Annotated in this window: 114 protein-coding genes (2 of these 114 only partly in view); 62 read left to right on the top strand and 52 right to left on the bottom strand. The window is 67.6% G+C overall.

The window, feature by feature from the left end:
• The 4 genes from BM009_RS04370 to BM009_RS04355 form a co-directional block, all read left to right on the top strand.
• Positions 1-1,396, top strand: partial view of a hypothetical protein gene (locus BM009_RS04370; RefSeq protein WP_139216530.1) — the 3' portion only. Its footprint begins 947 nt before the window's first position; 1,396 of the gene's 2,343 nt are visible here — the last part of the coding sequence; its start codon lies off the left edge, out of view; the stop codon is at positions 1,394-1,396.
• A gap of 54 nt (positions 1,397-1,450) precedes the next feature.
• Positions 1,451-2,983 carry an aminoacyl--tRNA ligase-related protein gene (locus BM009_RS04365; protein WP_093294103.1) on the top strand — a complete coding sequence of 511 codons (1,533 nt, stop codon included), beginning with the start codon at positions 1,451-1,453 and terminating at the stop codon, positions 2,981-2,983.
• A 278-nt stretch (positions 2,984-3,261) separates the two neighbouring features.
• Positions 3,262-4,536, top strand: coding sequence for a glycosyltransferase (locus BM009_RS04360; protein WP_093294101.1), 1,275 nt, complete (start codon positions 3,262-3,264; stop codon positions 4,534-4,536).
• Between the two features lie 261 nt (positions 4,537-4,797).
• Positions 4,798-5,580, top strand: coding sequence for an arginyltransferase (locus tag BM009_RS04355; protein WP_093294099.1), 783 nt, complete (start codon positions 4,798-4,800; stop codon positions 5,578-5,580).
• Positions 5,581-5,738: 158 nt separating this feature from the next.
• Here BM009_RS04355 and BM009_RS04350 read toward each other — a convergent pair whose 3' ends face one another.
• From BM009_RS04350 to BM009_RS04340, 3 genes are all read right to left on the bottom strand, one after another.
• Positions 5,739-6,548 carry a transglutaminase family protein gene (locus BM009_RS04350; protein WP_093294097.1) on the bottom strand — a complete coding sequence of 270 codons (810 nt, stop codon included), beginning with the start codon at positions 6,546-6,548 and terminating at the stop codon, positions 5,739-5,741.
• Complete coding sequence (locus BM009_RS04345) at positions 6,548-7,483, bottom strand: alpha-E domain-containing protein (RefSeq protein ID WP_175487909.1); 936 nt, start codon at positions 7,481-7,483, stop codon at positions 6,548-6,550. Before BM009_RS04345 ends, BM009_RS04350 begins: the two co-directional genes overlap by 1 nt.
• Before the next feature lie 217 nt (positions 7,484-7,700).
• Positions 7,701-9,137 carry a circularly permuted type 2 ATP-grasp protein gene (locus tag BM009_RS04340; protein WP_093294093.1) on the bottom strand — a complete coding sequence of 479 codons (1,437 nt, stop codon included), beginning with the start codon at positions 9,135-9,137 and terminating at the stop codon, positions 7,701-7,703.
• A gap of 128 nt (positions 9,138-9,265) precedes the next feature.
• On the opposite strand from BM009_RS04340, the gene BM009_RS04335 reads away from it, so the two are divergent.
• Positions 9,266-10,165, top strand: coding sequence for a right-handed parallel beta-helix repeat-containing protein (locus BM009_RS04335; protein ID WP_093294645.1), 900 nt, complete (start codon positions 9,266-9,268; stop codon positions 10,163-10,165).
• A gap of 173 nt (positions 10,166-10,338) precedes the next feature.
• Here the strand turns inward: BM009_RS04335 and BM009_RS04330 are convergent, their stop codons facing one another.
• Positions 10,339-11,976, bottom strand: coding sequence for an alkaline phosphatase family protein (locus BM009_RS04330; protein WP_093294092.1), 1,638 nt, complete (start codon positions 11,974-11,976; stop codon positions 10,339-10,341).
• Between the two features lie 80 nt (positions 11,977-12,056).
• Between BM009_RS04330 and BM009_RS04325 the strand changes: the two genes are divergently transcribed.
• Positions 12,057-14,078, top strand: coding sequence for a protein-disulfide reductase DsbD family protein (locus BM009_RS04325; protein WP_093294090.1), 2,022 nt, complete (start codon positions 12,057-12,059; stop codon positions 14,076-14,078).
• A 155-nt stretch (positions 14,079-14,233) separates the two neighbouring features.
• On the opposite strand, the gene mmsB is transcribed toward BM009_RS04325, so the two are convergent.
• From mmsB to BM009_RS04295, 6 genes are all read right to left on the bottom strand, one after another.
• Positions 14,234-15,109: a 3-hydroxyisobutyrate dehydrogenase gene (gene mmsB, locus BM009_RS04320; protein WP_093294089.1), complete on the bottom strand. Its 876-nt coding sequence runs from the start codon at positions 15,107-15,109 to the stop codon at positions 14,234-14,236.
• A 134-nt stretch (positions 15,110-15,243) separates the two neighbouring features.
• On the bottom strand, positions 15,244-16,020 hold the full coding sequence (locus tag BM009_RS04315) for an enoyl-CoA hydratase (RefSeq protein WP_093294087.1): 777 nt from the start codon (positions 16,018-16,020) through the stop codon (positions 15,244-15,246).
• Positions 16,021-16,032: 12 nt separating this feature from the next.
• Entirely contained in the window at positions 16,033-17,070 is a 1,038-nt protein-coding gene (locus BM009_RS04310; protein ID WP_175487908.1) for an enoyl-CoA hydratase/isomerase family protein, read from the bottom strand.
• Between the two features lie 288 nt (positions 17,071-17,358).
• Entirely contained in the window at positions 17,359-18,504 is a 1,146-nt protein-coding gene (locus BM009_RS04305; RefSeq protein ID WP_093294083.1) for an acyl-CoA dehydrogenase family protein, read from the bottom strand.
• Entirely contained in the window at positions 18,501-18,974 is a 474-nt protein-coding gene (locus BM009_RS04300; RefSeq protein WP_217644163.1) for a hypothetical protein, read from the bottom strand. The genes BM009_RS04305 and BM009_RS04300 overlap by 4 nt, the downstream gene beginning before the upstream one ends.
• A gap of 5 nt (positions 18,975-18,979) precedes the next feature.
• On the bottom strand, positions 18,980-20,476 hold the full coding sequence (locus tag BM009_RS04295) for a CoA-acylating methylmalonate-semialdehyde dehydrogenase (RefSeq protein ID WP_093294642.1): 1,497 nt from the start codon (positions 20,474-20,476) through the stop codon (positions 18,980-18,982).
• Positions 20,477-20,765: 289 nt separating this feature from the next.
• On the opposite strand from BM009_RS04295, the gene BM009_RS04290 reads away from it, so the two are divergent.
• The 6 genes from BM009_RS04290 to BM009_RS04265 all read left to right on the top strand — a co-directional run bounded on the left by BM009_RS04290 (position 20,766) and on the right by BM009_RS04265 (position 24,375).
• Positions 20,766-21,596: a TIGR00266 family protein gene (locus BM009_RS04290; RefSeq protein ID WP_093294082.1), complete on the top strand. Its 831-nt coding sequence runs from the start codon at positions 20,766-20,768 to the stop codon at positions 21,594-21,596.
• Position 21,597: 1 nt separating this feature from the next.
• Positions 21,598-22,137 (top strand): GNAT family N-acetyltransferase, encoded by a 540-nt coding sequence (locus tag BM009_RS04285; protein WP_093294080.1) that lies wholly within the window; start codon positions 21,598-21,600, stop codon positions 22,135-22,137.
• Positions 22,116-22,376 carry a hypothetical protein gene (locus BM009_RS04280; protein WP_093294079.1) on the top strand — a complete coding sequence of 87 codons (261 nt, stop codon included), beginning with the start codon at positions 22,116-22,118 and terminating at the stop codon, positions 22,374-22,376. The genes BM009_RS04285 and BM009_RS04280 overlap by 22 nt, the downstream gene beginning before the upstream one ends.
• A gap of 198 nt (positions 22,377-22,574) precedes the next feature.
• A complete protein-coding gene (locus BM009_RS04275; RefSeq protein ID WP_139216528.1) occupies positions 22,575-23,393 on the top strand; it encodes a VgrG-related protein in 819 nt (272 codons plus the stop codon).
• 19 nt (positions 23,394-23,412) lie between these two features.
• Positions 23,413-23,850, top strand: a complete 438-nt coding sequence (locus BM009_RS04270; protein ID WP_139216527.1) for a lysozyme inhibitor LprI family protein — start codon at positions 23,413-23,415, stop codon at positions 23,848-23,850.
• 99 nt (positions 23,851-23,949) lie between these two features.
• Positions 23,950-24,375: a lysozyme inhibitor LprI family protein gene (locus BM009_RS04265; protein ID WP_254772176.1), complete on the top strand. Its 426-nt coding sequence runs from the start codon at positions 23,950-23,952 to the stop codon at positions 24,373-24,375.
• Between the two features lie 11 nt (positions 24,376-24,386).
• On the opposite strand, the gene parE is transcribed toward BM009_RS04265, so the two are convergent.
• Both parE and BM009_RS04255 read right to left on the bottom strand, forming a co-directional pair.
• Positions 24,387-26,363, bottom strand: coding sequence for a DNA topoisomerase IV subunit B (parE, locus tag BM009_RS04260; RefSeq protein ID WP_093294072.1), 1,977 nt, complete (start codon positions 26,361-26,363; stop codon positions 24,387-24,389).
• A 302-nt stretch (positions 26,364-26,665) separates the two neighbouring features.
• Positions 26,666-27,400 (bottom strand): GcrA family cell cycle regulator, encoded by a 735-nt coding sequence (locus BM009_RS04255; protein WP_093294071.1) that lies wholly within the window; start codon positions 27,398-27,400, stop codon positions 26,666-26,668.
• A 52-nt stretch (positions 27,401-27,452) separates the two neighbouring features.
• On the opposite strand from BM009_RS04255, the gene BM009_RS04250 reads away from it, so the two are divergent.
• The 5 genes from BM009_RS04250 to argF all read left to right on the top strand — a co-directional run bounded on the left by BM009_RS04250 (position 27,453) and on the right by argF (position 33,596).
• A complete protein-coding gene (locus tag BM009_RS04250) occupies positions 27,453-28,292 on the top strand; it encodes an ABC transporter permease (RefSeq protein ID WP_093294069.1) in 840 nt (279 codons plus the stop codon).
• 62 nt (positions 28,293-28,354) lie between these two features.
• A complete protein-coding gene (locus BM009_RS04245) occupies positions 28,355-29,725 on the top strand; it encodes an HD-GYP domain-containing protein (RefSeq protein ID WP_093294067.1) in 1,371 nt (456 codons plus the stop codon).
• A 61-nt stretch (positions 29,726-29,786) separates the two neighbouring features.
• Complete coding sequence (locus tag BM009_RS04240) at positions 29,787-31,163, top strand: patatin-like phospholipase family protein (RefSeq protein ID WP_093294066.1); 1,377 nt, start codon at positions 29,787-29,789, stop codon at positions 31,161-31,163.
• A 119-nt stretch (positions 31,164-31,282) separates the two neighbouring features.
• A complete protein-coding gene (locus BM009_RS04235; RefSeq protein WP_093294064.1) occupies positions 31,283-32,479 on the top strand; it encodes an aspartate aminotransferase family protein in 1,197 nt (398 codons plus the stop codon).
• 202 nt (positions 32,480-32,681) lie between these two features.
• The gene (gene argF, locus BM009_RS04230; protein WP_093294063.1) at positions 32,682-33,596 is read left to right on the top strand and encodes an ornithine carbamoyltransferase; all 915 of its coding nucleotides are present in this window, start codon (positions 32,682-32,684) and stop codon (positions 33,594-33,596) included.
• A 41-nt stretch (positions 33,597-33,637) separates the two neighbouring features.
• On the opposite strand, the gene BM009_RS22500 is transcribed toward argF, so the two are convergent.
• Positions 33,638-34,429 (bottom strand): hypothetical protein, encoded by a 792-nt coding sequence (locus BM009_RS22500; RefSeq protein ID WP_175487886.1) that lies wholly within the window; start codon positions 34,427-34,429, stop codon positions 33,638-33,640.
• 331 nt (positions 34,430-34,760) lie between these two features.
• Between BM009_RS22500 and BM009_RS04220 the strand changes: the two genes are divergently transcribed.
• The 8 genes from BM009_RS04220 (at position 34,761) to queE (ending at position 38,929) form a co-directional block, all read left to right on the top strand.
• Positions 34,761-34,967, top strand: a complete 207-nt coding sequence (locus BM009_RS04220; protein WP_093294641.1) for a cold-shock protein — start codon at positions 34,761-34,763, stop codon at positions 34,965-34,967.
• 90 nt (positions 34,968-35,057) lie between these two features.
• Positions 35,058-35,276 carry a hypothetical protein gene (locus BM009_RS04215; protein ID WP_093294639.1) on the top strand — a complete coding sequence of 73 codons (219 nt, stop codon included), beginning with the start codon at positions 35,058-35,060 and terminating at the stop codon, positions 35,274-35,276.
• Between the two features lie 3 nt (positions 35,277-35,279).
• On the top strand, positions 35,280-35,633 hold the full coding sequence (locus tag BM009_RS04210; protein WP_093294061.1) for a DUF6481 family protein: 354 nt from the start codon (positions 35,280-35,282) through the stop codon (positions 35,631-35,633).
• 48 nt (positions 35,634-35,681) lie between these two features.
• Positions 35,682-35,810, top strand: coding sequence for a hypothetical protein (locus tag BM009_RS23080; RefSeq protein WP_302847348.1), 129 nt, complete (start codon positions 35,682-35,684; stop codon positions 35,808-35,810).
• A gap of 216 nt (positions 35,811-36,026) precedes the next feature.
• Positions 36,027-36,953, top strand: a complete 927-nt coding sequence (locus BM009_RS04205) for an Hsp33 family molecular chaperone HslO (RefSeq protein ID WP_093294060.1) — start codon at positions 36,027-36,029, stop codon at positions 36,951-36,953.
• 81 nt (positions 36,954-37,034) lie between these two features.
• Positions 37,035-37,460: a DUF3617 family protein gene (locus BM009_RS04200; RefSeq protein ID WP_254772139.1), complete on the top strand. Its 426-nt coding sequence runs from the start codon at positions 37,035-37,037 to the stop codon at positions 37,458-37,460.
• A gap of 147 nt (positions 37,461-37,607) precedes the next feature.
• A complete protein-coding gene (gene queC / locus BM009_RS04195) occupies positions 37,608-38,300 on the top strand; it encodes a 7-cyano-7-deazaguanine synthase QueC (RefSeq protein WP_093294057.1) in 693 nt (230 codons plus the stop codon).
• Positions 38,297-38,929, top strand: a complete 633-nt coding sequence (queE, locus tag BM009_RS04190; RefSeq protein ID WP_093294055.1) for a 7-carboxy-7-deazaguanine synthase — start codon at positions 38,297-38,299, stop codon at positions 38,927-38,929. The genes queC and queE overlap by 4 nt, the downstream gene beginning before the upstream one ends.
• A gap of 58 nt (positions 38,930-38,987) precedes the next feature.
• On the opposite strand, the gene BM009_RS04185 is transcribed toward queE, so the two are convergent.
• The 3 genes from BM009_RS04185 to lipB form a co-directional block, all read right to left on the bottom strand.
• Entirely contained in the window at positions 38,988-39,638 is a 651-nt protein-coding gene (locus BM009_RS04185) for a hypothetical protein (protein ID WP_254772138.1), read from the bottom strand.
• Positions 39,639-39,843: 205 nt separating this feature from the next.
• A complete protein-coding gene (locus BM009_RS04180) occupies positions 39,844-40,071 on the bottom strand; it encodes a hypothetical protein (protein ID WP_093294052.1) in 228 nt (75 codons plus the stop codon).
• 104 nt (positions 40,072-40,175) lie between these two features.
• On the bottom strand, positions 40,176-40,820 hold the full coding sequence (gene lipB, locus BM009_RS04175; protein ID WP_093294638.1) for a lipoyl(octanoyl) transferase LipB: 645 nt from the start codon (positions 40,818-40,820) through the stop codon (positions 40,176-40,178).
• 100 nt (positions 40,821-40,920) lie between these two features.
• Here lipB and BM009_RS04170 point away from each other — a divergent pair, with 100 nt between their 5' ends.
• Positions 40,921-41,745, top strand: coding sequence for a hypothetical protein (locus BM009_RS04170; protein WP_139216526.1), 825 nt, complete (start codon positions 40,921-40,923; stop codon positions 41,743-41,745).
• Positions 41,742-42,485 (top strand): hypothetical protein, encoded by a 744-nt coding sequence (locus tag BM009_RS04165; RefSeq protein ID WP_093294049.1) that lies wholly within the window; start codon positions 41,742-41,744, stop codon positions 42,483-42,485. The genes BM009_RS04170 and BM009_RS04165 overlap by 4 nt, the downstream gene beginning before the upstream one ends.
• Here BM009_RS04165 and BM009_RS04160 read toward each other — a convergent pair.
• Genes BM009_RS04160 through BM009_RS04150 form a run of 3 tightly spaced genes read right to left on the bottom strand, consistent with a single transcriptional unit; the run spans position 42,452 to position 44,334 of the window.
• The gene (locus BM009_RS04160; protein ID WP_093294047.1) at positions 42,452-43,048 is read right to left on the bottom strand and encodes a GNAT family N-acetyltransferase; all 597 of its coding nucleotides are present in this window, start codon (positions 43,046-43,048) and stop codon (positions 42,452-42,454) included. The two genes, BM009_RS04165 and BM009_RS04160, sit on opposite strands and share 34 nt — an antisense overlap.
• A 3-nt stretch (positions 43,049-43,051) precedes the next feature.
• Positions 43,052-43,894, bottom strand: a complete 843-nt coding sequence (gene hemF, locus BM009_RS04155; RefSeq protein WP_093294045.1) for an oxygen-dependent coproporphyrinogen oxidase — start codon at positions 43,892-43,894, stop codon at positions 43,052-43,054.
• Positions 43,891-44,334 (bottom strand): tRNA (cytidine(34)-2'-O)-methyltransferase, encoded by a 444-nt coding sequence (locus tag BM009_RS04150; protein ID WP_093294636.1) that lies wholly within the window; start codon positions 44,332-44,334, stop codon positions 43,891-43,893. Before BM009_RS04150 ends, hemF begins: the two co-directional genes overlap by 4 nt.
• A gap of 202 nt (positions 44,335-44,536) precedes the next feature.
• On the opposite strand from BM009_RS04150, the gene petA reads away from it, so the two are divergent.
• From petA to BM009_RS04120, 6 genes are all read left to right on the top strand, one after another.
• Positions 44,537-45,121: a ubiquinol-cytochrome c reductase iron-sulfur subunit gene (petA, locus tag BM009_RS04145; RefSeq protein ID WP_175487885.1), complete on the top strand. Its 585-nt coding sequence runs from the start codon at positions 44,537-44,539 to the stop codon at positions 45,119-45,121.
• Positions 45,122-45,133: 12 nt separating this feature from the next.
• Positions 45,134-46,423 carry a cytochrome b gene (locus tag BM009_RS04140; protein ID WP_093294044.1) on the top strand — a complete coding sequence of 430 codons (1,290 nt, stop codon included), beginning with the start codon at positions 45,134-45,136 and terminating at the stop codon, positions 46,421-46,423.
• 14 nt (positions 46,424-46,437) lie between these two features.
• A complete protein-coding gene (locus BM009_RS04135; RefSeq protein WP_093294042.1) occupies positions 46,438-47,274 on the top strand; it encodes a cytochrome c1 in 837 nt (278 codons plus the stop codon).
• A complete protein-coding gene (locus BM009_RS04130) occupies positions 47,274-47,816 on the top strand; it encodes an adenine phosphoribosyltransferase (RefSeq protein WP_093294040.1) in 543 nt (180 codons plus the stop codon). The genes BM009_RS04135 and BM009_RS04130 overlap by 1 nt, the downstream gene beginning before the upstream one ends.
• Positions 47,817-47,910: 94 nt before the next feature.
• Positions 47,911-48,246, top strand: coding sequence for a hypothetical protein (locus tag BM009_RS04125; RefSeq protein WP_093294038.1), 336 nt, complete (start codon positions 47,911-47,913; stop codon positions 48,244-48,246).
• Between the two features lie 264 nt (positions 48,247-48,510).
• Entirely contained in the window at positions 48,511-49,818 is a 1,308-nt protein-coding gene (locus BM009_RS04120; RefSeq protein ID WP_093294036.1) for a methyl-accepting chemotaxis protein, read from the top strand.
• 8 nt (positions 49,819-49,826) lie between these two features.
• Here BM009_RS04120 and BM009_RS04115 read toward each other — a convergent pair whose 3' ends face one another.
• The 3 genes from BM009_RS04115 to BM009_RS04105 form a co-directional block, all read right to left on the bottom strand.
• Entirely contained in the window at positions 49,827-50,882 is a 1,056-nt protein-coding gene (locus BM009_RS04115) for an FUSC family protein (RefSeq protein WP_254772137.1), read from the bottom strand.
• A 14-nt stretch (positions 50,883-50,896) separates the two neighbouring features.
• A complete protein-coding gene (locus tag BM009_RS04110) occupies positions 50,897-51,298 on the bottom strand; it encodes a DUF1801 domain-containing protein (RefSeq protein WP_093294034.1) in 402 nt (133 codons plus the stop codon).
• A gap of 104 nt (positions 51,299-51,402) precedes the next feature.
• Positions 51,403-51,768: a hypothetical protein gene (locus tag BM009_RS04105; RefSeq protein WP_093294032.1), complete on the bottom strand. Its 366-nt coding sequence runs from the start codon at positions 51,766-51,768 to the stop codon at positions 51,403-51,405.
• 247 nt (positions 51,769-52,015) lie between these two features.
• Here BM009_RS04105 and BM009_RS22110 point away from each other — a divergent pair, with 247 nt between their 5' ends.
• A complete protein-coding gene (locus tag BM009_RS22110; RefSeq protein ID WP_139216525.1) occupies positions 52,016-52,498 on the top strand; it encodes a hypothetical protein in 483 nt (160 codons plus the stop codon).
• Between the two features lie 88 nt (positions 52,499-52,586).
• On the opposite strand, the gene BM009_RS04100 is transcribed toward BM009_RS22110, so the two are convergent.
• The 4 genes from BM009_RS04100 to BM009_RS04085 form a co-directional block, all read right to left on the bottom strand.
• Positions 52,587-53,036, bottom strand: a complete 450-nt coding sequence (locus tag BM009_RS04100) for a MaoC family dehydratase (RefSeq protein ID WP_093294632.1) — start codon at positions 53,034-53,036, stop codon at positions 52,587-52,589.
• A 42-nt stretch (positions 53,037-53,078) separates the two neighbouring features.
• Entirely contained in the window at positions 53,079-54,347 is a 1,269-nt protein-coding gene (locus BM009_RS04095; protein ID WP_093294031.1) for an alkaline phosphatase family protein, read from the bottom strand.
• Between the two features lie 203 nt (positions 54,348-54,550).
• Positions 54,551-55,870, bottom strand: coding sequence for a hypothetical protein (locus BM009_RS04090; RefSeq protein ID WP_254772136.1), 1,320 nt, complete (start codon positions 55,868-55,870; stop codon positions 54,551-54,553).
• A gap of 3 nt (positions 55,871-55,873) precedes the next feature.
• A complete protein-coding gene (locus BM009_RS04085) occupies positions 55,874-56,632 on the bottom strand; it encodes a glutaredoxin family protein (RefSeq protein WP_175487884.1) in 759 nt (252 codons plus the stop codon).
• A 58-nt stretch (positions 56,633-56,690) separates the two neighbouring features.
• Between BM009_RS04085 and BM009_RS04080 the strand changes: the two genes are divergently transcribed.
• Complete coding sequence (locus tag BM009_RS04080) at positions 56,691-57,089, top strand: MerR family DNA-binding protein (protein ID WP_093294027.1); 399 nt, start codon at positions 56,691-56,693, stop codon at positions 57,087-57,089.
• Positions 57,090-57,249: 160 nt separating this feature from the next.
• Here the strand turns inward: BM009_RS04080 and BM009_RS04075 are convergent, their stop codons facing one another.
• Positions 57,250-59,016: a methyl-accepting chemotaxis protein gene (locus BM009_RS04075; protein ID WP_093294025.1), complete on the bottom strand. Its 1,767-nt coding sequence runs from the start codon at positions 59,014-59,016 to the stop codon at positions 57,250-57,252.
• 238 nt (positions 59,017-59,254) lie between these two features.
• Between BM009_RS04075 and BM009_RS04070 the strand changes: the two genes are divergently transcribed.
• A complete protein-coding gene (locus BM009_RS04070; RefSeq protein ID WP_093294024.1) occupies positions 59,255-60,691 on the top strand; it encodes a sensor histidine kinase in 1,437 nt (478 codons plus the stop codon).
• 9 nt (positions 60,692-60,700) lie between these two features.
• Positions 60,701-61,042: a response regulator gene (locus BM009_RS04065; protein ID WP_093294022.1), complete on the top strand. Its 342-nt coding sequence runs from the start codon at positions 60,701-60,703 to the stop codon at positions 61,040-61,042.
• Between the two features lie 125 nt (positions 61,043-61,167).
• Here the strand turns inward: BM009_RS04065 and ychF are convergent, their stop codons facing one another.
• Entirely contained in the window at positions 61,168-62,265 is a 1,098-nt protein-coding gene (gene ychF / locus BM009_RS04060; protein ID WP_093294020.1) for a redox-regulated ATPase YchF, read from the bottom strand.
• Between the two features lie 180 nt (positions 62,266-62,445).
• Between ychF and BM009_RS04055 the strand changes: the two genes are divergently transcribed.
• Positions 62,446-63,453, top strand: coding sequence for a transferrin-binding protein-like solute binding protein (locus BM009_RS04055; protein ID WP_093294019.1), 1,008 nt, complete (start codon positions 62,446-62,448; stop codon positions 63,451-63,453).
• A 52-nt stretch (positions 63,454-63,505) separates the two neighbouring features.
• Here the strand turns inward: BM009_RS04055 and BM009_RS04050 are convergent, their stop codons facing one another.
• The 3 genes from BM009_RS04050 to BM009_RS04040 form a co-directional block, all read right to left on the bottom strand.
• Positions 63,506-63,943, bottom strand: a complete 438-nt coding sequence (locus BM009_RS04050) for an NIPSNAP family protein (RefSeq protein ID WP_093294017.1) — start codon at positions 63,941-63,943, stop codon at positions 63,506-63,508.
• Between the two features lie 98 nt (positions 63,944-64,041).
• Positions 64,042-64,611, bottom strand: coding sequence for an aminoacyl-tRNA hydrolase (gene pth / locus BM009_RS04045; protein ID WP_093294015.1), 570 nt, complete (start codon positions 64,609-64,611; stop codon positions 64,042-64,044).
• 203 nt (positions 64,612-64,814) lie between these two features.
• Positions 64,815-65,417, bottom strand: coding sequence for a 50S ribosomal protein L25/general stress protein Ctc (locus tag BM009_RS04040; RefSeq protein ID WP_093294013.1), 603 nt, complete (start codon positions 65,415-65,417; stop codon positions 64,815-64,817).
• A 468-nt stretch (positions 65,418-65,885) separates the two neighbouring features.
• On the opposite strand from BM009_RS04040, the gene BM009_RS23075 reads away from it, so the two are divergent.
• The 6 genes from BM009_RS23075 to BM009_RS04010 all read left to right on the top strand — a co-directional run bounded on the left by BM009_RS23075 (position 65,886) and on the right by BM009_RS04010 (position 71,180).
• On the top strand, positions 65,886-66,386 hold the full coding sequence (locus BM009_RS23075; protein ID WP_093294011.1) for an acyltransferase: 501 nt from the start codon (positions 65,886-65,888) through the stop codon (positions 66,384-66,386).
• Positions 66,387-66,416: 30 nt separating this feature from the next.
• Positions 66,417-66,650 (top strand): acyl carrier protein, encoded by a 234-nt coding sequence (locus tag BM009_RS04030; protein ID WP_093294009.1) that lies wholly within the window; start codon positions 66,417-66,419, stop codon positions 66,648-66,650.
• On the top strand, positions 66,637-67,392 hold the full coding sequence (locus BM009_RS04025) for an SDR family NAD(P)-dependent oxidoreductase (RefSeq protein WP_093294007.1): 756 nt from the start codon (positions 66,637-66,639) through the stop codon (positions 67,390-67,392). The genes BM009_RS04030 and BM009_RS04025 overlap by 14 nt, the downstream gene beginning before the upstream one ends.
• Positions 67,393-67,396: 4 nt before the next feature.
• Positions 67,397-68,770 (top strand): AMP-binding protein, encoded by a 1,374-nt coding sequence (locus BM009_RS04020; protein WP_093294005.1) that lies wholly within the window; start codon positions 67,397-67,399, stop codon positions 68,768-68,770.
• Between the two features lie 83 nt (positions 68,771-68,853).
• Positions 68,854-69,927: a LuxE/PaaK family acyltransferase gene (locus tag BM009_RS04015; RefSeq protein ID WP_093294003.1), complete on the top strand. Its 1,074-nt coding sequence runs from the start codon at positions 68,854-68,856 to the stop codon at positions 69,925-69,927.
• A 32-nt stretch (positions 69,928-69,959) separates the two neighbouring features.
• Positions 69,960-71,180 carry an acyl-CoA reductase gene (locus BM009_RS04010; protein ID WP_093294001.1) on the top strand — a complete coding sequence of 407 codons (1,221 nt, stop codon included), beginning with the start codon at positions 69,960-69,962 and terminating at the stop codon, positions 71,178-71,180.
• 20 nt (positions 71,181-71,200) lie between these two features.
• Here the strand turns inward: BM009_RS04010 and BM009_RS04005 are convergent, their stop codons facing one another.
• Entirely contained in the window at positions 71,201-72,064 is an 864-nt protein-coding gene (locus BM009_RS04005; RefSeq protein WP_093294000.1) for a TraB/GumN family protein, read from the bottom strand.
• Positions 72,065-72,379: 315 nt separating this feature from the next.
• On the opposite strand from BM009_RS04005, the gene BM009_RS04000 reads away from it, so the two are divergent.
• From BM009_RS04000 to BM009_RS03985, 4 genes are all read left to right on the top strand, one after another.
• On the top strand, positions 72,380-73,246 hold the full coding sequence (locus BM009_RS04000) for a glycine--tRNA ligase subunit alpha (protein WP_093293998.1): 867 nt from the start codon (positions 72,380-72,382) through the stop codon (positions 73,244-73,246).
• A gap of 247 nt (positions 73,247-73,493) precedes the next feature.
• Entirely contained in the window at positions 73,494-75,698 is a 2,205-nt protein-coding gene (gene glyS, locus BM009_RS03995; RefSeq protein ID WP_093293997.1) for a glycine--tRNA ligase subunit beta, read from the top strand.
• A gap of 161 nt (positions 75,699-75,859) precedes the next feature.
• The gene (ppdK, locus tag BM009_RS03990) at positions 75,860-78,523 is read left to right on the top strand and encodes a pyruvate, phosphate dikinase (RefSeq protein WP_093293995.1); all 2,664 of its coding nucleotides are present in this window, start codon (positions 75,860-75,862) and stop codon (positions 78,521-78,523) included.
• Positions 78,523-79,005 (top strand): chorismate--pyruvate lyase family protein, encoded by a 483-nt coding sequence (locus tag BM009_RS03985; RefSeq protein WP_093293993.1) that lies wholly within the window; start codon positions 78,523-78,525, stop codon positions 79,003-79,005. The genes ppdK and BM009_RS03985 overlap by 1 nt, the downstream gene beginning before the upstream one ends.
• 11 nt (positions 79,006-79,016) lie before the next feature.
• Here the strand turns inward: BM009_RS03985 and BM009_RS03980 are convergent, their stop codons facing one another.
• The 10 genes from BM009_RS03980 to BM009_RS03935 all read right to left on the bottom strand — a co-directional run bounded on the left by BM009_RS03980 (position 79,017) and on the right by BM009_RS03935 (position 90,970).
• Positions 79,017-80,027 carry a nucleoside hydrolase gene (locus BM009_RS03980; RefSeq protein ID WP_093293991.1) on the bottom strand — a complete coding sequence of 337 codons (1,011 nt, stop codon included), beginning with the start codon at positions 80,025-80,027 and terminating at the stop codon, positions 79,017-79,019.
• A 184-nt stretch (positions 80,028-80,211) separates the two neighbouring features.
• Positions 80,212-82,851 carry a TonB-dependent receptor gene (locus BM009_RS03975; protein ID WP_254772135.1) on the bottom strand — a complete coding sequence of 880 codons (2,640 nt, stop codon included), beginning with the start codon at positions 82,849-82,851 and terminating at the stop codon, positions 80,212-80,214.
• Positions 82,852-83,304: 453 nt separating this feature from the next.
• The gene (locus tag BM009_RS03970) at positions 83,305-83,853 is read right to left on the bottom strand and encodes a hypothetical protein (protein WP_093293987.1); all 549 of its coding nucleotides are present in this window, start codon (positions 83,851-83,853) and stop codon (positions 83,305-83,307) included.
• A 58-nt stretch (positions 83,854-83,911) separates the two neighbouring features.
• Complete coding sequence (locus BM009_RS03965) at positions 83,912-84,904, bottom strand: type II secretion system F family protein (RefSeq protein ID WP_093293985.1); 993 nt, start codon at positions 84,902-84,904, stop codon at positions 83,912-83,914.
• Positions 84,905-84,909: 5 nt separating this feature from the next.
• Positions 84,910-85,890: a type II secretion system F family protein gene (locus BM009_RS03960; RefSeq protein WP_093293983.1), complete on the bottom strand. Its 981-nt coding sequence runs from the start codon at positions 85,888-85,890 to the stop codon at positions 84,910-84,912.
• Positions 85,891-85,896: 6 nt separating this feature from the next.
• Positions 85,897-87,171, bottom strand: a complete 1,275-nt coding sequence (locus tag BM009_RS03955; protein WP_093293981.1) for a CpaE/TadZ family protein — start codon at positions 87,169-87,171, stop codon at positions 85,897-85,899.
• Positions 87,168-87,797, bottom strand: coding sequence for a CpaD family pilus assembly lipoprotein (locus tag BM009_RS03950; RefSeq protein WP_368085919.1), 630 nt, complete (start codon positions 87,795-87,797; stop codon positions 87,168-87,170). Before BM009_RS03950 ends, BM009_RS03955 begins: the two co-directional genes overlap by 4 nt.
• A gap of 26 nt (positions 87,798-87,823) precedes the next feature.
• Positions 87,824-89,404, bottom strand: coding sequence for a type II and III secretion system protein family protein (locus BM009_RS03945; RefSeq protein WP_093293977.1), 1,581 nt, complete (start codon positions 89,402-89,404; stop codon positions 87,824-87,826).
• A 1-nt stretch (position 89,405) separates the two neighbouring features.
• The gene (gene cpaB, locus BM009_RS03940; RefSeq protein ID WP_093293975.1) at positions 89,406-90,437 is read right to left on the bottom strand and encodes a Flp pilus assembly protein CpaB; all 1,032 of its coding nucleotides are present in this window, start codon (positions 90,435-90,437) and stop codon (positions 89,406-89,408) included.
• Positions 90,438-90,493: 56 nt separating this feature from the next.
• Complete coding sequence (locus BM009_RS03935; protein WP_093293973.1) at positions 90,494-90,970, bottom strand: A24 family peptidase; 477 nt, start codon at positions 90,968-90,970, stop codon at positions 90,494-90,496.
• A 48-nt stretch (positions 90,971-91,018) separates the two neighbouring features.
• On the opposite strand from BM009_RS03935, the gene BM009_RS03930 reads away from it, so the two are divergent.
• From BM009_RS03930 to BM009_RS03895, 8 genes are all read left to right on the top strand, one after another.
• A complete protein-coding gene (locus BM009_RS03930) occupies positions 91,019-91,957 on the top strand; it encodes an alpha/beta fold hydrolase (protein WP_093293971.1) in 939 nt (312 codons plus the stop codon).
• Entirely contained in the window at positions 91,954-93,027 is a 1,074-nt protein-coding gene (locus BM009_RS03925; protein ID WP_093293969.1) for an NAD(P)/FAD-dependent oxidoreductase, read from the top strand. The genes BM009_RS03930 and BM009_RS03925 overlap by 4 nt, the downstream gene beginning before the upstream one ends.
• A 54-nt stretch (positions 93,028-93,081) precedes the next feature.
• Complete coding sequence (locus BM009_RS03920; RefSeq protein WP_093293968.1) at positions 93,082-93,852, top strand: FadR/GntR family transcriptional regulator; 771 nt, start codon at positions 93,082-93,084, stop codon at positions 93,850-93,852.
• 95 nt (positions 93,853-93,947) lie between these two features.
• A complete protein-coding gene (locus tag BM009_RS03915) occupies positions 93,948-94,358 on the top strand; it encodes an acyl-CoA thioesterase (protein WP_302847347.1) in 411 nt (136 codons plus the stop codon).
• Positions 94,359-94,389: 31 nt separating this feature from the next.
• Entirely contained in the window at positions 94,390-95,067 is a 678-nt protein-coding gene (locus BM009_RS03910; RefSeq protein WP_093293964.1) for a hypothetical protein, read from the top strand.
• A gap of 64 nt (positions 95,068-95,131) precedes the next feature.
• Positions 95,132-96,094 carry a bile acid:sodium symporter family protein gene (locus BM009_RS03905; protein WP_093293963.1) on the top strand — a complete coding sequence of 321 codons (963 nt, stop codon included), beginning with the start codon at positions 95,132-95,134 and terminating at the stop codon, positions 96,092-96,094.
• Positions 96,094-97,050, top strand: a complete 957-nt coding sequence (locus BM009_RS03900) for an NAD-dependent epimerase/dehydratase family protein (protein ID WP_093293961.1) — start codon at positions 96,094-96,096, stop codon at positions 97,048-97,050. Before BM009_RS03905 ends, BM009_RS03900 begins: the two co-directional genes overlap by 1 nt.
• Before the next feature lie 368 nt (positions 97,051-97,418).
• Entirely contained in the window at positions 97,419-100,379 is a 2,961-nt protein-coding gene (locus BM009_RS03895; protein ID WP_093293960.1) for a TonB-dependent receptor plug domain-containing protein, read from the top strand.
• 100 nt (positions 100,380-100,479) lie between these two features.
• Here BM009_RS03895 and grxD read toward each other — a convergent pair whose 3' ends face one another.
• From grxD to leuC, 9 genes are all read right to left on the bottom strand, one after another.
• Positions 100,480-100,812 (bottom strand): Grx4 family monothiol glutaredoxin, encoded by a 333-nt coding sequence (gene grxD / locus BM009_RS03890; protein ID WP_084582175.1) that lies wholly within the window; start codon positions 100,810-100,812, stop codon positions 100,480-100,482.
• Positions 100,813-100,815: 3 nt separating this feature from the next.
• On the bottom strand, positions 100,816-101,055 hold the full coding sequence (locus tag BM009_RS03885; protein WP_064313164.1) for a BolA family protein: 240 nt from the start codon (positions 101,053-101,055) through the stop codon (positions 100,816-100,818).
• A 1-nt stretch (position 101,056) separates the two neighbouring features.
• On the bottom strand, positions 101,057-101,380 hold the full coding sequence (locus tag BM009_RS03880; RefSeq protein ID WP_093294628.1) for a DUF1476 domain-containing protein: 324 nt from the start codon (positions 101,378-101,380) through the stop codon (positions 101,057-101,059).
• A 216-nt stretch (positions 101,381-101,596) separates the two neighbouring features.
• On the bottom strand, positions 101,597-101,749 hold the full coding sequence (locus BM009_RS22495) for a hypothetical protein (protein WP_175487883.1): 153 nt from the start codon (positions 101,747-101,749) through the stop codon (positions 101,597-101,599).
• Between the two features lie 40 nt (positions 101,750-101,789).
• A complete protein-coding gene (locus tag BM009_RS03875) occupies positions 101,790-102,074 on the bottom strand; it encodes a hypothetical protein (protein ID WP_139216524.1) in 285 nt (94 codons plus the stop codon).
• Positions 102,075-102,148: 74 nt separating this feature from the next.
• The gene (locus tag BM009_RS03870) at positions 102,149-103,150 is read right to left on the bottom strand and encodes an NADPH:quinone oxidoreductase family protein (protein ID WP_175487882.1); all 1,002 of its coding nucleotides are present in this window, start codon (positions 103,148-103,150) and stop codon (positions 102,149-102,151) included.
• Positions 103,113-103,742 (bottom strand): 3-isopropylmalate dehydratase small subunit, encoded by a 630-nt coding sequence (leuD, locus tag BM009_RS03865; RefSeq protein ID WP_093293958.1) that lies wholly within the window; start codon positions 103,740-103,742, stop codon positions 103,113-103,115. The genes BM009_RS03870 and leuD overlap by 38 nt, the downstream gene beginning before the upstream one ends.
• A gap of 98 nt (positions 103,743-103,840) precedes the next feature.
• A complete protein-coding gene (locus BM009_RS22490; RefSeq protein ID WP_175487881.1) occupies positions 103,841-103,981 on the bottom strand; it encodes a hypothetical protein in 141 nt (46 codons plus the stop codon).
• A 20-nt stretch (positions 103,982-104,001) separates the two neighbouring features.
• Complete coding sequence (leuC, locus tag BM009_RS03860; protein ID WP_093293956.1) at positions 104,002-105,444, bottom strand: 3-isopropylmalate dehydratase large subunit; 1,443 nt, start codon at positions 105,442-105,444, stop codon at positions 104,002-104,004.
• A 391-nt stretch (positions 105,445-105,835) separates the two neighbouring features.
• On the opposite strand from leuC, the gene BM009_RS03855 reads away from it, so the two are divergent.
• The 5 genes from BM009_RS03855 to nadA all read left to right on the top strand — a co-directional run bounded on the left by BM009_RS03855 (position 105,836) and on the right by nadA (position 110,762).
• A complete protein-coding gene (locus BM009_RS03855; RefSeq protein WP_093293954.1) occupies positions 105,836-106,204 on the top strand; it encodes a BlaI/MecI/CopY family transcriptional regulator in 369 nt (122 codons plus the stop codon).
• Positions 106,201-107,874, top strand: coding sequence for a M56 family metallopeptidase (locus BM009_RS03850; RefSeq protein ID WP_093293953.1), 1,674 nt, complete (start codon positions 106,201-106,203; stop codon positions 107,872-107,874). Before BM009_RS03855 ends, BM009_RS03850 begins: the two co-directional genes overlap by 4 nt.
• 121 nt (positions 107,875-107,995) lie before the next feature.
• Entirely contained in the window at positions 107,996-108,862 is an 867-nt protein-coding gene (locus tag BM009_RS03845; RefSeq protein ID WP_093293951.1) for an MBL fold metallo-hydrolase, read from the top strand.
• Between the two features lie 88 nt (positions 108,863-108,950).
• Positions 108,951-109,709, top strand: coding sequence for a hypothetical protein (locus tag BM009_RS03840; protein WP_254772133.1), 759 nt, complete (start codon positions 108,951-108,953; stop codon positions 109,707-109,709).
• Between the two features lie 51 nt (positions 109,710-109,760).
• On the top strand, positions 109,761-110,762 hold the full coding sequence (gene nadA, locus BM009_RS03835) for a quinolinate synthase NadA (RefSeq protein WP_093293948.1): 1,002 nt from the start codon (positions 109,761-109,763) through the stop codon (positions 110,760-110,762).
• 97 nt (positions 110,763-110,859) lie between these two features.
• Here the strand turns inward: nadA and BM009_RS03830 are convergent, their stop codons facing one another.
• Complete coding sequence (locus tag BM009_RS03830) at positions 110,860-111,249, bottom strand: helix-turn-helix domain-containing protein (RefSeq protein WP_175487880.1); 390 nt, start codon at positions 111,247-111,249, stop codon at positions 110,860-110,862.
• A 157-nt stretch (positions 111,250-111,406) separates the two neighbouring features.
• Here BM009_RS03830 and BM009_RS03825 point away from each other — a divergent pair, with 157 nt between their 5' ends.
• A protein-coding gene (locus tag BM009_RS03825) for a helix-turn-helix domain-containing protein (protein WP_254772132.1) crosses the window boundary here: on the top strand, positions 111,407-111,627 show its 5' portion. Its footprint extends 742 nt past the window's final position; only the first 221 of its 963 coding nucleotides appear in the window; the start codon lies at positions 111,407-111,409; its stop codon lies off the right edge, out of view.

The raw sequence follows: 111,627 nt of genomic DNA, 5'->3' as shown, positions 1-111,627 counted from the left end.
GGGGGTACCCGGTACCCAGGTGGGCTTCTTCGGATGCCAGCTGCTCGATCGCGAGCGCATGTACGGCGAACGGAACGCGGCGGGGCGCAGCATCGGCCTCAACCTCTTCAAGGGCGACCCGCGGCAGCGCGATATCCTGCCGCCGCTCCCCTATCTCGGCCACGGCTTCTATTTGATGGAGACGCTATTCGAAGGGGCTGCGCCCATGGCGCCCCGGCTGTACCGGAACGTCACCGCCAAGCTGACGACGGACAGTTTCCAAGGGGGGCCCGGCTATGACGATGTCGTCATCGACGGCTATGACGCGACGATCGGCGAGCCCGCGCCCATCCGGCTGCATCTGCCCCCGACGCTGACCGTGGAGTCCGTCGCCCGCGAGGGGCAGGGGCACACCGCCATCACGGTGCGCGATGCCGGCGGCCTGTCACCGATGAAGAAGATCTGGGACCTCCAGGTCCGCATCGTGACCGGCGCCGGTGCCGGGCCCAAGCCGTACCAGCTGTTCCTCGCCGATCCCGTGACCCGCAGGATCGTCGTCGAAGGCGACCTTGCCGGCACGCTGTCGCCCGGGGACGAGATCATGTGCTACGCGATCTTCCATGTCGACTTCATGCAGCAGGGCGGGGTGCAACGGCCCAACCAGCGCGGCATGCGCAACACCACGGTCTTCCGCTACCATGCCGAAGGGCCGACGGCGCAGCTGTTCCTGACCCAGGGTGGCGTGCGGCTGCTGCCCAATTCGGTGATCACCACCGACGGCACTGCCTTCCGGATCGCGAGCCCTTCGGGGCAGAACGAGATCCTGCCCGACGATATCCTCCAGCTGCAGGGGGGCGCGCAGCCCGGCGAGTATCGCTTCGTCAAGAGCTTCGACGCCGCCACCGGATCGGGCGTGCTGCTCGAGCCCTTCAGCCGAGACCAGACCAACGCGCCGGTGGAGCGCGCCAAGACGATGACCGATTTCGTCATGGCGCTGTCTACGCTTCGCAAGACCGGTCACGGCTCCGAGATGGGCCAATTCCAGCATGGCCACCGCAATTTCCTGCTCGCGCACAACACGTTCATCAGCGAGCCCAACTGCCTGACGTTCCGCAGCAAGTTGCCCGGACACGGCCATCGCAACCATGTCCAATTGTTCAACCTGTGCACCCGGATCGGCGCCGATCTGCCCGAGTTGCCGGGCTGGGGGCTGCGGATCGAGCATGCCCATCTGCTGCGCGGCAGCCCGCGCGGCAAATTCTGCCGCGTGCGGGAGGTGGCGCTGAGCTTCGGCGAAAGGCAGCGCTACCAGCCTTCCCGCGATATTGCGCGGATCGGGCGCAAGCCGCTGATCCCGTTCGACAGCTTCGGCAACCCGGTCGACGCCGATTCGCCGGTGGGGTCGCTCTCGGTATGAGACCCGGGCGCGCCGGCCCTTGCGTCGGCGCGCCCAGGCGCTAAGCGCTGGGGCATGATCAAGCACGCCCTTTCCGTGACGCGCGACGGCGATTTCGCGCAATGGTACCAGACCGTCATCAGCGAAGCCGACATGGCCGAGGATTCGGGCGTGCGCGGCTGCATGGTCATCCGGCCCTGGGGCTATGGCATCTGGGAGCGCATCCAGCGCCTGCTCGACGATCGCATCAAGGCGACGGGGCACGAGAACTGCTATTTCCCGCTGTTCATCCCGCTTTCCTATTTCGAGAAGGAAGCCGAGCATGTCGACGGCTTCGCCAAGGAAATGGCGGTCGTCACGCACCATCGCCTCGTCCAGAAGGACGGCCGGCTGGTGCCCGATCCCGAGGCGAAGCTCGAAGAGCCGCTGGTCGTCCGTCCCACCTCGGAGACGGTGATCGGCGCGGCGATGTCGCGCTGGGTGCAGAGCTGGCGCGACCTGCCGGTGCTGATCAACCAGTGGGCCAACGTCGTCCGCTGGGAAATGCGCACGCGCATGTTCCTGCGCACCGCCGAATTCCTGTGGCAGGAAGGGCATACCGCCCACGCCACGGTGGAAGAGGCGCAGGAAGAAACCCTCAAGATGCTCGAGGTGTATCGCAGCTTCGCCGAGGATTGCCTGGCGATGCCGGTGGTCGCGGGCGAGAAGCCGGAGAATGAGCGCTTCCCGGGCGCCGTCTCGACCTTCTCGATCGAGGCGATGATGCAGGACGGCAAGGCGCTGCAGGCCGGCACCTCGCATTTCCTGGGCACTACCTTCTCCTCGGCGCAGGACATCAAGTTCCAGAATTCGGAAGGCCAGTTCGAGCTGGCGCAGACGACCAGCTGGGGCGTCTCCACCCGCATGATCGGCGGGCTGATCATGGTGCATGGCGACGACGACGGCCTGCGCGTCCCGCCGATGGTGGCGCCTTGGCAGATCGTGATCGTGCCGATGCTGCGCGACCAGCCCGAGGACGCCGCGACCATCGACTATTGCAAGTCGCTCCAGACCGAGCTGGCCAAGCTCAGCGCGCTGGGCGAGCCGGTGCGTGCGCTGCTCGACCTCAAGGCGGTCAAGGCGCAGACCAAGCGCTGGGGCTGGGTGAAGAAGGGCGCGCCGATCGTGATCGAGGTCGGCGGGCGCGACGTCGCCGGCGGCAATGTCTCGGTGATCCAGCGCAACAAGCTCTACCGCGAGGACGGCAAGCTCGATTCGCAGATCATGCCGCGCGGTGATTTCGTCGCGGAAGCAGCGGCGATCCTCGAGAGCATCCAGCAGGGCCTGTATCTCGACGCGCGCGAGCGGCTGGACGGCAACATCCGCCGCGACGTGACCGACTTCGACGCGCTGGCGGCGATGTTCGCCGATGCGGAGAAGTTCCCCGGCTGGGCCGAAGTCAGCTGGGCCAAGCCGACCGGTGCCGAGCTGGACGCGGTGGTCGAGCGGCTCAAGGCGCTCAAGCTTACCTTCCGCAACGTGCCGGGCGACGCCGCTCCGGCCGAGGGCACTTGCCTGTTCACCGGCAAGCCGGCCGTCGAGCGGATCGTGGTCGCCCGGGCATACTGAGTTTTAGATCCTCCCGGGGACGGGGAGGGAACCGCGCTGGGCGCATGGGATATCCGCGTCGCAAGGTCCGTCGTCATTCCCGCGAAGGCGGGAATCCATTGCCCTCGGCGCTGGGGGAAAGAACCGCCGCACCAGCGCCAATGGATCCCCGCCTTCGCGGGGATGGCGAAAGGTCTCAGAGGAAAGCACGGTAGCCCTTCCCCGTGACGGGGAGGATCTTCATTGACGCTGCGCCTCCATCCAGTAATCACCCTGCTCCCCTAGGGGGGAACAAGCGCATGCGGGTGGTACTGGCGACGCTGGGCACGTTGGGCGACGTGCACCCGTTCATCGCACTGGCACTCGGCATGCAGGCGCGGGGCCACACGCCCGTGTTCGCAGGCGCCGAATCGGTGCGCGGCATCGCCGAGCGGCACGGCATCGAATTCCACCCCATCCGACCCGACGGGCCGCAGCTGCTCGCCGATACCGGCATGGACGAGGGTGAGATCGCGCGGGCGATCGCCACCGATTTCGATTTCATCATCAACCGGGTGCTCGTGCCCTATGCCGAGGTGACGCTGGCGGACCTGACGCCGGTGGTCGCGAACGCGGATCTGGTGCTCGCCAGCAGTTTCTCGATCCATGCGCGGATTGCGGCGCAGGCGGCGGGGGTGCCGCTCGCCTCGGCGCTGCTCCAGCCGATCACCCTGCTGTCGGCGGAGGATCCGCCGGTGCTGACGCGCGGCGAAACCGCGCTGGTGACGCTGCGCCGCTGGTTCGGCCCGGGCGCGGTGCGGCCGCTGCTGCGGCTGGCCGAGCGCCGCTATGCCAAGGGGCTCAAGCCGTTCGCCGTGATGCGCGAGGGTGCCGGTGCGCCGCCCTTTGCGGGGAACGAAGTACTGGCAGGTCCCCTGGCGGTGGACCGGGCGATCGGTCTTTGGTCGCCCGTCTTTTCGCCTGCGCCGCGCGATGTCCCGCCCAGTTTCGCGCAGACCGGCTTTGTTTTCTACGACGGCGGGTTCGCGGGGGAGGGGCTTTCCGCCGAGATCGAGGCGTTTCTGGCGGCGGGGCCGCCGCCGCTCGTCTTCACGCTGGGCAGCATGGCGGTCTATGCCGAGGACGGCTTCTATGCGGCGAGCGCCGAGGCGGCGCGGCGGCTGGGCATGCGGGCGGTGCTGCTGGTCGGCGAGGATCTGCTGGCGCAGCATCGGCACCTCGCCGGCGATACCGTGCTCGTGGCGGGTTATGCGCCGCATTCGCAGATCTTCCCGCGCGCCGCGGCGGTGATCGGCCATGGCGGCATCGGCACCACGGGCCAGGCGATCCGCGCGGGGGTGCCGCAACTCGTCTGCCCGATCTTCGGCGACCAGTTCGACAATGCCGCGCGGATCGAGCGCGCCGGGCTGGGCCTCTCGTTGCCGAAGCGCCGCTACACCCCCGCGCGTGCATCTGCCGTCCTTGCGCGGCTGCTGGCGAGTGCCACCATTGCCGCGCGGGCGCGCGCAGCGGGGGCGGCACTCGTCGCGGAAGACGGAGTCGGGGCGGCACTCGACGCGCTGGGACTCGGCTGAGTTCGGCCGCGACTCGATTCGCTCGTCAGGGGTGGCGCGGCCGGATCTTGCGCGCTCCCGGCGCTCGTCCGGTCCCGCTTCGCAGCGAACCATGGTTACCGCGGAACCGAATCGTCCCGTTCCGCGTCACTCGGGAAAGCCGATGGCGCGGGAATGGCCCTGATTGATGGTAAACGCGCTTTTCATCATCCAAAACCAACCCCATAACGGCATAAGAGGGGCCGGTCGGGACGGCCCGATGGAGCAGAGGACGGCTGAGCGGTGACCGCATTATCACGTTTCCCGCGTTTTTTCGTGACCAGCCCGTCGCCCTGCCCGTATCTGCCCGGGCGGCAGGAACGGAAGATCTTCACCGAACTTTCCGGCGACCATGCCGGCGAACTCAACGATGCGCTGAGCCGCATCGGCTTTCGCCGCAGCCAGTCGGTCGCCTATCGGCCGAGCTGCGCGGGCTGCACCGCCTGCGCCTCGGTGCGGGTGCTGACCGACGGGTTCGAGCCCAACGCCACCCAGCGGAAATTGCTCAAGCGCTACAGCGATCTCGAAGTCACCGCCTGCAAGCCCTGGGCGACCGGCGAGCAGTACGAGTTGCTCAAGCGCTATCTCGATTCGCGGCACCCCGGCGGCGGCATGGCGGCGATGGACGAGAGCGACTATGCCGACATGGTCGAGCAGTCGCCGGTCAGCTCCTATGTCGTCGAATATCGCGAGCCTTCGGTGGACGGCCAGCGGGGTCGGCTGGTGGGGGCGTGCATCACCGACCAGCAGGGCGACGGCCTGTCGATGATCTACAGCTTCTTCGTCACCGATGACGAGACGCGGTCTAGCATGGGCAATTTCATCATCATGGACCATATCCTGCGCGCCCGCGCGGCGGGGCTGCCCTATGTCTATCTCGGCTATTGGGTGAAGGGCAGCGCGCGCATGGCGTACAAGACGCGCTATCGCCCGATCGAGGTGCTGGGGCCGACCGGCTGGTCGCTGCTCGTCGACGAAGAAGCGGTGGGGGCGATGCCGAACGCGGTGGCAGCCGCGCTGGCTTGAGCGGACGTTCGTTCAACTAGATTGTCATCCCCGCGAAGGCGGGGATCCATTGGCGCTGAGTTTGCGGTTCTTTCCCTGACGTCCTGGCAAATGGGTTCCCGCCTTCGCGGGAATGACGGTCGTAGGCCTTTGCGAGAATGGCGGCAGTCGCTACTCGCCTACTCCTCGTTCCCCAGCCGATCGACATGCAGGTCCACCGCCAGCTGTTCCTCGCCATGCCCGATGCGATGCCCGGCCACCGCCGCGGCGCCTTCGGAATCGAGGCCGACCGCCACCCGCACATAGCCGTCGTTCGGCGACATGCCGGTTACCGGATCGAACGCCACCCAGCCCAGCCCCGGCACCCAGGCCTCGCACCAGGCATGCGGCGCGCACTGGGCGTCGCCGTCAAGATGATAGCCCGAGACATAGCGCGCCGGTGCCTCCAGCGTGCGCGCGGCGGAGACGAACATCTGCGCCACGTCGCGCGACGCCTCGGCCTTGCCGGCGAACGCCTCTGCGGCAGTGAGGCCGGTATCGGGCACATCGGGCACGCAGCGGAAACGGGCATGGAGCGCTTGGTTGAGCCGGTGCAGCCGCTCGATCGGGTCGGCGGTGCTCGCGCTCACATCGGCGGCGAACGCCGCCAACTGCGGGCTGGGCGCGGTGCGCGGGGTGGTGCGCAGGAACAGGGCGGGGGGCAGCGGCTCGGGCGTGCCGCGCAGTACCCCCGCATTGTCCTGAGTCAGCACTTCGCCCGTCACCGCAATCTCGATCGCCTCGATCGGACCCTCGGCGTAGAGCATCGTCACCGCGTTGCCATAGCCATCCACCGCGTCGCGCAGCCGCGCATCGCAATCGACGCCGACCATCCAGCTCACGACCGTCTGGTGCTGGGTGTCGCAGGGCGTCAGCCGCAGCATCTGGACGATCCGGGCCTGGGGCTGGGTGAAGCGATAGACCGAGCGGTGTTCGACGGCGATGCGCATCACAGGAACCGGAACTGGCGCGCGATCGCGCCGTCGAGCAGCGCGTTCTCGGCGATGAAGGCTTCCAGATATTCGTGCAGGCCGCCGACGATGATGTCGGGCGTGCGCGCCTTCTGGACGCGGGCGAGCCGGGCGCGGGCCATGCGGTCGGCCTCGCCCTGGAGGCCGGTGCGCTTGGCGAGCTGGCTGAGCAAGGTCACGCTTTCCTCCACACAGGCGGCGAGGCTGCGCGGCAGCTCGGCGCGGCTGACCAGCAAGTCGATCACATTGTCCGGCCGCAGCCCTTCCGAATAGAGCCAGCGATAGGCGGTCACGGCGGAGACGGTCTGGAGGATCGTCGTCCACTGGTCGCGATCCACCGCGCCGCCGACGCTTTCGCCAGCGGGCAGCAGCAGGTGGTATTTCACGTCGACCAGCCGCGCGGTGTTGTCCGCGCGCTCGATCGCGGCGCCGAGCTGGATCAGCAGCGTCGCCTCGTTGCGCATCATCCGGTGGATCGCGCCTTCGAAGCCGCGCGTCTCGCCCTTCACCTGCTCGACCAGACCGAGCGTCTCTGTCGCCCCGCCGGTCGAGGCGCGGTTGGCGAACAGCCACCAGGCGCGGTTGATCGCGGTCCAGGCTTCGCGGGTGAGGGCGGTGCGCACGGCGCGGGCGTTGTTGCGCGCCATTTCCAGGCAGCGGGTGATCGAGCCGGGATTGTCCGCTTCCAGCGTCAGGAAGCGCGCGACATGCGCCTGGGTGGCGGGATGGCCGGTCGCGGCGAAGATCTCGTCGGTATAGCTGACGGTGAGGGCGCTCTGCCACGCGGCTTCGCCTGCGGGGCGGGCGGAGAGCGCGTCGAGGCGGATCGTCGCTTCCACCAGTCGCGCGATGAAGTCGGCGCGCTCGACATAGCGGCCGAGCCAGTAGAGCGCGGCGGCGGTGCGGGAGAGCATCATCATGGGTGCTGCTCCTCCACTAGATCGGCTTTCAGGCTGGCGCCCGCCAAATATCCACCGTCATTCCCGCGAAGGCGGGAATCCATTCGCCTGTGCGTTTGGGGCAGGAACGGCGGCATCAGCGCCAATGGATCCCCGCCTTCGCGGGGATGACGATGGCGAGTTTGGTGCGTGTCCCCCTCCCCGTGCCGGGGAGGATCGAAGTGGAGCCCTCTCATGCCGCGTCCCCAAGCAGGACGAAGCTGTCCTTGGTGCCGCCGCCCTGGCTGGAATTGACCACCAGCGATCCTTCGCGCAGCGCCACGCGCGTGAGTCCGCCGGGGACCACGCGCACCTTGTCGCTGCCGGTCAGCACGAACGGGCGGAAGTCGACATGGCGCGGCGCGAGGCCCTTCTCGGTCAGCGTCGGCACCGTCGACAGCGCCAGCGTCGGCTGGGCGATATAGCGATGCGGCTCGGCGGTCAGCGCGGCGCGGAAGGTCTCGATCTGCTCTTTGGTCGCGGTCGGGCCGACCAGCATGCCGTAGCCGCCCGAGCCGTCGACCAGCTTCACCACCAGCTCGGGCAGATGCTCGAGCACATATTTCAGCGCCTGCGGCTCGCGGCAGCGCCAGGTCTCCACATTGGGCAGCTTGGCCTCGCCGCCCGAATAGAAGCGGACGATCTCGGGCATGTAGCTGTAGATCGCCTTGTCGTCGGCGATGCCGTTGCCCGGCGCATTGAGCAGCGCGACGTTGCCCGCGCGATAGGCGGCGATCAGCCCCGGCACGCCGAGCAGCGAGTCCGGGCGGAAGACCAGGGGATCGAGGAAATCGTCGTCGATGCGGCGATAGATCACGTCCACCCGCACCCGCCCGGCGATCGTCTCCATATAGACGACGTCGTCGTCCACCACGAGATCGGCGGCCTCGACCAGCTCGACGCCCATCGAATCGGCGAGGAAGCTGTGCTCGTAATAGGCGGAGTTGAAATGCCCTGGCGTCAGCACGACGCACACCGGCCGGGCGCGGCCGAGCGGCGCCACCGAGCGCATCGTCTCCAGCAGCATGTCTGGATAGCTGTCGACCGGCGCGACGCGGAAATCGCGGAACAGCTCGGGGCAGAGCCGGATCATCGCCTCGCGATTCTCCAGCATGTAGGAGACGCCGGAAGGCGTGCGGGCATTGTCCTCCAGCACGTAGAATTCGTCGGGCCCGGTGCGGACCAGATCGATCCCGCAGATATGCGCCCACACCCCGTGCGGCGGGCGGATGCCGGCGACTTCGGGGCGGAACTGCTCGTTGTGCAGGATCAACTCGGGGGGGATGATCCCTTCGTCGAGGATGCGCCGCGCGCCGTAGATGTCCTCCAGGAAGGCGTTGATCGCCTCGACCCGCTGGACCAGCCCGTCGCTCAGCTTCTGCCATTCGCGCTGCAGGAACATGCGCGGCACGATGTCGAAGGGGATGATCCGTTCGGCCGCGTCGCTGTCGCCATAGACGGCGAAGGTGATGCCCAGCTGCCGGAAGGCGGCCTCGGCGGATTGCTGGCGGCGTTGCAGCTCTTCGGGGGGCGTGTCCGCGATCCATTGCGACAGCGCGGTGAACGCCTCGCGCGGCGCCTCCGGACCGCCATGTCCCCAAATCTCGTCGAACGCCCCCAGTGATCCCATCGAAGCTCCCAAACGCCCGCGTGACCGATTGGCTGCATGCTGCAATGCTTCGTTGCGGCGCACAAGCGGGGAATGTGCACGTTTGCGCATCGGCGGATTTTTAAGCGTTGGCGTGGCAGGATGCGGGCATGTTGCTCTTCTTGCTCGCGCTCGCCGCCCCCGCGCCGTTCACCGTCGCCGAGACGGGGCAGGGCTATCCGACCCTTGCCGCTGCCGTGGCCTCGGTGCGCGACGGCACCGCGACGATCCTGATCGCGCCGGGCACCTATCAGCAATGCGTGGTGCAGGCGGCCGGGCGGATCACCTACAAGGCGATGCAGCCGGGCACCGCGATCTTCGAGCGCACGGTGTGCGAGGAGAAGGCAGCGTTCGTGCTGCGCGGGCGGGGATCGGCGGTGGACGGCGTGGTGTTCCGCAAGTTCCGCGTGCGCGACGGCAACGCCGCGGGCATCCGCATCGAGATGGGCGACCTGACCGTCACCCGCTCCACGTTTCTCGACAGCCAGGAGGGCATTCTCGGCGGGGGTCACCCGACGGTGCGCAGCATCACCATCGACCGCTCCAGCTTCGCCGGGCTCGGCCAGTGCGACGAATCGCCGAACTGTTCGCATTCGGTCTATCTGTCGGTCGATGGGCTGGTGACGATTACCCATAGCCGCTTCGAGCGCGGCACCGGCGGCCATTACGTCAAGCTGCGCGCGCGCCGGGTGGCGATCACCGGGAACAGCTTCGATGACAGCGCGGGACGCAAGACCAACTACATGATCGACCTGCCCGAAGGCGGCACGGGGACGATCGCGCAGAACATGTTCGTGCAGGGGCGCGACAAGGAGAATCGCTCGGGGCTGATCGTGGTCGCGGCCGAGGCGCGGACCTATCCGACCGACGGTCTGCGGGTTGAGGGCAATACCGCCGGCCTGGCGCCGGGGGCACCGGCGGACCCGGCGTTCGTGGCGGATCTATCGGGCGGGCGGATCACGGTGGCGAACAACCGGCTGACAGGGATGCGGGCGTTCGAGAAACGTTGACCTTGAATTCCTCCCCGGAACGGGGAGGGGGACCAAGCCGCCCTAGCGGCTTGGTGGAGGGGCCGCGCCGTAAGGCGCGGGTTGGTCGAGCTGGATACCGCCGCTTGCGCGGCGGCCCCTCCACCACCGCCTTCGGCGGCGGTCCCCCTCCCCGTGCCGGGGAGGATCTTGGCTCACTTGCAGCTGTCGCCCACCCCCGCATCGATATCCAGGCAGCGCCCGTCGATCTCCACCGGCACCGGCACCTTGATCAGCGCAGCCAGCGTCGGCGCGATGTCGACCGTTTCCACCGACAGCGGCTGTTCGAAACCGGTCATGCCCTTGCGCCAGAACAGGATCGGCACGCGGCGATCATAGTCCCAGAAGCTGCCATGCGTCGCGACATTGCCGATCGACGGATCGAGGATCGGCGTCACGCGCGGCTTGAGCGCCACGATCAGGTCGCCGGAACGCTCCGGATTGTACGAGGCGCGGGCGCGCTCCAACAGGCTCCAGGTCTCGGGCGGGGTGTGGACGATCGGCGTCGCTTCGATCTGGGCGCGGGTGAACACCGTCTGGACCTGCGGGTTCGCCGCATAGAGCTTCGCGGCCTCGGCCAGCACCGCCGCGCGCTTCGCCTGCGGGACCGACGGCGTGACATACACATCGCCACCCGGGCCGCCGACCAGCACCGTGCCGGTAAGGCCCAGCTTGCCTGCCAGTGCGCGGCTGATGTTGGTGGTGGTCACGTCGGCGGTGATCCGCTGCTCGGTCGGCGCGCCATGCTCGCGGTGGCGTTCGGGCAGGTCGTGGCCGCCATGGTCGGCGGTCAGCACCACCTGATAGTCGACGCCGGTGCGATCCAGCGCCTCGAACAGCCGGCCCAGCGTCTGGTCGAGCGAGAGCAGCTGCAGGCACATCTCGCTGCCCTCGGTGCCATAGGTGTGGCCGACATAGTCGGTGGCCGAGGCGCCGAGGATCAGCAGGTCGGTATGGCCCTGCTGGCCCAGCTTCATGTCCGTCGCGAGCTTGGCGCCGAGCGCCAGCACCGCGTCGTCGAACTCGGGCGAGATGCGGAAGGCCTTGGCGTCACCCGCAGCACGGGCGAAGCGGCCGTCGCCCACGGTCCGGCTCGCGCTCACCGGAATGGCGCGGCTGCGGGCCTTGCAGAAGCCCGGCAGGTCGAGCGCGGGCTGCGCCTCGGCGATGCGCGCGGTGGTCGCGGCGTTGATCTTCGTCACCGCGTCGGGCGCGGTGCGGCCGGCATAGGACACGAAGGCCTTGCCGTCCCACCACCAGAGCTCGTCGACCTTGTGGCCGCCCATCATCACCGCGGCGCGGTCCTTGCCGGCGACCGACACGACGCGCGACTGCGGATCGGCCTGCTTCATCCACTCGCCCAGCGTCGGCACCTTCAGATGCTTGTCGGAGACGGTGTAGTGGTTCGAATCCGAGCCCGGCACGCTCTCGTCCTCGGCGCAATAGACCGTCTTGTCGGCGCGCGGGGCGGCGAAGTCGGTCCAGTCGTTGGCGATGATGCCGGTGCGCGAGGGGTGGTCGCCGGTCAGGATCGTCGAGTGGCCGGGGCAGGTCTCGGTCGCGGCGTGGCTCTGATAGCCTGCCGGGAACACCGCGCCGGTCATCAGCCGCGCAAAGCCGCTGGTGAACTGGCTGCGATATTCGGAGAAGAGATCGGCCGAGAACTGGTCAACCGAGATCACCACCACCAGCTTGGGCGGCGTGGCCGGAGCAGCGGGCGCGGGCGCGCTCTGCTGGGCGAGGGCGGGGGTGGCGGCCAGCGCGAGGGCGGCGAGGGGGGCAAGCAATTTCATTCGGGGCCGGCTCCGGGCACGGGTGGACGTTGGTACACCCAGCTATTGTCGAACGCGGCGAACTGGGCAAGGACGGCGCCATGGCCCAGCTTCGTTTCGCTTTGATGTCGCTCCTGCTGCTTCTGCTCGGCGGCACGCCCGTGATGGCACAGGGGTTCGCCAAGGGCCCGCATGTCCGCAGCGAACTCGTGGCGGAGACGACGCAGCCGAAGTCCGGCAGCGACGTAACGCTGGCGCTGGTCTCCACGCCCGATCTGAAATGGCATGCCTATTGGCAGAACTCCGGCGATGCGGGGCTGTCCGCCGAGGCGCGTTGGACCCTGCCGGCGGGCGTGAAAGCGGAGGATTTCCGCTATCCGGTGCCGCAGCGACTGCTGATCGCGGGGCTGATGAACTATGTCTATGAAGGCACCTTCGTCCGGCTGACCACGCTGCACATTCCCGCCGACGCCAAGGGCGTGCTGCCGGTGAAGCTGAAGCTCGACTATCTCGTCTGCACCGATACGCTGTGCGTGCCCGAAAAGGCCGAGCTGGCGACGAGCCTCACCATCGGCGACGGCGCAATCGACCCGGCGACGCGGGCGAAGTTCGACGGCTGGCGGGCCAAGCTGCCCAAGCCGCTGAGCACCCCGGCGAGCTTCCAGGCCGAGGGCGGCACGCTGCGGATCGCGGTGCCTTATCCGGCGGGCGCGGCGGCCAAGGATGTGTATTTCTACCCGCTGACCGCCAACGCAGTCGACTATGCCGCGCCGCAGACGGTGGTGCGTGACGGCGACCGGCTGGTGCTCGAGACCAAGGCCCGCACCGCGCCCGCCGCGCTGGAGGGCGTGCTGGCGATCGACGGGCAGGGGCTCACCGTCACCGCCAAGCCCGGCACCGTCGCGGCGGTCGAGCCGGCGGCGACCACGTGGCTGGCGGCGATCGGGGCGTTCTTCGCCGCGGTGCTGGGCGGGCTGATCCTCAACGTGATGCCCTGCGTCTTCCCGATCCTCAGCCTCAAGGCGCTGAGCCTCGCCAAGGCCAACAACGACCAAGGCAGCCCGCGCGCCGAGGCGCTCGCCTACACCGCCGGCGTCGTGGCAGTGTGCCTCGCGCTGGGCGGGCTGCTGCTCGGGCTGCGCGCGGCGGGGGCGACGGTGGGCTGGGCGTTCCAGCTGCAGGACCCCCGCGTCATCCTGGTGCTGCTGCTGCTCGTCGCGGCGATCGCCTTCAACCTGGCCGGGTTGTTCGAGATCACCACGCCCGCCTTCGTCAACCGTGCGGCGAGCAAGGGCCATGGCGGCGCCTTCGCCACCGGCGCGCTGGCGGCGTTCATTGCCACGCCGTGCACCGGGCCGTTCATGGCCTCGGCACTGGGCGCCGCGCTGGTGCTGCCCTGGTTCGCGGGGCTGGCGATCTTCGGCGGGCTCGGGCTGGGCATTGCGCTGCCCTTCCTGCTGCTGGGGTTCGTGCCGGCCTTCCGGCGCAAGCTGCCCAAGCCCGGCGCCTGGATGGCGACGATGCGGCACATCCTCTCCATCCCGATGTTCCTCACCGCGCTGGCGCTCGCCTGGGTGCTGGGCAAGCAGGCCGGGGTGGACGGGATGACCATCGGGCTGGCAGCAATGCTGCTCGCCACGCTGGGCCTGTGGTGGGCGGGCGCCCGGCAGGCCAAGGGGCGCAGCCGTGCCTGGCTGCCGGCGGTGCCGCTGGTGCTGCTGGCGCTCGCCAGCGTCGCGCTGGTGCATCCGGCGGCAGCGGGCGGAGCGCCCGCCGCCATGGCCGGGGCCGAACCCTTCAGCGAAGCCCGCCTCGCCGAGCTGCGGGCGCAGGGGCGGCCGGTCTTCGCCTATTTCACCGCAGACTGGTGCCTGACCTGCAAGGTCAACGAGAAGGCGGTGATCGAAACCGCCGCGGTGGAGCAGGCGCTGGCCGACGGCAAGGTCGCGGTGCTGGTCGGCGACTGGACCAATGGCGACGCCACGCTCGGCCGGTTCATCGAGGCGCATAACCGCGCCGGCGTGCCGCTCTACCTCTGGTACAAGCCGGGGCAGGACGCCCCCGAGGTGCTGCCGCAGGTGCTGACCCAGGACCTGCTGGCGAGCCGCGCCAAGGGTGGGTGAGGTTTACCCTCACCACCCTACCACCGTCATCCCCGCGGAGGCGGGGATCCATTTGCCAGGACGGCTCAGCTCTTTCTGCGACGCACAGGCCAATGGATCCCCGCCTTCGCGGGGATGACGCGGTAGGTTGGAAAGCGGTGTAGCCACACAGCCCCTCACCGCAGCGTCTTGATGATCCCCGAAAAGTCCAGCCCGGCGCCTTCGCCCTCGACGAACGCCGCGTAGAGCTGCTCGGCGCGCTCGCCCATCGGCACTTGCGCGCCGACGCTCGCCGCCGCTTCCAGCGCCAGCTTAAGGTCCTTGAGCATCAGCGGCGCGGCGAAACCGCCCTGATAGTCGCGATCCGCCGGGGTTTCCGGGCCGACGCCGGGGACCGGGCAATAGTTCGTCATCGACCAGCTTTGCCCTGAGGAGACCGAGGCGATGTCGAAGAAGCGCTGCTGGTCCAGCCCCAATTTCTCCGCGAGCGCGAAGGCTTCGCAGGTGGCCACCATCGTCGCGCCGAGGATCATGTTGTTGCAGATCTTCGCCGCCTGGCCCGCACCGCTGGCACCGGCATGGATCACCGCCTTGCCCATGTCCTCGAGGAAGGGCTCGGCGCGCTCGAACGCCGCCACCGCGCCGCCGACCATGAAGGTGAGCGTGCCGGCATTGGCGGCGGCGATCCCGCCCGACACGGGCGCGTCGACCGCTAGCAGCCCGCGCTGGGTCGCCGCCTCGGCCACGCGGCGGGCGGTGGCGACGTCGATCGTCGAGCAGTCGATCAGGATCGCGCCGGCCTCGGCATGGTCGAGCAAGGTCTCGCTATAGAGCGCCTCCACATGCCGCCCGGCGGGCAGCATGGTGACGATCGCCTCGGCACCGGCAATCGCTTCGGCGGCATTGCCAGCGGGCAGGCAGCCGGCCTTCTTCGCGCGGTCCAGCGCTTCGGGCGACAGATCGAAGGCGCGGACGTCGTGGCCGGCCTTGGCGAGGTTCGCCGCCATCCCGCCGCCCATGTTGCCGAGGCCGATAATTGCTACGCGTGCCATTCAGGTACTCCCCTCCCGCTTGCGGGAGGGGCTGGGGGTGGGCGCTCCCTCTCCACAAGCGATGGTGTCGCGGATGCCGGGGGCCCACCCCCCCGGCCCCCTCCCGCATGCAGGAGGGGGAGTGGTTCAGTGCCTCAACGCCCGGACCAGTTCCCCGGTCGCTTCTCGACGAACGCCGTCATGCCTTCCTTTTGGTCCTCGGTGCCGAACAGCGCGTGGAACAGGCGGCGCTCGAACTGCACGCCCTGCGCCAGCGTCGTCTCGAACGCCACGTTTACCATTTCCTTGTTGGCCTTCACCGCCAGCGGCGGCATCGCGGCGATGGTGGCGGCGGTCTTGACCGCCTCTTCCACCAGCCCGGCGGCGGGCAGGATGCGGCTGACCAGCCCGGCGCGCTCGGCTTCGGCGGCGTCCATCATCCGGCCGGTGAGGCACATCTCCATCGCCTTGGCCTTGCCGACCGCGCGGGTCAGCCGCTGCGAGCCGCCCATGCCCGGCGAGACGCCGAGCTTGATCTCGGGCTGGCCGAACTTGGCGTTGTCTGCCGCGAGGATGAAGTCGCACATCATCGCCACTTCGCAGCCGCCGCCCAGCGCATAGCCCGACACCGCCGCGATGATCGGCTTGCGGTTGCGGGTGAAGGCGTCCCAGCCGGCGAAGAAGTCATGGCCGTACATGTCGGCAAAGCCCTGTGCCTGCATTTCCTTGATGTCGGCACCGGCCGCGAACGCCTTTTCGCTGCCGGTCAGCACCGCACAGCCCTGCGACGGATCGGCATCGAAGGCGCGCATCACCTCGAGCAGCTCGGTCAGCACCTGGCTGTTGAGCGCGTTGAGCGCCTTGGGCCGGTTGAGCGTGATCAGCGTCACCGCGCCGCGCTGTTCGACGAGGAGGGTTTCGTAGGAAGACATGGGGTTCTCCGTTCAGGGCTTCCAGGCCGCGTCGGCGGGCACGGGAGCGAAGATGGCATCGATCGCGGCGCTGTCCACCGCGGCCGGGGTGGAAGGAGACCAGCGCGGGCTGTTGTCCTTGTCGACGATCACCGCGCGCACGCCCTCGGCGAAATCGGGCAGGCGGCAGACGCGGGTTGCGACGGCATATTCCTGCGCCATCTCGGCGGCGAAGTCGGGCATGGTACGCCCTTCATGGACGATCCGCAGCGAGACCTTGCAGGCCTGGGGCGATTTGGTGCGCAGCGTCGCGAGCGTCGCCGCAGCCCATTCGCTGTCCTCTGCTTCCAGCGCGGCAAAGATGTCTTCGACCGTCTCGCCGGCGAACAGCCGATCGATATCGGCATAGTGCGCGAGGATCTTGGCGATCGGCGCCTCGATCGACAGGTCGTCGAGGATCGCCAGCGCCTTGTCCGGGGCGGTGGTGATCTGGGCCTTGGCGGAGTCGAGCGCCTCGGCGGGGAGGTAATGGGTGGCGAGCCCGAGCGCGAGGCATTCGGCGCCGTCGAGCCGGTGGCCGGTCAGCGCCAGATACTCGCCCATTCGCCCCGGCAGGCGCGACAGGTACCAGCCGCCGCCGACGTCCGGAAACAGGCCGATGCCGGTCTCGGGCATGGCGAATTTGGTGTTCTCGGTCGCCACCCGGAGCCGCGCCGGCTGCGAGATACCGACACCGCCGCCCATGACGATGCCGTCGGCAAAGGCGACGATCGGCTTGCGATAGGTGAACAGCCGGTGGTTGAGCCGGTATTCGATGCGGAAGAAGTCCGCCGCTTGGGCGCCGTCGCTGGCGCCGCTCTCGGCGATCATGCGAATGTCGCCGCCGGCGCAGAAGCCGCGGCCCTCGGCATGGTCGAGCAGCACGATGTGGACGGCGTCATCCTGCTCCCAGGCGTCGAGCGCGTCGAGCATCGCCTGGCACATCGCGGTGTTGAGCGCGTGGAGCGCCTTGGGGCGGTTGAGGCGGAGCCGCGCGACGGGGCCTTCGATGGCGGTGAGGATGTCCATCAGCAAGATCCTCCCCGGCACGGGGAGGCTTCCCGGTGCATCCAAAAACCACCGTCATTCCCGCGAAGGCGGGAATCCATTCGCCTGTGCGCTGGGGGAAGGAGCCGCGGGTTCAGCGCCAATGGATCCCCGCCTTCGCGGGGATGACCGTGGGAGTAGCTGGGAAGCACAGGACCATCCTCCCCCCGAACGTTCCGGGAAAGCGAAATCAACCCGGCTTCCTCCTCGACGGAAACGACGCACGCGTCAGAACGAAGCATAAACACACTGCTGTAGGAAAGCATTTTCGTGTCAGTCCTTCAGCAGATCGCGACCGACGATCATCCGCATCACCTGGTTGGTGCCCTCGAGGATCGAATGGACGCGCAGGTCGCGCCAGAAGCGTTCGATCGGATAGTCCATGAGGTACCCATAGCCGCCATGCAACTGCAGCGCACGGTCGACCACCGATGAGCCGGTGTCGGTCGCCAGCCGCTTGGCCATGGCGGCGAAGCGCGTCTTGTCGGGCGTGCCGGCGGTCACCTTGGCGGCGGCGAGGTAGAGCAGCGCACGCGCGGCCTCCAGTTCGGTCGCCATGTCGGCGAGGGTGAACTGGGTGTTCTGGAAGTCGGCGATCGCCTTGCCGAACTGCTTGCGCTCCTGCGTGTAGCGCACCGCCTCGTCGAGGCAGCGCTGCGCGCCGCCGAGGGAGCAGGCGCCGATGTTGAGCCGGCCGCCGTCGAGCCCCATCATCGCGATGCGGAAGCCTTCGCCCTCGGCGCCGATCAGGTTTTCGGCGGGCACGCGGACGCTGTCGAAATTCACTTGCGCGGTCGGCTGCGAATGCCAGCCCAGCTTGCGCTCCTGTGCGCCGAAGCTGACGCCGGGCATGTCCTTCTCGATCACCAGCGCGGAGATGCCCTTGGGGCCGTCCTCGCCGGTGCGGACCATGGTGACATAGAGGTCGTTCTCGCCGCCGCCCGAGATGAACTGCTTGGTGCCGGTGACGACATACTGGTCGCCGTCCCGCACCGCGCGGGTCTTGAGCGCGGCGGCGTCCGAGCCCGAGCCCGGTTCGGTGAGGCAGTAGCTGGCCAGCCGGTCCATGGTGACGAGGCTGGGGAGATACTTGTCCTTCACGGCCTGCGCGCCGAACCGGTCGATCATCCAGGCGGCCATGTTGTGGATCGAGATGAATGCGCTGGTCGACGGGCAGCCATAGGCCATCGCCTCGAAGATCAGCGCGGACTCGAGCCGGCCGAGGCCGATGCCGCCCGATTCCTCCGACACATAGATCGCCGCGAAGCCGAGCTCGGCGGCGGCCTTGATCGTCTCGCGGGGGAAGATGTGCTTCTCGTCCCACTCGGCCGCGTGCGGGGTGATCGCATCGGCGGTGAACTTCTGCGCCATCTCCTGGATCTGGCGCTGGTCGTCGGTGAGGTCGAACTGGTGGGTCATTCGAAATCCCAAGAGAAAATGGTTTTCAGGTCACAGCGGCCGGGGTCTTCGCCTTCCTGGAAGAGGAGGACCCGACCGATCGCCGCCAATTGTGCTGCCGAAAGTGGGTGCATGGATTTGAAATAGGCCGCACCTTGCCGGCCGTTCCAGATCGCTACCAGATAGGTATGGCCAACCTTCTTCTGTGCGAACCGGATCTGCCCGCCGGTGGTGCGGGCCTTGATCTTCCGCCCCCTAGGTTCGGCGGCCCAGCCTATCCCGTCGACCTCAAGCGTACCGAAGGCGCCCTCCCATCGGAAGGTACCTCCATGGATGCCGCCTTCGAGCGTGACGATACGTTCGCCAGCCTTGAGGTCGATGATTGGCGAATAGCCGCAGAACCTACCTGGTCCCTTCAGCTCGCCCGCAATCGCAGGTGCAGTGGCAATCGCCACCAAGCCGATCGCGAGCGGAAGAAGCGCAGGCCCCACGCCGGTCACCCCATGGTCGGGATGACGAAGGCATTGCTGCCGTCGGGGGCGCCGTCGGGCCAGCGCTGGGTGACGGTCTTGACCTTGGTCCAGAAGCGGACGCCTTCCATGCCGTGCTGGTTGATGTCCCCGAACGCCGAGCGCTTCCAGCCGCCGAAGCTGTGGTACGCCACCGGCACCGGGATCGGCACGTTGATGCCGACCATGCCGACATTGACCCGCGCGGCGAACTCGCGCGCGGCGTGGCCGTTGCGGGTGAAGATCGCGACGCCGTTGCCGTACTGGTGCTCGCTCGGCAGGCGCAGCGCGGTCTCGAAATCGGGGGCGCGGACGATCTGGAGGACCGGGCCGAAGATCTCCTCCTGGTAGCTCTTCATCGCCGGGGTCACGCGATCGAACAGCGACGGGCCGATGAAAAAGCCCTGCTCATGGCCCTGGAGCGAAAAGCCGCGGCCGTCGATCACCAGCTCGGCGCCTTCGTCGACGCCGGTCTGGATCCAGTTCTCGACGCGGGCCTTGTGCGCGGCGTTGACCACCGGGCCGTACTGCGCCTCGGCATCGGTGGAGACACCCACCCGCAATGCCTCGATCGCCGGGATCAGCTTTTCGCGCAGGGCATCGGCGGTCTTGTCGCCGACCGGCACCACCACGGGGAGGGCCATGCAGCGCTCGCCCGCCGAACCGAACGCCGCGCCGGAAAGGTCCGCCACGACCTGGTCGAGATCGGCATCGGGCATGACGATGCCGTGGTTCTTGGCGCCGCCCATCGCCTGGACGCGCTTCCCCGCCTCGACGCCGCGACGATAGACATAATGCGCGATGTCGGACGAACCGACGAAGCTCACTGCGCTGATCGCCGGATGATCGAGGATCGCGTCGACCATCTCCTTGTCGCCCTGCACCACCTGCAGGATTCCCTCGGGCGCACCCGCTTCCAGCATCAGCTCGGCGAGGCGGACCGGCACCGAAGGATCGCGCTCGGAAGGCTTGAGGATGAAGGCATTGCCGCAGGCGATCGCCACGCCGAACATCCACATCGGGATCATCGCCGGGAAGTTGAACGGGGTGATGCCCGCGCCGATGCCGAGCGGCATGCGCATCGAATAGACGTCGATGCCGGGACCGGCGCCCTGGGTGTACTCGCCCTTGAGCGCGTGGGGGATGCCGCAGGCGAACTCGATCACCTCGAGGCCGCGCTGGATGTCGCCCTTCGAATCCGCGATCACCTTGCCGTGCTCGGAGGAGAGCAGGTGGGCGAGCGCATCCATGTTCGCCTCGACCAGCTCCTTGAAGCGGAACATCACGCGGGCGCGGCGCTGCGGGTTGGTCGCGGCCCAGCCGGGCTGGGCGGCCATCGCGGCGGCGACCGCACGGTCCAGATCGGCGGCGGTGCCGAGCGGAACCTGCGCCTGCACGGCGCCGCTATTGGGGTCGAAAACGTCCGCCGTCCGGCCTGCGCCGCCACCGGCATGGCCGACGATCACATGATCGATAACACGCATCATACTCTCCTGCGGATCGGCTGGACGCCGACTCATCCGTTGTAATTAAGTTGCGCAATGACACAGCGCCTTCCCGATGTCACCCCGGGCGATGGGGCGGGGCAACGCACCCTCTCGCGTCATCCCCGCAAAGGCGGGCTCCATTGGTGGGAACGGCGCGGCGCCATCCCCGGCGGCCCGGCAAATGGATTCCCGCCTTCGGGAATGACGACGGTTGTGCGGGCGAGGCTTCCCCGACCAAAGGCCTTTGGTGTACTAGGCGCCTGCAACACGTGCAGGAGAGACAGCCATGCCGCCGATGAGCCCCTGGTCGCACACGCGCCGCGAAGGCTATGCCGACGACATCGATTTCGAGATCAAGGGCCAGGAGCTGCAGTTCGTCGAGATCGAGCTCGATCCTGGCGAGAGCGCCGTCGCCGAAGCAGGCGCGATGGTGTGGAAGGATGCCGCCATCACCATGCAGACCGTGTTCGGCGACGGCAGCAACGCCGGCGGCGGCTTCATGGACAAGCTGCTCGGCGCGGGCAAAAGGCTGGTCACCGGCGAGGGGCTGTTCACCACCGTCTTCACCCACCAGGGCAGCGGCAAGGCCCGCGTCTCCTTCGCCTCGCCCGTACCCGGCGCGATCGTGCCGCTGCGGCTGGCGGACATCGGCGGCACGCTGATCTGCCAGAAGGACGCATTCCTCGCCGCCGCCAAGGGCGTGCAGATGGGGATCGCCTTCCAGCGCCGGGTGATGACCGGGCTGTTCGGCGGCGAGGGCTTCATCATGCAGCGGCTGGACGGCGACGGCTGGGTGTTCGTCCAGATGGGCGGCGCGATCGTCGAGCGCGAGCTGGCGCCCGGCGAGGAACTCCATGTCGATACCGGCTGCCTCGCCGCGCTGACGCCCTCGGTCGACTTCGACCTCGTCTCGGTCGGGGGCGTGCGCAGCATGCTCTTCGGCGGCGAGGGCGTGTTCTTCGCCCGGCTGCGCGGGCCGGGCAAGGTGTGGATCCAGTCGCTGCCGTTCGCACGGCTGGCCGGCCGCATGCTCGCCGCGGCCAATGGCGGCGGGCACAATCGCGGCGAGGGTTCGGTGCTGGGCGGCCTGGGCGACTTCATCGGCGGCAATCGCTGAGATGGCAGACACGCCGGTGCTGACCACCCCGCGGCTGCGCCTGCGGCCGCGGACGGTGGACGATGCCGAGGCGCTGTTCCCCAGCCTCTCCGATCCCGCGCTGATGACCTGGTGGAGCCATGCGCCCCACGAGACCGTCGAGCAGACCCGCTCCAGCCTGTCGCGCGGGGACCCGGCCTGGCGCGTCTGGGCGATCACGCGCGCGGGCGACGACACCGCGATCGGCTATGTCGCGGTGGGCGAGAAGCGGCCCGCGGTCAGCGAGATCGGCTATCTGCTCGCCCGGCCGCATTGGGGGCAGGGGATCGCCGAGGAGGCGATCGGCGCGGTGCTCGACCAGCTCTTCCTCGCCGCGAACCATCGGCGGGTTTTTGCGGACACGGACCCGGACAATGTGTATTCGCGCCGGCTGCTCGAACGGCTGGGCTTCCGGCTCGAGGGGGTGCTGCGCGCCGAATGGGAGACCCATATCGGCGTGCGCGACACCACGCTCTACGGGCTGCTGAAGGAAGACTGGACATGCCGACCCCGCCCCGCCTGAACGACCCCGCCGAACGCGCCGCCTACAAGGCCGAGCTGCGTGCAGTGGCGCGGCCGCTGCGGATGGGCGCGGTGTGGCTGGCGGTACTCGGCGCGCTGCTCGCGGCGCTGCGGGCCAAGGTGTGGCCGATGCCGATCGCGGTGCCTGCGGCGGTGCTGGGCGTGGCGTTCTTCCTGATGGTGCTCGGCATCACCGTGCGGGTGAAATACCACCAGCGGCGGATGCGCGGGGAGCTATAGGGGGCGCATCCGAAGGTGCGGCGCGCGGGGGATCCGATTTGGATGCGTTTCTCCGCGCTGCGGTGAAATTGGCGCTGTCCTACACAGCATGTTTCCGTTTACGTTTTGTTCTCTATCGGAGGGCGGCGTATGCGAGGAGCGAGCAATCAGACGAGTGGGGACAGCGCCTTCGCGCGCTACCTGCGAAGTGGCCGGCATGTGCCGGATCTGCCGGACGACGGCGCGATCGAACTAAAGTTCAACCCGAACCACGATCCCGGCGACGGGCGATTCACCTCGGGGCCGGGGGACGGGCAAGCGGGGCCCCGCGCCCCCGAGTCGAGCGGCGGCAGGCGTACCCGGCGTGCAACGCGGTCGGATGATGGCGCCAGGCTCGGCATTCTTTCCGAGCGACACGAGACAAGCGGGCGCGGGCCCGGCACGGTCAGCACCGGAAGGGGCGATGCCGGCGGCGTATCCTATGGCAGCTACCAGCTCGCGACCAATACCGGAGACGCCGCGGCCTTCATGGCGAGCGATGCGGCGAAACCTTGGGCACGCGACTTCAAAGGCCTTGTGCCCGGTACGCCGGCGTTCACTAAGCGATGGAAGCCCGTCGCCCGGCGGGACGCGCAAGCATTTGGCGACGCCCAACATGCGTATGTCCAGGAGAGTCACTATGCGCCGGTAGTCCGGCGGGCCGGGCGGGCGACCAGCTATGATCTCGACGGGGCGAGCGATGCCGTTCGCAACGTTACTTGGTCGATCGCCGTGCAGCATGGTCAAGCGGCCAACATTCTCGCCGATGCGGTGCGCCAGACCGACCGGACGGTGGCAAGGTCCGATCCGCGATACGAGGAGGCATTGATCAACAATGCGTATGCGCGGCGGGGCGAGCATGTTCGGCACCTGTGGAAGCGTCAACTCGCCGCCGGAAAGCGTGACCAGGCCAGCCAATCTGCCGATATACTGAAAAATCGCTATCCGCAGGAACATGCCGATGCGCTAGACATGTTGCGGAAGGAACGTGGGCGATAAGGCGCGGGGGGCGTGCATCATGTTCGATGGGTTGATGCTGGCAGCAATGATCTTCGCAAACATGCCCGCCACGGGGCCGGATGCGAAACAGGTATTTCCGCCGAGCTATTTTGTCTGCATTCGCAGGGCAAAGGACCGCTTTCCGAAGAACGAGGTGCGGCGAGACGCGGCTGAAGAGAATTGCGCGGAAGATGCCTTCGAGCGCCGCGAACTAATCCTCAACGCAACCTATGAGTCGCTGCGCGACAGCCTGCCTCTGGAGCCAAGGACGCGTTTGATCACGCTCCAGCGGGCGTGGTCGAATGCGACCGAGGACAAATGCTGGGACCAAACCGCCGGCGACAGGGCGGAACCTTATTATGTGGTCCTATATGCCTGCAAGCTGATCGAGACTGATCAGCGCATTACCTGGCTGCGTGCGCAGACGCGTTCGGGGCGTTCCGGGCGACGGCCATAAGCGGCGCGGCGATCAGGCTGCTTGGAAGCAGTGGTGCGGCCCTGACCTTGCGCTTCAGATGGCGACGAAAGGTGGATTCCGATGCTTGCATTTGTGGCGATGCTGTGGGGGCTTGGGCCGATGTCCGTGCAATCGCCGGCATGGCTGGGCGAATTTTCGGCGTCGTTCCACGCCTGCATGCGCTCCGCGAAGCGATGGCAGCGAAGCCGGTCCGACGATGAGAACCTGTTCGAGATAGCGCGCATGGCCTGTGCGGAGGCGGAGTGGAAGCGGCGCGATCGGGTGCTGAACCAGCTGTACAAGCGCGTCCACGACCGCCTCCCCCCGGCGCAGCGCACGAGGCTGGCCGCGCTGGAGCGGCAGTGGGTCACCGAGCGCGAAATGCAGTGCAATGCCGAGACCGAGAAACATTCGTTCGAGAGCGAAGGCGTGACCTTCTATCTCTGCCGCGTGCATGCGACCAACCAGCGCATCCGCTGGCTGCGCGCGCCCGACGTCCGTGCGACGCGCAACGCAGCGCGCTGAGCGCCGCCCGCTCAGGCGTCGATCACCTCTTCATCCAGCCGCGCCGCATTCTCCTGGATGAACGCGAAGCGGTGCGCCGGGTTGTTGCCCATCAGCCGGTCGACCAGGTCCTTCACCCCTGCGCGCTCCTCATATTCCTGCGGCAGCGTCACGCGCAGCATGCCGCGCGTCTTGGAGTCCATGGTGGTTTCCTTGAGCTGGTTCGGGTTCATCTCGCCGAGACCCTTGAACCGGCTGACTTCCACCTTCTTGCCCTTGAACGCCGTCTTCTCGATCTCGATGCGGTGCGCATCGTCGCGGGCGTAGAGGCTCTTGGAGCCCACGGTCAGCCGGTAGAGCGGCGGCTGGGCGAGGTAGAGATGGCCCTTGCGTACCAGGTCCGGCATTTCCTGGAAGAAGAAGGTCATCAGCAGCGTCGCGATGTGCGCGCCGTCGACATCGGCGTCGGTCATGATGATGATGCGCTCGTAGCGCAGATGCGCCGCGTCGCAGTCCTTGCGGGTGCCGCAGCCCAGCGCCTGGATCAGGTCGGCGATTTCCTGGTTCGCCAGGATCTTGGCCGAGGTGGCACTGGCGACGTTGAGGATCTTGCCGCGGATCGGCAGGATCGCCTGGGTCTTGCGATCGCGCGCCTGCTTGGCCGAGCCGCCGGCCGAATCGCCCTCGACGATGAACAGCTCGGTGCCTTCGGGGCTGTCGGCGGAGCAGTCGGTCAGCTTGCCGGGCAGGCGAAGCTTGCGGCCCGTGGTGGCCGACTTGCGCTTGACCTCGCGCTCCTGCTTGCGGCGCAGGCGATCGTCCATCCGCTCGAGCACATAGCCGAGCAGCGCCTTGCCGCGCTCCATATTGTCGGTGAGGAAATGGTCGAAATGGTCGCGCACCGCCTTTTCGACGAGCGCGGTCGCCTCGGGGCTGGTGAGCCGGTCCTTGGTCTGGCTCTGGAACTGCGGCTCGCGGATGAACACCGAGAGCATCACCTCGGAGCCGGTGACGACGTCGTCCGGGCTAAGGTCCTTGGCCTTCTTGTTGCCGACCAGGTCGGCGAAGCTGCGGAGGCTGCGCACCAGCGCCTGGCGCAGGCCCTGTTCATGGGTGCCGCCGTCGGGCGTGGGAATGGTGTTGCAATACCAGCTGAAGCTGCCGTCGCTCCACAGCGGCCAGGCGACCGCCCATTCGACGCGGCCCTGCGACTCGGGGAACTCCTGGGTGCCCGCGAAGAAATCGGCAGTGGCGCATTCGCGGCTGCCGACCTGCTCCTTCAGGTGATCGGCGAGGCCGCCCGGGAACTGGAACACGGCTTCGGCCGGCGTGTCGTCGGTGATTAGCGAAGGATCGCACTTCCAGCGGATCTCGACGCCGGCGAACAGATAGGCCTTGGAGCGTGCGAGCTTGTACAGCCTAGCGGGCTTGAACAGCATCTCGCCGAAAATCTCGGGATCGGGGGTGAAGGCGACGCTGGTGCCGCGCCGATTGGGGGTGCCGCCCAGCTTCTCCAGCGGGCCGAGCGTCTGGCCCTGGCTGAAGCGCTGGCGGTAGAGCTGCTTGTCGCGCGCGACCTCGACCACCGTGTCGACCGACAGCGCGTTGACCACCGAGATGCCGACGCCGTGCAGGCCGCCCGAGGTGGCGTAGGCCTTGCCCGAGAATTTGCCGCCCGAGTGGAGCATCGAGAGAATCACCTCGAGCGCCGACTTGTCCGGGAAGCGCGGGTGGGGATCGACCGGCATGCCGCGGCCATTGTCGACGATGGTGATGCGGTTGGGCGCGGCGAGCGTCACCTCGATGCGGTTGGCATGGCCCGCGACCGCTTCGTCCATCGCATTGTCGAGGATTTCGGCGGCGAGATGGTGCAGCGCGCGCTCGTCGGTGCCGCCGATATACATGCCGGGCCGGCGCCGCACCGGCTCCAGGCCTTCGAGCACCTCGATCGACGAGGCGTCATAGGTGCCGGCGGGGACGGAGGGCGCAGCGAAGAGGTCTTCGGACATGCGGAACGTATAGGGGGTGCGGGGGTGCCCGCGCAAGGCGGGGGAGGGGGAGGGATTTGCCGGAGGCGCGTCGTTCAAGATCCTCCCCGGAAGGGAAGGGGGACCGCACATGCCCAAAAACCCCCGTCATCCCCGCGAAGGCGGGGATCCATTGGCGCTGAAGCCGAGGTTTCTGCCCCCAGCGCACAGGCGAATGGATTCCCGCCTTCGCGGGAATGACAGCGTATTTGGGCGGGTGCGGCCCAAAATTCCATCTGCGGTCCCCAGCACCCGATGCTCGTGCCGGGGAGGATCTTAGCAGGTCACCGCGGCCGCGGGGTGCCGCCGAAGGGCATGGTCGGCGCGGGGCGACGGTCGCGGCGGGGGAGCTGCGCCTGATAAGCGTGGCCGCAATGATCGACGCAGTACGGGAAACCCGGGTTCACCTTCTCGCCGCAGAAGTGGAAGTCCGGCTCGCCCGGATGGCCGAGCGGCCATTTGCAGATCTTGTCGTTCAGATCGAGCAGCGTCGTCTTGCCCGCGATCGCCTCGCTCGGCTTGGCGGGGACGAGGCGGCGCGGCGGGGCGGGGGTGCTCGGCGGGGCCTGCTCGCCCGGATTCTGGCGGATGAAGCCGCCCGGGCCGACCGACCGGAGAACCTGCTGCGGCGCGCGCGGTGCTGCGGGTTCGACAGCGTCGGAGTCGCTGTCGAAGTCGGCATCGTCGACGGGCGCGGGTGCCGCAGGCGCGGGGGGCGCCGGGCGCGGCGCCGGTGCGGCTGCCTGGGGCCGCGGCGCGGCGGGTGCCGGCGCGGGCTTGGGCGCGGGTGCCGGCTTGGGCTCGGCCGGGGCTGCCGCCGCAGGGGCAGCCGCCGCAGCGGCCGCCTTGGCTTCGTTGGACTTCACCGGCGACGGACGCGAGGGCAGGCCGAGGCGGTGGGCCTTGCCGATCACCGCGTTGCGCGACACGCCGCCCAGTTCCTCGGCGATCTGCGTCGCGGTCAGGCCGCTGTCCCACATCTTCTTCAGCGTTTCGATACGCTCGTCGGTCCAGCTCACTTCGGTTCCTTCGTCTTGCGGGCGGCGGCGTCAGCGGGTACGCGATCGCGTCATGAGCAGCCACCCCGAAATCGGTTCACAGCTTCCCGAGCCGGGCGTTCCGGTGATTCGCAACGTCAACTGGGGAGGCTTGCGCACCCTCTATATCAAGGAGGTGCGCCGTTTCTTCAAGGTGCAGCTCCAGACGGTGTGGGCGCCGGCCGTCACCACCCTCCTCTATCTGGTGATCTTCACGGTTGCGCTGGGCGGCGGCGGGCGGATGCTGGTGCTGGACGGTGTCCCGATTCACTATGCCGATTTCATCGCGCCCGGCTTGATCGTGATGGGCATGCTGCAGAACGCCTTCGCCAATGCCAGCTTCTCGCTGCTGGTCGGCAAGATCCAGGGCACCATCGTCGACTATCTGATGCCGCCGCTCTCGACAGGCGAGATGCTGGCGGCGCTGGCCGGCGGATCGGTGACGCGCGCCTTCTGCGTCGGTGGCGCTGTCTGGCTGGCGATGGCGCTGTGGGGTGTGCACGTCTTCCCGGCGCATCTCTGGGCGGTGCTGTGGTTCGGCTTCCTCGGCTCGCTGTTCCTCGCGCTGATGGGCGTGCTGACCTCCATCTGGGCGGAGAAGTTCGATCACGCCGCGGCGATCACCAACTTCGTCGTCGCGCCGCTGTCGCTGCTCTCGGGTACCTTCTACTCGGTCGAGAACCTGTCGCCGGTGTTCCGCGCGATCAGCCATGCCAACCCGTTCTTCTACATCATCTCGGGCTTCCGCTACGGCTTCCTCGGCGTCGCCGATTCGCCGATCCTGCTCGGCACGGGCGTGATCCTGGGGCTCGACGTGGTGCTGGGGCTGTTCTGCTACACGCTGCTGCGCCGCGGCTGGAAGATTAAGAGTTAACCGATACCCGGCCTTAAGCCGGGCCCTGCTATGGCGGCGTCTTCCGAGGAACGTCGCCTGCCATGCTTCACTTCGACTCCGCCCATTTCGATGCCCGGTCCGACGAGACGACGTCGCTGGCCGAGATCCTGGGTGCCTTCTCCTACGCGCTTGACCTGACCGAGGGGCAGCCTGCAGGCCATTCGCTGCGCGCCTGCTGGATCGCCAGCCGGATGGCGGCGGCGCTCCAGCTGCCGGCCGCGGACCGGCGGACGATCTATTATGCGACGCTGCTCAAGGACCTGGGCTGCAGCAGCAACGCCGCGCGGATCGCCGAACTCTATCTGGCGGACGATCGCCGGGTGAAGCAGGAGCACAAGCTGCTTGCCGTCGGACTCGGGCCGACGCTGCGCTATGTCTTCACCCGCACCGGCCAGGGCGAGCGGTTGGGTGCGCGGGCCAAGGCGATCCTGACCATCCTGCGCGACGGCAACGCCATCGTCACCGACCTGATCCAGACCCGCTGCACCCGCGGCGCCGACATCGCCCGCCAACTGCGCTTCCCCGAGCCGGTGGCGCAGGCGATCGCCTCGCTGGACGAGCATTGGGACGGCAGCGGCAAGCCGCTGGGCCTGCGCGGCGACGCAATCCCGCTGGCGGCGCAACTGGCGCTGCTCGCGCAGATCGCGGACGTGTTCCACGCCGCCGGCGGCCCCGAGGCAGCGATCGAGGAAGTGGCGGCGCGCGCGGGCAGCTGGTTCGATCCGGCGCTCGCGCGGTGCTTCGCCGTGCTGGTGACCCGCACGCCCGGCTTCTGGGCCGAACTGGCCCACCCCGCGCTCGAGGCCCGGGTCCGCGCCTTCGAGCCCGAGGAGCAGCGCGTTGCGGTCGACGAGGGTTATCTCGACGACATCGCCGCCGCCTTCGGCGCAGTGATCGATGCCAAGAGCCCCTATACCGGCGGCCATTCGGGCCGGGTGGGCGCGTACACCGAAGCGCTGGGGCAGGCGCTGGGCGTGGAGGGCGCCACCTTGCGCACGCTCAAGCGCAGCGCGATGCTCCACGATGTCGGCAAGCTGGCGGTGAGCAGCCGCGTGCTGGAGAAGCCGGGCAAGCTCGACGAGATCGAATGGGAGGAGATGCGCAGCCATGCCGCGCACACCACCGCGATCCTTTCGCGCATCGCGCCGCTGCGCGACATGGCGGCGGTGGCCGGCGCGCATCACGAGCGGCTGGACGGGCGCGGCTATCCGCTGGGGCTCGACGCGATGCTGATCGCGCGCGAGGCGCGGATCATCACCGTCTGCGACTTCTACGACGCGCTCACCGCCGATCGTCCCTATCGCGCCGCGCTGCCGGTGGAGCAGGCGCTGGGCATCATGGCGGGCGAAGTCGGCAAGGCGATCGACGGCGAGGTGTTCGCGGCCTTGCGCGATATCGTTACGAAGGAATAACTTCTATCCGATAGCGAAGAGGGAACGGCGCGCGGGGGCGGGCCGGGGGACGGGGGTCGCGATGAAATCTTGGGGGTTGGTGCTGCTGCTGGTCGCGGCAGGTTGGTCGCTGGCGGGGTGCAGCCAGCCGCGGCCGAAGCCGATTCTGGGCTGTGCCTATCAGCTGGTGCCACTCACCGTGCAGACGCCCGGCGGGCCCGCGCAGATGCGGCTCCAGGCGATGCCCGGTGCCGAGCGCTGGGGCGAGGTGCTGCGCGAGCGCCGGCGCCTGCGGTCGGGCGCGGCGCAGGCCAAGCGGGGCACGCCGCCCGCCGACCAGTTCCTCGCGCTGAGCGGCGGTGGCCAGCACGGGGCGTTCGGCGCGGGCTTCTTCTACGCCATGGGCGATCTGCCGAGCTGGGACATCGTCACCGGGGTCAGCACGGGATCGCTCCAGAGCACCCTGCTGTTCCTCGCCAACCAGCCGGTGCCCGAGGACCGCACCGATTACAGCTGGGTCGACGGGCCGTTGTCGGGCCAGGGCGGCGACGGGCGCTTCGTGGTGCGGCCGCACGTCTCCAATGTCGGCGACCTGGTGCTCGCCTATTCGATCGCGCGCGAGGCCGATCTGCTGCGGGTCCGCAAGGGCGGGGCGGCGCTGGGCGCGGTGTTCCGCGGCTCGGCGGCGCATTTCGGTCCGCTGCACGATCGGCTGACCAGGATCATGACGATCGGCACGCTGCGTGCGGTCGGCCGCGAATGGCGCGACCAGAACCGCCAGCTGTTCGTTGGCGTGAGCAACCTCGACGACGGCGAGGGCTATGCCATCGACATGACCGAGCTCGCCGCCCGCACGCTGGCGACCGATGTGCCTGCCGAATTGTCGCGGATCCAGGACTGCTATGTCGATGCCCTCCTCGCCTCCTCCTCGGTGGCGCCGGGGGTACCCCCGCGTACCCTGGAGACGCGCCGCGGCACGGAAATGTACATGGACGGCGGTGCGCGCTTCGGCGTGTTCCTGGAACCCATGCTGCGCGCCTTCACCGACGCAGGGGGCGGGCAGGCGCAGGTGACGCTGATGGTCAACACCACGATGGAGGCGCCGCGCTGGAGCGGGGGCGATGGCCCGCGCCAGCGCTGGTCCGCCGCCGATGCGGCGGCGCGGGCGGTGAAGCTGCTCGAGACACAGGTCTATCGCTTCTCCGCCGCGAGCGTGGAGACGGCCGCCGTGATGAACGGCGGGGTCGACATGGCCTATCTAGGCAATACCGGCATCGCCGGGGGCGAGGCGCCGCTCGATCATGCGTATAATGGGAAAAGCTGCGCCGAATGGCTGGCGCTCGACGCTGCCGCCAGGCCGCTGCAATTCTCGCCGCGCTACATGGCGTGCATCGCCGATTACGGCAGGTCGCGCGGGGCGACCGCGCAGTGGAACCGCCGCCTGGCGCCCCCGTACTAAAGGCAGGTTGACCTGTGGCCCCGCTGGGCCGTAAACAGCGCGACGGGCGGCCCGGATAGGTCGCCCTTTTGCGTTTCTGGAGTTTCCCCAACCTTTTTTCGTCAAGGAGTATCGTTCCCATGACCATCACCCCGCTCATGCCCGTCTACCCGCGGTGCGGTGTGCGGCCGGTGCGAGGCGAGGGCTGCTACCTGATCGGGGAACGAGGGGAACGCTATCTCGATTTCGCCGCCGGTATCGCCGTCAACGCGTTGGGCCATGGCCACCCGCATCTGGTGAAGGCGATCGCCGACCAGGCCGCCACGCTGATGCACGTATCGAACCTGTACGGCAGCCCCCAGGGCGAGGCGCTGGCCGAGCGTCTGCTCAAGCACAGCTTCGCCGACACGGTGTTCTTCACCAATTCGGGCGTCGAGGCGATCGAGTGCGCGATCAAGACCGCGCGCCGCTATCACTATGCGAACGGCAATCCGCAGCGGCACAAGCTGATCACCTTCAAGAACGCCTTCCACGGCCGTTCGCTGGGCGCGATTTCGGCGACCGACCAGGGCAAGATGCGCGACGGGTTCGAGCCGCTGCTGCCCGGCTTCGACTATGTGCCGTTCAACGATCTGGAGGGCGCGCTCGCCAAGATCGACGACGAGACCGCCGGCTTCCTGGTCGAGACGATCCAGGGCGAAGGCGGCATGACCGCGGGCAAGGTCGAATTCATCCAGGGCCTGCGCAAGGCCTGCGACGAGCACGGCCTGCTGCTGATCCTCGACGAGATCCAGTGCGGCTATGGCCGTACTGGCAAGATGTGGGCCTATGAGCATTACGGCATCACGCCCGACATCATGACCTCGGCCAAGGGGATCGGCGCGGGCTTCCCGCTCGGCGCCTGTCTCGCCACCGAGGAAGCGGCGAAGGGCATGGTCGCCGGCACCCACGGCTCCACCTATGGCGGCAACCCGCTGGCGATGGCGGCGGGCATGGCGGTGCTCGACGTGATGGAGGAGCCCGGCTTCCTCGAGCATGTCACCCGCATGGGCGAGCGCCTGCGCCAGGCGTTCGAGCAGCTGATCCCCAACCATGATCACCTGTTCGAGGAGATCCGCGGCAAGGGGCTGATGCTCGGCATCAAGATGAAGGACAGCGTGGTGAGCCGCGACTTCGTGGCGCATCTGCGCGACCATCACGGGCTGCTGACCGTGGCGGCGGGCGAGAACGTGTTCCGCGTGCTGCCCCCGCTGGTGATCGACGAAAGCCACATCGCCGAGGCGGTCGACAAGCTGAGCGCCGGTGCGCGCAGCTTCGCGGTGCCCGCCGCGGCCTGAGGTGCGTCCTGCCGATCCTCCCCCGGAGGGGGAGGGGGACCGCCCGCCGGGCGGTGGAGGGGTGTCCCCGCCGGTGACGGCGGACCGCCCCTCCAGCGGGGACACCCCTCCGTCAGGCCTGCGGCCTGCCACCTCCCCTTGCAGGGGAGGAATTGAAGACAGATTCCCTCGCACTGCCCTGCCGAATTGCGGAGCTACCAAGATGCGCCACTTTATCGATCTCACCGATGCCGGGCCCGACGCGATCGCGGCGATGCTCAACGACGCGCTCGCCCGAAAGGCCGCCCGCGCCGGCTGGCCCAAGGGCAAGCCCGACGCCGACGCCCCGCTCGCCGGCCACACGCTGGCGATGATCTTCGAGAAGAATTCCACCCGCACCCGCGTGTCGTTCGACATGGCGATCCGCCAGCTCGGCGGCACCAGCATCGTGATGGACGCGGGCTCGATGCAGCTCGGCCGCGGCGAAAGCATCGCCGATACCGCGCGCGTGCTTTCCGGCTATGTCGACGCGATCATGATCCGCACCGACGATCACCAGAAGGTGATCGACATGGCGAAATACGCCAGCGTGCCGGTGATCAACGGCCTCACCGACGCCTCGCATCCCTGCCAGATCATGGCCGACCTGCTGACCATTCTGGAAAGCGGCAAGGCGCTGCCGGGCCTCAAGGTCGCCTGGTTGGGCGACGGCAACAATGTGCTCGCCTCGATCATGGAAGCCGGCGGGCTGATGCAGTTCGACGTCGTCGCCGCTTGCCCCCAGGGCTATCAGCCGAGCGATGCCGAGGTGGCGAAGGGGAAGGGGCGCGCCCGCGTCGTCGGCACCGCGCGCGAGGCCGTGGAAGGCGCGGACATCATCGTCACCGATACCTGGATCTCGATGGGCCAGGCTCATGCCGAGACCAAGCTCAAGGCGATGATGCCCTTCCAGGTCGACGAGGCGCTGATGGCCGCCGCCAAGCCGGATGCGAAGTTCCTCCATTGCCTGCCCGCGCATCGCGGCGAGGAAGTCACCGACGCCGTGATCGACGGGCCGCAATCGCTGATCTGGCCCGAGGCGGAGAACCGTCTCCACGCGCAGAAGTCCGTGCTGCGCTGGTGCTTCGGGCAGCTCTGAGCGCTTGCGTGATCCTCCCCCTGGCGGGGGAGGATACTGGGTCAGATCCCCGCGAGCGCGCTCACCGCGGCGACATCGGCCATCGGCAGTGCCCCCACCGCTTGCTCCACCGACGCCAGCGCCTGCTCCGCCGACTGCTTGTCGCTGCCGTCGCGGGGATCCTCGTTGCGATGCTTGTGGTCCTTGCGGCGCAGCGCGGCCTTGAGCTCGCGGGCGAGGGCGCGAGCGTCGTTCTTGAACTCGTCATCGGCCTTGGCGCGCGCGGCGTCGGCGGCACGCTTGTCGTCGGCCGCTCTGGTCGCAGCGGGCGCGGCCGCCTCGGGCTTGGCCGCTTCGCCCTCGGTCGCGGCGTTTTCCTTCGCGGGAGACTCGGCGGCGGGCGTCGCTTCGCCCGCACCCGCGATCGCACTGTCCGTCCCGGCCTCGCCTGCCGGCGCAGCCCCGCCGGCCGAGGCATCCCCGCCCTCGGCCCCGCCGAGCTCGACCGTGCTCCCGCCCGCGCTGGTATAGCTCTTCACCGCGGCAGCGAGCTCGCGCGCGATCTGGGCGGCGGCCCTGGCGAGCTTCTTGGGATCGCCGGCATAGATCATTTTCAGCGCCTGGAGCCGCGCCTTCAGCTCCTTCACCTTCTGCGCCGCGCGCGCCTTCTGGTCGTCGCTGGTCCTGGACTTGACCGCCCCCAGCATGGCGACGGCCTGCTTGGCCTCCTCCAGCTTGCGCGCGGCCATCTCGTCCTTTTTGGAGGGCGACGCGCTGGCGGTGGTGCCGGTGCCGGTATCGCGCAGCGAGGTCGTTGAGGCCAGGGCGGAGAAGGAAATGGCGGGGATCTTCATCTTTGTTTCATAGAGGCCGATGCGCGCAAGGGTTGGCGCGTCCCGGCAAAACTACGTAAATTGTCAATATTGGTGCGCGCCAGGCACCGTCATTGCCGGCGCTGAAGCGTGGTTGCGACCGAATGGCCTAAGAATTGGCCGAGTGCCGCAACAAAAGCGATGCGCCCCCTAACAATCTTTGTACGGCACCCCATATAGATAGCGCTGACGTCGCATGCGACGGATATCGGGCCGCCTCGGCTCCTCCCTTTGTCCCTTTCTAGCCTCACCGAAGCCGGGATGCGCCGCTGTTGGCGCATGCCCGTCATGCCTGGGACAAAGGATGCCCAATATGATCACCGGAACCGTAAAATTCTTCAATAACGACAAGGGCTATGGCTTTATCGCGCCGGAAACCGGCGGCGGCGACGCCTTTGTCCACATCTCGGCCGTCGAGCGCGCCGGCATGCACACGCTCGATAAGGACCAGCGCGTTTCCTACGAGCTGGAGACCGATCGTCGCGGCAAGACCTCGGCCGTGAACCTTCAGTCCGCCTGAAGCCCGGCGGTTCGGGCGGGTACCGTGGTGCTCGCCCGAGCCCCTGAAGATCCGGCGGGGGACACCCTGCTTCCGGGAATGGAGGACTGCATGTCCAGAGCAATCAATGTGCGCGCCGCCAAGGAACACGTCGTCGCGACCTGCGCCAAGCGCAAGATCGCGATCAGCGCGATCGAGACGCTGCAGTCGGGCGGAACGCGCGTCGTGATGAACAGCGCGGCCGATACGGCGATCATCGCCAAGGCCTATGGCAGCAAGGTGATCGCCGGTGCGGTCACGCGCGTGCCGACGAGAATGGGGAGTCTGTAGAATATGGCGGCATATAGAGCCCCGAATTTCCAGGAACGCGCCACCGCGGCGTCTGAGGCCAAGCGCAAGGCGCTGGCCCAGCTGCGCGCAAGGCCCGCGGCGGATACGACTGCCCTGGCGGCTGCCAAGGAGCGGCGCCTGGCCGCCGAACGTGCGGACGCCGAGAAGCGCGCCGCGGCCGCGGCCGAGCGCGAGGAGCGCGCCGCTGCCGAGCGCGAAAGCAAGGCAGAGGCCGTCCGTGCGGCGGAGGCTGCGGCAGCGGCTGCAGCGGCCGTGCCGGTGTTGACCGAGGCCGACCGCAAGGCGGCGCGGGATGCCAGATATGCGGCGCGCAAGAACAACAAGCGCGCCCGCTGACCCGATCGCGACCGCGAGGTCGTGACGGCGCAAGGGACAGGAGCAGCTATGGCCAAGGGTCAGAAGAAGTCGAACAAGGAAGTTCGCAAGCCGAAGGCCGAGAAGCCTCCGAAGCAGAACGCCTCCAACCCGAGCGCCAAGGGCAAGCCGGTTGAGATGACTACCCTCAAGAGCTGAGGACGAAGGGGCGCGCGTCCGCGTGCCCCTTTCGCCGTGTCGCGACGGTTTGCGATGCGCGCGGCGCGCGGGATGGCGGCTCCGCCTCGCGGTGCCCCGCATTGTTTCCCGCCGCGAAACCCCTATTTACACCTCCGAACCCAGACAATGCGTTCGTCGGAACGCGCGGAGTCACCCAGACTTCTCGCGGCCCGCCCGAATGCCGGAGACTATGTCGTGACCAATCCCGCTCCCGCCGCCGATCTCGATCGCGTGACCGGCTTTGCCATCCCCGACCGCCATGTCCGCGGCCGCGTCGCCCGGCTGGGCCCGGTGCTGAACGAGATCCTCTCGGCCCATGCCTATCCCGCGCCGATCGAGAAGCTGCTGGCCGAGGCGCTGACCCTCACCGCGCTGCTCGGCAGCACGCTCAAGGATGCCGAGGGGCAGATGACGCTGCAGGCGCAGACCCAGCGCGGCATCGTCAGCCTGATGGTGTGCGACTACAAGAATGGCGAGCTGCGCGGCTATGTGCAGTTCGATGCCACGCGGCTGAGCCGGCTCGGCAAGAACCCGTCGCTCAGCGCGCTGTTCAACGGCGGCTATCTGGCGGTGACCTTCGACCAGGCGCTCACCAAGGAACGCTATCAGGGCATCGTGCCGCTGGAAGGCGCCTCGATCGCCGAGGCGGCGCAGAGCTATTTCCTTCAGTCGGAACAGATCCCGACGCTGGTGCGGCTGGGCGTCAACAAGGACAAGGCGACCGGCAAGATCGTCGCCGGCGGCCTGTTCCTCCAGCATCTGCCCGAGGGCGAGGTGGGGCGCGAGCGGCTGCACGTGCGGCTCGACCATCCCGAATGGCAGCATGTCGAGGCGCTGGGCGGCACGATGGGTGCCGACGAGCTGGCCAATGCGGCGATCCCGCTGGAAGGGCTGGTGTGGCGGCTGTTCAACGAGGAGAGCGAGGTGCGCATGCTCGCCGGGCATGATCTGTCGCGCGGCTGCCGCTGCGGGGCGGATTATATCCAGCAGGTGCTCGCCAAGTTCCCCGAGGAAGAGCGCGCCGCGATGGCCGACGAGGGCGGCGTGATCAAGGTCGATTGCGCCTTCTGCTCCAAGCAGTTCCCGGTGGCGCTCGCCGATTTCGTTCCGCCGTCGTTGTAAAGCCGTAATCCTCCTATGATATGTGAATCGGCGGGCGGTGCCGTGGAAGCGGTGCCGTCCCCCGAATGGGAGTTGAAGCGGGTGAACAAACGGGTGGTGTGGATGGCGGCGGCCGGGCTGGCGCTGGTGACGGCGAGCGCGTCGGCGCAGCAGCGGCCGGGAGGCGCGGCCTCAGCGGTGCGGAGCGTGGACGTGCCGGCGATCAACCTCATCCAGAAGGGCAAATGGGCGGTCCGCGACAGCGAGGGCGGCGAGCGCATGATGTGCGTGCGCGATCCCTACCAGATTCTCCGCCCCGAGAAGGTCACCACGCCCTGCCAGAATGTGGTGATGGAAAGCGCCGCCAGCCGCGCGACCGTCCGCAGCACCTGCGCCGGCCACGGCACGATGCTCACCCGCATCACCACCGATACGCCGCGCCAGGTGACCGTGGAGATGCAGGGCGTGATCGACGGCCAGCCTTTCTCCGAGACCTACGACGCCAAGCGCATCGGGGACTGTTCCTGAGCTGCTTGGTTACCATTCGTTAACCGGTCGGGGGTAGAAGGATGAGGTCCCCAGGGAGGTGTCTCTCCCTGGTTTGGTTTTCCCATTTCTATCCTTTCCGGCCGTCCCTTCGGGGGCGGCCATTTTTTTGCCGGCGAAAGCGCCTACATGCCGCCGATGACTCAAAGCATTGCCATCGCCCTGGTCTCGGGCGGACTCGATTCCATGGTCTCCGCCGCGCGTGCCCGCGAGGACGGCCACCGCCTGCTCGCCCTGTCGATCGACTATAACCAGCGCCACAAGGTCGAGCTGGAAGCCGCCGCGAAGATCGCCGCGATGCTCGGCGCCGAGCGCCACGTCGTGCTGCCGCTGGACCTGCGCGCCTTTGGCGGCTCCGCGCTCACTGCCGATATCGACGTGCCCAAGACCGGCGTCGGCAGCGACATTCCGATCACCTATGTGCCGGCGCGCAACACGATCTTCCTCAGCCTCGCGCTCGGCTGGGCAGAGGCGGCGGGGGCGCGCGACCTGTATATCGGCGTCAACGCGCTCGATTATTCGGGCTATCCCGATTGCCGACCCGAATTCATCGCCGGCTTCGAGAAGCTGGCCGAACTCGCCACCAAGGCGGGCGTGGAGGGCGAGCCTTTCCGCATCCAGGCGCCGCTCCAGAACATGAGCAAGGCCGATATCGTCCGCGAGGCGGCGCGGCTCGGGCTCGACGCGGGGCTCAGCTGGTCCTGCTACGACCCCACCCCCGAGGGTCTGCATTGCGGGCTGTGCGACAGCTGCCGGCTGCGCTCGCGCGGGTTCGAGGAAGCCGGGCTGCCCGATCCGACCCGCTACGCCACCCACCCATGAGCTACGCCGTCAAGGAGATGTTCCTCACCCTGCAGGGGGAGGGCGTCAATGCCGGGGCGCGGGCGGTGTTCGTCCGCTTCGCCGGCTGCAACCTCTGGTCGGGGCGGGAGGAAGACCGGGCGACGGCGGTGTGCCGCTTCTGCGACACCGATTTCGTCGGGATCGACGGCTTGGGCGGCGGCCGGTTCGCGGATGCCGCGGCGCTGGTTGACGCAGTGGAGGGCCATTGGGGCCCCGGCGCGGACAAGCGCTTCGTGGTGCTGACCGGCGGGGAGCCGATGCTCCAGATCGACGATGCGCTGGTGGAGGCGCTGCATGCCCGCGGCTTCCGCATCGCGATCGAGAGCAACGGCACGCTGCCGGTGCATCCGGGCATCGACTGGGTGTGCATCAGCCCCAAGGCGGGCAGCGAGGTGGTGCAGCGGCGCGGCGACGAGCTCAAGCTGGTCTGGCCGCAGCCGGGTACGAATCTGGAGGCGATCGAAGGGTGGGATTTCGCCCATTTCCTGATCCAGCCGATGGACAGCGCCGAGGCCGAGGCCAATACCCGCGCGGCGATCGCCGTGGCGATGGAGCGGCCGCGCTGGCGGCTGACGCTGCAGACCCACAAGATGCTGGGCCTGCGCTGAGCAAAAAAGAAGGGGTGGCGCATCGGCCACCCCCCTTTCGATTCAGATCAAGCTTGATTCAGCTCAACGCGCCGCACTTGCGGGCCTGATACTCGCCGTTCCGCCAGCATTTGTCGTTGCCGAACTGCGGCAGCGGACGCAGGACCGGCCAGACGAATGTCACGCGGCGGGTGCGGAAATGCTGCTCGCCCCAAGCCTTGAGGCTCTCGCGCAGCTCGCGCATCCGGCGCACCGCCACGTCGCCCAGTTCCCCGCGCGGCGCGTACACCGCATCCTGGCCGATTGAGGCGGCCGTCTGGCAGAAAGACAGCTGGCCAGAGACAGTGGAAAAGCTGGAATAGACGCGGGTCGAGAACACGTCGAGCGCGTTCTGCGCGGCCTTCTTGGTCTTCGCCGTTTTTAAGAAATATTTCTCGAGCGTATCATATGCTTTATTGAACTCGTCATCATGGTCTTTGCGGACTGCGACATAGTTGTCATCCGCAAGCAATGTCGGCTCGAACTTGCACTGCAGTGCAGCAACGTTGAGCGCGGCGCGCAGGCTCCAGACCAAAGCGGCGCGCAGCTCCGCCGGCGAGGCGCCGGGCATCGCCTGGGCGATCATGCCGGGCTCGTTGCCGGTGACCGGCGGACCCGACAGATCCACCGACTTGAAGAAGAATTGCGCCGAAGCAGGCGCCGAAACGCACATTGCCGCGAGGGCAGCCATGCCCAAAGTGATACGCCGACCGAGCATCCCATCCTCTTGATACCGCTATGAGAGATGTTCGTTAGGGCGTTTCGATTCGTCGCCCAAGCCCCTTTTTTCCAAACACGACGATCCGTGGGGGACGGGAGGGGGCCGGTCCCGAAACGAGAAGGGCCGCCCGGTCGCCCGGACGGCCCTTTCGTAGAAACACGCCGAAGCGCGATGATTACATCGCGTTCGAAGCGTTCATCGTGCCGTTGTCAACCATCGCGCCGTTGTCGACCGGAGCGGCGACGTCAACGTTGGTGACCGAAGCGTCGGTGGTGTTTTCCGGCGCAACGACTTCGGTGGTGTTGTTGACGTTGGTTTCGGTGTTGCTGGTGCACGCCGAAGCCAGGAGGGCCGCACCGGCGATCATCGAACCAGCAACGATCTTCGAAAGGACTGCACGCATGTAATAGCTCCCTAGATAATGGATTTGGACGACGCTTGTACGCCGTTAATACCCAAACCGTGCTGGACATTAGACGGTTCGGGGGACACCCTCAAGACTCGAATTTATCCCGCGCGATCCAGAGCGTCCAAAAATGGCAAAAATGTGGCCTGCAGCGCCTGATCGAAGCGTTCCGTCGCAATCGGTTTTCCCAGCTTCGCGGCGCTGGTGACGGGGAATTCGGCGATTCCGCAGGGCACGATGCCGGTGAAATGGGTCAGGTCCGGATCCAGATTGATCGCGAATCCGTGCAACGTCACCCATTGGCGGATTCGCACGCCGATCGCGCCGATCTTGGCCTCGACGCCCTGATCGAGCGTCCAGATGCCGATCCGCCCGGGCGCGCGGAACGCCTCGATGCCGCAATCGCCGAGCGCCGCGATCACCCAGCCTTCGATCGCATGGACATAGTTGCGCACGTCGCGCTGCCGCTCGCGCAGGTCGAGCACGACATAGCCGATCCGCTGGCCGGGCCCGTGATAGGTATAGCGCCCGCCGCGCCCGGTACGATGGACGGGGAAGCGCGGATCGAGCATTTCGGCGGGATCGGCGCTGGTGCCGGCGGTGTAGACGGGCGGATGCTCGAGCAGCCAGACCAGTTCCTGCGCGGTGTGCGCGGTGACGGCGGCGGCGCGCGCCTCCATCGCGGCATGGGCTTCGGCATAGTCGATCGGCCGGGGCTCGACCCGCCATTCGATGGTTTCGTGCATGATCGCCGCCGCTTGCGCCCTTCCGCGGCCCAAGGCAAGCATTGGCAAGGCGGTGCCCCCCGGCTAACACCCCGGGTCCCTCACGCAAGGACTTCGCCGCATGGCAAAAATGGGTATCGTCTGGGAACGGACCACGGCGTTCGTCGGCGAGCATCTCGGTGCGCTGGTGCCGGTCGCGCTGCTCGCCTTCGTGGTGCCGAGCGTGCTCAACAGCTGCGTCTCGGCCGCGGCGGTGACCGCGAGCCCGGGCGTGCGCCTGGCGGTGGGAGTAGTGGTCGTGCTGCTGTCGATCGTCTCCTTCTGGGGCTCTCTGAGCGTGATCGCACTGGCGACCGGCGCGAGCGGACTGGCGGGTGCGGGACAATTGGCGGCGCGGCGGCTGCCGGCGGCGCTTCTGGTCGCGATCGGGATCGGGGTCGCCGCGGCGCTGGCGATGCTGCCCGTGCCGCTGATCCTCGCCACGCGCGGCTATGACGTGCTGGCGATCGCCGCCGGGCAGGGCGCGACCATGACGATCGATCCGCAGACCTCGAGCATGGTCGCGCTGTGGGTGCTGGTGCTGATCCTCGCCTTCTTCTTCCTCTTCACACGCCTGCTGCTCGTCAGCACGGTGGTGCTGCGCGAGGGGCTGCTGTTCGGCGCGATCCGGCGTTCCTGGGCACTCACCCGCGGCCATGGCTGGCGGATCCTCGGCCTGTTGCTGCTGTTCACGCTGATCGGCGGGGTCGCGCAGCTCGCCGCGAAGCTGGTGTTCGGCAGCGTGTTCGCGCTGCTCTTCGGCAACGCGCCGGGCCTGACCACGGCGATGCTGCTCACCACGATCGTCACCGCGAGCGTGCAGGCGGTGGTGATGCTGCTGCTCGCCGCGTTCCAGGGCAAGCTCTACGTCGCGTTGACGGCGACCGATTCGGTTTGGCCCGCATGATGCTGCGCCTGGCCGGCCTGTTCGCCGATGCAAAGACCCTTTGGCAGCGCGAGCGTGCGCTGGTGCTGCCGGTTTCCGGCCTGTTCTTCCTGCTGCCCAGCCTCGGCATGCTGCTGCTGATGGTGCAGGGCGCACCCGATCTCGAATCGCTTTCCGATCAGGCGGTGCTGCTCGCCTTCTACCAGAAGTTCGTCGAGGCGAACGTGGTGCCGATCGCGCTTGCCTATCTGGCGGTCGACTATGGCATCCTCGCGCTGTTCAGCCTGTATCTGCGCGGCCAGGGCCAGACGCTGGGACAGGTGATGAAGGCCGCACTGCGACGGCTGTTCCCGTTCCTGGTGCTGGAGGTGGCCGTGAGCATCGGCTTCCAGCTCGGCTTCTCGCTGTTCATCGCGCCGGGCCTGTTCGTGTTCGCGCGGACCTGGCTGGCCGCGCCGGCCTATGCCGCCCGCCCCGAGGTCGGGCTGATCGAGGCGTTCAAGCAGGGCTGGGTGCGCAGCAGCGGGGTCACCGGGCTGCTCTTCCTGCTGGTCGCGGCGATGGTGTTTTCCGGCGGCATCGGCGCGATGGCGGTGGCGAGCATTTTCACCGGCCTGATCGCGACCGCGGCGGGCGGGGGCGCGGTGCCCGAGTTCCTAGGCTACCTACTGCTGTCGGTGATCGGTGCGGGCGTGTGGACCGCACTCGTCATCCTGCGGGTCGCCGCCTATCGTGCGACGGAGCCGAGCAGGGGAATGTGAGGCGCCGCCTCGGGCGGTAGCACGCCGAGCAGGCGCGGATCGGGGAAGGTCTCGATCGTGCGCTTGTAGGGCACGAAGCCGTGGCGGCGGTAGAAGCCGAGCGCGGCGGGGTGGTCGAGCGTGCAGGTGTGCACCCACACCCGCTCCACCTCCTTGCGCCAGGCAAAGGCGAGCGCCTGCGCCATCAGCCAGTCGCCATGGCCCTTGCCGGTGATCTCCGGCACCAGCCCGACATAGGAGAGCTCGCAGGTCGCTTCGCCGCGGAAATCGAGTTCGAGCATGCCGACCTCGACGCCTGCCCGGTCCACCACCGCATAGACGGCGACCTGCGGATCGTCGAGAATCGCCCGCAGTCGCGCCTCGTCCATCACCAGCCGCGAGAACCATAGCCACGGCCCACCCACCCGGCGGAACAGCGCGCGGTATTTCTCGCTCTCGGGCGCGGGCCAGTGGACCAGCCGGAACGGGGAGGGCTGGAGCGGCCGGGGGCGGGGCCGCTCCCGCATTTCCAGCGCGGTGACGATGGTGGCGAGATGGTCGTCGGCGACGGGCAGCAGGCCCATGGCTCAGCTCCAGGCGGCCATCGGCGGCAGGCTCATCAGGATCGCGTCGACATTGCCGCCGGTCTTGAGGCCGAACAGCGTGCCGCGATCGTAGATCAGGTTGAACTCGGCATAGCGACCGCGCCATTCGAGCTGGCGCTGGCGATCGGCCTCGTCGAACGGCTGGTGCATCCGGCGGCGGACCAGCTTCGGGTAGATGTCCAAGAAGGCGCGGCCGACATCCTGGGTGAGGGCAAAATCCGCCTCCCAGTCGTTTTCGAGGTGGTCGTAGAAGATGCCGCCCACGCCGCGATGCACCTGGCGGTGGGGTATGTAGAAATAGTCGTCCGCCCAGGCCTTGAACCGCGGATAATAAGACCGATCATGCGCGTCGCAGGCGGCCTGCAGCCTAGCATGGAAGTCGGCGGTATCCTCCTCATAGGGCAGCGGCGGGTTGAGATCGGCGCCGCCGCCGAACCAGCGCTTGGTGGTCGTCAGGAAGCGCGTGTTCATGTGGACCGCGGGGACATGCGGATTGGCCATGTGCGCGACCAGGCTGATGCCCGTGGCGAAGAAGCTGGGATCCTCGCCCGCGCCGTGGATCGTCTTGGCGAACTCGCCCTCGAACGCGCCCCCGACGGTGGAGACGTTGACGCCCACCTTCTCGAACACGCGGCCCTTCATCACCCCACGCACGCCGCCGCCGCCGGGGGCGCCGCCCGCATCGACGCGGTCCCAGGAGAGATAGTCGAATGACGCGTCCGATCCGGCCTCGCGCTCGATCGCCTCGAATTCGGCGCAGATCGAATCGCGCAGGCCCTCGAACCAGGTGCGGGCGCGCTGCTGCTGGTCGTCGAGCGTGATCATTGCGGGAATCCTTCGGTCTGGCGGAGCGCCTCGGCCAGCCCGATGCCCGTTGCGACCGCGAGGTTCAAGGAGCGCAGCTCCGGACGCAGCGGTATTCGCACTGCAGCATCGGCCCGATCGTGCACCATGTCCGGCACGCCGCTGCTCTCCGCCCCGAACAGCAGCGTGTCGCCGGCTTCGAACCGCGCCTCGGGCAGGCGGATGCCGCCGCGGGTGGTGAACAGCACCAGTCGGGCGCGCAGGCGCGCCTCGAACGCGGCCCAGTCGGCATGCCGCACCGTTTCCGGTTCATAGTCCATCGCGGCGCGCTTGCGGGCGCGATCGCCCCAGGGAAAACCCATAGGTTCGATCAGGTCGACCGCCACCCCCATGCACGCTGCCAGCCGCAAGATGGTGCCGACATTCCCTGCAATTTCAGGCTGGAACAATGCGACGCGAATTGTGGAGGGCGAAGTCATTTTGCAGTGCAACATTAAGGCCTTGGAGACGAGAAGATGAAAAACCCTGTTGGCAAAGCTGCATTGCGCCGTCTATCAAACTTGTAACGCCACCGGAAATCCGGCCGGCACTGAGCTTCGTTTCGTCCGCGTTCCTCTCCGCGGTTTTGGCGCGGAAGAGTTCCCGAAGTGCAAGGGCTAGAGCATGGCAACGTTTGAAGAAGGCGTTACTCCCGATCAGACTGTAGGCCCTGGCGGCGAAATTCTCGAGAATCCCCGTCGTCGCGATTATCTCCTGTACGCCGCCCCGGCCGTTGCGGCCGTCGGCGCGGGCGTTGTGGTGCTGCCGCTCGTCAACTCGATGAACCCCTCGGCCGACGTGCTGGCGCAGTCGACCACCGAGGTGAATCTCGCGGCGATCGAGCCGGGGCAGGCGATCAAGGCCAGCTTTCGCAAGCAGCCGCTGTTCGTGCGCAATCTCACGCCGCAGGAAATCGCACAGGCCGATGCGGTGCCGGTCTCCAGCCTGCGCGATCCGCAGACGCTCGACCAGCGCACCAAGGAAGGCCACAAGAATTGGCTGATCACGCTGGGCGTGTGCACCCATCTCGGCTGCGTGCCGCTGGGCGCGGGCGAAGGCGAGAGCCGCGGCCCGTTCGGCGGCTATTTCTGCCCGTGCCACGGCTCGGCCTATGATACTGCCGGCCGGATCCGTCAGGGTCCGGCGCCGAAGAACCTCGAAGTACCAAAATATAATTTCACGTCCGACACCGTCGTCGTGGTCGGGTGAGGAGAGACCTGGATGAGCTTTCCCTGGGCGCGCCATTACGAGCCGAAGAACCCGGTGATGAAATGGGTGGACGATCGGCTGCCGCTGCCGCGGTTCGTCTATAACGCGATCGGCGCCGGCTATCCGGTGCCGCGCAACCTCAATTACTTCTGGAACTTCGGCATCCTTGCGGGGCTGTCGCTGGTGATCCAGATCGTCACCGGCATCGTGCTGGCGATGCACTTCCACAGTGCTGCCACCGGGGCCTTCGAATCGGTCAACGGCACGATCATGCGGGATGTGAACGCGGGCTGGTTCCTGCGCTTCGCCCACGCCAACGGCGCCAGCATGTTCTTCATCGTGGTGTACATCCACATCTTCCGCGGCCTCCACTACGGATCGTACAAGGCGCCGCGCGAGATGGTGTGGCTGCTCGGCGTCGTCATCTTCCTGCTGATGATGGCCACCGCCTTCATGGGCTATGTGCTCCCCTGGGGGCAGATGAGCTTCTGGGGCGCGCAGGTGATCACCGGCTTCTTCTCGGCGATTCCCGTGGTCGGCGACTGGATCCGCATCTGGCTGCTCGGCGGCTATGCGCCGGACGATGCCGCGCTCAACCGGTTCTTCTCGCTCCATTATCTGCTGCCCTTCGTGATCGCGGGCGTGATCATCCTGCACATCTGGGCGCTGCACATCCCGGGTTCGAATAACCCGACCGGCGTGGAGGTGAAGGGCGAGCAGGATACCATCCCGTTCCACCCCTATTACACCGCCAAGGATGGGTTCGGGGTAGGCGTGTTCCTGATCCTGTTCTCGATCCTGATCTTCTTCTACCCGGACTATCTGGGCCACCCGGACAACTACATCCCGGCCAACCCGCTCTCGACGCCCGCGCACATCGTGCCCGAATGGTATTTCTGGCCCTTCTACGCGATCCTGCGCGCCTTCACCGCGGACTTCATCCTGCCGGCGAAACTGTGGGGCGTGCTGGCGATGTTCGGCTCGATCCTGCTGCTGTTCTTCCTGCCCTGGCTCGATCGCTCGCCGGTGCGCTCGGCCAATTACCGGCCGATGTACCGCGTCGCTTTCTGGGTGCTGGTCGCCGACGTGCTGATCCTCGGCTGGTGCGGCGGTTCGCCTGCGGAGCCGGTCTATGTGATCACGAGCCAGATCGCCGCGGCCTATTATTTCGCGCACTTCCTGATCATCGTGCCGATCATTTCGCGGATCGAGACGCCGCGCCCGCTGCCCAACTCGATCACCGAAGCGGTGCTCGGGAATGAAGGCGGATCGCGCATCACCGCCACCGCGGCGACGGCATAAGGGGGCCGGGAAACATGACGTCGATCTTCTTCCGCTCGATCAAGTTCCTGATCGGTGCCGGCTTCGTCTTCGTGCTGCTGCTCGCCCTGCTGGGCAGCATCACCGGCCTGATCAAGGAGCCGCCGAAGCAGACCGCCGAGCAGGCGCTGCACAAGCATCCCAAGGATCTGGACATCGCCTCGAACGGGCCGCTCGGCAAGTTCGACACCGCCCAGCTCCAGCGCGGCTTCAAGGTATACAAGGAAGTCTGCGCCGCGTGCCACTCGCTGCACATGATCGCCTTCCGCAATCTCAAGGATCTGGGGTACAGCGACGCCCAGGTGAAGAAGATCGCCAAGGAATGGGCGAACAAGCAGCCGGTGTTCGACGAGAAGGCCGGCACCTGGGGCGAGCGGGACAACATCCCGTCGGACCATATCCCCAAGGTCTATTATGCCGGCACCGGCAACCCGCCGGACCTCAGCCTGATCACCAAGGCGCGGCATGACGGCGCGGCCTATGTCCACTCGCTGCTGACCGGCTATGGCGAGAAGCCCGATCCCGCGCTGGCGGCCAAGTTCCCCGAGGCGATGAAGACGCCCGAGGGCATGCACTTCAACCCCTATTTCGCCAACCTCAACATCGCGATGCCGCCGCCGCTGACCAGCGAAGGCCAGGTCCAGTTCGACGACGGCACCCGCGCCACGGTCGACCAGATGGCGAAGGACGTCTCCGCCTTCCTCGTCTGGACCGCCGAGCCGACGCTGCAGACGCGCCACCAGGCGGGTGTGGCGGTCGTGATCTTCTTGCTGTTTGCCACCGGGCTCGCCTATGGCGCGTACCTCACGGTTTGGCGCGGCATGAAGCATTGATGGACACCCAGCAGAACGAAGACATCCGCAGTCGCATTCGCACGATCCCCGACTTTCCGAAGCCGGGGATCCTGTTTCGCGACATCACCACATTGCTGCTCGATCCCGAGGGGCTGCGGCTGACCATCGAGAAGATGGCGGCGCAGGTGGACGGCAAGATCGACCTCGTCGCCGGCGTCGAGGCGCGCGGCTTCGTGTTCGGCGCCGCACTGGCGGTGCGGCTGGGCACCGGCGTGCTGCTGATCCGCAAGGACGGCAAGCTGCCCGGCGCGACGATCGCCGAGGACTATGCCCTCGAATATGGCACCGACCGGATCGCCATCCATGCCGATGCGCTGGTGCCCGGCGCCCGCGTACTGCTGGTCGACGACCTGATCGCCACCGGCGGCACGGCGCGTGCGGCGGTGCGGCTGCTGCGCAAGGCCGGCGCGGAGGTCGTCCAGGCCTCGTTCGTCGTCGACTTGCCCGATCTCGGCGGCGCCGATGCGCTGCGCAGCGACGGGATCACCGTGTCGTCGCTGGTCGCGTTCGAAGGGCACTGAGGGAACTCCTGGCCGGCCCTGCGCGCTTCTCCGGCCGAGGGGCGCGGCCAAGGGCATCGCCCCGCTGCGCGCCTCCGGTACAGGAGCGTGATCAATGCATATCGGTGTGAAGGCAATCCTCGGCGCGGCACTGCTCGGCGGGGCCGCGGCGCTGGGCGGCTGCATGGACGACGGCTATGGCTATGGCGGCTCGCGCGTCGCGGTCGGCTATGGCGCAGGCTATGGCAGCCCGTACTGGGGCTGGTACGATGACTATTATTATCCCGGCACCGGCGCCTATGTGTACGACCGCTATCGGCATCGCCACGCCTGGAACGACGGCCAGCGCGCCTATTGGGAGCAGCGCCGCGGGTCTTGGCGCGGCGAACAGCGCTGGCGCAACAATTGGCGCGATTTCCGCGGGCGGCCGGGCGGAGGGCGGCGGCGCTGAGCGCCGCCTCTCCCGGTACCGGGACGGGACGCCTTTTGAAGGCATCATGCTTTCATCAGCAAAACCAATATTTATTGGCTATGTCTTGACCGTTGCTGACTGCGGCCGGGCGTCACGGCAAGGTGCCGAGCAATCACAAATCATGTCGACCCTGCAACGGCACGCGGTACCTGCCTAAGTAACTTCCCTTTACCTGGAATCCGCAACAAAAACATTTTCCGCGTCTATGATGTCTTTGACGAAGATCAAGGACGGGGCTGGGGTATGGAGTGGTTCAAGGCGAATGCGCCGATTCGACTGAAGCTGTTGATTGCATTCGGTCTGTTCGTCGGTTTCATGGTCGCGGTTACCGCCGTGGATGCAGTGTTGCCCTGGGCGCTTTCGCTCGAGATCGACGCAGGGCTTACCCTGCTTGCCCTGGTCTGCGCCTGGTGGCTGCGGGAGGCGATCGCGGTGCCCTATGTGACCACCGTGGTCCGCATGGAGGCGCTGGCAGCGGGAGACCTGAAGAGCCCCATTCGCTATACGGAGTTCACCGATTGCGTCGGCCGGCTCACCCGGGCGATGGCCAGCTTCAAGCAGGCGGCCGAGGAGCAGATCGAGCTCAACGCCGTTGCGCATGAACACGCCGCCGTCGTGCGCGGCATGGGCGTCTATTTCCAGCGGCTGGCGGACGGCGATCTCAGCGCCAAGATCAGCGAGCAATATCCCGAGGAGTTCAGCGGCCTCAAGGACGGCTATAACGGCGCCATCGACCGGCTGCGCGACCTGATCGATGCGCTGATGGACAGCACCCAGTCGATCGAGACCGGCAGCCGCGAGATCACCCAGGCCTCGGGCAATCTCGCCCGCCGCACCGAGCAGGCCTCGGCCGAACTGAGCAACACCGCGGTTGCGGTGAAGCAGATCACCGGCAGCGTGCGCGAAACCGCGGTGGCGGCCGACCAGTCGCTCGCCGCCAGTCACTCGGCGCGTTCGGCGGTGATCGAAGGCCGCAACCGCACCACCGCCGCCACCGTGGCGATGGACGCGGTGACCGAAAGCTCGGCGGCGATCGACGGCGTGATCGAGGGCCTTGAGAAGATCGCCTTCCAGACCCGGGTTCTCGCGATGAACGCCGCCGTCGAGGCAGGCCGCGCGGGCGAGGCGGGGCGCGGCTTCGCGGTGGTCGCCGATCTGGTGAGCGCGCTGGCGCTGCGGGCGGAGACCGAATCGGCGAGCGCCAAGGAACAGCTCACCCGCGCCCGCGACGAGATCGGCACTGCCGTTGCCGCGGTGGGCCTGATCGACGAGGCATTCCAGACGATCGAGACTTCGACCGAGGACAGCGCCCGCCGTGCCGACGAAATAGCGCGCGCCAGCCGTGAGCAGGCCGATGCCACCAAGGCGGTGTCGAGCGCGCTGAGCTCGATCGAATCGGGTATCCAGCAGAATGCGGCGATGGTCGAGGAAACCTCTGCGGCGACCACCCACCTGCTCCGCGAAGTCGAAGTGCTGAGCGGCCAGACCGGCGCCTTCAAGCTCGAGCGCGGCGCGGCCAAGCGGGGCGCGGCGATGCTGCAGGCGGCCTGAGGCTGCGCTCAGCGGCCTGCGCTGGGCAACGCAGGCGGCGTGAGGACGCGGAGACGATCGAACGCAAGGTTGAGCGCGACCACGATCGCCCCGCCGATTAGCGTCGCTACCAGGCGGTCGACCAGCAGTCCGGGCGCCACCGGCTGCCCGATGTCGATCACCAGCAGGATCAGCGGTGCCGAGAGGGTCGCGTAGAGCAGAGAGCTGCGCGCCCGCGCCACCGGCACCAGCATGGCCAATACCGCCGCGACGATTCCCAGGGCGATCGGGCCGTGGGCGACCGTGAACAACAGCCAGGCAAGCGCGACGCCGCCGATCGTGACGAGTAGCCGCTGGACCGTCGTTACCGGCAGATGTGCGATGGCGTGCTCGGTCAGCAGCGCGACGGTCAGCACGATCCAGGCAAAATGATGCGCCGGAAAGGCGTGGCGCAGCAGGCTGGCGATGCCCAGGCCGATCGCCAGCCGCAGCGGGAATTGCCAGCCGGCAAGGCTGCGCAACTGCTTCCGCAGATACGCGCGTCTCTGAGCAGGGCTAGGCTGGCGGCGGGCGTCCGCGGATGCCGATTCTGTCGAGCCTCGCAGATCGAGCAGCAGGCGCAGCAGGATGTTCCACAAGGCGCCCAGTCCGAAGACCAGCGCGCCGCCTGCGCCGTGCCCCGCACTGCCTTCGATCAGCGTCATTCCCAGTACGCAATAGATGTTGAAGCGGATGGCAGCCCCTGCAAGCGGCCGGCTATAGTTCACCGACAGCGCCGCGATGGCGACGGTCAGGATCATCGCAGGGTCGGGCGCGGGTAGCCGGGCAAGCAGCGTCGCGGTTGCCACGGCGGCGAGCGCCGGCAGTGCCGTGGCGAGAAGCCGTGTCGTCCGGCCGCCGCCCGTGCTGCTCGCCTCGGCGGGCCCTCCGGCGAGCAACACCGCGCCGAGCCCGATCAGGAAGCCGGCATGCGGTTGCCCGAGCAGCAGCCCGAAGGCCACCGGCACCGCCATGCCGAGCGCGCCGATCGCCATCGCACTTGGGCGCACCGGATCGGTGCGGTCGACGGCGAGAAGTGCCTGCAAGGGGCCCGGCAGGCTCAGGCGCACAGGCCGCGATTCTGGTCCGCTGCGGCACGGATCAGCGCGCGGAACGCCGTCTCGTCGAGCACGGCGTCCTGCCGCAGATCGATGGCGCGGCGGGTGCCGGCGTCGAGGCTGGCGTTGAACAACCCGGCCGGATCCGGCAGCGCTGCGCCGCGTGCGAAGGTGAGCTTCACCTTGTCCTTGTAGAGCTCGCCGGTGCACAGGATGCCGCCATGCGACCAGACGGGCACGCCGCTCGGGTTGCCTGGCTTGCGCCATTTCACCTCCTCGACGACGTCGGGCACAGCCTCGTGGATCAGCCGACGGACGCGCGCCAGCAGCGCGCCGCGCCAATCGGCGAGCGCGGCGATCTTGGCATCGATTTCGGCGGTCGCGGATGGCGCGGCAACGGACATGATCCTTCTCCCGGACGGGGTACCTGGCGAGCCGCCCGGCACCGCGTGGCGCCGAGCATAGCTGCGAAAAGATCCCACGTCTGCGGACGGACTCGACGTATGCCTCAGCGGGCGCGGGTGGCGTTCCAGTTGAACAGGAAGGCGCGGTGCTCGGCCCAGGTCTGGCCTTCCACCCCGTCGCCGCGTAGGCAGGCGGCGGTGTGATAGGGGCCCTTGCCGTCCGACGTGCGGAAGCTCACGCAGGTGCGGCCCCGCGCGGTCTTCCAGCGGCCGCCTTCGATCGTGCTGTCGTAGAAGCTGCCGCTGACCGAACCGTCGGGCGCGAGCTGCAGCACCATGGTCTTGAGATAGGGTTCGCTCGGCTTGGCCGAGAGGTCGACAATCCAGCTGCCCGCAAGCGAGGCTTCGGTCTGGGCGGCGGCGGGGGCACTCAGGCAGGTGGCGGCACACAGCAACAGGATGCGGCGCATGGCGACTCTCCTCGCGAGGATTGGGGGAGCGTAGCTGCTGGCGCGGCGATGGCTAGGGGGATCTGGCGGACGGCGCGGAATGCGGTCGACCATCGCGAGGCTTCCTCCCCCGCATAGCGCCCGCTGCCTCGGAGGGCGCGACGGATACCGGACCCGGACGCCCGTGAAGCGGCGCGTCCGCTCACGCCTAGTTGCGGACATTCGAGGTCTGACGCATGCTCTTCAGCGGCCGGGGGGAGAGTGGTGAATGGGACACGATATCAGAGCCGTGATCGGGTTTCCCGAAGCAGTGCAGGCCATTGTGCGTGGAGCGGGATGTCCCAACGCGACGGCCTTGCCGCAAGGGTTTGCAATCGCTCCGCTGGGTCACGATCAGATAGATGCACTCACCAAACTTGAGCCGGGACGGCACGTAGACGGCTTTGTTCATCTATCTGACGGACTGAAGAATGGCATATTATCCCTCATCGGTGATGCGAGCCTCGCTTACATCGAGACCAACTATTTCGGAGGTACGGGTTCACAAGGTGCCGCACTTTTAAGAGACGGTCAGACCGTCTACGAACGGTCGACACCTGTTGATTGCGCGCCGGTAAGCGCAAGCAGCCCGATCAACAGCGTCCTACGAGATCTCGGTGTGCAAACCAGCGACGGTGATGAGTTCGACGCCTTGGGTTTGTTTAATTTTCGAAGCCTTGAGGCGCTCGGCTTAATCGAGGACGAGGACTAGCAGGTGAGCGGGCAATGTCCGCTTCCCTCCACGATCCGCCGTTCACTCGCACCCAGAGCCGCCGTCTGACGGCGACATGGTCCCGCAATCACCCCGCCGTGCGGCGCGCGATCAGGGCGTTGGCGATGAAGGTGAGGACCGGCTCGTCCTGCTGGTTGTAGGTCGTCAGGCGGCTGCGGACGATGCCCATGTCGGGGCGGCTCTGCGAGGCGCGGGCCTCCAGCACTTCGGTCTCGCAGCGGAGCACGTCGCCGGGATAGACCGGCTTCAGCCAGCGGAGTTCGTCGATACCCGCTGCGCCCAGGCTGGCGATCGGGTCTTCCGCATAATGCGCGACCAGCATCGCCATCGTCATCGCGTTGGTGTGCCAGCCGCTCGCCGCCAGCCGACCGAAATGGGTCTTCGCCGCCGCCTCGTCGGAGAGGTGGAAGGGCTGGGGATCATATTTGCGGGCGAACTCCAGCACTTCCTCGCGGGTGACGTCGTAGCGGCCGAAGCTGGCGCGGTCGCCTGGCTGGATGTCGTCGAAGAAGCGCATGGCGACCAGTTTCATTGAGAAACCCGTTGCTGGCAAGCGGATTCAGCGGGGCTGGAGGAAGGCGCGGAAGGGCGTGTCGTCTCCGTCGAGCCCGGCCTTGGGCGGCAGCGCGAGCAGGTCGCGGAGCAGCGGCGCGACGTCGACATTGTCGAAGGCCGGGACCGTGCCGTGGCGGAAGGCGGGGCCGGCGGCGACAAACAGCGCGGCCATGTCCGCCGAGCGATTGTCATATCCGTGCTCGCCGCGCGTGAAGGGCGCATCGGGAAGCTTCTCGACGATCATCCAGCGCGGCTCGGCGAGGCAGAACAGCGCGGCGATGCGCGGGTTGTTGCCGTAGCGGAAGCGGGCGGGGATCTCGGCCTTGCGCCAGCATTCCATGTGCGGATGGGGTCGGAGCAGTGCCTGCTCGACCAGCGCTTCCTTGCCGGGCAGCGGGTTGAGCGCCGCGAAGGGGCCGGCTTCGATCAGGTGGTAGCTGTCCTTGGGCAGGCCGAGGGGAATGACGCGGGTGTCGCTGGTCTCCGACATGCCGTGATCGGAGACGACGACGAGGTTGGCGGGCTGGTGGAGCGCGGCGAGACCCTCGACCAGCGCGCGGATCTGCGCGTCGACTGCGGCGGCGGCCCGGGTGACCTCGGGCGAATCCGGCCCATGTTCGTGGCCGACCACGTCGACCCGGTCGAAATAGAGCGTGACGAAGCGCGGGCGGTTGGCGGCCGGACGGCGCAGCCAATCGAGCACGGTGTCGACACGCTGGGTGTCGTTCACCGCCTGGTTGTACTGGAGCCAGTCGCGCGGGCGGGTGCCGCCGGCATAGTCGCCGTGGTCGGGCTTGGTGATCGTGCTGCCCCAGGCCACGTTGGCGCCCGGCCAGAACACCGTGCCGGTGCGGATGCCGGCCTTCTCCGCCTCGACCCAGATCGGCGCGGCGGCGTTCCACCAATAAGGGGCATCGCTGGCGGTGGTGAAGGTCTCGTTCGGGTGGGCGGGGTCCTCCATCCGGTTGCCGACGATGCCGTGATGGTCGGGCACCAGCCCGGTGACCAATGTCCAATGGTTGGGGAAAGTCTTGCTCGGGAAGCTCGGGCGCATCGGGCCGGTGATGCCCTGCGCGGCGAGGCGGACGAGGTTGGGAGTGACGCCGCGCTGGAGATAATCGGCGCGGAAGGCGTCGATCGAGATCAGGATCGTGACGGGCGGGCGCGCTTCGACCGCTGCAGGGGGCGGGGGCGGGGCCTGGACCGGCGGGGTGGCACAGGCCTGGAGGACCCCGATGAGGGCAGCCGCGGCGATTCTGGTGGTCCAGCGCATGGGGTGCGCCATGCGCCGGATTTGTTGCGGGGGGAAGACCGGGCGTTTCCCCCTCCACCACCGCCTTCGGCGGCGGTCCCCCTCCCCCCGCTGCGCGGGAGAGGAAACGCTCTCTGCCGCCGTCGCACTAGCGTCTCCTCCACCGCGAAGCGGGGGAGGGGGACCGCGCCGCGCCAGCGGCGTGGTGGAGGGGGCCTCCGCGCTTACCGCCCCAGCGCGAACCGCGCGAACAGCGTGTAGCTCACCGGCGCCTTGCCGTATGCCGCGTTGAGCACCGACGGCTTGGCATAGGCCGCCACCGACCCGCCCAGTGCCAGCTCGGTCTGGTGCGCGAGCGGGATGCGATAGGCATAGCCCCCCTCGAACCGCGTCACCCGGAATTTGCGGTCGTGCAGCGGATCGTCATGGTCCGGGAAGAGCTCGTCATTGGCGACATTCTCCACCCGCCCGAACAGGCTGTGGCGGCCGGCCAGATCCCAGTTCGCCTCGGCGGTGAAGGCGCTGAGCACCGGCCCGGGCAGGCGGTGCTTGGCAGCATAGGCGACCATCGCCGACACCTTGCCGCTGCTATAGTGGAGGCTGGCGGTGGTGCGCTGCTCGTCCTCGCCCTGATGGGTGACTTCGGGGCTCTTGAGATGCCCGGTCGAGACCTGCGCCAGCCAGTTGTCGGTCGGCGACCAGCTGGCGCGGACGCTCCAGCTGTCGAGCTTGATCGGATCCACGTCCCAGCGATGCTCGTCGGGCTCGCGGCCGTTGAACCACGAGCCTTCGAGCTGCAGGCGGCCCGCCTGCACGCCGCCGGTGACGACGCCATAGGTGATGTGGCTGCTGTCGAACCAATGGTGCGCGATCGGCGACAGCGCGAAATAGCGCGCCGAGCGGCGGTGCATGAAGGCGCTGGGCCCGAGCGCCGGCTCGGCGACGGGGCCGCCATAGACGAAGAGCTTGGTATCCGGCGCGACCTGGGCGTCGACGCGCGCCGAGAGCTCCATGAAAAGGTCGTGCGGGTGCTGGCGGTCGACCAGCGGCTGGCCGTTCGCGGTCTCGCCGCTGGCAAAGAGATTGGGATAGCCGCGCTGGCCCATGGCGGGCTCCAGGCTGCCCATCGCGCGGAGCTGGAGACTGGTAGCCCCCCAGTCCCGGCTGGCGCTGAGCATCGCCATCGATTCGACGAAGGCCTTGTCGGTGCCGCGCGGCCCGCCCTGATCGGTATAGACGCCCCAGAGATAGCCATGCGCCATCACCATCCAGTCGCCATGGCTGAGCATCACGCCGCGCATCGGCCCGTCGGCCTGGGGCAGCAGCGCGGTGCCCGAGCCGCCGGCGGCATGGTCGGATCCCCCCATGCGCATGGACGACATCGGCTGATCCATGTCCATGCCGGGCATCGTGTGGCCCATTGCGGCATGGTCCTGCGGCGCGGGTTCGGCGGGCATGGATCCCATGTCGTGCATGCTGTGATCCTCCTGCGCGAGCGCAGGAAGCGGGGCGAGCAGGGCGACGGCGGAGAACAGGGTACGCAAGGGTCAGACTCCCAGCACAGCACGCGCGAGCATCCACAGGCCCATCGCGATCATCATCAGGTTTTCGGTGAGCGACACGAAGCCGAGCGGCACATTGCTGTCGCCGCCGACACAGGCGCATTTGAGGTCGCGGCGATCGACATAGACCGCCTTGAACACGGAGACGGCGCCGATCCCGCCAATGCACAGGGCGAGCGGCGCGGAGAACCAGGTCAGCACGTTCGCGGCCATCAGCAGCCCGGCCGCGGCCTCGGCGAACGGGTAGAGCGTGGCGTAGGGCACCCAGCGGCGGGCGAGCAGGTCGTAGCCGAGGAACATCGTCGCGAAGCCGGAGACGTCGCGCAGCTTGAGCATGGCGAGCAGGCACATCGCAAAGCTGACAAACCATTCGCCCGCGCGCATCGTGAACGGCGTCGCATAGGCGGCCTGGCTGGCGGCGAGCGCCATCAGCGCGGCGATGGCGAACAGCGCGATCACCGGCATATAGGTCTTCGCCTTGGGGTCGCGGACCTTCAGGCCGAGGAAGCGGCGCAGGTCGTCATGCCCGCCGATCCGCCGCTCGCCGATGAACACCTGCGGCGTCGTGGTCACGCCGTGGCGGACCTTGAACGCGTCGGTCTCCTCGCGGGTGGTGAGGTGGCGATCGTCGACGGTGTAGCCGCGGCGTTTGAGCAGGTGGAGGGCGCGCAGGCCCCAGGGGCAGACATGCGTGCCCATCACCATGCGGTAGAGAATTGCGTGTTTTTCCAAGGCGGATGACATGGGGTTTCCTTCACTCCGCGCGCCCTATAGGGTCCGTACCATGGTACGGAGTCAAGCGATGTCGCAGCTTACGATCGGAAAACTTGCCGATGCCGGCGGGGTGGGCGTGGAAACGGTGCGCTATTATCAGCGTCGCGGGCTGCTGCCGACGCCGGTGCGGGGCGGCGGGCCCGATGCGGGCGTGCGCCGCTATGGCGAGGAGGAAGTGCAGCGGCTGCGCTTCATCCGCTCGGCGCAGGCGGCAGGGTTCACGCTGGAGGAGATCGGCGAACTGCTCGAGCTCGACGCGACCGACGATCGGGCGCGGGCACGCGAACTGGCGCGGGCGCGGATCGCGGCGCTCGACGTGAAGATCGCCGAGCTGGTGCAGGCGCGCGAGGGGCTCGCCCGGCTGGCGCGCGAATGCGGGTCTGGCAAAGCGGGGCCGTGCCCGATCCTGACGGCTTTCGAGGGGTAGGGGGGACGGAAGATCCTCCCCCGGAGGGGGAGGGGGACCGCCGCCAAAGGCGGTGGTGGAGGGGTGTCCCCGCTGGTGACTGCGGATGCTTGACCAGCGGGGACACCCCTCCGTCAGGCCTACGGCCTGCCACCTCCCCTTGCAGGGAAGGATCTTAACGTCAGTACGCCATCTCGAACGCCGGCTCGGCGACGGCATGGCCGTACCGGACCACCTCCTCGTCCACCCGGAACGCCTCGGCATTGCCGAGCAGCGTCGCCGCCTCGCGATCGAGCGAGCGGGCGGCGGCGGAGGTTTCCTCCACCATCGCGGCGTTCTGCTGGGTCGCGGTTTCCATTTCCACCACCGACCTGGTGATGTCGGAGATCGCACTGGCCTGCGAGCGATTGTCCTCGCGCAGCGCCTGGAGCAGTTCCTGGACGCTGTCGAAATTCTCGACGATCTCGCCCAGCGCCGTGTCCACCGCGCGGACTTCGCTGGCAGCGGTGGCGACGTCGATCTGCGTCTCGTTGATCAGTTCGCGGCCGCGCTTGGCCTCTTCCTCGGCGCGCAGCGCGAGCGCGGAGACGAGATCGGCGACCACCGCGAAACCGCGGCCCGCCTCACCCGCTCGACCGGCTTCCACCGCGGCGTTCATCGCCAGCACGCGGGTCTGGAACGCGATCTTGTCGAGGCCTTCGACCACGGTGTCGATCGCATTGGCGCGTTCGGACACGCTGTTCATCGCGGTCGCGGCGTTCTGCGCGGTGGTGCGGCCCGAATGCACCATCGCGCCCGCCTGTTCGGCGCGCTCCATCGTCGTCTCGGCCGACTGGCTGCTGCTCTTCAGCCGGTTCTCGATCAGCTGGATCGCGGCGCTGGTTTCCTGCAGCGTATTCGCCGTCATCTCGGTGCGGCGGGCGAGATCCTCCGAGGCGGTGGCGATCTCGCTGGAGCCGGTGCCGATGTTGCGCGCGCTGTGGATCGCGGTGCGCAGCATCGCCGAGAGCGCGCCGGCGGCGCGGTTGAAGCTCACGCGGACGGGCTCGTAGACGCCGGGGAAGGGACTGTTGATGCGGTGGCGCAGATCGCCCTTCTCCAGCGCGGCGAGCGCGGCGCCGAGCATCTCGCCCACATTTTCCTGCTCGGCGAGGTGGGCGGCGTCCATCTCGGCGCGGCTGCGCGCGGCGGCGTGGAAGCGGGCGACGGCCTGCGCGATGTCGCCGAGCTCGTCGGTGCGGTCGCGATAGGGGATGGCGGTGTCCTGCCCGCGCGACAGCGTGGTGGTCGCTTGGGCTACCTGCGCCAGCGGCTGCGCGACGCGGCGGGTGAGCCACCAGGCGAACCAGCCGATCGTGCCGAACAGCGCCAGCGCGAGCAAGGTCAGCACGCCGATCGAGACGCCGAGCGACTGGGACGAGCGATCGCCGAACGCCGCCTGTTCCTTGGCGGTGGCGCTGACCAGCGCGTCGATCGCCTTGCGGTGCGCGTCATAGGCCTCGGTCAGCAGGACGTAGCGGGCGCGGGCGGTGACCAGATCCTTCGCGGCGATCGCATCGAGGAAGGCGCCCTGCGCCTCCTGCCAGAAGCGCATCGCCGGGGTGTGCGTGTCGGCAAGGATCGCGCGCTTGAGGTGCTCGGGCAGGGCGGACTGTTCCCACACCGCGTGGCGTTCGTCATAGGCCTTGCGCAACTCGGCGAGGCGGGCGCGAGTGGCGTCGACGCGCTCGGGGTGATCGAGCAGCAGCGTCGCTTCGAGATAGGGCTCGATGATATATTCGGGCGGGGGCAGGATATCGGCGTTGAGATCGGCGATCTCCATCGATGCGCGATGCATCGGTCCGCCCATGCGAATGGCGTGGATCCGCCACGCCGAGACGGCGAAGGCGATGGCCAGAAGCAAGATCAGCGCAATCGCGCCGCTGCGAACCCGCGCGGTAATCGTCATGAAATCCCCCCGAGTGACTTTTGCCCCCGTACCGGACCCATTGTAGAAACATTTCTAGCGCGTTGCCGGGCAGAGCGCAGATTTGTTGTGCACGCGCCGGGTGCCTCGATCCGCAGCACGGAAGCACGGTCGAAAATTCACATAGGTTATCGTCGCGCACCGCCGAATCAACGATTGCGGAGGAGAAACATTGTGCCAGCCGCGGGGGCAGGCGTGATGCGCTGCGTGGAGGAGTGTAATGGGCGAAGCAGGCTACCCGATCGGTGGGGGGCAGCTCGGGCAGCTAATCCGGGATTTCGACTGGGCGGGCACCTCGATCGGGCCGCTGGCGCAGTGGCCGCAGAGCCTGAAGTCGGTCACCCAGATGCTGCTGCTCTCGCCGGTGCCGATCGTGCTGCTGTGGGGCAAGGACGGCGTGATGATCTACAACGACGCCTATTCCGAATTCGCCGGCAGCCGGCATCCCGCGCTGCTGGGGTCGAAGGTGCGCGAGGGTTGGTCCGAGATCGCCGACTTCAACGACAATGTCATGCGCGTGGGCCTGAGCGGGCAGACGCTCGCCTATCGTGACCAGGAGCTGGCGCTGCAGCGGCGCGGCAAGCTCGAGCCGGTGTGGATGGACCTCGATTACTCGCCGGTGCTCGATGAATCGGGCCGGCCGGCCGGGGTGATCGCGATCGTCGTCGAGACCACGCAGAAGGTGCTTGCCCAGCGTCAATTGCGCGAGAGCGAGCGGCGGCTGCGTGCGTTCGTCGAGGCGACCTCGGATGCGATCTATCGGATGAACCCCGACTGGTCGGAACTGCTGCACCTCGATGGCGGCACGTTCCTCGCGCATGCGAACCAGACGCTGCCCCAGTGGATGGACACCTATGTTCCCGCGGAAGATCGCGACCGCGTGCAGGACGCGATCGTCGAAGCGGTGGCGACCCGGCAGCCGCTCGAACTCGAACATCGCGTGCGCCAGGCCGATGGCAGCATCGGCTGGGTAGCGTCGCGCGCGGTGCCGCTCACCGACGAGGCGGGGGAGCTGGTGGAGTGGTTCGGCGCGGCGTCCGACATTACCGAGCAGCGGCGCACCAACGAGCATCTGCGGCTGGTGATCAACGAACTCAACCACCGGGTGAAGAACACGCTGGCGATGGTCCAGGCGATCGCGATGCGCACCTTCCGCGCCGCGCCGGACCTGGCGGTGGCACAGGAGCAGTTCGCCGCCCGGCTGGTGGCGCTGGCCCAGGCCAACGACCTGCTCACCGGCGAGCGCTGGGCGGGGGCGTCGCTGCGCGAGGCGATCGACCAGGCGGTGCGCCCGCACCAGCATGATCCGGCGCGCTGCACGCTGCAGGGGGCGGACGTGCGCATCTCGCCCAAGACCGCGCTGGCGCTGGCGCTGGCGATGCACGAGCTCTCCACCAACGCGGTGAAATACGGCGCCTGGTCCAATGATACGGGTCGGGTGGCGATCGCTTGGTCGGTCGCGAACGGTCAGCTTCGCCTGGAATGGCGTGAGCGCGGCGGGCCGGCGGTGGCCGCCCCGGCACGCCGCGGTTTCGGATCCAGGCTGATCGAACGTGGCCTGGCGGGGGAACTTGGCGGCACGGTTACGCTTTACTTCGAGCCCGAGGGGCTGCGCTGCACCGTCGAGGCGCCGCTCGCCGCCGTAACCGTGGAGTAGGATAAGGCCGTGCGTGTCCTGATCGTCGAAGATGAAATGACGATCGCCTTCCTGATCGAGGACATGCTGACCGATCTCGGCCACGAGGTGGTGGAGATCGCGATGCGGCTCCCCGAGGCATTGGAGGCGGCGCGGCGGGTGGAGGCCGATCTGGCGATTCTCGACGTGAATCTCGACGGCCACCGATCCTTCCCGGTAGCGGACATCCTCGCCGAGCGGGCGATCCCCTATGCCTTCGCCACCGGCTATGGCGCGTTGGGGCTGGAGGGCGCCTATCGCGAGCGGCCGGTGCTGGCCAAGCCGTTCCTGCGCGAGCATCTCGCCGCGCTGATCGCGAAGGCGTGCGGGTAGGAACACTAGGTTATCCCTCCTCCTCGGAGGAGGGGTTGGGTGGAGGGATTCCAGAACGTCGGCTGGTCTCTGCGAGACACAGCCCCACCCCAACCCCTCCCCTGAAGGGGAGGGGCTAAGCATTCTCAGCTATGCAGGAAGTGCATCACGTCGCCGTCCTGCACGATATACGCCTTGCCTTCCGCGCGCAGCTTGCCGGCCTCGCGGGCCTTGGCTTCGCCGCCCAGTGCGACGAAATCGTCATAGGCGATCGTCTCGGCGCGGATGAAGCCCTTTTCGAAATCGCTGTGGATCTCGCCCGCCGCGTTGGGCGCGGTGGCGCCGCGATGGACGGTCCAGGCGCGCGCTTCCTTGGGGCCGACGGTGAAGAAGGTCAGCAGGTCGAGCAGCGTGTAGCCGGCGCGGATCACGCGGGCGAGGCCGGTTTCCTCCAGCCCGAGCTCGCCGAGGAACTCGCCGCGCTCGTCCATCGGCATGGTCGCGATCTCGGCCTCGATCGCCGCGGAGACGACGACTGCCTGCGCACCCTCGGCGGCCGCCTTGGCGAAGACCTTGGCCGAGAGGTCGTTGCCGTTCGCCGCGTCTTCCTCGTTGACGTTGCACACATAGAGCACCGGCTTGGCGGTGAGCAGCTGGGCGAGGCGCAGGTAGCGGGCCTCGTCCTCGTCCTTGGGTTGGGTGAGGCGGGCGGGCTTGCCGTCGCGCAGCAGGTCGAGCGCCTGGCCGAGCACGCTCGCGGCGGCCTTTGCTTCCTTGTCGCCCTGCGCGGCCTTCTTGGCGAGGTTGGGCACGCGCTTCTCGAGGCTTTCGAGGTCGGAGAGCATCAGCTCGGTCTCGACCGTCTCGGCATCGGCGATCGGATCGACCTTGTTGTCGACATGCTGGATGTCGTCATTCTCGAAGCAGCGCAGGACGTGGACGACCGCGTCCACCTCGCGGATGTTGCCGAGGAACTGGTTGCCCAGGCCTTCGCCCTTGCTGGCGCCGCGCACCAGGCCGGCGATGTCGACGAAGCCGAGCTGCGTCTCGATGATCTTCTGCGAGCCGGCGATCTCCGCCAGCTTGTTCAGCCGCGGATCGGGCACCGCGACGTTGCCGACGTTCGGCTCGATCGTGCAGAACGGATAATTGGCTGCCTGCGCCGCGGCCGTCTCGGTCAGTGCATTGAAAAGCGTGGACTTGCCGACATTGGGCAGGCCGACGATGCCGCAACGGAAACCCATGGTAGTTCGATCCTGTCGTGAAGGGGCCGGCGGGCGCGCCGGCGATATGGCGGGCTCGATACGCGCAGGCGGCGGGTTTTTCCAGTGTAACGCGCGCGGCCTTGACGCAGGGGCGTTCATCTGGGGTACAGGGGGCCAAGTCATTCCCTGTCGTGCGCCAGGTTCTCGAGGAGTTTTCGTATGATTCGCCGTTATGTCATTCTGGGCAGCGCCGCGGCTGCGGCCGCGCTGGCAAGCTGCAGCGGCGGCGGGAATTCCTCGTCGACGCCGACGCCCACGCCCACCAGCTCGGCCACGCCGACGCCGACGCCGACTGCAACCTACACCGCTTTCCCGCTGACCGCGGCCGCCGAGTTCAGCACGCTCAACGCGACCACCAACTATACCGGTGATCCCGCCGCGGGTGCCGTGACGCTGGGCGTGACCGCGACCGAGACCTTCACCAGCCGCGTCAAGCTGGCCGCGACCACCGACCTCACCAACGGCACCTTCGTGATGGACGAGGCGACCGAGGAATCGCGCTTCGTCGGCACCAACGTCACCACCACGGCGGCGCCGACGGTGACCGAGTTCGTCTATCGCAGCGTCAGCACCGCCACCGGCGCGGCGGCGGGCAATTTCAGCCAGCTCGAAGTGCTCAACAACATCGGCGCGGCGACCGTCGTGACCAGCGATAGCCTGCTCAAGCAACTCACCGTGCTGAGCTACGCCAATTGGTGGCGCGGCGATTCGACCACCGGCCAGAAGCGCCTGACCTATTCGATCTGGGGCTATCCGACGCTGAGCTACGACATGCTCACCACCGGCACGGCGAGCTACAATGCGCGCATCGTCGGCCGCGCGGTCAGCGTCGCCAACAACGCGACCACGATCGTCCGCGTCGGCGGCACCGCGACGGTGTCGGTCAACTTCGCCACCGGCCTCGTCACCACGACGATGAACCTGACGACGCTGCCGAGCGGCGGCGCCGAAACCGCCTATGTGACCCTCAACGCGCAGGGCGCGATCCCGATCGGGCAGAACCAGTTCAGCGGCAGCCTCGTCAGCGGCAGCGCGGCGAGCGGCACGATCGCCGGTGCCTTCTACGGCTCGAAGGGCGTGAACCTCGGCATCGTCTTCGGCGCCTCGGGCACGATCAACGGTGCGGACACCCGCATCGTCGGCGAAGTGGTCGGCGTAAAGCAGTAAGCGCTTCCGCCAAGCGGAACGGGAGGGGCTCGGGAAACCGGGCCCCTTTCTTTTACCTGCTGCCGGAGGGCGCGAGCGGCGGCGAGTAATCGGTCATGGTCATGAAGATGCTCTCGACCTTGGTGACGATCTTGCCGTTCGCCTCCGATTCGGCGACCACTTTCTGCCATTCGGGATCGGCGCCGAACGCCTTCCAGTCCGCCTCTCGCGCTTCGCGGCTGGGGTAGGAGAGGATGTAGACCACGCGACCGTCGGGCGCGTCGGCGCGGGGCAGCTCGTTCCAATAGGCGACATTGTGCATGCCGTGCTTGGCGAACAGCTTGAGCGTGTGGTTGCGGAAGCGGGCGTTGAGCGCCTCGGCCTTGCCCGGCGCAGGGTAATAGATGCGCAGCTCATAGACCGGCTGTTGCGCCTGGGGAGCGGCAGTCTGTGCCGCGGCGGGCGCGGCGAGCGAGAGGAGGGCGAGCAGGGCAGGCAGAACCAGGCGCATCGGGCATCCCTTCATCGAGTTCGACGGCGAGGATGCCACGGTTGCTGCCGGTATCAAGCGCTAACATGTTGGATGGATGGAGAAACCCGGGGCGGTGCTCAGTCCTGCATCCGGCGCGCCACCTCGTTCATGAACCGCACATCGTCGCCCGCCGCCAGCCACGGTGCCTCGGCGGCGATCGCGCCGAGCATGTCGGACAACGCCTCGATTTCGGCCTTGGCATAGTTGCCAAGGACATAGCCGGTCACCCGGTCCTTGTGGCCGGGATGGCCGATGCCGAGCCGCACCCGGCGGAAGTCGGGCCCAAGATGCGCGTCGGTCGAGCGCAGGCCGTTATGCCCGGCGGTGCCGCCGCCGCGCTTCACCTTCACCTTCATCGGCAAGAGGTCGAGTTCGTCGTGGAAGACGGTGACGTCCTCGGGCGCGAGCTTGTAGAAGTCCATCGCCGACCGCACCGCGCGGCCGCTCTCGTTCATGAAGGTGCCGGGCTTGAGCAGAACGATCTTCTCGCTGCCGATGCGGCCTTCCTGGGTCCAGCCCTGGAACTGCTTCTTCGGCGCGGAAAAGCCGTGCACCTCGGCCAGCGCGTCCATCGCCATGAACCCGACATTGTGGCGGTGCATCGCATATTGCGGCCCCGGATTGCCGAGACCCACCCACAGCTGCATCACCATTCTCCCTATGCCGGTTTGCGGTCGCCCTCACCCTTCCGCGGCTTCGCCGCTCCCTCCCTCTCCCAATGGGAGAGGGAAGGGGCCCGCCGCCGGAGGCGGTGGGAAGGGTGAGGGTGATCCGCGGCTCCCGAAAAACAAAATCGCCCCCGCACCTAGGGTGCGGAGGCGATCTTTTGAACCCGTGAAGGGAAGGCCGATCAGCCCTCGGCCGACTCGGCTTCCGCTTCGCCGTCCGCCGACTTCAGCGCCGACGGTGCGACGACGGTGGCGATGGTGAAGTCGCGATCGGTGATCGCGGAGGTCGCGCCCTTGGGCAGGGTCACGGCTGAGATGTGCAGCGAATCGCCGATTTCGAGGCCCTTGACCGAGATCTCGATCTGGTCGGGGATCTCTGCCGCGTCGACCACCAGCTGCAGCTCGTGGCGGACGATGTTGAGCACGCCGCCGCGCTTCAGGCCGGGGGCCAGCTCTTCGTCGACGAACACGATCGGCACTTCGACGGTGACGGTCGCGTGCTCGGAGATGCGCAGGAAGTCGACATGCAGCGGACGATCGGTCACGACGTCGAAGGCGACGTCCTTGGCCAGCGTGCGCTCGCCGTTGACCATGATCACCGAGTTGAAGAAGTGGCCGGTGTTCAGCAGCTTCTGCAGCTCACGCTCGTTGACGTGGATGCTGGCAGGATCCTGCTTGTTGCCATAGATGACGGCGGGGACGCGGCCTTCACGACGCAGCGCCCGGGAGGCTCCCTTGCCAGCCCGGTCGCGCGTTTCGGCCGACAGCGTAAGCGTGTCGCTCATGTGTCGATTTCCAATGCGCTAAAATGTTTCAACGTGCATGCAGCGGCAGGCCTCCAGGGATGACCCTGCCACGGCAAGCGCGCGCCTATAGGCGAAGCCGGCCGAAATCGCAAGACGCGCGCTTCGCATGCCACTCCCATGGTGCGACGCAACATTTTTTTGGGAGCCGAACCGGGTTTCGAGTGTTATATAACGCCGCTGGCCGGTGCTCCGGCCGCGCAACCTAAGTCGACGACGAACGGTCACATTCCGCGGGTAGATGGTGCAATTAGATAATAATTGCTGAACATGGACGCTTGCGGCAGTGGAAGATCGCTGACTAAAAGGGCATTGAGGCGCGGTCTCCTGTGCTCCTTGTGCATGTGCGTTGTGGCGGAGGGGGCGGCTCGAACGGTTTTGTAGTGATCTGAGCCAGTCGATCGGCGGAAGCGAATATCGACAGGTTGAAATTGCGCTCGGGGGATTAAGATGGCGAAATTCGGGGCTGCGGCTCTCATCCGGCGGAAGCTCAGGCGCTATGCGGTTGAGATCTACCGACTGTATCTCAACAAGTTCTGGGGCATGCACATCGCCGAGGGCTGCGCGATCTCGCTGTCGTCGAAGCTGGACAAGGCGCATCCGGACGGCGTCTGGATCGGCAAGGACACCGCGGTCAGCTTCGGTGCGGCGATCCTGACGCATGACTATGTCCGCCGTATGCACCTGAAGACGATTATCGGCGAACGCTGCCAGATCGGCGCGCATTCGATCATCTTCCCGGGCGTGAAGATCGGCGACGGCTGCATTGTCGCCGCCGGCAGCGTGGTGATGCGCGACATTCCCGACGGCTGCCTCGCCGGCGGCAACCCCGCGCGGGTGATGGAAAAGGGCCTCGTCACCGGGCAGTGGGGCCTCATCCTCTCGCGCGCGAGCGCCGATGCGGCACCGGCCGCTCCGGCTGCGGCGTCCACGCCCGCCGACGCGGCATAAGTTCTTTCTTTCCCCATCAAGGATCTACACATGGCCGAAGACCTGCACGAAATCGTCGCGCGCGCACTGATGCTCGATCGCTCCGCGATCACCGACGACCTGAAGTACAACTCGATCCCCGAGTGGGATTCGGTGGCGCACATGGCGCTGATCGCTGAGCTGGAAGCCGCGTACGACGTGATGCTGGACACCGACGACATCGTCGCGATGTCGAGCGTCGGCACGATCCGCGAAATCCTCAAGAAATATGATGTCGAGGCCTGACCTGCTCGCCGGCCGCGTCGCCCTGGTCACCGGGGCGTCGCGCGGCATCGGCGCGGCGATCGCCAAGGGGCTGGTCGAGGCCGGCGCTACCGTCTGGCTCGCGGCGCGGACCGAAGGGTCGCTGGATGCGACCCTTGCTACCCTAAACGCGCTCGGCGCGGGGGAAGCGCGCGCGCTCTACTTCGACGTCGCCGATCCGGCGGCGATCAAGCAGGCCTTCGGGACCATCCAGAAGGCCGATCGCCGCCTCGACGTGCTGGTCAACAATGCCGGCATCCTCAAGGCGTCGATGATCGAGATGGCCTCGGTCGAGATGATGGACGAGACCTATCAGGTGAACCTGCGCTCGGTGCTGGTTGCCTCGCAATATGCGGCACGGCTGATGGCACGCAACGGCGGCGGCTCGATCATCAACCTCACCTCGATCATGGGCGCGCAGGGCTTTGCCGGCCAGGCGGTCTATGCCGCCAGCAAGGCAGGCGTGATCGGCGTGACCAGGAGCCTCGCCAAGGAATTCGCCGCCCGCCAGATCCGCGTCAACGCCATCGCGCCGGGCGCGATCGACACGGCGCTGATCGAAGGGCTGTCGGAGGAGAAGCGGCAGGAGACCGTGGCGTCGATCGGCATGGGCCGTCTCGGCACTCCCGAGGACGTGGCGGGCCTCAGCCTGTTCCTCGCCAGCGACTCCGCCCGCTACATCACCGGGCAGGTGATCGGCGTCGATGGCGGGATGATGGTCTAAGCGGATGTTCGATCGGGTCTTCCAGGAATTTGCCGGCAATCCCTGCGTCGCCGACGGCGAGCGGGTGCTCAGCTATGCCGAGACGCTGGCACTCGGCCAGCGGTTGATCTCGGGCCTGCCCGAGGCGCGGTCGCTGGTCGTGCTCCGGTGCAGCGTTTCGGCGGAATCGATCGCCGCCTATGTGGCGCTGCTGCACGCAGGCCATGTGCCGCTGCTCCTGGAGGCCGATCTCTCGGAGCTGCTGTCCGAGCAGCTCTACGCCGCCTATCAACCCAGCGCGATCGTCGATCCGGTCGCCGGCAGCGTGCGCGTGACCGATGCGCCCGCGGCCGAGCTCCACCCCGATCTGGCGCTGTTGCTCACCACCTCGGGCAGCACCGGCTCGCCCAAGCTGGTGCGCCAGCGCCTTGCCGGCATCACCGCCAATGCCGAGAGCATCGCCCAGTATCTGGCGCTGACCGCCGACGAGCGGCCGCTGCTCCACCTGCCGATGAGCTATTCCTACGGCCTGTCGGTGATCCACTCGCACCTCGCGGTGGGGGCGTGCATCTGCGTCACCCGCAAGACGGTGATGGAGCCTGGTTATTGGGACGATCTGCGACAGCACGAAGCCACCTCGATCGCCGGGGTGCCGTTCCACTATACGACGCTCCGCCGCTTCGGCGAGGAGAAGCTGAGCCTGCCGAGCCTGAAGACGCTCACCCAGGCGGGCGGGCGGCTCGATCCGCGCGTGGTTTCCTTCTTCGGCGACTGGGCGGCACGGACCGATCGCAAGTTCTTCGTGATGTACGGCCAGACCGAGGCCGGCCCGCGCGTCGCCTATCTGCCGCCCGAACATGCCGCCGCCCATCCGGACGCGATCGGCGTCGCCATTCCCGGCGTGACGATCGAACTGGTCAAGGAGGACGGCGCCTCGGCCGCACCCGGCGAGACCGGCGAGATGCGGATCCACAGCCCCGCGGTGATGATGGGCTATGCGCTGGAGCGCGCCGATCTCGCCAAGGGTGACGAGCTGGGTGGTGTGCTCGCCACCGGCGACCTGGCGCAGCTGGGTGAGGACGGACTCCTCCGGATCGTCGGGCGCAGCTCGCGCATCCTCAAGGTGTTCGGCCTGCGCGTGAACCTCGACGAGGTCGAGCGCCGCATCGCCACGCCCGAGGCCGAAGTGTTCTGCTTCGGCGCGGACGACAAGCTGCAGGTGCTGATCCATGGCAGCCTCGACCCGGTCGAGGTGCGCAAGGCCATCGTCGATGCTTTCTCGCTGCCGCCGCGCGGCATCGAGGTGCGCAACGGCGGCCCGGTCGAGCGCACCGCCTCCGGCAAGGTGACGGCCGCCGCGCTGCAGGCGGCATGGGAGCAGGCCTCCAAGCCTGCGTGACTTGAACAGCCCTGGCCGACGCCAGATATCGGTGCGATGCCGGGCCCGATAGCGTTGTCGGTGCGGAAAAAGGAGTTGAAGCGATGATTGAGTCCTTTTTCGAGGTTCCCGTCTATGACCTCCCCAAGGCGGAGAAGCATGCGCTGCTCCAGGCCGAGCTGCGCGAGCTGACGGCGTTTCACGGTGCGGAATGCGAAGGCTATCGTTCGATTCTCGACGCCTATGGCCCGGGCGACCTGCCGGGCGGGGCCGACGCGCCGCTGATCCCGGTCAGCATGTTCAAGCTGCACGACCTCTCCTCGGTGCCGCAGGACCAGGTGTTCAAGACGATGACCTCGTCGGGCACCACCGGCCAGCGCCCCTCGCGCATCTTTCTCGATGCCGACACCGCCCGGCTGCAGACCCGCGCGCTGACCAAGATCATGACCTCGTTCATCGGTCCGAAGCGGCTGCCGATGCTGATCATCGATCACCCCAGCGTGGTGAAGGATCGCCGCACCTTCAGCGCGCGCGGCGCCGGCATCCTGGGCATGATGACCTTCGGCCGCCAGCACGTCTTCGCGCTCAAGGACGAGACGATGGAGCTGGACTGGGAGGCGCTGGAGACGTTCGCCGCCGCCAATGCCGGCCAGCCGATCTTCGCGTTCGGCTTCACCTTCATGGTGTGGCGCTATTTCATCCAGCAGCTCGAGCAATCGGGTCGCAAGCTGCCCTTCGACAACGCGATCCTGATCCATTCGGGCGGCTGGAAGAAGCTGGAGGCCGAGAAGGTCTCCAACGAGCATTTCAAGCAGCGTGCCAGCGATCTGGCCGGCTTCGGCCGCGTCCATAATTTCTACGGCATGGTCGAGCAGACCGGCTCGATCTTCGTCGAGTGCGAGGCGGGGCATCTCCATGCGCCGGTGTTCGCCGACGTGGTGATCCGCCGCCCGGTCGACTGGAGCGAGTGCGACATCGGCGAAACCGGCGTGATCCAGGTCGTCTCGGTGCTGCCGCGCAGCTATCCCGGCCATTCGCTGCTGACCGAGGACCAGGGCACGCTGCTCGGCGAGGACGATTGCGCCTGCGGCCGCAAGGGTAAGTATTTCGCGGTCCATGGCCGCCTGCCCAAGGCCGAAGTGCGCGGCTGCAGCGACACCTTCGCCAGCAACCAGTGACCCGATCGATCCATGCGAGTGAGTGCCAAGCTATGAACAGTCTCGACAAGGTGCGGTTCGTCGTCCCCGAGGGCGCGAACATCGACGCTTTGCTGGCCCAGCGCCCGCTCGCGCCCTTCGATCCGGCGGTGATCGAGTTCATCGAACGGCTGGGCAAGGCGCTGATGGCGAGCCCCCAGGCCCGCCGCCATCCGGAGCTGGTCGCGCTCGGCTTCTGGGCGCGCGGCGCCAACATCAAGCGGATGAAGGACCGGTTCGACGCGCAGTACCCTGACGCGCTGCGGCTGGCGCGCGGGCTGGCGTTCCACATCGCTCCGTCGAACGTCGACACGATCTTCGTCTATTCGCTGCTGCTGTCGATGCTCGCCGGCAATGTGAACCTGGTGCGCATGTCCTCGCGCGCGGCGCAGCAGTCGGACCTGCTCAACGACATCCTCAAGCAGGTGGTGGAGGCGTCGAGCGAGCGCCTGCGCGGAATCATCGGCATCGTTCGCTACGAGCATGACCAGTCGATCACCGACGCCTTTTCGTACCGCTGCGACGTCCGCGTCGTCTGGGGCGGTGACGGCACGGTGGAGCTGATCCGCAAGAGCCCGCTGTCGCCCGGCGGCACCGAACTCACCTTCCCGAACAAATATTCGCTCGCCGTGGTCGACGCCAAGGCCTGGCTGGGCAGCAACGACAAGACCGCGCCGGCCCGGGACTTCGTCAACGATTCGCTGTGGTTCGGCCAGATGGCCTGTTCGTCGCCCCGCGCGCTGGTGTGGCGCGGCACGCCGGCGGAGATCGCGGAGGCCAGCACCGATTTCTGGCACCATGTCGAAACCGCCGCGCGCGAGGCGAATCTGGGCTGGGAAGATGCCGGCGCGGTCGCCAAGCTGCTCGCTGAGCAGGACAATGCGGTGAGCGTCCATGCCAGCGTGGTGCCGCTGGAGACCAACTTCATCAGCGTCGTCCGCTGCCCGATGTCGCTGCTCGGCGAGCCCAACGGCACCGGCGGCGGCTTCTTCCGCGAATTCCATGTCGCGGCGCTGGAGGAACTTGGCGCCAGCGCGCGGCGCAACTGGCAGACGGTCGCCAGCTTCGGCGTGCCGAAGAGCGACTGGCAGGCCTTCCTGCTGAACGCCCAGCCGCGGGGGATCGACCGGATCGTGCCGTTCGGCCACGCGCTGAACTTCAACGCCATTTGGGACGGGATCGATTTCCTGACCTCGCTCACCCGCATTGTGGTGATCGACGCGCCGCAGGGCTGAGCGGCAGGGCGGGCGGCGTCCTACTGGAGCCGCTCGACCTTCAGCCCGGCCTTGGCGAGCATCGCCAGCACGCTGTCGCTGCCGGCGAGATGGCCAGCGCCTACGGCGACAAACACGGTGCCGGGGCGCTGCATGCGGCCGCGGATCCATGCCGCCCAGCGCTGGTTGCGCCGGAGCAGCAGCGTGTCGCGCAGCTCGGGATTAGCGGCGAGATCGGCATTCAGCATCCGGGCGAGCGCATCGGCATCGCCCTTGCTCCAGGCAGCGACGGCGGCGTCGATATTCGCGCCGGTCTCGGGCAGGCCGTCCAGCGTGTCGCCGAGCAGGCGGGTCTGCGCCGCGGCGGAGAGATGGTCGAAATAGCCGAACTGTTCCTCGGCGGTCTCCAGCTCCGTTACCTGCTTGCCCGCCTTGCTCGCCGCCGCCTGCAGCACCTGCTCGACGCCGCTCGCATCGTCATAGCCGAGCTTCTGGAGCGGCAGCAGCGACAAGGTCAGCGCGGCCAGCCACGGCTCGTCGCGATCGAGCGATTGCGGAGAGAGACCCGCTTGCCGGAGCGCGCCTTCGAGCTTGGCATGCTCGGGCGCGGGCAGGGCGGCGACGGTGGGATCGCCGGGGGTGCGGCCGAGCTTGTCGAGCAGCGCCTGCGTCTCGGCTTCGGGCGGCATCACCAGTTCGAGGACCAGCGTGTCGGAGCGCTCGAATGCGGTGCGCACCGGGCCGTCGAACCAGCGCAGGTCGGGGCGGAGCAGGTGGACGGTGCCGAACAGATAGACGGTCGTGTCGCCGTCGCGCACCGCCCACAGCGCAGGCTTGGCCTCGCGCGGCGCGGCGCCGCAGCTGCCGAGGAGGAACAGGGCGGCGAGGAGGAGTGCGCGGAACATGGCGGCCTTGTGGGGGAGTAGGCCGATCAGTTCAACAATCCGACGTTCGGGTCTGCGCTAGCGTCTCACACTCCATCGTCATTCCCGCGAAGGCGGGAATCCATTTGCCAGGACGCTGGGGGCAAGAACCGCCGCTTCAGCGCCAATGGATCCCCGCCTTCGCGGGGATGACGGCGTATGGGTCGAGAGCGACGCTTTTGTCTGCTGCGCGGGGTTCGCCATGGCCCCCGGTTGACCCCCTCCGCGCCCTGCGCCAAAGCGCTCCCCAAACCTCACAGGGTGACCAACTTGTCCGAACCTCTCAGCTTCCAGCGCATGATCCTGACGCTCCACGACTATTGGAGCACGCGCGGCTGCCTGATCCTGCAGCCCTATGACATGCGGATGGGCGCCGGCACCTTCCACCCCGCCACCACGCTGCGCGCGCTGGGGCCGGAGTCGTGGAACGCCGCCTTCGTCCAGCCCTGCCGCCGCCCGACCGACGGCCGCTATGGCGAGAACCCCAACCGGCTGCAGCATTATTACCAGTATCAGGTGATCCTGAAGCCGAGCCCGCCCGACCTGCAGGAGCTGTATCTGGGCTCGCTGGCCGCGATCGGCATCGATTTCACCAAGCACGACATCCGCTTCGTCGAGGACGATTGGGAATCGCCGACGCTCGGCGCCTGGGGCCTGGGCTGGGAAGTGTGGTGCGACGGGATGGAAGTCACCCAGTTCACCTATTTCCAGCAGATGGGCGGGTTCGACTGCAAGCCGGTGGCGGGCGAGCTGACCTACGGGCTCGAACGCCTCGCCATGTACATCCAGAACAAGGACAGCGTGTACGATCTCGCCTTCAACGATGCGGGCGTGACGTACGGCGACGTGTTCCTGGAGAATGAGCGCGAGATGTCGAAGTGGAACTTCGAGATCGCCGATACCGATGCGCTGTTCGACCTGTTCCGCAAGGCCGCGGCCGAGTGCGAGCGCTCGCTGGAGGCCAAGCTGCCGATCCCGGCCTATGAGCAGGCGATCGAGGCGAGCCACATCTTCAACCTGCTGAACGCGCGCGGCGTGATCTCGGTGGCGGAGCGCCAGGCCTATATCGGCCGGGTGCGCGATCTGGCGAAGGGCGCCTGTTCGGCGTGGATCGAGAAGAAGAGCCCCGAATGGGAAGCCGCCTATCCGGGATGGTCGGCGTGATGCTTCTTTCGTTCACGCGAAGGCGCGAAGGCGCGAAGAAGTTTTGGGTTCACGCGGAGGCGCGGAGACGCGGAGTCAGCACCCGCCGCGCCAGCGGCCCTCTCTCGATCGCGCCCGCCACGTCTCGCTCGATGATTCGGGCGGCTGACGCCGCCGCGCGGACCGCACCCTCCGCGCCTCCGCGCCTCCGCGTGAACCAACCTTCTTCCTTCCTTCGCGCCCTCGCGCCTTTGCGTGAAAAGAAATCATGACCGACTTCCTCCTCGAACTCCGTTCCGAAGAAATCCCGGCGCGCATGCAGGAAAAGGCGCGGGAGGATCTCGCCCGCCTGTTCGCAGCCGAGTTGGACAAGGCCGGCCTCAAGGCCGCCGAGACGATCAGCTATGCGACACCGCGCCGGCTGGCGCTGATCCTCAAGGGCCTGCCCGAGCAGACCGCCGCCGTCTCCGAAGAGACCAAGGGCCCGCGCGTCGGCGCGCCGCCCCAGGCGTTGGAAGGCTTTCTCCGCAAGACCGGCCTGACCGCCGACCAGCTGGTCGAGCGCGACGGGGTGCTGTTCGCGGTGGTCGACAAGCCCGGCCGCGCGACCGCCGAGGTGCTGGCCGCCGCGATCCCCGCGGTGATCCGGGCGTTCCCCTGGCCCAAGTCGATGCGCTGGGGCGCGCCGTCGCTCTCGACCGAGAGCCCGCGCTGGGTACGCCCGCTGCAGGGCATCGTCGCGCTGTTCGGCAGCGAATTGGTGCCGTGCGAGGTCGCCGGCGTGACCAGCGGCGCGGCGACGGTGGGGCATCGCTTCCACCATCCGGGCACGATCACGATCGGTTCAGCCGACGACTATGTCGAGAAGCTGCGTGCCTGCCACGTCATCGTCGACGGTGCCGAGCGCCGCAACATCATCGCGCTGGGCGCGAAGATGGCGGCGCAGAAGGCCGGGCTCAGCCTGATCGAGGACGAGGGCCTGTTGTTCGAGAATGCCGGGCTGACCGAATGGCCGATGCCGCTGCTCGGCCGCTTCGACGAGGCCTTCCTGGCAGTGCCGCCCGAGGTGATCCAGCTCACCGCGCGGGTGAACCAGAAATATTTCGTGTGCCGCGATGGCGCGGGCAAGCTGGCCAACGCCTTCGTCTGCGTGGCGAATATCGACGCGGCCGATGGCGGCGAGAAGATCGTCGCGGGCAACCAGAAGGTGCTGGCCGCGCGGCTGAGCGATGCGCGGTTCTTCTACGAGACGGACCTCAAGGTGCCGCTCGCCGAGCAGGCGGGCAAGCTCGAGAAGATCGTCTTCCACGAGAAGCTGGGCACGGTGGCCGACAAGGTCGAGCGCGTCGCGAAGCTCGCGCGCTGGCTCGTCGAGAGCGGGGTAATAAAGCCCCTCCCCTTCAGGGGAGGGGTTGGGGTGGGGGACTCCGCCTCGACCGAAGGACTCGCTCCCAGCTCAGGCCCCACCCCCAACCCCTCCCCTGAGGGGGAGGGGCTTGCGCTCGCCACCCTCGCCGAACGCGCCGCGCGTCTCGCCAAGGCGGATCTCGTCACCGGCATGGTCGGCGAGTTCCCCGAACTGCAGGGCCTGATGGGCGGCTATTACGCCGCCGCGCAAGGGGAAGACCCGGCGGTAGCCGCGGCGATCCGCGATCACTACAAGCCGGTCGGGCAGGGCGACGACGTCCCCACCGATCCGGTGACGGTGGCGGTGGCGCTGGCGGACAAGCTGGACAGCATCACCCAGTTCTTCGGCGTCGACCTGAAGCCGAGCGGCTCGAAGGATCCGTTCGCGCTGCGGCGTTCAGCGCTGGGCGTGCTCGCCATCCTGCTCGACAATGGCCTTCGCTTCCCGCTGCTCCGTTCGGTCAGCCAGGACGTGCTCGACTTCTTCGCCGACCGTCTCAAGGTCCAGCAGCGCGAGGCCGGTGTCCGCCACGATCTGATCGACGCGGTGTTCGCGCTCGGCGGGGAGGACGATCTCGTCCGGCTGCTCGCGCGGGTGAAGGCGCTGCAGGCGTTCGTCGGCACCGAGGACGGCGCCAACCTGCTCGCCGGCTACAAGCGCGCGGCGAACATCCTCAAGAAGGAAGGCGTTGGCACTGCCAGTGCTCCTGCGGACGCAGGAGCCCAGGGTAGCGAAGGGCAGAGCAACCCTGGGCCCCTGCTTTCGCAGGGGAACGAAGCCGCGCAGCACCCATCCGGCTTCGCCTATGATCCAGAACCCGCCGAGGCCGCGCTCGCCGCCGCGCTCGACGCGGCCGAGCCCAAGGCAACCGCCGCGATCGAAGCCGAGCAGTTCGAGGGCGCGATGGCCGCGCTCGCCATCCTGCGCGCGCCGATCGACGCGTTCTTCGATCAGGTGACGGTCAACGACGCCGATCCCGCCAAGCGCGCTGCGCGGCTCGGCCTGCTCGCGCGGATGCGTGATGCAGTGCACAAGGTAGCGGACTTCGCCAAGATCGAAGGTTGAGGGGCTTAATTGTACGATTAATATCCCGTAAATTGGCCTGAAACTGCCACGGTCCCGAAATAATCGGATACCGACAACGTAGTCAGCGGTTCCGCCTTCTTCGCAGCTGCGGTAGCGCCCTTGTGTCGAGCAAGGGCGCTTTCGATCGGAAGGGGATCAGAATGACGCAATATGTGTACCGCTTCGGCGGTGGTGTTTCGGACGGTGGTGCGGGCGACAAGAATCTCCTCGGCGGCAAGGGCGCGAACCTCGCCGAGATGGCCTCGATCGGGCTGCCGGTGCCGCCGGGCTTCACCATCTCCACGGCGATGTGCACGCGTTATTATGAGGAAGGCGAGACCTTCCCGGAGAGCGTGAAGGCCGAAGTCGCGAACGGCATCGCGCATATCGCCGCGATCACCGGCAAGCAGTTCGGCGACGCGGCCGATCCGCTGCTCGTCTCGGTCCGCTCGGGCGCGCGCGTCTCGATGCCGGGGATGATGGACACCGTTCTCAACCTCGGCCTCAACGATCAGACCGTGCAGGGGCTGGCTGCCACCAGCGGCGACGATCGCTTCGCCTGGGACAGCTATCGCCGCTTCATCCAGATGTATGCGGACGTGGTGCTGGGCCTCGACCATGGCCGGTTCGAGGACGCGCTGGAGATCGCCAAGGAAGATCGCGGCTTCACGCTCGACACCGAGCTGTCGGCCACCGACCTCCAGGCGCTGGTCGCCGAGTACAAGTCCATCGTCGAGGAGCTGTGGAACAAGCCGTTCCCGCAGGACGTGCACGACCAGCTCTGGGGTGCGATCGGCGCGGTGTTCGGCTCGTGGCAGTCGGAGCGCGCCAAGGTCTATCGCCGCCTCAACGACATTCCCGCAGACTGGGGCACGGCGGTGAACGTGCAGGCGATGGTGTTCGGCAACATGGGCGACACCTCGGCGACGGGCGTGGCGTTCACGCGCGACCCTTCCACCGGCGAGCGCGCTTATTATGGCGAGTTCCTGATCAACGCGCAGGGCGAGGACGTGGTCGCCGGCATCCGCACGCCGCAATATCTCACCAAGCGTGCCCGCGAGGTGGCAGGCGCCAAGCCCGCCTCGATGGAAGAGGCGATGCCCGAGGTTTACGGCGAGCTGGCGGCGGTGTTCGACCGGCTCGAAACCCATTATCGTGACATGCAGGACATCGAGTTCACCGTCGAACGCGCCAAATTGTGGATGCTGCAGACCCGCAGCGGCAAGCGCACCGCGAAGGCGGCGCTCAAGATCGCGGTCGACATGGCGAACGAGGGGCTGATCACCCGCGAGGAGGCGATCCTGCGCGTCGATCCGCAGGCGCTCGACCAGCTGCTCCACCCGACGCTCGACCCCAAGGCGCCGCGCGACGTGCTGACCAAGGGCCTGCCGGCCAGCCCTGGTGCGGCCTCGGGCCTCGCGGTGTTCGACAGCGACACGGCCGAGAAGCGCGCCAATGCCGGCGATTCGGTGATCCTGATCCGCGTCGAGACCAGCCCCGAGGACATCCACGGCATGCACGCGGCGCGCGGCATCCTCACCGCACGCGGCGGCATGACCAGCCATGCGGCGGTGGTGGCGCGCGGCATGGGCCGTCCTTGCGTCTCGGGTGCGGGCAGCCTGTCGATCAACGCGCGCGAGAAGGTGATGCGCGTCGGCTCCCGCGAGATCCGCGAGGGCGACATGGTCACGATCGACGGCGCCACCGGCGAGGTGATGGCCGGCCAGGTGCCGACCGTGCAGCCCGAGCTGTCGGGCGACTTCGGCACGCTGATGACCTGGGCCGACGAGGTCCGTCGCCTCAAGGTGCGCGCCAATGCCGAGACGCCGCTCGACTGCCGCACCGCCCGCGAGTTCGGCGCCGAGGGCGTCGGGCTGTGCCGCACCGAGCACATGTTCTTCGACTCGGCCCGGATCACCGCCGTGCGCCAGATGATCCTCGCCGAGAACGAGGCCGGCCGTCGCGCCGCGCTCGAGAAGCTGCTGCCCGAACAGCGCAGCGACTTCCTCGAGATCTTCGAGGTGATGGCGGGCCTGCCGGTGACGATCCGCCTGCTCGATCCGCCGCTCCACGAATTCCTGCCACATGAAGAAGCGGAGTTCGCCGAAGTCGCGACCGCAGCGGGCGTCGACGTGGACACGCTCAAGCGCCGCGCCGCCGAGCTGCACGAGTTCAACCCGATGCTCGGCCATCGCGGTTGCCGTCTCGGCGTGACCTATCCCGAGATCTACGAGATCCAGGCGCGTGCGATCTTCGAGGCGGCGATCGCCGTGGCCGAGAAGTCGGGTGCGGCGCCGGTGCCCGAAGTGATGATCCCGCTGGTCGGGACGCGGCGCGAGCTGGAGCTGATGAAGGCGGTGGTCGACAAGGCGGCGCAGGCGGTGTTTGCCGAGAAGGGCCGCACGATCGACTATCTGGTCGGCACGATGATCGAGCTGCCGCGCGCGGCGCTGATGGCGGGCGAGATCGCCGAGGTGGGCGCGTTCTTCTCCTTCGGCACCAACGACCTGACCCAGACCACGCTGGGCGTGAGCCGCGACGATGCCTCGCGCTTCCTCACCACCTATGTGGAGAAGGGCATCTACGCCAAGGATCCGTTCGTCAGCCTCGACGTGGAGGGCGTTGGCCAGCTGATCGCTCTTGCCGCCGAGCGCGGCCGCGCGACCCGGCCGGACATCAAGCTCGGCATCTGCGGCGAACATGGCGGCGACCCCGCCTCGATCGCCTTCTGCGAGAAGACGGGGCTCGATTATGTCTCGGCTTCGCCCTATCGCGTGCCGATCGCGCGGCTCGCGGCAGCGCAGGCGGCAATTCGAGGAAAGTGATGCTGGTAGTGGCGGTAGCGGTAGCGACGGACGATGCGGCGGCCCTCAGCCGTGACCTTCTCGCCAGCCCTACCGCCACCGCCGTGCTGGAGCGCCGCTGTGGCGGTCCGATCCGCGCCGAGGTGAACCGGGCGGCGCATAAGGATCCCACGCCGGAGCAGCGGACGCGGCTGGGCGTGGGGCCGGACGAGCGGGTGGTCTATCGCAGCGTGGTGCTCAGCTGCGCAGGCGTGGCCTATTCGGTCGCCGAGAACTGGTATGTGCCGTCGCGCCTGACGCCCGAAATGAATGCCGCGCTGGAGCAGGGCGATACGCCCTTCGGCGCGCTGATCCGGCCGCTCCATCCCCATCGCAAGCCGCTGGAGCAGGTGACGGCCGGCATTGCGCCCTATGTGCTCCGTCACCGCGCGCTGGTGCTGGACGGCGAGGGGCGGGCGCTGGCCGAAGTCGTCGAGAACTATACCGCCGCGGTGCTGCGCTAGGCGGGTCCCTGTCAGGGAAGGCTGGCCGTCCGGAACTTGGCGAACATGTCCGCGAAGGTGAGGCGGGTGTCGATGCTGGTGTACACCCGCATCGGGCGCGTGCCTGTGACCAGCTCATAGCCTGCCTGCGCGTTGATGCGGGGCGTGGGACGAACGACGTAGCGGCTGGACGAAGCGTCGGGATCGAAGAAGGACTGGAGCGAGGTCAGCGTCACCAGCGGACTGTCCCCCAGGATATAGGTCTCGGCGCCCTTGCCGGCGGTTTCCACGGCGCGGCGCAGCTGCGCGCGCAGATAGCGGCCCAGCGCGCCCGCCTGCGCCAGGCCGGCCTCCAGCTCGGCAAAGCTGACCAGCATGGTGCGGTAGGTGTCGCGGGGCACCTGCCAGATCTCCACCGACGAATCGTTGAACACCGTGCGGGCGGCGGCGAGGTCGATCGTGGTGTTGTACTCGCTGTCCTTGCGAGGCGGCAGGCTGGGGTTCAGCGATTCATATTCCGCGCCGCCGATCCAGACGAGCTTGAGCCTGCTCGCGATCCGCGGCTCGAGCTGCAGCGCTTCGGCGATCTCGGTCAGCCCGGCGCCGGCGACATAATAGAGGGGCAGGGCGGTATCGTCGCGCAGCGCTTCGGCCACGATGCGGCGAACGGCCGGAGTCGCCTCGGGCCGCGCGCCGGCCGCGGGTGCGGCGTTGCGCCCGGCGATGACGTCGGGCCGCCGGGGCAGCCGCATGGTCGCCATCAGCGCCTGGACGGCGCGGACGGCGTTGTCGGCCTGGGTGGCGGACCTGTCGAGAAAGTCGCCGACATGGATGTGCGATCCGATGACGAGCGACACCTCGGTCGCGGGGGAGGCGAGGTGGTGCGCCAGCTGGAACAGGCCGTCCGGATCGCCCGAGAAATCATTGTCGATGATCACGCGGCATTTCGGCGCGACCGGCAGGAACTGCGCCCGCGCCGCCCCGGGCAGGCAGGCGAGGATGCCGCCAACCGGCAGCGCGCGGAGCAAGTGGCGTCGTAGCATGCGTATCCCGAACTTTGGCACCCGGGCGCCGACCAACGGGGCGCGGGGCTTTCCGGAGCGTACCATGCGCTGCCCGGCTCGCCGGGTCCAGCGCCGGACCGCGCTACGGGCATGCCGGCAAAGAGAAACGCCCCCCTTCCTTGCGGAAGAGGGGCGCTCCCGGGGATAGCCCGGTGTTTGTCGATCAGAACTTGGTCGTGGCCGACAGGTAGAAGGTGCGACCGGTGCGGCTGGCCATCTGGAAGGTGTCCGCGGTGGTCTGATAGGCGTCTTCGTGGGTGTTGTTCAGGTTGATGATGCCGCCGGTGAAGCTCAGCCACTTGTTCGGCGTGAAGCCCATCGCGAGGTCCATCTGGGTGCGGGCGCGCACCGTGTGGATCTCACCGCCGTTGACGAAGAAGCTGCTGGCGGCGTCCTGCTTGTACGAGCTGCGGTGGTTGACCGAGAAGCGCACGCTGAACATCTCGTTTTCCCAATAAGGCGTGATGTTGGCGGTGAACTTCGACAGGTCGCGCAGGTTGAAGCCGGTGCCCAGCGCGCTGGCGTTGGTGTCCACCAGCGTGACGTTGCCGGTGGCGCCGAAGCCCTTGACCGGCAGGATGCCGTCGAAATTCTCGGAGGCCGAGAATTCCACGCCCTTGATGTGGATGGTGCGGCTGTCGTTCAGCACGCGGCTGAAGCTGTAGTCGCTCTTCAGGTCCGCCGACTGGCAGTCGGTGGTCACGCCGTTCAGCGCCACGCCGTTATAGGAGCTGGGGCAGTAGAACTGGGTGAAGGTACCGTTCTTCACCGCCTTGTAGAAGCCGGCGACGCTGATCGAGTTGCCGCGGCCATGGTAGAATTCCAGGCTGAGGTCGAGCTGGTTCGCGGTCAGCGGCTTGAGGCGCGATTCACCCGCCGAGACGCTGGTGAAGGCACGCTTCTGCTGCGAGATGCCGGTGCTGATCGTGTCCGCCATCTGCGTCTGGCTGTTGAGCAGCGGGCGCACCAGCACCTTGGCCGCGGCGAAGCGGGCGACCAGCTTCGGCGTCAGGTCCAAGGCGAAGCTCGCGCTCGGCAGGACGTTGCCGTAATCCTGGACGATGTGCTGCTGGCCGAGCAGCGCGGCGTCGCTGCCGGTGCCGTCGGTCAGGCTGGCGGTGACGTTCTGGTGGGTGTGCTCATAGCGCACGCCCAGGTTGCCGCGCAGCGCGAGGCCGCCGACCGTCGTGTCGACATTGGCCATGGCATAGACCGCGGGCACGTAGCGGTCGACGCGGTAGGTGCTGGGCCAGTCGGGCACGTCGGGCACGGTGATGCCCTTCGAGGCGAGCAGGCTCTGCCAGACATCGGCGTTGGTCGACAGGAACGCGTGCGGGATCGACATCGCGCCGTCGAGGAAGTTGGTGACGAGCTGGCCGGTGGTGCCGAGATTCGGGATGTAGTTGAACTCGGGGTACTTCACCGGATCGCTGACGTCGCCGTCGCGGTCGTGGCGATAGGCGTCGGTGGCGAAGCTCTCATGGTGGAACTTGGCGCCGAGCACCAGCGACTGGAGGCCGTGCCAGCCGAGATCCTTGGTGAGGTCGACCTGGGCGGCCTTGTCCTTGGCGGTCTGGATGTGCGTGGCGCCGTCGACGAACGCGAACCAGGTGCGGTTGGCGTTGTTCCAAACCGAGCCGTCGGTGAGGCTCTGCGTCGTCCACTTGATATTGCTCGGGTTCGAGATGTCGAGCGTGCCGCCCTGGGCGAACTTCACTTCGTCGATCGACGCCCATTCGTACAGCGCCGCGTCTCCCTTGGTATAGTGGGCGACGGCGTGGACCTTCCAGGTGTCGCCCGGCTGCCAGTTGATCGTGCCGGTATAGGCCTGGGTCTTCAGGTTGCGCAGCTCGGGCTGGGTGTTGTTGTCGACGTTGAAATTGCTGATCGTGATGTTGTTGGCGATGCCGTTCGCCTTGCTGTTCACCGTGACCGCGCTCGAATCCCAGCGGCCGAACACATATTGGCGCGTGGTGTAGCGGGTATGGTCGCGCGAATATTCGCCCTGGAGCAGCGCCTCGAAATTGTCGCTTGGCTTCCACTGGATCGCGCCGCTGGCCATCAGCTGCTCGGTATCGCGATCGATGCGGCGGTAGCGCAGGTTCCCCGGCACGCGCGCATCGGGATCGATCACCCCGGCATTGTACCAGTTCTTGATGAAGACATAGTCGCCGCGATCCTTCAGCTTCTGGTAGCTGACGTTCGCCATTACCCCCAGCGTGCCGCCGGCGAAGCTGTCGATATAGGCGCCGCTGACCTTGGGCGTGATTTCCTTGCCGCGATATTCCGAGTTGTAGCCCTTCACGCCGACGATGAAGCGCGGCCCCTTATAGGCAAGTGGCTTGACCGTATCGATGTTGACGGTGCCCGAAAGGCCGCCGGTGTCCATGTCCGCGGTGGGCGACTTGACCACCTGGATCGCGCTGGCGAGATCGGTCTGGATGATGTCGTAGCGAAAGCCGTCCTTGAAGTCGGCGCTGGCGAAGGTCTGGCCGTTGATCGTGGTGCGGGCATATTGCGCGCCGAGGCCGCGGATGCTGATCGTCGACCCACGGCCGTTGATGTTCGACATCTGCACGCCGGCGATGCGCTGGATCGCCTCGGTGATGTTCTGCGCCGGGAACTTGCCGATATCCTCCGCCGAGATGCCGTCGGTGATGCGGATGTCCTTGCGCTTCGCGTCGAGCGCGGAGGCAAGGCTGGAGCGGAAGCCGGTGACGACGATGTCGCCGCCGGTATCATCCTGACCCTGTGCGGCGGGCGCGGCATCGGTCTGGGCGAAGGCGGGGTCGCCTAGAGCCAAGGCTGCGATGCAACCTGCGGAAAGCAATACCAACTTGGTACCGGTAACGGCGCGACGCGCCTTTGTCGTCGAAGGACTCAACATCAAACCACCCCTCATCAAAAATGGCGAACCCTGCTGCGGTGCTCTGTTTTTCTATCCCGAGCTTGCTGCCCGTGGTCCGACAAATGTCCTAGAGGCCTGACCAGTTGTCAAGCCAGTCGAGGACAGCGGCATGACCTATTTGAGACGTTATGGTGAAAGGTAGGGGATCGGTTATGGGCTGGTGGCGAATCCGTACGCCCCGCCCGTGACGTACTTAGTGCGAGGAGTGTGTGGTAACGTTTGGAAATGCGCACGAATATGGCGGCGCCGGCAGCCGTCGGGCGCAGCGGAGGCGGTCGATCGAGCGCGCATAAAAAAACGCCCGGGCGTTGCGCCCGAGCGACAGTCAACCTCTATTGTAAGACAAGTTTAGGCGTGGTGGCCAAACCTGCGGGCATGTTCGTCGGTCTCGCCTGCGCGCAGCAGGGCGGCCTGTTCGCGCCAGCGTTCATCGACGATCGTGCCCTGCGGCAGCCCGAGTCGCTCCTCCAGCGGCAGTTCGTCGCCGCGGGGCAATTCCTCGATGTCGCGGAAATGCTGGATGCCGAGCTGGTTGAGCTGGCGCTCGCGATGCTCGTCGATGCCGCGGATGCGGGCTAGTACGTCGGTGCCGCCGTAGAACCAGCTGCGGACGGCCGAATCGCGCTTGGCCGGCGCCGGGTCGGCCACGGGCGTGGCGGGGCGGCGATCGGCGATGGAGCGCTCCAGCCTGGAATTGGCTGCCTCCAGATCGCGGATGCGGGTATTGGCGGTGGCGAGTTCATCGCGCAGCGCCTGATGCGCATCGCGTTCCGCCTCATAGCGTTCGCGCCAGCGACGCCCGCTGTTGCTGCTCGCCATGCCCAGCAGCCAGCCGGCGACCAGGGCGAGCGCGAGCCCGATGAACTGCAAGGGGGTGGTATAGGGCAGGTCGTTCATAGGTTGGCTCCCGACAACCCGCCAACAACCTGCCACCTCCCGTTAGGTTCCGTAAACGTCAGTGCATCAACGAATCGTTGATCGAGCAGGCCGCGGGCCCGAGGATCACGATGAACAGCACGGGGAGAATAAAAAGGATCAGTGGAACCGTCATGATCGCAGGAAGACGTGCGGCCTTTTCTTCCGCGCGCATCATTCTCTCGTTGCGGAATTCTGCAGAAAGAACCCGCAATGCCGAGGCGAGTGGGGTGCCGTACTTCTCGGTCTGGATCATGGTCGTGACGACACCACGAATTGCATCCAAATTGATGCGCATCGCCATGTTCTCGAACGCGGCGCGGCGGTCGGTGAGGAAGCCCAGTTCGATCGCGGTCAGCGAGAATTCTTCGCCCAGCTCGGGATAGGCGCGGCCCAGTTCCTTCGCGACGCGGCCGAAGGCGGCGTCGACGGTCAGGCCCGCCTCGGCGCAGATCACCAGCAGGTCCAGCGCGTCGGGCAGGCCCTTGCGGATCGCGTCGGTGCGCTTCTGGATGCGGTTCTTGAGGTAGAGATCGGGCGCCTTGTAGCTGAGCACGAAGCTGCCGGCGACCAGGCCATAGGCCTTGAGCGGGCTCCAGTCGGCGAACATGTCGGTGCCGTAGACGAAATAGAGCATCGGGCCGCCGAACAGGATCGGCAGCACCAGCCGGCCGAGGATCACGCCCACCGCCCATTCCCGCCTGCGGATGCCGGCCTGGAGCAGCTTGACCTGGGCGACCTTGACCTGCTCGTCCTGCAGCACCTTGAGCGAGCTCAGGAAGCTGCGGATGCGGTCGGTCGTGTCGCTGCGCTGGACCAGCTTGGCGCGGCGCTTGGAAGGGGTGGCGACGATGCCGGCCTTCAGCTGCTCGCGGCGTTCGTTGAGCATCTTTACTCGGCGCGCCATCGGGTTGCGCACGGTGGTGGCCGCATAGATGGCGACGAGAACCGCAAAGGCGGCGACCGCCGACAGGATAGTCGCGACCCAGAGGACGTCGATGCCGAGCAGAGTCGGGCCTTGGCTGGGTTCCATCGCCGTCAGATCTCGAAATTGACCATCTTGGCCATGATGAAGGTGCCGATCGCCATCCAGATCAGCCCACCGCCGCCGGTGACGATCAGCCGCTGATCGGTGAAGAAGTGCATCATATATTCGTTGTTGATCGACCAGATCAGCCCGAAGACGATGAAGGGCAGCGCGCCGACGATGATCGCCGATGCCTTGGCTTCCGACGACATCGCCTTGATCTTGAGCTTCATCTGCGAGCGCTTGCGCAGCACGTCGGAGAGGTTGCCCAGCGTCTCGGCCAGGTTGCCGCCGGTCTCGCGCTGGATCTGGATGGTGATGGTGAAGAACTGGAACTCGGGGGTGCCGAGCCGGTCGGCGGTTTCCTGGAGGGCGGCGTCGAGCGTGCGGCCGATCTTCATCTTGTCGCTGACCGCACGGAATTCCTCGCCCACCGGCCCCGGCATCTCGAAGCCGACCACGCCGATCGTCTCGGTGATCGGCAGGCCCGAGCGCAAGCCGCGCACCAGCAGGTCGATCGCATCGGGGAAGGTGGCGGTGAACTTGGCCACGCGACGCTTGATCAGGAAGCCGATAACGAAATGCGGCAGTCCCAGCCCGACGAATAGCCCGAACACGATCGAGAGCAGCAGCGGCGCCCCCTTGAGGAACAGCAGCAGCGCTACCGCCAGCGCCAGCCCCAGTGTGGCGAGGCCGTACTGGCCGAGAGTCCAGCTCTTGCCGGTCATCGCCAGGCGCTTCTCCAGCTGTTCCTGGTTGGGCAGTAGCCGGGCGAAGGTGAGATCGAAGCTGCTGGCTTGGCTGGTCGAGATGCGGCGAAGCTGCGCCTCCATCGCATTGGCGCCGGTGGCGCTCACCATGTGCCGGTCGCGCAGCGAGGTCAGCCGCCGCGCGCTCGCCCGCTGCGCCGAGGGGCCGGACAGCGCCAGCACCAGCAGCACCAGCACCGCGGCGGCACCCAGGCCCAGCATCAGGAGCGGCAGCAGCGGCATGCGCGGTTACTTCTTCTTGCTCGCCATCAGCGCCTTGAGGTCGCCGAGCTTGCTGAGGAGCGAGCCGCCTTTGGCCGCCTCCTTGCGCTCGCCCTCGGCGCCGGCATCGGTGACGTCGAGGATACGGCCGGCGAGCTCGCCCAAGGCTGCGAGCCCGCGATTGGTGCGGCCCACTTCGGCCATCGGCTTGCCGAGCTTGGCGGCCTGGGCGGCGAGCTTGGGCTCGAACGGCACGACGAAATCGATCGGGCGCTCGATCGAGCCCTCGAACTCCTTGCGACTGATCTCGAGCAGCGCCGGCTGCGGCATCTTGTTGGCGAGGATGAAGATCTGGGTCTGCGGTGCGTTCGACTTGAACCAGCTCAGGATGCGGATCGTGTCGCGCGCGGCGGCCAGGGTGAGCTCGGTCACCAGCACCGCCACCTGCATGTCGGCGATCAGATGCGGGTGCTGCACCAGCATCTGGCGCGGCAGATCGGTGATCGTGCATTCGAACGCGCCGCGAATCTCCTCCTGCAACTGGTAGAAGGCGGCGCCGTCGCCGGTCATCGGCGCGTTGATCGGCGCCTCGGCCGAGAGCACCGCGAGCCGTTCGGAGGCGCGCACCATCGCGCGTTCGATGAACAGACCGTCGATGCGGCTGGGGTTCTCGATCGCGTCGGTCAGGCCGCGTCCGGGCTCCAGGTCGAGCGCCAGCGCGCCGGTGCCGAAATGCACGTCGAGGTCGAGCAGCGCGGTGGTGCGGCCCTGGCGTTCGCCCATCAGCCAGGCGAGCGAGGTGGCGATACTGGTCGCGCCGCAGCCGCCACGCGTGCCGATCACGGCGGTCGCGGAGTGCGGGCGCCCTGCGCTCGCGTCGCTCTGCTTGGGCGCCGCGAGTGCGGTTTGCGCCTGGAGGAAGGCGTCGCGCAGCATGTCCGGGTTGATCGGCTTGAGGAGGTAATCCTGGATGCCGCTGGCGACCAGGTCGCGGTACAGGCGCACGTCATTCACCGCGCCGGCGGTGAGCACGATCGTGCCGGGCTCGCACACTTCGGCGAGCGCGTTGATGTCGTTGAGCGGATCGCCCGATTCGGACAGGTCGACGAACAGCACGTGCGGACTGGCGGAGACGGCGAGCGTCTGCACCGCGTTGCGCAGCCCGCCCTTGTTGACCTTTTCCGGCGACCAGCCGAGCTCGACGGCGATCGGGCGCATCAGCTCTGCCGTGGCCTCGTCGCAAACGAAGGCGGTGAACGGCTCGCGGCTAGCCGCACGGCCGGGGTTGAAGGGCGCGTTCACTTCGGGCCTCCGCTCGATTCGCCCTTCACCGTCGTGCCGCCTCCGCCGCTGGGCGCGGCTGCGCGATAGGCGCCGATCGCCTTGCTGGCGGTCAGCGGATCGGCAGTGGGCGCGCCGGGGGCGCCGCGGACGAGGTCGGCCGGATCGGCGACCATCGCGGCGAGGTTCGAGGCGGTGGCGCAGCCGAAATTGGAGCTGGTGCTGGCATCGGCGGTCGCGCCGCTGAAGTGGCGATAGTCGGGGCAGCCCGGCACCGCGGCGCTGGTGCGGGTGAGCACCACGCGAACGGTTCCCGGCGAGTCCGGTCTGCCGGTGGCGGGCGCGCGATCGGCGAGCAGCAGGCCGTAGCGCCCGGCGGCGGCGGCGATGTCGCTGCGGCCGGTGCTGCCGTCGGCGCCGTCGTCGATCGCGAGACGGTCGCCATAGCGCAGGTTCATTGCGCCCATCCATTCGGCGAGGCGACGGTCTTCGCCGGGGGCGAGCCGGCTGCCATCGGCCTGAAGGTCGAGCGTCAGGTCCTGGCGGCTGACGATCGGCTGGTGCACCGAATCGAGGCCGCCATTATAGCCCGCGCAACCGGCGAGCAGCAGCGCGGGGGCGAGCAGGGCGAGAGCGGGACGCGGCAACAAGGCGGTTCTCCTCGACGGGCGCATCACAGGCCGAAGCCCGGCGCGGCGGCGGCGTTCTTGGATCTGGCGGGACGACTGGGCGGCGCGATCGGGGCAGGGACCAGCGCGCCGGTGGCAGGTGCGGCGCTTGGCGGCGCCATGCTCGGCATCGGCCGCTCGCCGCCCGACTTGCCTTCGGCCAGCGAGCCCAGGAAGATGCGGTCGAAATCGTTCGGCGCCTTGTAGCCGTCGGTCGGCAGGCGGATCTGGTTCGCATTGACCGGGCGCACGAGGTACGGCGTGATCACGATCACCAGCTCGGTCTCGTTGCGCTGGAAGGCGTTCGAGCGGAACAGCGCGCCGAGGATCGGCATGTCGCCGAGGCCCGGCGTCTTGGTGATGGAGTTGTTGTGGCTGTTCTGCAGCAGCCCGCCGATCACCATGCTCTCGCCCGAGCCCATCTCCACCGTCGTGTCGCTGCGGCGGGTGGTGAGCGCGGGGATGGTGGTGTTTGCCAGGGTCACCGCGCCGGAGGAGGAAAGCTGCGACACTTCGGGTCGGACATGGAGCGAGATGCGACCGTCCGCCAACACCGTGGGGGTGAAGGCGAGGCTGACGCCGTACTGCTTGTACTCCACCGTGGTGGTGCCGAGCGCCTGCGCAATCGGGATCGGGATTTCGCCACCCGCGAGGAAGTTCGCGGTCTCGCCCGACAGCGCGGTGAGGCTGGGCGAGGCGAGGGTGGAGACCTGGCCGATCGTCTCGCCGAAATCGAGGCTGGCGAGCAGATCGGTGCCGAGGAAGCGGCCGGCCGCGCCGAGCATCGTGTTGCCGGTGCTGGGTGCGGGGAAGCTGTAGATACTGCCCCCCGGCGCCGCCCCGGTCGCGGGATCCGCGGTGGTGCCGGTATTGGTGGTGATCGTCCCCGCCTTGCCCTGGCTGATGCCGAACAGGAAGCTGCCGCGATCGCGGTTGGTCAGGTTGACGTTGAGGTTCTTGACGAAGCTGCGGCTCACTTCGGCGAAGCGGACCTGCAGCTGCACCTGCAGCGGCGTGGCGGTGCGCAGCCGGTTGACCACGCCGATCTTGAGCGACGCGTTGGCATCGTTGATGTTGATGCCCGGGTTGAGCAGGCCGGTGACCAGCCGCTGCGCCTGCTCGCTGTCCTGCGGCGAGCGGACGGTGCCGTTGAGCACCGCGATCTGGCCGACGGTGGTGACGGTGATGTCCGAATCGGGCATCGCCGCCTTCATCATCGCATCGATGCTGCTGATGTTCTGGCTGACGCGGATGTTCGCCGAATAGACGACCGCCCCCGCGGCGTTGGTGGCGAACACCGTCGCCTCGCCGAATGCCTTGCCATAGAGATGGATCTGCCGCGTGCTCGCGACATAGACGTCGGCGACGCTGGGGTTGGAGGTCCAGACATTGGCGGCGGCGGCGGGCAGGGTGACGAGTTCGCCCTCGCCGATCGACAGCAGCACCTCGCGCGCCGGGCGCTGGCTGCCGGCGGGCAGCTGCGCCATGCGGGCGACGGGCTTGGCGCTGCGGGTCTGCGCTAGCGCGGGCGGGGCGGCGAGCAGCGCGACGAGAGTCGCGGCGCCGAGGAGGGGGGAGCGCTGCATCTCAGTTCTTTCCGCCGACGGGGACCAGGCTGGCATCGCTGCCGCGGACGACGCGCACCACCGGGCCCATCACTTGAGCCGCTACCGGGGCGCTGCCCGCGACTGCGGGGGCACTCATGCCGGCCGGGGTCGCTTCTTTGGCCGGAACGGTGCGGCGCTGGAAGCGCGACACGTCGGCACCGGTGACATAGGAGTCGCTATCGTCCTGCGGCCGGCTGGCGGCGCGGGCGAGGAACGCCTTTTCCTGCTTGGGATCGTCGGGCACGTTCATCGCGCCGCTGGCGATCGCCTCGTCGAGATCGCTTTGGGTGTCGGCGAGCGAGCGCAGCGACAGCGATAGCGTGCCGACGGTCTGCGCGACCGCGATCTTCTCGGCGATCTTCGGAGTCGCCTCGACGGTGACGGTGGAATAGGCGGTGACCACGGTCTTGCCCTTGTCGTCGGTCTGCTTGTCGGTGCGCTGGTCGGTGGCGAGCACGCGCAAATTGCGCAGCACGGTCTCCGAGGCGCGCAGCGGCGGGCCGTCGCCACTGACCGTCTGGGTGAGGATCAGGTCGATATGATCGCCCGGGAAGACGAACCCGGCGACCGCGCTCTGGGCGGACACGGGAACGGTGACAGCGCGCATGCCGGGGCCGAGCGCGGCGGCAAGGAAGCCGCGGTCGCCGGGCTTGACCAGCGCGCCCTGCGTCACCGGCTGGCCGGCGGGCACCGCGAAGCGGACAACGGCGCCCTGCAGCTTGGCGGGCTCGCTCTGGCCGCGGACATAATAGGCACCTTCCACGAGGTCCTTGGGCCAGGGGCGGAATTCGAGCGCGGTGGCGTCGAGGATCGTGCCCACCGGCAGCGCGCGCTTGGCGACCAGCACTTCGGTGGTGTTGACCGGCGCGGCGGCGGCTGCGGCGGGAACGCCCGGCGCCATCGCGCCGGCGGCCGGAGCGGCAGAACCGAGCACCAGGCTGCGCGCCATGAACGCGGTCACGGCCGCGACCAGCAACGCGCCGACGAGCAGCAATAGCCTACGTGCGTCCATGTTGAATTACGCCTTTTCGTATTCGTTGGCCGACCCGGTTGTGGCGGCGTTAAGCATCACATGATCCGGTTAAGAATCGGTTCGTAGAGGACAATCCCCGCGCCAAGCGTGATCGCCACGCCGTACGGCACCTCGATCGCGACCGTGCTGCCGCGGCGGCGCAGCCGCTGGTGGAGCAGCATCGCCAGCGTCAGCGCACCGCCCAGCAGCGACATCAGGATCAGCATGCGCAGCAGCGGCATCAACGGCAGCCACAATGCCAGCGCGCCGATCAGCTTGACGTCGCCCCCGCCCATCGCACCGGCAGCGAATACGCCGATGAACAGGGCGAAGACGATCGCGGCGCATCCGATCTGCAGCGCGACATCGGGCCAGAGCGCCATGCCGCTCGCCCACCACCAGAGCGGCGCGGCGAGCGCGATGGCTGCGTTCTTGGCGTTGGCGATGGTCCGGAAGCGCACGTCCTCCACGCCTGCGGAGAGCAGGAGCAGCGCGAGCGCGCCGAGCAGACAGGCCTGGAAGATCGCCCCCATGGCCCAAATGGGTAGACGGACCGGCTTACGAAACCGTAACCACGCCGCATGGCAGTTTCCCGGAATTTCGCGCGTACGATACCCGAAGGTGCGGTGGTGGATCGATGGGCGGCGCCCGACGGCTGGCCGCTCCGCCGCTTCCATTGGCCGGCCGAGGTCGCCGCGCGGGGCAGCATCCTGTTCCAGACCGGCCGGGGCGACGTGTTCGAGAAATATCTGGAAAGCTTCGCCCGCTGGCATGCGGCGGGCTGGACGATCACCGCGTTCGACTGGCGCGGGCAGGGCGGGTCCGGCCGGCTCACCCCCAAGGCCAATTGCGGCCATATCGACGATTTCGGCACCTATATCGACGACCTCCGCGCCTTCGCCGCGCAGTGGCAGGCGGAGACGCCGGGGCCGCATGTCGTGATGGGGCATTCGATGGGCGGGCATCTGGTGCTCCGCGGGCTGGCCGAGGGGGCGATCGCACCCGACGCCGCGGTGCTGGTCGCGCCGATGCTGGGGGTGCGCAGCGCGCTGGGCAGGTTGGCGCCGCCGATCGCACGGGTGCTCGCGCGGCTGGGCGATCCGCGGCGGCCGGCATGGAAGGGCAACGAGAAGCCCTATACCACCGAGACGCGTGCCCATCTGCTCACCCACGACCCCGCCCGCTATGCCGACGAGCTGTGGTGGCAGGCGCGGGACCGCACGCTGCTGACCGGGCCGCCGAGCTGGCAGTGGCTGGTCGCGGCGTTCCGCTCGATGGCGGCGCTGGAGGCGAGGCCGCTGGAGTCGGTGCGAACGCCGCTGCTGTTCGTCGTGGCCGAGGCGGACGGGCTGGTCGACGCACGCGCCGCGCTGCGGATCGCGCTGCGACTGCCCGGTGGCGAGGTGCTGCGCTTCGGGCCGGAGAGCGCACACGAGATCCTGCGCGAGGCCGATCCGGTGCGGGACCGGGCGCTGGCGGCGATCGACGGCTTTCTCGACGCACGAGCGCCGCGCCGATGACCCGGTTCGACGTCGCGATCATCGGCGCGGGCATTGCGGGTGCGAGCCTTGCCGCCGAACTCGCGCCGCATGCCCGCGTGCTGCTGCTCGAGGCCGAGGAGCGGCCGGGCTATCACGCCACCGGGCGCTCGGCCGCGTTCTGGTCCGAAACCTATGGCGGGCCGGACGTCCAGCCGCTCACCACCGCGTCGGGGCCGATGCTGCGCGAAGGCGGGTTCCTCGATCCGCTGGGCGAACTGCACCTCGCGCGGGCGGGCGACCAGGGGCGAGTCGATGCCTTTCTCGCGGCGTTCGAGGGCAGCGGCGTCACCCTCCACGCGGTGGATCCGCGCAGCATCGTCCCCGGGCTACGCGAGGACTGGGCGCTGGGCATCCACGAACCTGGCTGCGCCTATATCGACGTAGCCGCGCTGCATCAGCATTTCCTCGCGCGCGCCAAGTCGGCCGGTGCGGTGCTGCACTGCTCGGCAGGGCTGACGGGTGCCGTGCGCGAGGGCGGCTTTTGGCAGCTCGAGACGAAAGCCGGGACGTTTGCCGCCGACTTGCTGGTCAACGCAGCCGGTGCCTGGGCGGACCAGATTGCCGCGCTGGCGGGTGCGGCGCCGATCGGCATTCGCGCCTATCGCCGCACCATGGTGCAGCTGCGTACCGATCCGGCGCCCCCGGCGGGCTGCCCGCTGGTCAGCGACCTGGGCGGCAGTTTCTACTTCAAGCCCGAGGCGGGCGGGCGCCTGTGGCTCACGCCGCATGACGAAGTGGACAGCCCAGCCTGCGATGCCGCGCCGGAGGAGATCGATATCGCCACCGCCATCCATCGCTTCGAGCAGGTGGTGGACTGGCGGGTCGCCGCGCTGGAGCATCGCTGGGCAGGCCTGCGCAGCTTCGCGCCCGACCGGCGGCCGGTCTATGGCTTCGATCCGGCGACGCCCGGCTTCTTCTGGTGCGCGGGGCAGGGCGGCTTCGGCATTCAGACCGCGCCCGCTGCAAGCATATTGGCCTGCCAATTGCTGCGGGGCGAATCTCCCGTGCTGGATCCCGAACGTTACTTGCCCGATCGTTTTCGGGATTGATTGGTAAGGCCAAAGGCTTTGCGAAAATCCATCGCTCGCCTATGAGAGTCGGTGATGAAACTGAACCGAAGCAAGCTCTACCAGCGCGTCGCCGCATCCATCGCCGACGGTATCGAGACCGGTCGCTGGGCCCCCGGCACGCGCCTCCCCGGCGAGCGCGACCTCGCCGAGGAGTATAAGGTCAGCCGGCCGACGATCCGCGAAGCGATGATCGCGCTGGAGATGAAGGGCTGGATCGAGGCGCGGCACGGCTCGGGCCTCTACGTCACCCACCGCGACAGCTCGGGCGGGCTGCGCGAGGATGCGCTCAACCTCGATATCGGCGCGTTCGACCTGACCGAGGCGCGGATCCTGTTCGAAGGCGAGGCGGCGGCGCTGGCGGCGGTGTCGATCACTGCCGAGCAGCTGGCCGAGCTGGACCAGATCGCCGAGGAAATGGCCGATCCCGCCACCGGCAACGCGACATTGTTCGACGCCGATCACCGTTTCCACATCGCGGTCGCCAATGCGACGGGCAACGCCGCGATCCGCAGCGTGGTGGAATATCTGTGGGAGCTGCGCACCCGATCGCCGCTCTGCGCCAACATGTTCGATCGCGCGCGGCGCAACGGCGTCAATCCGCGTTACGACGAGCATCGCCCGATCCTCGATGCGCTCCACGCCCGCGATCCGCACGGCGCCCGCGCGGCGATGCGGCGGCACCTGCGCGGCGTGGTCGACGACCTGCTCGAGGCGACCGAGCTGGAGCTGATCGAGCGCGCCCGTCACGAGCTGGATGCCCGCCGGGACACGCTGGCCAAGCGGCTGCAAATCGGCCCGGCCTGACCGCCTGCCGCTACGGCATGCGCCGATCGCATCTTTATTGCTGATTTGGCGGTGCGCGGGTCGCTTGTTGGTCGCGCCTGGTCTATGATGTCAGGGTGAGCAACGCTGCGATTCCCTTCGAATTCCGGGTCGACGTCGAACAGGACGATATCGACTTCATGGGACATGTGAACAACGCGTCCTACCTGAAGTGGGTGCAGGCGGCGGTGGTAAGCCATTGGCAGGCGCTGGCGCCGGTCGAGGCCGTGGCCGAGCACCTCTGGGTCGCGCTCAAGCACGAGATCACCTATCGCCGCCCGGCTTTCCTGGAGGACGACGTGGTCGCCACCGTGCTGCTGGAGAAGGTGCAGGGCGCCCGCGCCTTCTACGAGACGATCATCCGTCGCGGTTCCGAGGTGCTGGCCGAGGTGAAGTCGAGCTGGTGCTGCCTCGATGCCGAAACCAAGCGGCCGGCCCGGCTCGCCAAGGACGTGATCGACCATTTCTTCGTCAAGGGCGCCGATTGACGGAAACATGCCGGACGCATAGCGTCCGGCGATGTTATCCGCGTTCCGCCGTCGCTATCTCGACCTGCTGGGGTCGATCTACATCTACAACGAGCATCGCGGCTATACGAGCATCGACCGGGTGCTCGAAGCGGTGCGGCTGCGCGCGCCGGACGACCACGCGCTGATCGCCGCGATCGAGAAGCACCGCGCCGACGAGCGCAAGCATTACCAGATGTTCAAGCGCTGGTTCGAGCTGCAGGGGCGGATGCCGCTGACGGTGGACCGGACCTGCGGGCATATCGACCGGTTCGTCGAGATCATGTTCCGTCGCCCCATCGACGCGCTCGATACGCAGAAGCTGATCGAGGACGATGCGCAGTTCGAGAAGCTCTGCCGGGTGATCTCGCTGACCGAACAGCGCGGCCACCGCCAGGTCCATATCCTGCTGAACCATCCGGCGGTGCTGAGCGACAAGGTGCTGACCCGCATCTTCCGGATCATCGAGAAGGACGAGCCGAGCCATTGGGCCCCCTATGACGGCTGGCTGCGCGCGCACGGGAAGCGCGAACCGCGCTGGTGGGAGCGGGCGGTCGATACGTTCATCCACTCCGAACTGCTGTTCGTGAAGCTGCCCTTCCTGTTCCTCAATCCCTTCGTGCGCCGCCGCACCGACTGGGCGGATGCGGGCGAAGGATTGCATCCGATGCAGGCGGCGGCTGCGGCCTAAGCGCTTGCGCGGGCGTGCAGGCGCGCGCATGGGGCACCGCAGTTTCCATGGTGCGAGTACCCGCATGGCTGCCCTTCGTCGCTGGATCGATCCCTATCTGCTGATGCTGCTCGGCACGGTCGGCCTTGCCGCGCTGTTTCCCGCGCGGGGCATGTGGGCGAGCATTTCGGACGAGGCGGTGACGATCGCGGTGGCGCTGCTGTTCTTCCTCTATGGTGCGCGGCTGGCCCCTTCGGCGATCTGGGCGGGGCTGACCAACTGGCAGCTCCAGCTGACCGTGTTCCTCAGCACCTTCCTGTTCTTCCCGATCCTCGGGCTCGGCGCCTATGCACTGGCCGGTCATGTGCTGCCGGGCGGGATCGCGCTGGGCATCCTGTTCCTCTGCCTGTTGCCGTCGACCGTGCAGTCGTCGATCGCCTTCACCTCGATCGCACGCGGCAACGTGCCGGCCGCCTTGTGCAGCGCCTCGCTCTCCAATCTGATCGGCGTGATCATCACGCCGCTGCTCGTGGCGTTGCTATTGCCTAGCAACAGCGGTGCGGGCTTCTCGCTGTCCCAGCTGGAATCGATCGCGATGCAGATCCTGCTGCCCTTCGCGGCGGGGCAGGCAGCGCGGCCGCTGATCGGTGGCTTCATCCTCAAGCACAGGCTGCTGACCATGGTGGTCGATCGCGGCTCGATCCTGCTCGTGGTCTATGCCGCGTTCAGCGAGGGCATGGTGGCGGGCGTATGGGGCCGGGTGTCGCTGGGGGACCTGGCACTGGTGCTGGCGTTCAACGCGGTGCTGCTCGGCATCGTCATCGCGGTGACGATGTTCGGCAGCCGCAAGCTGGGCTTCAGCAAGGAGGACGAGATCGCCATCGTCTTCTGCGGATCGAAGAAGAGCATGGCGAGCGGCATCCCGATGGCGACGATCCTGTTTCCCGGCGGCGCGGTGAGCCTGATCGTGCTGCCGCTGATGATCTTCCACCAGCTCCAGCTGTTCGTCTGCGCGGTGCTGGCGCGCAAATATGGCGCGCGCGACTGATGCGGGTGCTGCTCACCGGATCGTCGGGCTGGCTGGGGCGCTTCCTGGCGCCGATGCTGCGGGCGGCGGGGCATGCAGTCGTGGGACTGGACGTCGCGCCGGGTGCCGATACCGACGTGCTCGGCTCGGTCGCCGATCGCGCGCTGGTCGAGCAGGTCTTTGCCGACCATGGCATCGAGGCGGTGATCCATGCCGGCGGGCTGCACAAGCCGGACATCGTGCGGTACCCGGCGCAGACCTTTGTCGACGTCAATGTGACCGGTACGCTCAACCTGCTCGAATGCGCGAAGGCCGCCGGGCATGACCGGTTCGTCTTCACCTCCACCACTTCGCTGATGATTTCCCAGGCGATCCGCGACGAGGCAGGCGATTCGGCAATATGGCTCGACGAGGCGAGTGGGCCGCTCGCGCCGCGCAACATCTACGGCGTCACCAAACTCGCCGCGGAGGGGCTGTGCCGGATCGCCTGGGCAGAGCAGGGGCTCGCCACGATCGTGCTGCGCACCAGCCGCTTCTTCCCCGAGGACGACGATACCCATACCACGCCCTCGGGCGAGAACCTCAAGGCCGACGAGCTGCTCCATCGCCGCCTGACGGTGGAGGATGCGGCGCGGGCGCATCTGGTGGCGCTGGAACGGGCGCCGGCGATCGGCCACGGCGTATTCGTGATCTCCGCGCCGACGCCCTTCGGCCGCGCCGACTGCGCCGCGCTGAAGCGGGATGCCGCCGCGGTGATCGCGCGTGCCTTCCCGGATGCCCCGGCGCTCTACGCAGCGCGCGGCTGGACGCTGCCCGCCAGCATCGGCCGTGTCTATGATTCGAGCCTCGCCGAGCGCGTGCTCGGCTTTCGCTGCGAGACTGACTTCGCTGCGGTGCTGGCGGCACTGCGCGCGGGCGCGCCGCTGCCCTTCGCGCATGACCCCGGTTATGTCTCGCCGAAGGAAATGCTCGGCTGAACGCCCGCCAAGATAGCGCGCTGCTGGACTGAGTTTTCACTGCCTCCCAAACGGGGCAGCCCCATGTACACGGACTATTGACTTCACCTTCGGTCAACAATAGCGTAGCGATGTTAACGTGAACATCGCTCGATTGGGGCGGGGCCGTGGTGCGCACTAGCGTGTCTCGGGCAAGTCTTTCGCGCGAATCGTAAGATAACCAAGGCGTTGGACTGGAGAGGAGCCGATCGGTAGCCGTGGTGCACTTGCTGCACCGCGACAGGAATGGTGCGTCCTGGCGTTGTCGGCATGCTCGGCGCGTCCCGCCGCGCATTCGCCGCCGCCTCCCCGCCGGTCCGGACAACGGACGCCGAATCAGGGAGGTGAGGATGTTCTACGACAAGAGGGATCGCCGTCGCGCGCTGCTGCGCACCACGTCGCTTGGGCTGATCGTCGCGGGGGTGTGCCTCGTGCCGCTGTCCGCGCTGGCGCAGACCACGCCTGCACCGCGGCCGCCGGCGAGCGAGGACACGGTCCCGCAGACTCGGGCCGAAGCGCAGGATAGCGAGATCATCGTCACCGGCTCGCGCATCGCGGTAAGCGGCTTCAACGCGCCGACTCCCACCACCGTGCTGGGCGAGGAGCAGATCGCCGCCAATGCGCAGCCCAACGTCTTCACCACCATTTCGCAGCTGCCGTCGCTGCAGGGCTCGTCGGGCACGCAGGTAAACACCTTCAGCACCTCGAGCGGCCAACAGGGGCTCAGCTCCTTTTCGCTGCGGGGCCTGGGCACGATCCGTACGCTGACGCTGCTCGACGGCCAGCGGGTGGTCGGCGCCAACGTCACAGGCGTGCCCGATGTCAGCCTGTTCCCGCAGCTGCTGGTCAAGCGCGTCGACATCGTCAACGGCGGCGCTTCCGCTTCCTATGGCTCGGACGCGGTGGGCGGCGTGGTGAACTTCATCACCGACACCCGCTTCAAGGGCATCCGCGGCAACATCCAGGGCGGCATCACCACCTATGGCGACGATGCGACCGGCCTCGTCCAGCTGGCGGCGGGCACCAGTGCACTGGGCGACCGGCTCCACCTCGTCGGCAGCGCCGAATATGACAAGGAGGAAGGCATCGGCGGCGGGGAGTTCGGCACCAGGCTCGCCAATGGCCGCACCTGGTTCACCCAGCGCTCGCTGATCGATCGCGGCGTGCTCAACGACGGATCGCCGCAATATGTCGTGCGCGACTGGGCGCAGTCGATCACCTTCACCAAATATGGCCTGATCACCGCCGGGCCGCTGCAGGGCATCGCCTTCGACCAGAGCGGCCAGCCCTTCCAGTTCCAGTATGGCTCGAACGGCGTGCCCGCACGCGACAAGGCGGGCACGGTCCTCGGCTGCTTCGCCGGCTTCTGTCAGGGCGGCGATCTGTCGGGCAATATCGATGCGGGCCGCTCGCTCAAATCGGCGATCGAGCGGATCAACGGTTATGGCCGCGCTGGCTTCGACATCGCGCCGGACAACGAGCTCTATTTCAGCGTCAATATCGGCCAGGTGAAGACCAACAACCAGCCGGTCAACGGCCAGAACCGGCCCGGCCTGACGCTGCAATGCGCCAATCCCCATGTGCCGGCGCTGGTCCAGCAGGCCTGCACGACGGCGGGGATCACCAGCTTCCAGTACGGCACCAGCAACGCCGCGCTGGGCAACACCCGCGTCTATACCGATCGCCGCCAATATCGCTTCGTGCTCGGCGGCAAGGGCAAGGTGGAAATCGCGGGCACGCCTTGGACCTACGACATCTATGGCGAGCACGGCACCAACTATACCGATATCGACGTGCGCAACATCATGCTGTCGCGTCGCTTCAACCAGGCGATCGATGCGACGACGCTGAACGGCACGATCGTCTGCCGCGACGCCGCCGCGCGGGCCAATGGCTGCCAGCCGCTCAACATCATCGGCGGCAACCCCTCGGCGGCGGCCCTGGCCTACATCATGCCCGAGCACGGGCCGTTCCAGCGCACCCGCCAGACCCAGGACGTGGCGAGCATCAACATCTCGGGCTCGCCGCTCGACCTGTGGGCGGGGCCGCTGTCAATCGCGTTCGGCGGCGAGTATCGCCACGAATATTACAAGGTGCGCGCCGATCCCTATGGCGCCGGCTTCGCGGCGACCGCGCCGGGCGGCGACTATCCGAACGATCCGGTGCTGCTCACCACCGGCAACAACTGGTATGCCGGCAACTACAAGAACGGCACCGGCGCCTATAGCGTCAAGGAAGCCTTTGTCGAGGCGAACCTGCCGCTGCTCGCTTCGGAGACGCTGGGCCATGCCAATCTGAACGGCGCGGCGCGGGTGACCGACTACACCACCTCGGGCACGGTCTGGGCGTGGAAGATCGGCGGCACCTGGGAACTGCCGATCGACGGCCTGCGCATCCGCGGCGTCACCTCGCGCGACGTGCGCGCGCCCAACTTGTCCGAGCTGTTCGCCGCCCCCGTCACGACGACGCTGCCGAACTTCTTCGACCCGTTCAACAAGATCAACGTGCTGGTCATCCAGAACTCGATCGGCAACACCGCGCTCAAGCCCGAGATCGCGCGCAACACCACCGCCGGCATCACCCTCGCCAATCCCGGTTGGGCGCGGGGGCTGAACCTCTCGTTCGACTGGTACAAGATCAAGATCGACGAAGTGATCTCCAGCCTCGCGGCGACCGACATCGTCAATCTCTGCTTCCAGAAGGTGCTGCTGGAGACGTGCAGCGCGTTCAACCTCAGCAACACCGCCGGCCCCAATTTCATCAACGTCCAGGCGTTCAACCTCGCCTCAATCCGCACCGAGGGCTTCGACATCGAGGCGAGCTATCGCTGGGCGCGGCCGCTGGGGCTGCCGGGCAACTTCACGCTGCGCGCGCTGGCAACGCATGTGATCAACAACATCACCGATACCGGGCTGCCGGGCACGATACCGGTCGACAATGCCGGCAACAACCTTGGCGCAACGCCCAAGTGGAAGTGGCTGGCGGTGCAGACCTATGACAGCGGCCGCTTCTCGCTGCTGGTGCAGGAGCGCTGGTTCACCTCCGGCACGATCGGCAACCAATATGTCGTCTGCCAGAGCGGTTGCCCGGCCTCGACCACCCAGCGGCCGACGATCGACAACAACTATATACCGGGGTCCTTCTACCTCGACGTCGGCGCGACCTTCGACGTGATCAAGGACGTGACGCTCTACGGCAAGATCGACAATCTGTTCGATCGCGATCCGGCCCGCTCGACCATCTTCAACAACCCGGCCCTCTACGACCAGATCGGCCGGGTGTACCGCGCCGGCGTGCGGTTCAAGTTCTGAGCGCGGGCAGGGGAGGCGGCGGCGCTGCCTCCCCTGGCAACGAAAAAGGGCTCCCGCCACCGGCAGGAGCCCTTGATCGGTGCCGTACGACGGGAGCGGGTCAGGCCGAAGCCGCGACGCCCTTGTCGGCCATCAGCTGGGTCAGCTCGCCGCTTTCGTACATTTCCATCATGATGTCCGAACCGCCGACGAACTCGCCCTTCACATAGAGCTGGGGGATGGTCGGCCAGTCGGAAAAGGCCTTGATGCCCTGGCGGACGCCCTGGTCCTGCAGCACGTCGACGCTGTCGAACTCGACGCCGAGATGGTTGAGGATCGCCACGGCGCGGCTGGAAAAGCCGCACTGGGGGAACAGGGGGCTGCCCTTCATGAACAGCAGCACGTCGCTGCCATCGACCAGCTGCTGGATGCGGGCCTGGGTATCGTCGGTCATTGCTTACTCCTCGGGCGTCGCTTCGGTGGTCAGCTGGAGCGCGTGGAGCACGCCGCCCATCCGTCCACCCAGCGCCGCATAGACGGCTTGATGCTGCCGCACGCGCGGCATGCCCCGGAACATGGGGGCGACAACCCGCGCTGCATAGTGGTCGCCATCGCCGGCCAGATCGGTGATTTCGATCTGGGCGTCGGGGATGCCGGCGCGGATCAGCGCCTCGATCTCGGCAGCGGGCATCGGCATGTTACTTGGATTCCATCAGCTGGCGGCGCGCCTCGACCATCTTTTCCTCAATCGCGCTGCGCACCGTGGCCTCGTCGATCTCGACATTGGCAGCGAGCATGTCGCCCACCAGCTTGCGGATCACGTCCTCGTCGCCGGCTTCCTCGAAATCGGCCTGGACGACGGCCTTGGCATAGGCGTCGGTCTCTTCGGGCGTCAGGCCCATCTTGGCGGCGGCCCACTGGCCGAGCAGCTTGTTGCGACGCGCGGTGACGCGGAACGCCATATCCTCGTCGCGCACGTACTTCGCCTCGAACGCCCGTTCGCGATCGTCGAATGTGGTCATCATATGCCCCTTACCTAAACTCGGGACCGAGATAGGAGGGAGGGGCCGCGCTGGCAACGGGGGTGGTTCCGGATGGCGCCTCCCAATCGATCCTCCCCCGCCAGGGGGAGGTGTCAGGCGCAGCCTGACGGAGGGGGAGGAAGCACGAGAGGCGAGGTTCTGGCGTCCTCCCCCTCCGTCGCGCTGCGCGCGCCACCTCCCCCTGGCGGGGGAGGATTAGCTGTGTCGGAAAATCGCGATCATCCCCACGACGATCGCGATCGGCGCGAGAATGGCTGCGATTGCGCCGGGCCAGCCCCAGCGATGGTAGGCAAACTCTACGCCGCCCTCCCAAAACAACCGCAAAACGATCTCGATCGCGTCAGTCACGAACGTTCAGCCGCGTCGACGTGAGAGCAAGCGATCCATATCACAGGTCTGCAATTGCGGCATCGAAACGCGAGGCCAGCAGCAGGAAGGCATCGCCCCAGCCGCTTTCGATGCCGACTTCCTGCAGCGAGCTTGTGGGGCCATACAAGGCCTCAAGCTCCAGCAGCTTGATCGTATCAGCGGCGTGTATTCGTCCGATGATCCCGTCGATTTCGGCGACCGCAGCCTCCGTGTTCCTCCAGCGCGACCGCGCGAAGTCGTTGGAAGGGCACGCAAGCAGGGCACGTGTGTCGGCCAACACCTGAATCAATGCTTCTACCGACACGATGACCCCCGTTCGTCCTGAGAGTTTATGCCGATCCGGCAGACGCGCAAGCAACAGGTCCGGTGCCGAGAGGTCTATCCCGCCACCCGCACCACCACTTTCCCGATCACCGCCCGCGCCGCCATCTTGGCGATCGCCGCGCCGCCCTCGGCGAAGGGGAACACCTCCGTCACTCGCGGCGCGATCTTGCCGTCGCTCCACAGCCGGAACAGCGTGTCGACATGCGCGCGGTTGGCCTGGGGATCGCGCGCGGCGAAGGCCCCCCAGAACACGCCGCACACGTCGCAGCTCTTGAGCAGCGTCAGGTTGAGCGGCAGCTTCGGGATGCCCGCCGGGAAGCCGACCACCAGATAGCGCCCCTCCCAGCCGATCGCGCGCAGCGCCGGCTCGGCATAGTCGCCGCCTACGGGATCGTAGATCACGTCCGCGCCCTTGGGGCCGACCGCTGCCTTGAACGCCTCGGCCAGCGCCTTGGACGCCTCCTTGTCGAGCGGCCCGCGCGGATAGACCAACGTCACATCCGCGCCCGCCGCCCGTGCGGCCTCAGCCTTCTCCTCGGAGGAGACCGCCGCCACTACCGTCGCGCCGTATGCCTTGCCCAGCTCTATCGCCGCGAGCCCGACGCCGCCGGCCGCGCCCAGCACCAGCAGCGTCTGCCCCGCCTTCAGCCTGCCCCGGTCGAGCAGCGCATGGATCGTCGTCGCATAGGTGAGCAGGAGCGCCGCGCCGTCCTCGAAGCTACGGCCCTCGGGCAGGCGGTAGAGCTGCGCCGGGCTCAGCACCAGCTTCTCGACCAACCCGCCATGGCCCGGCACCGCGATCACCCGGTCGCCCGGCGCCCAGTCGGTCACGCCTTCGCCGACGGCTTCGACCACGCCGGCGATCTCGCCGCCGGGCGCGAACGGCCGGGGCGGCTTGAACTGGTAGCGATCCTCGATGATCAGCACGTCGGGATAGTTGATCGCGCAGGCTCGCACGCCAACCAGCACCTGGCCTTTGCCGACTTGCGGGTCGGCCACATCCTCCAGGCTTAGAGTATCAGGTCCGCCCGATGCCTTCGACAGCAACGCCTTCATGTCCGCCTCCTACAGCGATCCACGGGCGTTCGTGCGCAACCGCGGATTCGAATTTCGAAATCGCGGTATCTTGTGCCAGCGTCATGCCGATCTCGTCCAGCCCCTGCATCAGGCAGTCGCGGCGGAAGGGGTCGAGCTCGAAGGCGAAGCGATCCTGGAAGTCCGTCGTGACGGTCATCGTCTCCAGGTCGACGGTGATATTGTTGGCGGTCGCCACCTGCACCAGCCGGTCGATCGCCTCCTGCGGCAGCACCACGGTGACGATGCCGTTCTTGAAGGCGTTGCCCGAGAAGATGTCCGAGAAGCTCGGCGCGATCACCGCCTGGATGCCCATATCGGCCAGCGCCCAGGCGGCATGCTCGCGGCTGGATCCGCAGCCGAAATTCTCGCCCGCCACCAGGATCGGCGCGCCGGCATAGCGGGAATCGTCGAACAGATTGCCCGGCTCCGCGCGCACGCTCTCGAACGCGCCCTTGCCCAGCCCCTCGCGCGTCGTGGTCTTCAGCCAGTGCGCGGGGATGATGATATCCGTATCGATGTTCTTGGCGCCCCAAGGATAGGCGCGACCCGAAACCTGCTGGATCGGCTCCATCAGCGGCGCTCCGCCGACACGGTGTTCAGATGCATGGACACAGCTTTCCTAACGAATGGCCGGCGGCCATCCCAATTTCCGGCAATCGGCCGCCCGCGTCAGCGCGGTGCGACGACCACCCGCTCGAGCGCCGGTATGGTCTTGATCGGCGTCTCCGGCCGCGGATAGGCACCCGCATAGGCAGCGGCGAAACCGCTCAGGATCGTTCCGGCAATCAATGCGACGAGCGCCTTTTTCACGGCGTCTCTCCCCTTAACTATTACGCGTTGTTCGCCATCAACTCGCGAACGTCCGTCAGGTGCCCCGTAACCGCCGCCGCCGCCGCCATCGCGGGCGAGACGAGGTGGGTGCGGGATCCCGGGCCCTGGCGTCCTACGAAATTGCGATTCGAAGTGGAAGCACAACGTTCTCCGGCGGGAACCTTGTCCGGGTTCATCGCCAGGCACATCGAGCAGCCCGGCTCGCGCCACTGGAAGCCCGCTTCCAGGAAGATCCGGTCGAGCCCCTCTTCCTCGGCCTGGCGCTTGACCAGCCCCGAGCCCGGCACGATCAGCGCCTGGCGGATGCGGTCGGCGACCTTGCGGCCCTGCACCACCGCGGCGGCGGCGCGCAGATCCTCGATCCGGCTGTTGGTGCACGAGCCGATGAAGATATGCTCCACCGGAATGTCCTGCATCGCGGTGCCGGGGGTGAGGCCCATATAGTCGAGCGAGCGCTGCGCGGCGGCGCGCTTCGACGGATCGGCGAAGCTCTCCGGATCGGGCACGACGCCGGTGATCGGCACCACGTCCTCGGGGCTGGTGCCCCAGGTGAGCGACGGCGCGATGTCGGCCGCGTCCAGCGTCACCACCTTGTCGTAGACGGCACCCTGGTCGGTCGGCAGCGTCTTCCAATAGGCGACGGCGCGGTCCCACGCCTCGCCGGTCGGCGCCATCGGGCGGCCCTTGAGATAGGCGAAGGTCTTCTCGTCGGGCGCGATCAGGCCCGAGCGGGCGCCGCCCTCGATCGACATGTTGGAGATGGTCAGCCGCCCCTCGATCGAGAGGTTGCGGATCACCTCGCCGGTGAATTCGATGACATAGCCGGTGCCGCCGGCCGCGCCGATCTTGCCGATGATCGCCAGCACCACGTCCTTGGCGCTGACGCCGTGGCCGAGCGTGCCGTCGACCCGGACTTCCATCGTCTTGGATTGCTTGAGCAGCAGCGTCTGGGTGGCGAGCACATGCTCGACCTCGCTGGTGCCGATGCCGAAGGCCAGTGCCCCCAGCGCGCCATGCGCCGAGGTGTGGCTGTCGCCGCAGACGAGCGTGGTGCCGGGCAGGGTGAAGCCCTGTTCGGGCCCGACGACATGGACGATCCCCTGCCGCGCATCGAGCGCGTCGATATAGGGCACGCCGAACTCGGCAACGTTGCCGCGCAGGGCGGAGAGCTGACCGGCGCTGGCCGGATCGGCGATCGGCAGCGGGTTGCCGGCGGCGTCGACGCGCGGGGTGGTCGGCAGGTTGTGATCGGGCACCGCGAGGGTAAGGTCGGGGCGGCGCACCGTGCGATCCGCCGCGCGAAGGCCGGCAAAGGCCTGCGGGCTGGTGACTTCGTGGACGAGGTGCCGATCGATATAGATCAGGCAGGTGCCATCGTCCCGGCGCTCGACCACATGGTCGGCCCAGATCTTCTCGTACAGGGTGCGCGGTTCACTCGACATGCGCGCGATCTAGTCGAATCGTGCGCGGATGCAAGCTTTCGGGACATTTTCTGCCGTTCACCGGCGCGACCTGCACTTGGTCGCATGCTGATCCCGGTGCGGGCGGGTCGATGGCCATGCCGGTGAACCATCGACCCGCCCTGAAGCGTCTTTGGGGGACGCTGGAGCATTTTTGGGGAATGCTCCGGGTGCCCTCCACGCTGCAGGGCGCGTGCCAGTTTCGGGGATGCACGATATTCCGCGGCATGCGATGGTGAAGCGCCGTTAACCCCGCGGTGCGGGTGTAAATTCCACCGACGGTTTTGCGGCGCGGCCTCCAGTTCATCCCGTATTCAGCAGCTTGACTACAGACGTAAACGGAGCGATTACATGCGTAGTCAGTGAGGGGTGTATGACCGAACGAATCAGCGAAGCCGAACATGCAGTGATGGAAGTGCTCTGGGAAGAGTCGCCGCTCACTGCGCAGGAGGTTGCCGAGCGCGTGCCCGTCGATCGCGACTGGAGCGCCAACACGGTCAAGACGCTGCTCGGGCGGCTGCTCGCCAAGAATGTGATCGCGCATGAGGAAGAGGGGCGGCGCTACCGCTATCGCCCGCTCGTCGCGCGGGGCGATTATGTGGTAGGGGAATCGCGCAAGCTGATCGACCGGCTGTTCGGCGGCCGGCTGACGCCGCTGGTGGCGCACCTCGCCGAGCGCGACGCCATCACCGACCAGGACATCGCCGAGATCGAGGCTCTCCTGAAGGAGCTGAAGCAATGACCGGCTGGTGGATCGAGACCCTGCTCGCGAGCACGCTGCTGATGCTGCTGGCGCTTGCCTTGCGCGCGCCCGTGCGGCGCGCCTTCGGACCGCAGCTCGCCTATGCGCTGTGGGTGCTGCCCGCCGTGCGGATGTTGCTGCCGCCGCTGCCGGGGCAGTGGCATCTCAGCCATTGGCTCGCGCCGCTCACGCGGAAAGCGGTCGAGGCGCCGGCGGCGGCGATGGCCGTGCTCAATCCCGAGAGGCTTCCGGCGAGCGTCGACCAAGGCGCGGTGCTCACCATCGACCTGAGCGCGGGCAGCCATCACCTTCCCGTCGCAATGGTGGCGCCGACGCCGGTGGCGGAGGGGCTGAACGTCACGCTGCTGCTGCTGGCGCTATGGGGCGCGGGCGCGCTGATCTTCCTTGGCTATCATCTGGTCGCGCATCGCCGCTTCTGCCGCCACCTACTCTCGCGGGCGCGGGTGGATCGCACCGTGGCGCAGGGCCGGGTGCGGGTGATCGAGACCGATGCTGCGCACGGGCCGCTCGCCTTCGGCATCTTCCGCAAATACGTCGCCTTTCCGCGCGACTTTTCCGAGCGCTATGACGAGATCGAACGCGATCTCGCGCTCGCCCATGAACTCGGCCACCATCTGCGCGGCGACCTGGTCGCCAACTGGGCCGCGCTGATCGTGCTGGCCGCCCATTGGTTCAATCCGGTCGCATGGCGGGCGTTCCGCGCCTTCCGCGCCGACCAGGAAATGGCCTGCGACGCCCTGGTGCTCGCCGGCCGCGCCCAGGCACTGCGCCATGCCTATGGCCGTGCGATCGTCAAGTCCGCGCATGGGGGCGCGGTCTCGGCGGCTTGTCACCTCCACACCATAAACGACGTCAAAGGGAGATTGCGCATGCTCTCGATCCACCGGAAGCTTTCCCCCACCCGCATCGCCGCGGGGCTGGCCGGTATCTCTACCATTTCGCTCGCCGCGCTGGCGCTGACCGCCTCGGGCAGCCAGGCCGCCGAGCGAATCCGCACCAGCGTGAATGCCGCCGTGCACGGCCAGGACGTGCCGGTCACCCCCGCCGCGCCGGCGGCACCGGTCGAGCCGCAGGCCGCCGTCGCCCCGCGTGCTCCTGCCGCACCGCAGGCCGCGCCTGCACCGGTGGCGCCGCCGGCACCGGCTGCGCCTGCCATCCCCGAAGGACCTGCGGGCAAGCACCATATCGTTCGCACCGATCAGACGATCAGCGACGGCAAGAGCATCAAGAAGATGGTGATCATCCAGCGCGACGGGAAGCGCCAGGAAATCACCATGCCCGACATGGCGGCGATCCAGGCGAGCATCCCGGAGATTCGTAGCGCCAAGTGCGGCAAGGGCACTGCGCCCACCGTCGAGCACCGCACCGAGGGCAACAAGCAGGTGATGATCATCTGCAGCGATCGCATGGCCGCGATGAGCATGAATGCCAGCAAGATGGCGGCATTCAACGCCGATCACGCCGCGGCCATGGCCGCGAACAGCAAGGCGATGGCGATGAACAGCGCGCTGATGAGCCTGCAGCACGCCCGCCGCACGATCGAGGCGCAGTCGAGCCTCAGCCCGCAGCAGCGCGCCGAAGCGCTGAAGGGCATCGACGAGGCGCTCGCCGAACTGCGCGACGACGCCAAGGACGATAGCGACGATTGAGTGTAGCGCGCCGCCGCAACGTCTCACGGCGGCGTGCTCGGCGGGACCGGCCTACTCCTTCGGGGCCGGTCCCGCTCCCCTGCGTCTTGCTCTTGGGCGGTGAATGCCCAAATGCCCTACGATGACCGATGATGCGCCCACGGGCCTTGCGATGCCGCTCGAACCGCTGGTGACGCGGGTGCTGGCTAACAATCCCTCGCCCTTCACCAACACCGGCACCCAGACCTATCTGGTGGGCACCACCGACGTCGCGGTGATCGATCCCGGCCCCGACGATGCCGAGCACCTCGCCGCGCTGCTGGCGGCGATCGGCGGGCGGCCGGTGCGGGCGATCCTGTGCACCCATACCCATCGCGACCACAGCCCGGCCGCGCCGGCGCTGAAGGCGGCCACGGGCGCGCCGATCATCGGCTGCGCGCCGCTGGTGCTCGACGATGCGGGCCCCCGCGCGGACGCCTCGTTCGATACCGGCTATGCCCCGGACACCGTGCTGGCGGACGGCGAGCAGGTAGCGGGGCAGGGCTGGACGCTCACCGCGGTGGCGACACCCGGCCACACCTCCAACCATCTCTGCTTCGCACTCGAGGAAAGCGGCGCGCTGTTCACCGGCGACCATGTGATGGGCTGGTCCACCACCGTGGTCGCCCCGCCGGACGGCAACATGGCGGCCTATATGGCCAGCCTGGAGACGCTGATGGCGCGCGAGCAGGACCGGATCTATTATCCCGCGCACGGCGACCCCATCGAGCGCCCGCAGCGCTTCGTGCGCGGGCTGGCCGGGCACCGTAAGCAGCGCGAGGGGCAGATATTGCGGCTGCTGGCGGAGGGCGTGGACACGGTGCCGGCGATGGTCCCGCGCATGTATGTCGGGCTCGATCCGCAGTTGCACGGCGCGGCCGGGCGTTCGGTGCTCGCCCATCTGCTCGACTTGCAGGCACGCGGCCGGGTAGCAAGCGCGACGGACACTTGGCGGCTGCTGCCCGAGTAACGATCCGAAACGGGTATAGTAGAAATGCTCATGATTGTAGAATCTCCAAAGTAGAGCTATACCCTGCCCAAATTGGAGGGGTGGGGAAATGGCAACGATTGTGCAGGCGTCGCCACGTGCGCGCGCCGGGGACTCACGATTCTTTCTGGTGATGGCGTTCGTGATGGGCGCGATCGATGTCGCCGGATTCTCGCTCAATCTGGCGGCGGGGCGGTCCAGTTTCGCGGTGCCGCTGATCTTCCACGTCCATGCCTTCGTCTTTTTCGGCTGGATCGCGCTGTACATCACCCAGAATCTGCTGGTCGACGGCGGTTCCGTCGCGCTGCATCGCCGGCTGGGCTGGGTGGCGCTGTTCTGGGTGCCCCTGATGGTGCTGCTGGGCACGGTGATGACCGTGCTCTCGGTGCAGCGCGGCGCGCCCTTCTTCTTCGATGTTCGCGAATTCCTGATCAGCAACCCGTTGCAACTGCTGCTGTTCGCCGGCTTCGTCGGCGCCGCGCTGATGCTGCGGCGTCAGACCAGCTGGCATCGCCGGCTGATGTATTGCGGCATGGCCATTCTTGCCGGACCGGGGCTGGGGCGGCTGCTGCCGATGCCGCTGTTCATGCCCTATGCCTGGTGGGTGACGGTGGTGGCGGTGCTGGTGCTGCCGGTGATCGGCGCGGTTGCCGACCAGCGCCGCGCGGGCCGCGTCCACCCGGCGTGGCTCTGGGGCATCGGCCTCATCCTGGCGGTGCAGCTGACCGCCGACGCGATCGCGTTCAGCCCGGCGGGCACCGCCTTCACGCGCAGCGTCATGGCCGGCACCGCCGGCAGCCATCGCCCGATCACGCCCGCCTTCCCTTGATCCCGCGGCCCGACCGGGCCATGTGGCGGGCGCACAACGGGAGTTTAGGGAATGGACGCGCGCAACGGCATCGGCGGCAGCCTCAGCGGACTCGATCTCCGCGCCGAGATCGAGCGGCTGCGCAAGGAGCGCAACGCGGTGATCCTCGCGCATTACTACCAGAAGCCCGAGCTGCAGGATCTCGCCGATTTCGTCGGCGACAGCCTCGACCTCAGCCGCAAGGCGGCGGAGACCGACGCGGACGTGATCGCGTTCTGCGGCGTGCGCTTCATGGCGGAGACCGCCAAGATCCTCTCGCCCGACAAGATCGTCGTGCTGCCCGACATGGACGCGGGCTGCAGCCTGGAAGACAGCTGCCCGCCCGACCAGTTCGCCGCCTTCCGCGCGCAGCATCCCGATCACATCGCGCTGACCTATATCAACTGCTCGACCGAGGTGAAGGCGCTGAGCGACATCATCGTCACCAGCTCCTCGGCCGAGAAGATCCTCGCGCAGATTCCGGCGGACCAGAAGATCATCTTCGGCCCCGATCGCAACCTGGGCGGCTATCTCCAGCGCAAGACCGGCCGCGACATGCTGCTGTGGCCCGGCGTGTGCATCGTCCACGAGGCGTTCAGCGAGACCGAACTGCTCAAGCTCAAGGCCGAGCATCCCGGTGCGCCGATCGCCGCGCACCCCGAATGCCCGGCCTATATCCTGGACCACGCCGATTATGTCGGCTCGACCAAGGGCATTCTCGATTTCTCCAAGACGATGCCCGGCGACACGCTGATCGTCGCGACCGAGCCGCACATCATCCACCAGATGCAGAAGGTGATGCCGGAGAAGAACTTCATCGGCGCGCCCGGCGCCGACGGCAACTGCAACTGCAACATCTGCCCCTACATGGCGCTCAACACCATGGAGAAGCTCTACCTCGCGCTGCGCGACCTCAGCCCCCGGATCGAGATCGAGGAAGGCCTGCGGGTACAGGCGAAGAAGAGCCTCGACCGCATGCTGGAACTGGCCAGCGGCACGGTGGGGCAGGGCGATCTGGGACCGGTGCCCGCCTGATCGCCTGGCGCAGTTTCAAGTTGACCGTTTACGGTCAACGACTCGGAAAATGCGGCACCTGAAAACCTGGAGCGTCTTCACCCGAGGTGAAAACGCTCTAGGCACGACCGTCGGAAAGCAGTGCGCCGAGCCGCGCTGCCGTGCTGGCAATGCCGAGATTCGGGATCCGGCGGCGTCGCGGGATGGAAGCCGCTGTCGGGGCGACAGGGCGCCGCGCCGCATGACCGTCCCGGATCGCGACGAGGATCGGTGCTTCGGCCATTTCCATCGCCCGCGCCGCCGCGCGGGCAAAGCCGATCGCGTATACCGGGGCCCCACAGCGGTCGAACCGCGCGGATTCAAGCGCGATCAGGTGGTTACAGCCAATGCAGGTGCGGTCGGCGAGCTGTTCGAGCGACCAGCCCAACGCTTCGCGTCGGTCGCGCAGCGCGGCGGCGGCAACAGCCCAGCTTTCGGGCCAGCTTGCGGCCCCATTTTCCGACAGCATTGCCTGTGTCATTTTGATACAGCGACCTCAGCTACGTCGACCAGCGCATTGATATGGGCTAGTAACGATTCGCAATTTCCGGGGTACTCATTCTGGGTGGGGCGAATGAGTACTTGTGTTATTTTTCCCGCTGGGGCCGATTTTGCCGATGCAGGATATGATCCGATCCGCGCCTGTCGTCGATCGCAAGCACATGGCGATGCCACACGGGCGGCTGATCGTTCGGCTGATCGCGGCGCTGGAGACGTCGATGGTCGCGGCGGGCGTTCGGGCGCTGGACGGCGATCTGGATCGGGCGATCATTTTCATGGTGGTGGCACGCGCGAGCGAGATGCTGTCGCCGCACGGTGCCGGCCATGCCCGCCGCGACGGGCGCGG

Source organism: Sphingomonas sp. NFR04 (assembly GCF_900114095.1).
GTDB lineage: Bacteria > Pseudomonadota > Alphaproteobacteria > Sphingomonadales > Sphingomonadaceae > Sphingomonas.
Note: the sequence above shows the minus strand (reverse complement) of the source record. Positions and strands in the feature narration are given on the sequence as shown.

Excerpts from the sequence above, each read along its gene's own strand:
- BM009_RS04220 (WP_093294641.1), top strand. The coding sequence starts at position 34,761 with ATGATCACCGGAACCGTAAAATTCTTCAATAACGACAAGGGCTATGGC.
- BM009_RS03855 (WP_093293954.1), top strand. The coding sequence starts at position 105,836 with ATGACCGAACGAATCAGCGAAGCCGAACATGCAGTGATGGAAGTGCTC.
- BM009_RS03980 (WP_093293991.1), bottom strand. The coding sequence starts at position 80,027 with ATGCTACGACGCCACTTGCTCCGCGCGCTGCCGGTTGGCGGCATCCTC.
- BM009_RS04120 (WP_093294036.1), top strand. The coding sequence starts at position 48,511 with ATGGAGTGGTTCAAGGCGAATGCGCCGATTCGACTGAAGCTGTTGATT.
- BM009_RS04290 (WP_093294082.1), top strand. The coding sequence starts at position 20,766 with ATGCCGCCGATGAGCCCCTGGTCGCACACGCGCCGCGAAGGCTATGCC.
- BM009_RS03960 (WP_093293983.1), bottom strand. The coding sequence starts at position 85,890 with ATGCCGCTGCTGCCGCTCCTGATGCTGGGCCTGGGTGCCGCCGCGGTG.
- BM009_RS04280 (WP_093294079.1), top strand. The coding sequence starts at position 22,116 with ATGCCGACCCCGCCCCGCCTGAACGACCCCGCCGAACGCGCCGCCTAC.
- BM009_RS04135 (WP_093294042.1), top strand. The coding sequence starts at position 46,438 with ATGACGTCGATCTTCTTCCGCTCGATCAAGTTCCTGATCGGTGCCGGC.
- BM009_RS04130 (WP_093294040.1), top strand. The coding sequence starts at position 47,274 with ATGGACACCCAGCAGAACGAAGACATCCGCAGTCGCATTCGCACGATC.
- BM009_RS03935 (WP_093293973.1), bottom strand. The coding sequence starts at position 90,970 with ATGGGGGCGATCTTCCAGGCCTGTCTGCTCGGCGCGCTCGCGCTGCTC.
- BM009_RS04050 (WP_093294017.1), bottom strand. The coding sequence starts at position 63,943 with ATGCGCCTGGTTCTGCCTGCCCTGCTCGCCCTCCTCTCGCTCGCCGCG.
- BM009_RS04270 (WP_139216527.1), top strand. The coding sequence starts at position 23,413 with ATGTTCGATGGGTTGATGCTGGCAGCAATGATCTTCGCAAACATGCCC.
- BM009_RS04245 (WP_093294067.1), top strand. The coding sequence starts at position 28,355 with ATGCTTCACTTCGACTCCGCCCATTTCGATGCCCGGTCCGACGAGACG.
- BM009_RS04070 (WP_093294024.1), top strand. The coding sequence starts at position 59,255 with ATGGGCGAAGCAGGCTACCCGATCGGTGGGGGGCAGCTCGGGCAGCTA.
- BM009_RS03895 (WP_093293960.1), top strand. The coding sequence starts at position 97,419 with ATGTTCTACGACAAGAGGGATCGCCGTCGCGCGCTGCTGCGCACCACG.
- BM009_RS04105 (WP_093294032.1), bottom strand. The coding sequence starts at position 51,768 with ATGCGCCGCATCCTGTTGCTGTGTGCCGCCACCTGCCTGAGTGCCCCC.
- BM009_RS04210 (WP_093294061.1), top strand. The coding sequence starts at position 35,280 with ATGGCGGCATATAGAGCCCCGAATTTCCAGGAACGCGCCACCGCGGCG.
- BM009_RS03905 (WP_093293963.1), top strand. The coding sequence starts at position 95,132 with ATGGCTGCCCTTCGTCGCTGGATCGATCCCTATCTGCTGATGCTGCTC.
- BM009_RS04180 (WP_093294052.1), bottom strand. The coding sequence starts at position 40,071 with ATGCGTGCAGTCCTTTCGAAGATCGTTGCTGGTTCGATGATCGCCGGT.
- BM009_RS04040 (WP_093294013.1), bottom strand. The coding sequence starts at position 65,417 with ATGAGCGACACGCTTACGCTGTCGGCCGAAACGCGCGACCGGGCTGGC.
- BM009_RS23075 (WP_093294011.1), top strand. The coding sequence starts at position 65,886 with ATGGCGAAATTCGGGGCTGCGGCTCTCATCCGGCGGAAGCTCAGGCGC.
- BM009_RS03945 (WP_093293977.1), bottom strand. The coding sequence starts at position 89,404 with ATGCAGCGCTCCCCCCTCCTCGGCGCCGCGACTCTCGTCGCGCTGCTC.
- grxD (WP_084582175.1), bottom strand. The coding sequence starts at position 100,812 with ATGACCGACGATACCCAGGCCCGCATCCAGCAGCTGGTCGATGGCAGC.
- BM009_RS03830 (WP_175487880.1), bottom strand. The coding sequence starts at position 111,249 with ATGCTGTCGGAAAATGGGGCCGCAAGCTGGCCCGAAAGCTGGGCTGTT.
- ppdK (WP_093293995.1), top strand. The coding sequence starts at position 75,860 with ATGACGCAATATGTGTACCGCTTCGGCGGTGGTGTTTCGGACGGTGGT.
- BM009_RS04345 (WP_175487909.1), bottom strand. The coding sequence starts at position 7,483 with ATGCTCTCCCGCACCGCCGCCGCGCTCTACTGGCTCGGCCGCTATGTC.
- BM009_RS04165 (WP_093294049.1), top strand. The coding sequence starts at position 41,742 with ATGATGCTGCGCCTGGCCGGCCTGTTCGCCGATGCAAAGACCCTTTGG.
- BM009_RS04015 (WP_093294003.1), top strand. The coding sequence starts at position 68,854 with ATGATTGAGTCCTTTTTCGAGGTTCCCGTCTATGACCTCCCCAAGGCG.
- BM009_RS03910 (WP_093293964.1), top strand. The coding sequence starts at position 94,390 with ATGTTATCCGCGTTCCGCCGTCGCTATCTCGACCTGCTGGGGTCGATC.
- BM009_RS03900 (WP_093293961.1), top strand. The coding sequence starts at position 96,094 with ATGCGGGTGCTGCTCACCGGATCGTCGGGCTGGCTGGGGCGCTTCCTG.
- BM009_RS04305 (WP_093294083.1), bottom strand. The coding sequence starts at position 18,504 with ATGACCCACCAGTTCGACCTCACCGACGACCAGCGCCAGATCCAGGAG.
- ychF (WP_093294020.1), bottom strand. The coding sequence starts at position 62,265 with ATGGGTTTCCGTTGCGGCATCGTCGGCCTGCCCAATGTCGGCAAGTCC.
- leuC (WP_093293956.1), bottom strand. The coding sequence starts at position 105,444 with ATGTCGAGTGAACCGCGCACCCTGTACGAGAAGATCTGGGCCGACCAT.
- BM009_RS04325 (WP_093294090.1), top strand. The coding sequence starts at position 12,057 with ATGGCCCAGCTTCGTTTCGCTTTGATGTCGCTCCTGCTGCTTCTGCTC.
- BM009_RS03925 (WP_093293969.1), top strand. The coding sequence starts at position 91,954 with ATGACCCGGTTCGACGTCGCGATCATCGGCGCGGGCATTGCGGGTGCG.
- BM009_RS04010 (WP_093294001.1), top strand. The coding sequence starts at position 69,960 with ATGAACAGTCTCGACAAGGTGCGGTTCGTCGTCCCCGAGGGCGCGAAC.
- BM009_RS03985 (WP_093293993.1), top strand. The coding sequence starts at position 78,523 with ATGCTGGTAGTGGCGGTAGCGGTAGCGACGGACGATGCGGCGGCCCTC.
- BM009_RS03930 (WP_093293971.1), top strand. The coding sequence starts at position 91,019 with ATGGCAGTTTCCCGGAATTTCGCGCGTACGATACCCGAAGGTGCGGTG.
- BM009_RS03965 (WP_093293985.1), bottom strand. The coding sequence starts at position 84,904 with ATGGAACCCAGCCAAGGCCCGACTCTGCTCGGCATCGACGTCCTCTGG.
- BM009_RS03870 (WP_175487882.1), bottom strand. The coding sequence starts at position 103,150 with ATGAAGGCGTTGCTGTCGAAGGCATCGGGCGGACCTGATACTCTAAGC.
- nadA (WP_093293948.1), top strand. The coding sequence starts at position 109,761 with ATGGACGCGCGCAACGGCATCGGCGGCAGCCTCAGCGGACTCGATCTC.
- BM009_RS04125 (WP_093294038.1), top strand. The coding sequence starts at position 47,911 with ATGCATATCGGTGTGAAGGCAATCCTCGGCGCGGCACTGCTCGGCGGG.
- BM009_RS03920 (WP_093293968.1), top strand. The coding sequence starts at position 93,082 with ATGAAACTGAACCGAAGCAAGCTCTACCAGCGCGTCGCCGCATCCATC.
- BM009_RS04265 (WP_254772176.1), top strand. The coding sequence starts at position 23,950 with ATGCTGTGGGGGCTTGGGCCGATGTCCGTGCAATCGCCGGCATGGCTG.
- BM009_RS04025 (WP_093294007.1), top strand. The coding sequence starts at position 66,637 with ATGTCGAGGCCTGACCTGCTCGCCGGCCGCGTCGCCCTGGTCACCGGG.
- BM009_RS04360 (WP_093294101.1), top strand. The coding sequence starts at position 3,262 with ATGCGGGTGGTACTGGCGACGCTGGGCACGTTGGGCGACGTGCACCCG.
- BM009_RS03970 (WP_093293987.1), bottom strand. The coding sequence starts at position 83,853 with ATGAACGACCTGCCCTATACCACCCCCTTGCAGTTCATCGGGCTCGCG.
- BM009_RS03850 (WP_093293953.1), top strand. The coding sequence starts at position 106,201 with ATGACCGGCTGGTGGATCGAGACCCTGCTCGCGAGCACGCTGCTGATG.
- BM009_RS04350 (WP_093294097.1), bottom strand. The coding sequence starts at position 6,548 with ATGCGCATCGCCGTCGAACACCGCTCGGTCTATCGCTTCACCCAGCCC.
- BM009_RS04100 (WP_093294632.1), bottom strand. The coding sequence starts at position 53,036 with ATGCGCTTCTTCGACGACATCCAGCCAGGCGACCGCGCCAGCTTCGGC.
- BM009_RS04240 (WP_093294066.1), top strand. The coding sequence starts at position 29,787 with ATGAAATCTTGGGGGTTGGTGCTGCTGCTGGTCGCGGCAGGTTGGTCG.
- hemF (WP_093294045.1), bottom strand. The coding sequence starts at position 43,894 with ATGATCACGCTCGACGACCAGCAGCAGCGCGCCCGCACCTGGTTCGAG.
- petA (WP_175487885.1), top strand. The coding sequence starts at position 44,537 with ATGGCAACGTTTGAAGAAGGCGTTACTCCCGATCAGACTGTAGGCCCT.
- BM009_RS04250 (WP_093294069.1), top strand. The coding sequence starts at position 27,453 with ATGAGCAGCCACCCCGAAATCGGTTCACAGCTTCCCGAGCCGGGCGTT.
- BM009_RS04315 (WP_093294087.1), bottom strand. The coding sequence starts at position 16,020 with ATGTCTTCCTACGAAACCCTCCTCGTCGAACAGCGCGGCGCGGTGACG.
- BM009_RS04095 (WP_093294031.1), bottom strand. The coding sequence starts at position 54,347 with ATGCGCTGGACCACCAGAATCGCCGCGGCTGCCCTCATCGGGGTCCTC.
- glyS (WP_093293997.1), top strand. The coding sequence starts at position 73,494 with ATGACCGACTTCCTCCTCGAACTCCGTTCCGAAGAAATCCCGGCGCGC.
- BM009_RS04080 (WP_093294027.1), top strand. The coding sequence starts at position 56,691 with ATGTCGCAGCTTACGATCGGAAAACTTGCCGATGCCGGCGGGGTGGGC.
- BM009_RS04005 (WP_093294000.1), bottom strand. The coding sequence starts at position 72,064 with ATGTTCCGCGCACTCCTCCTCGCCGCCCTGTTCCTCCTCGGCAGCTGC.
- BM009_RS23080 (WP_302847348.1), top strand. The coding sequence starts at position 35,682 with ATGGCCAAGGGTCAGAAGAAGTCGAACAAGGAAGTTCGCAAGCCGAAG.
- BM009_RS04055 (WP_093294019.1), top strand. The coding sequence starts at position 62,446 with ATGATTCGCCGTTATGTCATTCTGGGCAGCGCCGCGGCTGCGGCCGCG.
- BM009_RS04235 (WP_093294064.1), top strand. The coding sequence starts at position 31,283 with ATGACCATCACCCCGCTCATGCCCGTCTACCCGCGGTGCGGTGTGCGG.
- parE (WP_093294072.1), bottom strand. The coding sequence starts at position 26,363 with ATGTCCGAAGACCTCTTCGCTGCGCCCTCCGTCCCCGCCGGCACCTAT.
- BM009_RS04365 (WP_093294103.1), top strand. The coding sequence starts at position 1,451 with ATGATCAAGCACGCCCTTTCCGTGACGCGCGACGGCGATTTCGCGCAA.
- BM009_RS04020 (WP_093294005.1), top strand. The coding sequence starts at position 67,397 with ATGTTCGATCGGGTCTTCCAGGAATTTGCCGGCAATCCCTGCGTCGCC.
- BM009_RS22110 (WP_139216525.1), top strand. The coding sequence starts at position 52,016 with ATGGGACACGATATCAGAGCCGTGATCGGGTTTCCCGAAGCAGTGCAG.
- BM009_RS04185 (WP_254772138.1), bottom strand. The coding sequence starts at position 39,638 with ATGGCTGCCCTCGCGGCAATGTGCGTTTCGGCGCCTGCTTCGGCGCAA.
- pth (WP_093294015.1), bottom strand. The coding sequence starts at position 64,611 with ATGCAGCTGTGGGTGGGTCTCGGCAATCCGGGGCCGCAATATGCGATG.
- BM009_RS03885 (WP_064313164.1), bottom strand. The coding sequence starts at position 101,055 with ATGCCGATGCCCGCTGCCGAGATCGAGGCGCTGATCCGCGCCGGCATC.
- BM009_RS04000 (WP_093293998.1), top strand. The coding sequence starts at position 72,380 with ATGATCCTGACGCTCCACGACTATTGGAGCACGCGCGGCTGCCTGATC.
- BM009_RS04285 (WP_093294080.1), top strand. The coding sequence starts at position 21,598 with ATGGCAGACACGCCGGTGCTGACCACCCCGCGGCTGCGCCTGCGGCCG.
- queE (WP_093294055.1), top strand. The coding sequence starts at position 38,297 with ATGAGCTACGCCGTCAAGGAGATGTTCCTCACCCTGCAGGGGGAGGGC.
- BM009_RS03845 (WP_093293951.1), top strand. The coding sequence starts at position 107,996 with ATGACCGATGATGCGCCCACGGGCCTTGCGATGCCGCTCGAACCGCTG.
- BM009_RS03880 (WP_093294628.1), bottom strand. The coding sequence starts at position 101,380 with ATGACCACATTCGACGATCGCGAACGGGCGTTCGAGGCGAAGTACGTG.
- BM009_RS22500 (WP_175487886.1), bottom strand. The coding sequence starts at position 34,429 with ATGAAGATCCCCGCCATTTCCTTCTCCGCCCTGGCCTCAACGACCTCG.
- argF (WP_093294063.1), top strand. The coding sequence starts at position 32,682 with ATGCGCCACTTTATCGATCTCACCGATGCCGGGCCCGACGCGATCGCG.
- BM009_RS04140 (WP_093294044.1), top strand. The coding sequence starts at position 45,134 with ATGAGCTTTCCCTGGGCGCGCCATTACGAGCCGAAGAACCCGGTGATG.
- mmsB (WP_093294089.1), bottom strand. The coding sequence starts at position 15,109 with ATGGCACGCGTAGCAATTATCGGCCTCGGCAACATGGGCGGCGGGATG.
- queC (WP_093294057.1), top strand. The coding sequence starts at position 37,608 with ATGCCGCCGATGACTCAAAGCATTGCCATCGCCCTGGTCTCGGGCGGA.
- BM009_RS04170 (WP_139216526.1), top strand. The coding sequence starts at position 40,921 with ATGGCAAAAATGGGTATCGTCTGGGAACGGACCACGGCGTTCGTCGGC.
- lipB (WP_093294638.1), bottom strand. The coding sequence starts at position 40,820 with ATGCACGAAACCATCGAATGGCGGGTCGAGCCCCGGCCGATCGACTAT.
- BM009_RS04215 (WP_093294639.1), top strand. The coding sequence starts at position 35,058 with ATGTCCAGAGCAATCAATGTGCGCGCCGCCAAGGAACACGTCGTCGCG.
- BM009_RS04330 (WP_093294092.1), bottom strand. The coding sequence starts at position 11,976 with ATGAAATTGCTTGCCCCCCTCGCCGCCCTCGCGCTGGCCGCCACCCCC.
- BM009_RS04085 (WP_175487884.1), bottom strand. The coding sequence starts at position 56,632 with ATGTCATCCGCCTTGGAAAAACACGCAATTCTCTACCGCATGGTGATG.
- cpaB (WP_093293975.1), bottom strand. The coding sequence starts at position 90,437 with ATGGACGCACGTAGGCTATTGCTGCTCGTCGGCGCGTTGCTGGTCGCG.
- BM009_RS04030 (WP_093294009.1), top strand. The coding sequence starts at position 66,417 with ATGGCCGAAGACCTGCACGAAATCGTCGCGCGCGCACTGATGCTCGAT.
- BM009_RS04340 (WP_093294093.1), bottom strand. The coding sequence starts at position 9,137 with ATGGGATCACTGGGGGCGTTCGACGAGATTTGGGGACATGGCGGTCCG.
- BM009_RS04335 (WP_093294645.1), top strand. The coding sequence starts at position 9,266 with ATGTTGCTCTTCTTGCTCGCGCTCGCCGCCCCCGCGCCGTTCACCGTC.
- BM009_RS04110 (WP_093294034.1), bottom strand. The coding sequence starts at position 51,298 with ATGTCCGTTGCCGCGCCATCCGCGACCGCCGAAATCGATGCCAAGATC.
- BM009_RS04075 (WP_093294025.1), bottom strand. The coding sequence starts at position 59,016 with ATGACGATTACCGCGCGGGTTCGCAGCGGCGCGATTGCGCTGATCTTG.
- BM009_RS03840 (WP_254772133.1), top strand. The coding sequence starts at position 108,951 with ATGGCAACGATTGTGCAGGCGTCGCCACGTGCGCGCGCCGGGGACTCA.
- BM009_RS04160 (WP_093294047.1), bottom strand. The coding sequence starts at position 43,048 with ATGGGCCTGCTGCCCGTCGCCGACGACCATCTCGCCACCATCGTCACC.
- leuD (WP_093293958.1), bottom strand. The coding sequence starts at position 103,742 with ATGGAGCCGATCCAGCAGGTTTCGGGTCGCGCCTATCCTTGGGGCGCC.
- BM009_RS04295 (WP_093294642.1), bottom strand. The coding sequence starts at position 20,476 with ATGCGTGTTATCGATCATGTGATCGTCGGCCATGCCGGTGGCGGCGCA.